General features: G+C 57.5%; 104 protein-coding genes and 8 pseudogenes (2 of these 112 cut by a window edge). 49 read left to right on the top strand and 63 right to left on the bottom strand.

Going from position 1 to position 115343, the window contains the following annotated elements:
- Window positions 1–59, top strand: partial view of a threonine/homoserine exporter RhtA gene (gene rhtA / locus AC3I0A_RS07440; protein WP_489377016.1) — the 3' end only. It extends 829 nt beyond the left edge of the window; the window shows 59 of its 888 coding nt (coding positions 830–888); its start codon lies off the left edge, out of view; the stop codon is at window positions 57–59.
- Between the two features lie 167 nt (window positions 60–226).
- Window positions 227–508 (top strand): hypothetical protein, encoded by a 282-nt coding sequence (locus tag AC3I0A_RS07435; RefSeq protein WP_489377014.1) that lies wholly within the window; start codon window positions 227–229, stop codon window positions 506–508.
- Window positions 509–520: 12 nt separating this feature from the next.
- Here the strand turns inward: AC3I0A_RS07435 and AC3I0A_RS07430 are convergent, their stop codons facing one another.
- Window positions 521–1090, bottom strand: a complete 570-nt coding sequence (locus AC3I0A_RS07430; RefSeq protein ID WP_489377012.1) for a TetR/AcrR family transcriptional regulator — start codon at window positions 1088–1090, stop codon at window positions 521–523.
- A 94-nt stretch (window positions 1091–1184) separates the two neighbouring features.
- Between AC3I0A_RS07430 and AC3I0A_RS07425 the strand changes: the two genes are divergently transcribed.
- Both AC3I0A_RS07425 and AC3I0A_RS07420 read left to right on the top strand, forming a co-directional pair.
- A complete protein-coding gene (locus AC3I0A_RS07425; RefSeq protein ID WP_489377010.1) occupies window positions 1185–1925 on the top strand; it encodes an SDR family oxidoreductase in 741 nt (246 codons plus the stop codon).
- Window positions 1926–1964: 39 nt separating this feature from the next.
- Window positions 1965–2555 carry a 2-hydroxychromene-2-carboxylate isomerase gene (locus tag AC3I0A_RS07420; protein WP_489377008.1) on the top strand — a complete coding sequence of 197 codons (591 nt, stop codon included), beginning with the start codon at window positions 1965–1967 and terminating at the stop codon, window positions 2553–2555.
- Between the two features lie 101 nt (window positions 2556–2656).
- Here the strand turns inward: AC3I0A_RS07420 and AC3I0A_RS07415 are convergent, their stop codons facing one another.
- The 3 genes and pseudogenes from AC3I0A_RS07415 to AC3I0A_RS07405 all read right to left on the bottom strand — a co-directional run bounded on the left by AC3I0A_RS07415 (window position 2657) and on the right by AC3I0A_RS07405 (window position 6522).
- The gene (locus AC3I0A_RS07415; RefSeq protein WP_489377006.1) at window positions 2657–4465 is read right to left on the bottom strand and encodes an aminopeptidase P family protein; all 1809 of its coding nucleotides are present in this window, start codon (window positions 4463–4465) and stop codon (window positions 2657–2659) included.
- 55 nt (window positions 4466–4520) lie between these two features.
- Window positions 4521–5690, bottom strand: a complete 1170-nt coding sequence (locus AC3I0A_RS07410; protein ID WP_489377005.1) for an aminotransferase class V-fold PLP-dependent enzyme — start codon at window positions 5688–5690, stop codon at window positions 4521–4523.
- 207 nt (window positions 5691–5897) lie between these two features.
- Window positions 5898–6522: pseudogene (locus AC3I0A_RS07405) on the bottom strand (LysE family translocator).
- A gap of 205 nt (window positions 6523–6727) precedes the next feature.
- Between AC3I0A_RS07405 and AC3I0A_RS07400 the strand changes: the two are divergent.
- Complete coding sequence (locus tag AC3I0A_RS07400; protein ID WP_489377003.1) at window positions 6728–7192, top strand: VOC family protein; 465 nt, start codon at window positions 6728–6730, stop codon at window positions 7190–7192.
- 72 nt (window positions 7193–7264) lie between these two features.
- Here the strand turns inward: AC3I0A_RS07400 and AC3I0A_RS07395 are convergent, their stop codons facing one another.
- On the bottom strand, window positions 7265–7699 hold the full coding sequence (locus AC3I0A_RS07395) for a DoxX family protein (protein ID WP_489377001.1): 435 nt from the start codon (window positions 7697–7699) through the stop codon (window positions 7265–7267).
- Window positions 7700–7802: 103 nt separating this feature from the next.
- Window positions 7803–9224 (bottom strand): MltF family protein, encoded by a 1422-nt coding sequence (locus tag AC3I0A_RS07390; protein ID WP_489377000.1) that lies wholly within the window; start codon window positions 9222–9224, stop codon window positions 7803–7805.
- A gap of 224 nt (window positions 9225–9448) precedes the next feature.
- Here AC3I0A_RS07390 and AC3I0A_RS07385 point away from each other — a divergent pair, with 224 nt between their 5' ends.
- Together AC3I0A_RS07385 and AC3I0A_RS07380 are read left to right on the top strand one after the other, a co-directional pair.
- Complete coding sequence (locus tag AC3I0A_RS07385) at window positions 9449–10255, top strand: TatD family hydrolase (RefSeq protein ID WP_489376998.1); 807 nt, start codon at window positions 9449–9451, stop codon at window positions 10253–10255.
- 246 nt (window positions 10256–10501) lie between these two features.
- Entirely contained in the window at window positions 10502–11983 is a 1482-nt protein-coding gene (locus AC3I0A_RS07380) for a methyl-accepting chemotaxis protein (RefSeq protein WP_489376996.1), read from the top strand.
- Between the two features lie 186 nt (window positions 11984–12169).
- On the opposite strand, the gene AC3I0A_RS07375 is transcribed toward AC3I0A_RS07380, so the two are convergent.
- From AC3I0A_RS07375 to AC3I0A_RS07365, 3 genes are all read right to left on the bottom strand, one after another.
- Window positions 12170–12967, bottom strand: coding sequence for an acyl-CoA thioesterase (locus tag AC3I0A_RS07375; protein WP_489376994.1), 798 nt, complete (start codon window positions 12965–12967; stop codon window positions 12170–12172).
- 157 nt (window positions 12968–13124) lie between these two features.
- Window positions 13125–13892 (bottom strand): CHAD domain-containing protein, encoded by a 768-nt coding sequence (locus AC3I0A_RS07370; protein ID WP_489376992.1) that lies wholly within the window; start codon window positions 13890–13892, stop codon window positions 13125–13127.
- A 112-nt stretch (window positions 13893–14004) separates the two neighbouring features.
- On the bottom strand, window positions 14005–14283 hold the full coding sequence (locus AC3I0A_RS07365; RefSeq protein WP_489376991.1) for a hypothetical protein: 279 nt from the start codon (window positions 14281–14283) through the stop codon (window positions 14005–14007).
- A 221-nt stretch (window positions 14284–14504) separates the two neighbouring features.
- On the opposite strand from AC3I0A_RS07365, the gene AC3I0A_RS07360 reads away from it, so the two are divergent.
- Complete coding sequence (locus AC3I0A_RS07360) at window positions 14505–15536, top strand: patatin-like phospholipase family protein (protein WP_489376989.1); 1032 nt, start codon at window positions 14505–14507, stop codon at window positions 15534–15536.
- Window positions 15537–15704: 168 nt separating this feature from the next.
- Here AC3I0A_RS07360 and AC3I0A_RS07355 read toward each other — a convergent pair whose 3' ends face one another.
- The 7 genes from AC3I0A_RS07355 to AC3I0A_RS07325 all read right to left on the bottom strand — a co-directional run bounded on the left by AC3I0A_RS07355 (window position 15705) and on the right by AC3I0A_RS07325 (window position 24518).
- Window positions 15705–16403 (bottom strand): response regulator, encoded by a 699-nt coding sequence (locus tag AC3I0A_RS07355; RefSeq protein ID WP_489376987.1) that lies wholly within the window; start codon window positions 16401–16403, stop codon window positions 15705–15707.
- Window positions 16404–16451: 48 nt separating this feature from the next.
- On the bottom strand, window positions 16452–19112 hold the full coding sequence (locus AC3I0A_RS07350) for a DUF4118 domain-containing protein (RefSeq protein ID WP_489376985.1): 2661 nt from the start codon (window positions 19110–19112) through the stop codon (window positions 16452–16454).
- Between the two features lie 125 nt (window positions 19113–19237).
- The gene (gene kdpC / locus AC3I0A_RS07345; RefSeq protein WP_489376983.1) at window positions 19238–19783 is read right to left on the bottom strand and encodes a potassium-transporting ATPase subunit KdpC; all 546 of its coding nucleotides are present in this window, start codon (window positions 19781–19783) and stop codon (window positions 19238–19240) included.
- Between the two features lie 191 nt (window positions 19784–19974).
- On the bottom strand, window positions 19975–22032 hold the full coding sequence (gene kdpB, locus AC3I0A_RS07340; protein ID WP_489376982.1) for a potassium-transporting ATPase subunit KdpB: 2058 nt from the start codon (window positions 22030–22032) through the stop codon (window positions 19975–19977).
- An 11-nt stretch (window positions 22033–22043) separates the two neighbouring features.
- Window positions 22044–23738: a potassium-transporting ATPase subunit KdpA gene (gene kdpA / locus AC3I0A_RS07335; RefSeq protein WP_489376981.1), complete on the bottom strand. Its 1695-nt coding sequence runs from the start codon at window positions 23736–23738 to the stop codon at window positions 22044–22046.
- 8 nt (window positions 23739–23746) lie between these two features.
- Window positions 23747–23836, bottom strand: coding sequence for a K(+)-transporting ATPase subunit F (kdpF, locus tag AC3I0A_RS07330; protein WP_007899818.1), 90 nt, complete (start codon window positions 23834–23836; stop codon window positions 23747–23749).
- A gap of 226 nt (window positions 23837–24062) precedes the next feature.
- Window positions 24063–24518, bottom strand: a complete 456-nt coding sequence (locus AC3I0A_RS07325; RefSeq protein WP_489376979.1) for an REP-associated tyrosine transposase — start codon at window positions 24516–24518, stop codon at window positions 24063–24065.
- A gap of 398 nt (window positions 24519–24916) precedes the next feature.
- Between AC3I0A_RS07325 and eat the strand changes: the two genes are divergently transcribed.
- Together eat and AC3I0A_RS07315 are read left to right on the top strand one after the other, a co-directional pair.
- A complete protein-coding gene (eat, locus tag AC3I0A_RS07320) occupies window positions 24917–26281 on the top strand; it encodes an ethanolamine permease (RefSeq protein ID WP_489376978.1) in 1365 nt (454 codons plus the stop codon).
- 118 nt (window positions 26282–26399) lie between these two features.
- On the top strand, window positions 26400–26567 hold the full coding sequence (locus AC3I0A_RS07315; protein ID WP_008006000.1) for a DUF2897 family protein: 168 nt from the start codon (window positions 26400–26402) through the stop codon (window positions 26565–26567).
- A gap of 81 nt (window positions 26568–26648) precedes the next feature.
- On the opposite strand, the gene AC3I0A_RS07310 is transcribed toward AC3I0A_RS07315, so the two are convergent.
- From AC3I0A_RS07310 to AC3I0A_RS07270, 9 genes and pseudogenes are all read right to left on the bottom strand, one after another.
- Window positions 26649–27500 (bottom strand): urea carboxylase-associated family protein, encoded by an 852-nt coding sequence (locus tag AC3I0A_RS07310; RefSeq protein WP_489376976.1) that lies wholly within the window; start codon window positions 27498–27500, stop codon window positions 26649–26651.
- Window positions 27501–27648: 148 nt separating this feature from the next.
- On the bottom strand, window positions 27649–27876 hold the full coding sequence (relB, locus tag AC3I0A_RS07305; protein ID WP_489376974.1) for a type II toxin-antitoxin system RelB family antitoxin: 228 nt from the start codon (window positions 27874–27876) through the stop codon (window positions 27649–27651).
- A 36-nt stretch (window positions 27877–27912) separates the two neighbouring features.
- Window positions 27913–29190 carry a beta-ketoacyl-ACP synthase II gene (gene fabF / locus AC3I0A_RS07300; RefSeq protein WP_489376972.1) on the bottom strand — a complete coding sequence of 426 codons (1278 nt, stop codon included), beginning with the start codon at window positions 29188–29190 and terminating at the stop codon, window positions 27913–27915.
- Between the two features lie 37 nt (window positions 29191–29227).
- Window positions 29228–30022 (bottom strand): SDR family NAD(P)-dependent oxidoreductase, encoded by a 795-nt coding sequence (locus AC3I0A_RS07295; protein WP_489376970.1) that lies wholly within the window; start codon window positions 30020–30022, stop codon window positions 29228–29230.
- Window positions 30023–30216: 194 nt separating this feature from the next.
- Window positions 30217–30546, bottom strand: a complete 330-nt coding sequence (locus AC3I0A_RS07290) for a ComEA family DNA-binding protein (protein ID WP_489376968.1) — start codon at window positions 30544–30546, stop codon at window positions 30217–30219.
- A 114-nt stretch (window positions 30547–30660) separates the two neighbouring features.
- Entirely contained in the window at window positions 30661–32652 is a 1992-nt protein-coding gene (locus tag AC3I0A_RS07285; protein ID WP_489376967.1) for a polysaccharide biosynthesis protein, read from the bottom strand.
- Window positions 32653–32758: 106 nt separating this feature from the next.
- Entirely contained in the window at window positions 32759–33787 is a 1029-nt protein-coding gene (locus tag AC3I0A_RS07280; RefSeq protein ID WP_489376965.1) for an MraY family glycosyltransferase, read from the bottom strand.
- Entirely contained in the window at window positions 33784–34755 is a 972-nt protein-coding gene (locus tag AC3I0A_RS07275) for a UDP-glucose 4-epimerase family protein (RefSeq protein WP_489376964.1), read from the bottom strand. Before AC3I0A_RS07275 ends, AC3I0A_RS07280 begins: the two co-directional genes overlap by 4 nt.
- Before the next feature lie 41 nt (window positions 34756–34796).
- Window positions 34797–35066, bottom strand: a pseudogene (locus tag AC3I0A_RS07270) (integrase core domain-containing protein); the annotation flags it as partial.
- Between the two features lie 66 nt (window positions 35067–35132).
- On the opposite strand from AC3I0A_RS07270, the pseudogene AC3I0A_RS07265 reads away from it, so the two are divergent.
- The 4 genes and pseudogenes from AC3I0A_RS07265 (at window position 35133) to AC3I0A_RS07250 (ending at window position 39863) form a co-directional block, all read left to right on the top strand.
- Window positions 35133–36672: pseudogene (locus AC3I0A_RS07265) on the top strand (IS3 family transposase).
- 131 nt (window positions 36673–36803) lie between these two features.
- Window positions 36804–37925 carry a glycosyltransferase family 4 protein gene (locus tag AC3I0A_RS07260; protein ID WP_489376962.1) on the top strand — a complete coding sequence of 374 codons (1122 nt, stop codon included), beginning with the start codon at window positions 36804–36806 and terminating at the stop codon, window positions 37923–37925.
- A gap of 6 nt (window positions 37926–37931) precedes the next feature.
- On the top strand, window positions 37932–38813 hold the full coding sequence (locus tag AC3I0A_RS07255; RefSeq protein WP_489376961.1) for a glycosyltransferase family 2 protein: 882 nt from the start codon (window positions 37932–37934) through the stop codon (window positions 38811–38813).
- 9 nt (window positions 38814–38822) lie between these two features.
- On the top strand, window positions 38823–39863 hold the full coding sequence (locus AC3I0A_RS07250) for a glycosyltransferase (RefSeq protein WP_489376960.1): 1041 nt from the start codon (window positions 38823–38825) through the stop codon (window positions 39861–39863).
- A gap of 36 nt (window positions 39864–39899) precedes the next feature.
- On the opposite strand, the gene AC3I0A_RS07245 is transcribed toward AC3I0A_RS07250, so the two are convergent.
- The 6 genes and pseudogenes from AC3I0A_RS07245 to AC3I0A_RS07220 form a co-directional block, all read right to left on the bottom strand.
- Complete coding sequence (locus AC3I0A_RS07245; protein WP_489376958.1) at window positions 39900–42122, bottom strand: glycosyltransferase; 2223 nt, start codon at window positions 42120–42122, stop codon at window positions 39900–39902.
- A gap of 4 nt (window positions 42123–42126) precedes the next feature.
- Complete coding sequence (locus AC3I0A_RS07240) at window positions 42127–43287, bottom strand: class I SAM-dependent methyltransferase (protein ID WP_489376957.1); 1161 nt, start codon at window positions 43285–43287, stop codon at window positions 42127–42129.
- Window positions 43277–44575 carry an ABC transporter ATP-binding protein gene (locus tag AC3I0A_RS07235; protein ID WP_489376956.1) on the bottom strand — a complete coding sequence of 433 codons (1299 nt, stop codon included), beginning with the start codon at window positions 44573–44575 and terminating at the stop codon, window positions 43277–43279. The genes AC3I0A_RS07240 and AC3I0A_RS07235 overlap by 11 nt, the downstream gene beginning before the upstream one ends.
- Entirely contained in the window at window positions 44572–45381 is an 810-nt protein-coding gene (locus AC3I0A_RS07230) for an ABC transporter permease (protein ID WP_489376955.1), read from the bottom strand. Before AC3I0A_RS07230 ends, AC3I0A_RS07235 begins: the two co-directional genes overlap by 4 nt.
- A gap of 36 nt (window positions 45382–45417) precedes the next feature.
- Window positions 45418–46428, bottom strand: a complete 1011-nt coding sequence (gene galE / locus AC3I0A_RS07225; RefSeq protein ID WP_489376954.1) for a UDP-glucose 4-epimerase GalE — start codon at window positions 46426–46428, stop codon at window positions 45418–45420.
- Between the two features lie 156 nt (window positions 46429–46584).
- Window positions 46585–47064 (bottom strand): annotated as a pseudogene (locus AC3I0A_RS07220) (transposase); the annotation flags it as partial.
- Window positions 47065–47145: 81 nt separating this feature from the next.
- Here AC3I0A_RS07220 and AC3I0A_RS07215 point away from each other — a divergent pair.
- The gene (locus AC3I0A_RS07215) at window positions 47146–48162 is read left to right on the top strand and encodes an IS110 family RNA-guided transposase (RefSeq protein ID WP_489376952.1); all 1017 of its coding nucleotides are present in this window, start codon (window positions 47146–47148) and stop codon (window positions 48160–48162) included.
- A gap of 251 nt (window positions 48163–48413) precedes the next feature.
- On the opposite strand, the pseudogene AC3I0A_RS07210 reads toward AC3I0A_RS07215, so the two are convergent.
- From AC3I0A_RS07210 to mtnA, 17 genes and pseudogenes are all read right to left on the bottom strand, one after another.
- Window positions 48414–48911: pseudogene (locus AC3I0A_RS07210) on the bottom strand (IS5 family transposase); the annotation flags it as partial.
- Between the two features lie 78 nt (window positions 48912–48989).
- Window positions 48990–49923 (bottom strand): annotated as a pseudogene (tnpC, locus tag AC3I0A_RS07205) (IS66 family transposase); the annotation flags it as partial.
- A 146-nt stretch (window positions 49924–50069) separates the two neighbouring features.
- A pseudogene (locus AC3I0A_RS07200) lies at window positions 50070–50171 on the bottom strand (glycosyltransferase family 2 protein); the annotation flags it as partial.
- Between the two features lie 56 nt (window positions 50172–50227).
- A complete protein-coding gene (rfbA, locus tag AC3I0A_RS07195) occupies window positions 50228–51118 on the bottom strand; it encodes a glucose-1-phosphate thymidylyltransferase RfbA (RefSeq protein ID WP_489378449.1) in 891 nt (296 codons plus the stop codon).
- A complete protein-coding gene (gene rfbD / locus AC3I0A_RS07190; RefSeq protein ID WP_489376950.1) occupies window positions 51118–52011 on the bottom strand; it encodes a dTDP-4-dehydrorhamnose reductase in 894 nt (297 codons plus the stop codon). The genes rfbA and rfbD overlap by 1 nt, the downstream gene beginning before the upstream one ends.
- Entirely contained in the window at window positions 52008–53084 is a 1077-nt protein-coding gene (gene rfbB / locus AC3I0A_RS07185; protein WP_489376949.1) for a dTDP-glucose 4,6-dehydratase, read from the bottom strand. The genes rfbD and rfbB overlap by 4 nt, the downstream gene beginning before the upstream one ends.
- Before the next feature lie 245 nt (window positions 53085–53329).
- The gene (locus AC3I0A_RS07180) at window positions 53330–53569 is read right to left on the bottom strand and encodes a LapA family protein (RefSeq protein ID WP_489376948.1); all 240 of its coding nucleotides are present in this window, start codon (window positions 53567–53569) and stop codon (window positions 53330–53332) included.
- Between the two features lie 24 nt (window positions 53570–53593).
- A complete protein-coding gene (ihfB, locus tag AC3I0A_RS07175; protein WP_065886416.1) occupies window positions 53594–53890 on the bottom strand; it encodes an integration host factor subunit beta in 297 nt (98 codons plus the stop codon).
- Window positions 53891–54081: 191 nt separating this feature from the next.
- Window positions 54082–54363: a hypothetical protein gene (locus tag AC3I0A_RS07170; protein ID WP_489376947.1), complete on the bottom strand. Its 282-nt coding sequence runs from the start codon at window positions 54361–54363 to the stop codon at window positions 54082–54084.
- Window positions 54364–55415: 1052 nt separating this feature from the next.
- Window positions 55416–57110: a 30S ribosomal protein S1 gene (gene rpsA / locus AC3I0A_RS07165; RefSeq protein WP_489376946.1), complete on the bottom strand. Its 1695-nt coding sequence runs from the start codon at window positions 57108–57110 to the stop codon at window positions 55416–55418.
- A gap of 123 nt (window positions 57111–57233) precedes the next feature.
- Entirely contained in the window at window positions 57234–57923 is a 690-nt protein-coding gene (cmk, locus tag AC3I0A_RS07160) for a (d)CMP kinase (RefSeq protein WP_489376944.1), read from the bottom strand.
- The gene (locus AC3I0A_RS07155; protein ID WP_489378447.1) at window positions 57920–60127 is read right to left on the bottom strand and encodes a bifunctional prephenate dehydrogenase/3-phosphoshikimate 1-carboxyvinyltransferase; all 2208 of its coding nucleotides are present in this window, start codon (window positions 60125–60127) and stop codon (window positions 57920–57922) included. Before AC3I0A_RS07155 ends, cmk begins: the two co-directional genes overlap by 4 nt.
- A gap of 28 nt (window positions 60128–60155) precedes the next feature.
- Complete coding sequence (gene hisC / locus AC3I0A_RS07150; protein WP_489376943.1) at window positions 60156–61268, bottom strand: histidinol-phosphate transaminase; 1113 nt, start codon at window positions 61266–61268, stop codon at window positions 60156–60158.
- 10 nt (window positions 61269–61278) lie between these two features.
- A complete protein-coding gene (gene pheA / locus AC3I0A_RS07145; RefSeq protein ID WP_489376941.1) occupies window positions 61279–62373 on the bottom strand; it encodes a prephenate dehydratase in 1095 nt (364 codons plus the stop codon).
- Entirely contained in the window at window positions 62373–63458 is a 1086-nt protein-coding gene (serC, locus tag AC3I0A_RS07140) for a 3-phosphoserine/phosphohydroxythreonine transaminase (RefSeq protein WP_489376940.1), read from the bottom strand. Before serC ends, pheA begins: the two co-directional genes overlap by 1 nt.
- Before the next feature lie 252 nt (window positions 63459–63710).
- The gene (gene gyrA / locus AC3I0A_RS07135; protein WP_489376938.1) at window positions 63711–66377 is read right to left on the bottom strand and encodes a DNA gyrase subunit A; all 2667 of its coding nucleotides are present in this window, start codon (window positions 66375–66377) and stop codon (window positions 63711–63713) included.
- A 435-nt stretch (window positions 66378–66812) separates the two neighbouring features.
- The gene (gene mtnA, locus AC3I0A_RS07130; protein ID WP_489376937.1) at window positions 66813–67889 is read right to left on the bottom strand and encodes an S-methyl-5-thioribose-1-phosphate isomerase; all 1077 of its coding nucleotides are present in this window, start codon (window positions 67887–67889) and stop codon (window positions 66813–66815) included.
- A 106-nt stretch (window positions 67890–67995) separates the two neighbouring features.
- Here mtnA and AC3I0A_RS07125 point away from each other — a divergent pair, with 106 nt between their 5' ends.
- From AC3I0A_RS07125 to AC3I0A_RS07105, 5 genes are all read left to right on the top strand, one after another.
- Complete coding sequence (locus AC3I0A_RS07125; protein ID WP_489376936.1) at window positions 67996–69327, top strand: TRZ/ATZ family hydrolase; 1332 nt, start codon at window positions 67996–67998, stop codon at window positions 69325–69327.
- 79 nt (window positions 69328–69406) lie between these two features.
- Window positions 69407–70105: a bifunctional 2-polyprenyl-6-hydroxyphenol methylase/3-demethylubiquinol 3-O-methyltransferase UbiG gene (ubiG, locus tag AC3I0A_RS07120; protein WP_489376935.1), complete on the top strand. Its 699-nt coding sequence runs from the start codon at window positions 69407–69409 to the stop codon at window positions 70103–70105.
- A gap of 4 nt (window positions 70106–70109) precedes the next feature.
- A complete protein-coding gene (mupP, locus tag AC3I0A_RS07115; RefSeq protein ID WP_489376934.1) occupies window positions 70110–70781 on the top strand; it encodes an N-acetylmuramic acid 6-phosphate phosphatase MupP in 672 nt (223 codons plus the stop codon).
- A 194-nt stretch (window positions 70782–70975) separates the two neighbouring features.
- The gene (locus AC3I0A_RS07110) at window positions 70976–71716 is read left to right on the top strand and encodes a YciK family oxidoreductase (RefSeq protein WP_489376933.1); all 741 of its coding nucleotides are present in this window, start codon (window positions 70976–70978) and stop codon (window positions 71714–71716) included.
- 356 nt (window positions 71717–72072) lie between these two features.
- Window positions 72073–72999, top strand: a complete 927-nt coding sequence (locus AC3I0A_RS07105; protein WP_489376932.1) for a GGDEF domain-containing protein — start codon at window positions 72073–72075, stop codon at window positions 72997–72999.
- 140 nt (window positions 73000–73139) lie between these two features.
- Here AC3I0A_RS07105 and AC3I0A_RS07100 read toward each other — a convergent pair whose 3' ends face one another.
- The 7 genes from AC3I0A_RS07100 to AC3I0A_RS07070 all read right to left on the bottom strand — a co-directional run bounded on the left by AC3I0A_RS07100 (window position 73140) and on the right by AC3I0A_RS07070 (window position 81110).
- Window positions 73140–73934: an iron-containing redox enzyme family protein gene (locus AC3I0A_RS07100; RefSeq protein ID WP_489376931.1), complete on the bottom strand. Its 795-nt coding sequence runs from the start codon at window positions 73932–73934 to the stop codon at window positions 73140–73142.
- Between the two features lie 45 nt (window positions 73935–73979).
- Complete coding sequence (locus tag AC3I0A_RS07095; protein ID WP_489376930.1) at window positions 73980–76439, bottom strand: EAL domain-containing protein; 2460 nt, start codon at window positions 76437–76439, stop codon at window positions 73980–73982.
- A gap of 172 nt (window positions 76440–76611) precedes the next feature.
- The gene (locus AC3I0A_RS07090; RefSeq protein WP_489376929.1) at window positions 76612–78420 is read right to left on the bottom strand and encodes an ABC transporter ATP-binding protein; all 1809 of its coding nucleotides are present in this window, start codon (window positions 78418–78420) and stop codon (window positions 76612–76614) included.
- Window positions 78413–79015 carry a DsbA family protein gene (locus AC3I0A_RS07085; RefSeq protein ID WP_489378446.1) on the bottom strand — a complete coding sequence of 201 codons (603 nt, stop codon included), beginning with the start codon at window positions 79013–79015 and terminating at the stop codon, window positions 78413–78415. The genes AC3I0A_RS07090 and AC3I0A_RS07085 overlap by 8 nt, the downstream gene beginning before the upstream one ends.
- A 36-nt stretch (window positions 79016–79051) precedes the next feature.
- Window positions 79052–79993: an oxygen-dependent tRNA uridine(34) hydroxylase TrhO gene (gene trhO, locus AC3I0A_RS07080; protein ID WP_489376928.1), complete on the bottom strand. Its 942-nt coding sequence runs from the start codon at window positions 79991–79993 to the stop codon at window positions 79052–79054.
- A 281-nt stretch (window positions 79994–80274) separates the two neighbouring features.
- On the bottom strand, window positions 80275–80574 hold the full coding sequence (locus AC3I0A_RS07075) for a BolA family protein (RefSeq protein WP_489378444.1): 300 nt from the start codon (window positions 80572–80574) through the stop codon (window positions 80275–80277).
- A 14-nt stretch (window positions 80575–80588) separates the two neighbouring features.
- Entirely contained in the window at window positions 80589–81110 is a 522-nt protein-coding gene (locus tag AC3I0A_RS07070) for a DUF2059 domain-containing protein (RefSeq protein ID WP_489376927.1), read from the bottom strand.
- Window positions 81111–81302: 192 nt separating this feature from the next.
- Between AC3I0A_RS07070 and AC3I0A_RS07065 the strand changes: the two genes are divergently transcribed.
- Window positions 81303–82697, top strand: a complete 1395-nt coding sequence (locus tag AC3I0A_RS07065) for a class II fumarate hydratase (protein ID WP_489376926.1) — start codon at window positions 81303–81305, stop codon at window positions 82695–82697.
- A gap of 213 nt (window positions 82698–82910) precedes the next feature.
- Here the strand turns inward: AC3I0A_RS07065 and prmB are convergent, their stop codons facing one another.
- Entirely contained in the window at window positions 82911–83819 is a 909-nt protein-coding gene (prmB, locus tag AC3I0A_RS07060; protein ID WP_489376925.1) for a 50S ribosomal protein L3 N(5)-glutamine methyltransferase, read from the bottom strand.
- Window positions 83820–84057: 238 nt separating this feature from the next.
- Between prmB and AC3I0A_RS07055 the strand changes: the two genes are divergently transcribed.
- From AC3I0A_RS07055 to AC3I0A_RS07035, 5 genes are all read left to right on the top strand, one after another.
- A complete protein-coding gene (locus AC3I0A_RS07055; protein ID WP_489376923.1) occupies window positions 84058–84648 on the top strand; it encodes a cysteine hydrolase family protein in 591 nt (196 codons plus the stop codon).
- A gap of 131 nt (window positions 84649–84779) precedes the next feature.
- Window positions 84780–85100, top strand: coding sequence for a hypothetical protein (locus tag AC3I0A_RS07050; RefSeq protein WP_489376921.1), 321 nt, complete (start codon window positions 84780–84782; stop codon window positions 85098–85100).
- Between the two features lie 76 nt (window positions 85101–85176).
- Window positions 85177–85734 carry a Smr/MutS family protein gene (locus AC3I0A_RS07045; RefSeq protein WP_489376920.1) on the top strand — a complete coding sequence of 186 codons (558 nt, stop codon included), beginning with the start codon at window positions 85177–85179 and terminating at the stop codon, window positions 85732–85734.
- 76 nt (window positions 85735–85810) lie between these two features.
- Window positions 85811–86356 (top strand): GTP cyclohydrolase I FolE, encoded by a 546-nt coding sequence (folE, locus tag AC3I0A_RS07040; RefSeq protein WP_489376918.1) that lies wholly within the window; start codon window positions 85811–85813, stop codon window positions 86354–86356.
- A gap of 102 nt (window positions 86357–86458) precedes the next feature.
- Window positions 86459–86830, top strand: a complete 372-nt coding sequence (locus tag AC3I0A_RS07035) for a glutathione S-transferase N-terminal domain-containing protein (RefSeq protein ID WP_419118918.1) — start codon at window positions 86459–86461, stop codon at window positions 86828–86830.
- A gap of 169 nt (window positions 86831–86999) precedes the next feature.
- On the opposite strand, the gene AC3I0A_RS07030 is transcribed toward AC3I0A_RS07035, so the two are convergent.
- A complete protein-coding gene (locus AC3I0A_RS07030; RefSeq protein ID WP_489376917.1) occupies window positions 87000–87602 on the bottom strand; it encodes a glutathione S-transferase family protein in 603 nt (200 codons plus the stop codon).
- A gap of 11 nt (window positions 87603–87613) precedes the next feature.
- On the bottom strand, window positions 87614–88780 hold the full coding sequence (locus tag AC3I0A_RS07025) for an aminotransferase-like domain-containing protein (RefSeq protein ID WP_489376916.1): 1167 nt from the start codon (window positions 88778–88780) through the stop codon (window positions 87614–87616).
- Between the two features lie 82 nt (window positions 88781–88862).
- On the opposite strand from AC3I0A_RS07025, the gene AC3I0A_RS07020 reads away from it, so the two are divergent.
- The 3 genes from AC3I0A_RS07020 to AC3I0A_RS07010 all read left to right on the top strand — a co-directional run bounded on the left by AC3I0A_RS07020 (window position 88863) and on the right by AC3I0A_RS07010 (window position 91714).
- On the top strand, window positions 88863–89318 hold the full coding sequence (locus tag AC3I0A_RS07020) for a MarR family transcriptional regulator (RefSeq protein WP_489376915.1): 456 nt from the start codon (window positions 88863–88865) through the stop codon (window positions 89316–89318).
- Between the two features lie 355 nt (window positions 89319–89673).
- On the top strand, window positions 89674–91023 hold the full coding sequence (locus AC3I0A_RS07015; protein ID WP_489376914.1) for an NCS2 family permease: 1350 nt from the start codon (window positions 89674–89676) through the stop codon (window positions 91021–91023).
- Between the two features lie 64 nt (window positions 91024–91087).
- On the top strand, window positions 91088–91714 hold the full coding sequence (locus tag AC3I0A_RS07010) for a LysE family translocator (protein WP_489376912.1): 627 nt from the start codon (window positions 91088–91090) through the stop codon (window positions 91712–91714).
- A 207-nt stretch (window positions 91715–91921) separates the two neighbouring features.
- Here the strand turns inward: AC3I0A_RS07010 and uraH are convergent, their stop codons facing one another.
- Window positions 91922–92275: a hydroxyisourate hydrolase gene (gene uraH, locus AC3I0A_RS07005; protein ID WP_489376911.1), complete on the bottom strand. Its 354-nt coding sequence runs from the start codon at window positions 92273–92275 to the stop codon at window positions 91922–91924.
- A gap of 434 nt (window positions 92276–92709) precedes the next feature.
- Here uraH and puuE point away from each other — a divergent pair, with 434 nt between their 5' ends.
- From puuE to AC3I0A_RS06975, 6 genes are all read left to right on the top strand, one after another.
- Window positions 92710–93636 (top strand): allantoinase PuuE, encoded by a 927-nt coding sequence (puuE, locus tag AC3I0A_RS07000; protein WP_489376910.1) that lies wholly within the window; start codon window positions 92710–92712, stop codon window positions 93634–93636.
- Complete coding sequence (uraD, locus tag AC3I0A_RS06995; protein ID WP_489376909.1) at window positions 93633–94148, top strand: 2-oxo-4-hydroxy-4-carboxy-5-ureidoimidazoline decarboxylase; 516 nt, start codon at window positions 93633–93635, stop codon at window positions 94146–94148. The genes puuE and uraD overlap by 4 nt, the downstream gene beginning before the upstream one ends.
- Before the next feature lie 53 nt (window positions 94149–94201).
- Window positions 94202–95197: an allantoicase gene (gene alc / locus AC3I0A_RS06990; protein WP_489376908.1), complete on the top strand. Its 996-nt coding sequence runs from the start codon at window positions 94202–94204 to the stop codon at window positions 95195–95197.
- Between the two features lie 120 nt (window positions 95198–95317).
- The gene (locus AC3I0A_RS06985) at window positions 95318–95821 is read left to right on the top strand and encodes an ureidoglycolate lyase (RefSeq protein ID WP_489376907.1); all 504 of its coding nucleotides are present in this window, start codon (window positions 95318–95320) and stop codon (window positions 95819–95821) included.
- A 50-nt stretch (window positions 95822–95871) separates the two neighbouring features.
- Entirely contained in the window at window positions 95872–97185 is a 1314-nt protein-coding gene (locus AC3I0A_RS06980; protein WP_489376906.1) for a urate hydroxylase PuuD, read from the top strand.
- Window positions 97186–97526: 341 nt separating this feature from the next.
- Entirely contained in the window at window positions 97527–98312 is a 786-nt protein-coding gene (locus AC3I0A_RS06975) for an outer membrane protein OmpK (RefSeq protein ID WP_489376905.1), read from the top strand.
- Between the two features lie 150 nt (window positions 98313–98462).
- Here the strand turns inward: AC3I0A_RS06975 and AC3I0A_RS06970 are convergent, their stop codons facing one another.
- Window positions 98463–99635 (bottom strand): patatin-like phospholipase family protein, encoded by a 1173-nt coding sequence (locus AC3I0A_RS06970; RefSeq protein ID WP_489376904.1) that lies wholly within the window; start codon window positions 99633–99635, stop codon window positions 98463–98465.
- Between the two features lie 41 nt (window positions 99636–99676).
- Entirely contained in the window at window positions 99677–100609 is a 933-nt protein-coding gene (locus tag AC3I0A_RS06965) for a lipid A biosynthesis lauroyl acyltransferase (RefSeq protein WP_489376903.1), read from the bottom strand.
- Between the two features lie 120 nt (window positions 100610–100729).
- On the opposite strand from AC3I0A_RS06965, the gene minC reads away from it, so the two are divergent.
- From minC to AC3I0A_RS06930, 7 genes and pseudogenes are all read left to right on the top strand, one after another.
- The gene (gene minC / locus AC3I0A_RS06960; RefSeq protein WP_489378443.1) at window positions 100730–101464 is read left to right on the top strand and encodes a septum site-determining protein MinC; all 735 of its coding nucleotides are present in this window, start codon (window positions 100730–100732) and stop codon (window positions 101462–101464) included.
- A 201-nt stretch (window positions 101465–101665) separates the two neighbouring features.
- Complete coding sequence (gene minD / locus AC3I0A_RS06955; RefSeq protein WP_489376902.1) at window positions 101666–102478, top strand: septum site-determining protein MinD; 813 nt, start codon at window positions 101666–101668, stop codon at window positions 102476–102478.
- Window positions 102478–102732, top strand: a complete 255-nt coding sequence (minE, locus tag AC3I0A_RS06950) for a cell division topological specificity factor MinE (protein WP_007928666.1) — start codon at window positions 102478–102480, stop codon at window positions 102730–102732. The genes minD and minE overlap by 1 nt, the downstream gene beginning before the upstream one ends.
- Window positions 102733–102918: 186 nt before the next feature.
- Window positions 102919–103554, top strand: a complete 636-nt coding sequence (locus AC3I0A_RS06945) for an RluA family pseudouridine synthase (RefSeq protein ID WP_489376901.1) — start codon at window positions 102919–102921, stop codon at window positions 103552–103554.
- Window positions 103555–103699: 145 nt separating this feature from the next.
- Window positions 103700–104540: pseudogene (locus tag AC3I0A_RS06940) on the top strand (hypothetical protein).
- A 68-nt stretch (window positions 104541–104608) separates the two neighbouring features.
- Window positions 104609–105898 carry a M18 family aminopeptidase gene (locus AC3I0A_RS06935; RefSeq protein WP_489376900.1) on the top strand — a complete coding sequence of 430 codons (1290 nt, stop codon included), beginning with the start codon at window positions 104609–104611 and terminating at the stop codon, window positions 105896–105898.
- Window positions 105899–106091: 193 nt separating this feature from the next.
- Window positions 106092–106268, top strand: coding sequence for a hypothetical protein (locus AC3I0A_RS06930; protein WP_489072077.1), 177 nt, complete (start codon window positions 106092–106094; stop codon window positions 106266–106268).
- 590 nt (window positions 106269–106858) lie between these two features.
- Here the strand turns inward: AC3I0A_RS06930 and phnR are convergent.
- Complete coding sequence (gene phnR, locus AC3I0A_RS06925; protein ID WP_489376899.1) at window positions 106859–107572, bottom strand: phosphonate utilization transcriptional regulator PhnR; 714 nt, start codon at window positions 107570–107572, stop codon at window positions 106859–106861.
- A gap of 362 nt (window positions 107573–107934) precedes the next feature.
- Here phnR and AC3I0A_RS06920 point away from each other — a divergent pair, with 362 nt between their 5' ends.
- The 6 genes from AC3I0A_RS06920 to AC3I0A_RS06895 all read left to right on the top strand — a co-directional run bounded on the left by AC3I0A_RS06920 (window position 107935) and on the right by AC3I0A_RS06895 (window position 113333).
- Window positions 107935–109002, top strand: a complete 1068-nt coding sequence (locus AC3I0A_RS06920; RefSeq protein WP_489376898.1) for an ABC transporter substrate-binding protein — start codon at window positions 107935–107937, stop codon at window positions 109000–109002.
- 188 nt (window positions 109003–109190) lie between these two features.
- A complete protein-coding gene (locus AC3I0A_RS06915; RefSeq protein WP_489376896.1) occupies window positions 109191–109997 on the top strand; it encodes an alkaline phosphatase family protein in 807 nt (268 codons plus the stop codon).
- Window positions 109994–110839: an ABC transporter permease gene (locus AC3I0A_RS06910; protein WP_489376895.1), complete on the top strand. Its 846-nt coding sequence runs from the start codon at window positions 109994–109996 to the stop codon at window positions 110837–110839. The genes AC3I0A_RS06915 and AC3I0A_RS06910 overlap by 4 nt, the downstream gene beginning before the upstream one ends.
- Entirely contained in the window at window positions 110826–111626 is an 801-nt protein-coding gene (locus tag AC3I0A_RS06905) for an ABC transporter permease (protein ID WP_489376894.1), read from the top strand. The genes AC3I0A_RS06910 and AC3I0A_RS06905 overlap by 14 nt, the downstream gene beginning before the upstream one ends.
- On the top strand, window positions 111623–112627 hold the full coding sequence (locus AC3I0A_RS06900) for an ABC transporter ATP-binding protein (RefSeq protein ID WP_489376893.1): 1005 nt from the start codon (window positions 111623–111625) through the stop codon (window positions 112625–112627). The genes AC3I0A_RS06905 and AC3I0A_RS06900 overlap by 4 nt, the downstream gene beginning before the upstream one ends.
- 52 nt (window positions 112628–112679) lie before the next feature.
- On the top strand, window positions 112680–113333 hold the full coding sequence (locus AC3I0A_RS06895) for an HAD family hydrolase (protein WP_489376892.1): 654 nt from the start codon (window positions 112680–112682) through the stop codon (window positions 113331–113333).
- A 93-nt stretch (window positions 113334–113426) separates the two neighbouring features.
- Here AC3I0A_RS06895 and AC3I0A_RS06890 read toward each other — a convergent pair whose 3' ends face one another.
- The gene (locus AC3I0A_RS06890) at window positions 113427–114389 is read right to left on the bottom strand and encodes an NAD(P)H-quinone oxidoreductase (RefSeq protein ID WP_489376890.1); all 963 of its coding nucleotides are present in this window, start codon (window positions 114387–114389) and stop codon (window positions 113427–113429) included.
- 139 nt (window positions 114390–114528) lie between these two features.
- On the opposite strand from AC3I0A_RS06890, the gene AC3I0A_RS06885 reads away from it, so the two are divergent.
- Window positions 114529–115343, top strand: the 5' end (the start) of a protein-coding gene (locus AC3I0A_RS06885; protein WP_489376889.1) for a carboxy terminal-processing peptidase. It continues 1267 nt past the right edge of the window; the window shows 815 of its 2082 coding nt (coding positions 1–815); its start codon is at window positions 114529–114531; its stop codon lies beyond the right edge, outside the window.

Below are 115343 nucleotides of genomic sequence, written 5' to 3'. Positions count from 1 at the left end.
CCGTTGGCGCCACCATGACCATGCGCCGCGAATCCAGCCCCGTGCTCGCTGCCGACTGAAAGTGGATTTGACGAAGCTCTGGTATTTGCCGCTCAATTAGGCCATGTTTAGGTTCTAACTCTGTGTAAGCCATGGACTTTTCGATAGGGACATCGTCAACGCGACGCGCAAGAGCGGATAAAGCCCGACTTTGGGGCCAGACCCGAAGTCAGCTATAAGGAAAGGAATGAAACGAGTTTTGATATTGCTAGTCGTACTTGCCATTGCAGGCTGTGCTGCGACCTCAAAAACCGAGGTAAAGCGCGGGAAGAAGGGATTGCATATCAACTGCTCCGGCCTGTCCTCTTCCTGGGACAAGTGCTACACCAGTGCTACCAATTCATGCGCCCCCAAAGGCTACAAAGTGATCGCCAAATCAGGTGATGCTGTCGAGGAGCCCGGTGATTACCCCTTCGGCCTCAATCCCGCCGGTTATACGAGTCGCAGCATGATCGTCATCTGCAAGTAAACGGGCAGAGTGTCATTCAACGCTCTGCCCCTCGATCTGACGACCCATCTCGAAGTAACTCGACTCCAGGACTTTGCGTTGAATCTGCGGACTTGCCAGCATCCGCGCCACGACCAGAGCGCCAACGCATTGCGACAGAATCGCCCACGCCAGGCTTTCGCTGCCTAAAGTGCGAGCCCAGCTTTCCTGCAATCGACAAATCCATTGTTCCGCCTGCTGTCGAACAGCGATGTCGGAGCGAGCGATTTCAGCGCCCAACGCTGGCAGGGCACAACCTGTCTCGGGCTGCTCAACATGCGCCATACTCAAATAGTGCTTGAGACAGCGCTCAAGCCTTTTCCGGCTCTGCTCACCATCCCCGCTTAACCGCTCAAGGCTCTGACTCAGCTCACGCTCGACGATCGAACTGAACAGCTCGTCTTTTGAAGAAAAGTGGCTATAGAAAGCCCCGCCACTGAGCCCTATCGCCTTCATAAACCCGTCGACGCCAACCGTGGAAAAACCTTCTTTCTTGGCCGACACAGCACTGCTTTCCAGCAATCGCTCTCTGGTTTCCTGCTTGTGGCTGGCTGAATAACGCATCGCTCCCCCCTATGGATATATCGCCTTGACGCATTCAGGATCATAGCATAACGTTCGTTTAGTTAACGATCATTTACCAAAACAGGCGATACCCATGACTACAGCCATTAATAACAAAAAAGTCGTATTGGTCGTCGGTGCAGGCGATGCCACCGGCGGAGCAATAGCCAAACGCTTCGCCAAGGAAGGTTTTGTCGCCTGCGTTACTCGGCGCAGCGCTGACAAGTTACAGCCCCTGGTCGATGCAATCCAGGCTGCGGGAGGTGACGCCCATGGCTTCGCCTGCGATGCACGCAAAGAAGATGAGGTGATTGCGCTGGTCGAACAGATCGAGAGCCAGATCGGCCCGATCGAAGCCTTCGTCTTCAACATCGGCGCCAATGTGCCGTGCAGCATTCTTGAAGAAACTGCACGCAAGTATTTCAAGATCTGGGAAATGGCCTGTTTCTCGGGATTCCTCAACGCTCGTGAAGTCGCCAAACGTATGGCCACCCGCCAACGGGGCACTATCCTGTTCACCGGTGCAACAGCAGGAATACGTGGAGCTGCCGGGTTCGCCGCCTTTGCCGGCGCCAAGCACGGGATTCGGGCATTGGCCCAAAGCATGGCCCGCGAACTGGGCCCAATGAACATCCATGTCGCCCATATCGTCGTCGACGGCGCTATCGATACGGACTTTATCCGCGACAGCTTTCCGGAGAAATACGCACTCAAGGATCAAGACGGCATCCTCAACCCGGAACACATCGCCGAAAACTACTGGTACCTGCACAGTCAGCCGCGAGATGCCTGGACCTTCGAGCTGGATCTACGGCCATGGAGCGAACGCTGGTAAGCCCTCCCCCCTAACAATAATCAGAGAGCACAACCCACCATGAGCAAAATCGTAGAGTTTTTCTTCGACCTTGGCAGCCCCAGCACTTACCTGGCCTATACCCAATTACCAAAGATCTGTGCCCAAACCGACAGCCAGCTTATCTATCAACCCATGCTACTGGGTGGTGTATTCAAAGCCACCGGCAATGCCTCGCCCATCAGCATCCCGGCGAAGGGGCGCTACATGCTTCACGATCTTGAGCGCTATGCCAAACGCTACGACGTCCCACTCAATTTCAATCCGCATTTTCCGGTCAACACCCTTTTACTGATGCGCGCTGTCACCGGCATGCAGCTGCGTCACCCGGAATGTTTCCTCGATTTTATCGACTGTCTTTTCCGCGCCTTGTGGGTTGATAAGCGCAACCTCAATGACCCTGCGATAGTCGCTGCGGTATTGACGGATAACGGCTTTGACCCGACCGAAATCCTGGCTCTGAGCAATGATGAAGAGGTCAAGGCAGCCCTTAAGGACAAAACCGAACAGGCCTTGCAACGCGGGGTGTTCGGCGCGCCGAGCATGTTTGTCGATAACCGGTTGTTCTTCGGCCAGGACCGTCTGGACTTTGTCCTCGAAGCCTTGAGCTAAATCTCGATAACCAGCCGCCCCTCCCCTTGCCGGGTCATAGGTGTCTTTGGCGGTTTGCAAAGCTTGCGCCGCCAGCCTTGAGCTGACGGTGCAGAAGCGATTTAAATAGCCGCCGTTCGGCTGTTCAACCACTCCAGAGCGGCACCGTCAAGCAGCGGACTCAAACGCTCACGGACTTGCGCGTGATAGCCGTTGAACCACTCTTTTTCGTCTTGAGTCAGCAATGCCGGCTCCAGGCAGCGGGTGTCGATCGGGCACAGGGTCAGGGTTTCGAACTTGAGGAACTCGCCGAACTCGGTGCTGCCCGCTTCGCGATTCAACACCAGGTTCTCGATCCGCACACCCCAGCGGCCGGGACGATAAGTACCCGGTTCGATGGAGGTGATCATCCCCGGCTGCATCGCCGTTTGTGGCGCCGGCGCGGCCTGATAGGCAATCACCTGCGGACCTTCATGAACATTGAGGAAGTAACCGACGCCATGACCGGTGCCGTGACCGTAATCGACACCTTCGGCCCAGATCGGCGCACGGGCAATCGAATCCAGCAACGGCGACAGAATGCCCCGTGGGAACTGCGCCCGGGACAGCGCGATCACGCCTTTGAGTACCCGTGTGCAATCACGCTTCTGCTCCTGAGTCGGCGTGCCGACTGGCACCATGCGGGTAATGTCGGTGGTGCCGCCCAGGTACTGACCGCCGGAGTCGATCAGCAACAGGCCATCGCCTTCGATCAGCGCATGCTCATCGAAGGTAGCGTGATAGTGCGGCATCGCGCCGTTGGCATTGAACGCCGCAATGGTGTTGAAGCTCAGCGAAACATAGCCGGGCCGACGGATACGCGCCGCCGTCAGGTGCTCATCGATGGTCAGTTCGGTAATCCGCTCGCGACCCAACGCGGTTTCCAGCCAGGCGAAAAACTCGCACAGCGCCGCGCCGTCCTGCTCCATGGCCTGACGAATATGCTCGGCATCGGCGAGGCTTTTTTGCGATTTGGCCAAGGTGGTCGGGTTCAGCCCTTCGATCAGTTTTACGCCACTGCCCAGGTTATCCAGCAGACCCGCCGTCACCCGCGCCGGATCGACCTGCAGGCTCGCGCCGCTCGGTACTGCGTTCAATGCCGCGGCCACTTCGCTGTAATCGCGCAGGGTCACCCCATCCTGTTCGAGGATCGCGCGCAGTTGCCCATCGACTTTGCTCAGCGCCACAAACAGCGTCGCCTGCTGCTGCCCGATCAAGGCGAAAGACACGAACACCGGGTTGAACGACACGTCAGCGCCACGCAGGTTGAACAACCAGGCGATGTCATCGAGGGTCGCGATAAAGTGCCAATCGGCGCCGCGGTCTTTCAGGCTCTGGCGCAGTTTGGCGAGTTTCTCGCCACGGCTGACAGTGGCCTGAGGCGGCAGATGTTGGTAGATCGGCTGATTCGGCAGTGCTGGACGGTCTTGCCAGACTTCATTCAACACATCGATATCAGTACGCAGCCGGGCGCCACGCTCCTGCAGTTTGGCACCCAGAGTTCGCGCCGAAGCCACTGCCATGACCGCGCCATCGACGGCAACCACGCCGCCTTCGGGCGTTTGCTCAGCCAGCCAATCCAGCGGGCCTGGCTGCCCAGGCTGGAGTTTCACCAACTCGATGCCGCTGCCCTTGAGTTCCTTGGTCGCCTGCTCCCAATAACGGCTGTCAGCCCAGACGCCGGCGAAGTCCCCAGTCACGATCAGCGTGCCGACCGAGCCATGAAAGCCCGACAGCCATTGCCGTCCCTGCCAGTAACCGGGAAGGTATTCCGACAGATGCGGATCGGCCGACGGCACCAGCAGGGCGTGAATGCCCTCCCGGCTCATCAGCTCGCGGGTTTGCGCCAGGCGCCGGGAAACCACTCCGTTGGTCAAAGGCTGCGTGCTCATTGTGTCTCCTGCTAATCACTGATCATTTTTATTGGGTGCTGATGCGGATCAGCCCTTATGGCTGGGCAACGGCCCAGAACGCCGGTGCACTGGCGGATGAAGCTTTAATCAATTGTGCCGCTTGATCGACATCCTGCTCGGTGGTGAAGCGCCCCAGGCTCAGACGGATCGTACGACTCGCTGCCCGCGCGTCATGTCCCAACGCAAGCAATACATGGGACGGCGCGTTGCTCGCCGAGTTGCAGGCCGAGGTCGCCGAAAAAGCGATCGAAGCACTCAACGCCGCCGGGTTGAACTCGCCCTCGTTGAACGTCAGGCTCAAGGTATGGGGAATGCGTTGGGTTGCGCTGCCGTTCAATCGGACACCAGGAAGACTGCCGAGTTGCTCCAGCAACCGCTCACGCAAACGCACGATGGTTGCAGCCTCTTCGTCAAAGAACTCCGCCGCCAGGGCAAATGCCGCGCCCATGGCCGCGATCTGATGAGTCGCGAGGGTCCCGGAACGCAAACCGCCTTCGTGCCCGCCACCATGGATCTGCGCCTGCAAACGCTGCTGCGCCCGCGGGCCGACATACAACGCACCGATGCCCTTGGGTCCATAGATTTTGTGTGCGGAAAACGACATCAGATCCACCGGCCACTCGGCCAGATCGATCGCCACTTTGCCAGCGCCCTGGGCGGCATCGACGTGAAACAACGCGCCTCGTTCACGCACGACCTGGCCGATGGCCTGGATGTCGTTGAGGGTGCCGAGTTCGTTATTGACCAGCATCAGCGACACCAGAAAGGTGTCCTCGCGCAGCGCTTCACTGACCGCCTGCGCGCTGATCAGACCTTCGGCATCCGGCACCAGATAAGTCACGGCGACGCCGGCATCCTGCAACTGCCTGGCCGTATCGAGAATCGCCTTGTGTTCGATTTGACTGGTGATGATGTGCCCACCCGCTACACCGCGGGCCTGGGCGACGCCCTTGAGCGCGAGGTTGTTGGATTCCGTGGCACCGGAGGTCCAGACGATCTGCGCAGGTTCGGCGCCGACCAGCTCGGCCACCTGCCGGCGAGCGTGCTCAACCGTTTGCCGGGCCTGCTGGCCATAGGCATGGGAGCTGGAGGCCGGGTTACCGAAGTTACCGCAGAACCCCAGACAGTCGACCATCACCTGGATCACCCGCTCATCCACCGGCGTGGTGGCGGCATAGTCGAAATACAAAGGACGTTTATTCATAACAAAGACTCGCAGAGCGTGTTCCGGGATCAGCTGTGCTCGGTGGTGGAAACGTTGACCGGCGCCACCCCGGGAGCGACGCAAAACGGCAAACGTTAGCAATACCTGATCGGATGCAGTTAAAGAAGGACAACTTCTCTTAAAAGTGCGTAGGAACGCTCCTGAAGTTGAGCTTAACAGGCATCGCACGCCCCGTTGAAGCCCAAGTCAGCTAAAGCTTTCGTGCAGCATCGGGTACAGGGAGGCCACCAACAGCAGAGCCATGCCCCAATTGAACACGCGCAACCAGCGCCGATCACGCAGGACATTGCGCAACAGGCTGCCGCAGGCCGCCGCAGGCCGCCCAGAGGCTGACGCTTGGCAGGTTGATCACGGCGAAGACCGCGGCAATGACAATCACATTGGTGAAATAACCCTGCAACGGCGTGTAGGTGCTGATGGCACCGATCGCCATGATCCAGGCCTTGGGATTGACCCATTGAAATGCCGCCGCCCCCCAGTAACTTATGGGTTTGGCGTGACCTTGTCCGGTCTCGGAGACTGGACCGCTATGCGCGATTTTCCACGCCAGGTACAGCAGATAGGCCGCGCCGACATAACGCAGCACCGTATAAAGCAGCGGCCAGGTTTGAAACACCGCACCCAGGCCAAACCCGACGGCGAGCACAAGAATGAAGAAGCCGCAGCTGATGCCGAGCATATGGGGAATGGAACGGTTGAACCCGAAATTGACACCCGATGCCAACAGCATGGTGTTGTTCGGTCCGGGAGTTATGGAAGTAACCAGCGCAAACAGGGCAAAGGCCAGCAGCAAATCCAGCGAAAGAGTCATGGGGCAATCCATCAAGGTCAGTCAGGCATTGACCCTATCCCACGGACTCAGCGAAACCCATGGACAGTTGCGTAAAACTTCGAGCAGTACAGTCCGCTCAGTGCTGCCCGTCGGCCCCTCGGTTGTCCGCCCTATCGTGGCCTATAGTGAATCGACCGGAAACGGTGATGGATCACATTCATTCCCCAAGAAAAGGAGAATCGACATGAGCGTTAAACCGATACCCGAGGGTTACCACAGCATCACGCCCTACCTTGGCATCAAAAAAGCAGCCGAGGCGATCGAGTTCTACAAGAAAGCCTTCGGTGCCACTGAAGTCATGCGCCTGGATATGCCCAACGGCGACATTGGCCACGCTGAACTGCGCATCGGTGATTCGGCCATCATGCTTGCCACCCCTTGCGACGCCGCGTCCCTGAGCAGCCCGGAACAGGCCGGCATCTCGGTGGGGCTGCATTTATATGTGAACGATGTCGACAAGCAATACGCCCAGGCGGTTGCCGCTGGAGGCGTAGTTGTCTCGGAAGTGAAAGACCAGTTTTACGGCGACCGTTCAGGGACGCTGAAAGACCCGTACGGTCATTTGTGGTTTATCTCCTCCCGCAAAGAGGACCTGTCGCAAGCAGAAATCGCCAAACGTGCCGCAGAGATGTTCAAGCAGCAGGGTTAAGCAATAGGCACAAAAAATCCGGCATCTTTTCAGATGCCGGATTTTTTACGGGTAGAAAATCAGTGAGTCCTGTTACCTGGCGATGATGCGATCCACCGACAGCTTGCCAGCGCCTTCGAGCAGAACAGCAACTGTGCCGCCCAGCAAGGCCAACGCGAACTCGTAACCGTTGTTGGCCATGAACAGACCGTTGCTGATATGCACCGAGAAGATCGCCACCAGCAGCGTGAACGTCAGACCCAGTGCCGCAGGGCGAGTCAGCAGACCGATGATCAGTGCCAGGCCGCCAAAGAACTCGGTTCCGCCCGCGAGCAAGGCCATCAACTGCCCCGGCGCCAGACCGATGCTTTCCATCCACTGCGCTGTACCGGCCAGACCGTAACCGCCAAACAGACCAAAAAGCTTTTGCGCACCGTGGGCGGCGAAGATGATGCCGACGAAGATCCGCAGAACAGCCATGCCGTAGCCAGCGCGGGTAGACAATGCGGTTTTGATCAGTGTGCTCATGGTGTGTCGTCCTTTCGATACAGGGGTTGGTTGACCGCTATATTAATCAGTAAATATCATGTTAAAAGCGCAAAAAACCCGTCATAACAATCAAATTTATCGATTACTTCCTTGAGACGACCTCATGCGTCTGGGGCTCCAGCGAATCCCGTTCCCGATCGAATGCCAGGTAGTACTTGTTGACACTGTTCACATAGCTGACGGCGTTCATTCCCACCTGTTCCATGGCAATGCGCTCCACCTGGAAAAACCACTGGTCAGGATTCAAACCACGGCGCTTCGCTTCCGTGCGCATGCCTTGTACCCGCTCCGGGCCCATGTTGTAGGCGGCCAGAACAAAGGCCATGCGCTCGCGCTCGTTGAGCTTGGGACTTGCGAAGAACTTGCGGCGGATCAGCGCCAGGTACTTGGCCCCGGCCTGCACATTGCTGTCGAGGGACTGAATATCATTGACCCCCACCCGCTGGGCCGCAGACGGGGTAATTTGCATCAAGCCCGTGGGGCCGCTGCCGCTCTTCGCGTTCGGTTGCAGCGCTGATTCCTTGAACGCCAGGGCAGCCAGGTTCAGCCAGTCCATGCCCTGTTCGCGCGCATGCTTGTGCAAGACCGGGCGCAGCTTTTCCAGACGCTGGCGGTCAGCACGGGCCAAGGGATAGTGGACCTGGTACAAGCGCCGGTAGATGCGCAGAAACGCGACGTCCTGATCCGCCGGTGTTTTATAGGTTTTCAGGAAGCGATCAATGCTCGCCCGCAGCATCGACGCGTCGCGCCGCACAAACCAATACTCTTCGCCCGGCTCGCTGATGATCACCTGTCGATCGAAGCGCAGCCTGGGCAGAATCTTGCCCCAACGCTCGGCAATCGGTTGCTCGACGATGGTCAGATGAAATATCCCGGCCTGAACCATCTCCAGCACATCTTCGACGGCAAGGCTCGGATCGACCCACTCGACCTTGACCGGCGGCAACTTGTGTAACGCCAGTTTCTGATTGATCTGATTGATCGCCTCGCCCGCCGCGCTTCCCGTGGTCAGCGCCACCGTGCGCCCGGACAGTTGCTCCAGGCGGGTAAACCGCTTCTCGCCTTTGATCCCCACCAACAGCAACGGCACGTTACTGGCAATCGGCTCGCTGGTGCTGATGGCATGACCTGACTGCGGGTCGAGTAACTCACCAGGCGCCACCAGGTCACCGTCTCCGCGCTGAAGGGCGCCGAGCAGTTGGTCCTTGGCTTTGGGGATGATCTTGAGGCTGATTTCCTGACCGTCACGGGCGTTGCCGTTGAGGTATTGTTCGAAGGCTCGCAGGCGATGGTATTCGACGCCAATGGTCTGGCCCTGGACTTCGCCGGAACTGTTACGACTCTGGTTGACCAGTACCCGCAGGACGCGGCTGCTGCGGATTTCCGCCAGGTCGCGAACCTGGCCCGCCTGAGGAGCGACCAGAGGGCCGGCCAGACGCGCAACCGCCGGCATGGGCAGCAGCAACGACAAGCACAGCAGAAGCAAAACCTGGGGGCGCGTCATCCGCTCTCCGGAAAAGAATACTGTCCAGCCTCACGAAGGAGTTCGGGAAGTTGGCCAACAGAAACAGAGCGCCTGGAGCGCTGGCAACGTGCGAAAGACTGCTGGATTACCAACCCAAGCGTTCTTCCGGCCTCAAGAGACAGCCTCAACTCGTTGTAGTTCTTGGTTTTTCTTATAAATCTAGAGCTCTGATATGCTTTCCGGCCTTGGCCTGAGGTAGCACCATGCAACTCATCGATATCGGCGTCAACCTGACCAACCCCAGTTTCGCCGACAAACACCAGGCAGTACTCGACCGCGCCTATGCTGCCGGAGTCTGCCAACTGGTCCTCACCGGTACCAGTGTCGAGGGCAGTGAACAGGCGCTCGAACTGTGCCAACAACTGGACGAAACCGGGCAACGTTTGTTCTCCACTGCGGGGATTCACCCCCACTCGGCCAGTGACTGGAACGCCGACAGCGCGCAACGCTTGCGCGGACTGCTGAAAGAATCGCGCGTGCGCGCCGTGGGTGAATGCGGACTGGATTTCAATCGCGACTTCTCGCCACGCCCGCAACAGGAAAAGGTCCTCGAAGAACAGTTGGCGATGGCCGTCGAGCTGCAAATGCCGGTGTTCCTCCACGAGCGCGACGCCAGCCAGCGACTGCTGGAAATCCTGCGCGACTTCCGTGACCGCTTGCCCGCCGCCGTGGTGCATTGTTTTACCGGTGAGAAGCGCGCGTTGTTCAGCTACCTCGACCTTGATTTGCATATCGGCATCACCGGCTGGATCTGCGACGAGCGCCGCGGCACTCACCTGCACCCGCTGGTCCGCGAGATTCCCGGTGCTCGCTTGATGCTGGAAAGCGATGCGCCGTACCTGTTACCGCGCAGTCTGCGACCGAAACCGAAAAACGGCCGCAACGAACCGGCGTACCTGACGGAAGTGTTGCGCGAAGTGGCCTTGCATCGTGGTGAGAGCCTGGAAGATGTGGCGGCTCATAGTACGGCGTGCGCGAGGGCGTTTTATGGGCTGCCGTCGATAGAGTGAATCAGCCAGATTATTTGGTGACTGCACCATTGCTTTCGCGGGCAAGCGAACGTCGCCCGGCCCTTCCCACAAGGGTCAGGTGATCTCCTGTGGGAGCGGGCTTGCCCGCGAAGAGGCCCTGACAATCAACACAAATCTGCAGCCCCATCCCCCGGCCATTGACCCACATCAACAACCCTCCTCCTGAGTAGCGGCACAATAATGGCACCTTGCCAAAACTGTTTCCGCTATCAGAGAAGACCTTCCATGGGTGCCTGGCTTAGCAACATCTCGCTGAAATACAAATTCTGGGCCGTCAACGCGGTTGCCTTCATCACGACCCTGCTGTTGGTGCTGTATGCCGTACAGCTCGAGCAGCAGGCCCGCAGCCAGGCCGCACAAGTCTCGGCCCAGACCCAGGCGCGGTTGCTCAATGCCTGGCCGGCAGGGCTTGCCTTGCCCAAGGCGGACCACGTGCTGAGCTTCAACCGTGGCCAGGTTCCATCCCTGCACGAACAACCGTTGCCCGAACTGACCAGCGCCAGCGGTTGGGTCGAGCTCAATCCTATGCCGTTGTTCGGCGACAACCCGCTGATGGGTGCCGAGGTGGTGTCCCGTGCGGACGGCCAACAGCTCGCCGTGCTCGCCTATGGCCCGAGCCTGAGCCAGGTGTTCGGTGAGCGCCTGGCCAACTACGCGGCGGCGGTATTCATCCTGATGCTGGCAATGCTTGGCGCCTCACAGTTGCTGATCCGCTTTTTGCTCAGCCAGCTCAACACCTTGAAAGACGTGATGTTGCACGTGGAAAAGACCGGCGACTTGTCAGCCCGCGTGCCATTGGCGTGCAAGGATGAAGTCGGGCAGATGGCCAGCGCCTTCAACGCCATGCAGGCCGGTTATCAGCGGGTGGTCAACACCGTGGCGCACACCGCCAGACAACTGGATGTCGGTGCTGCGCGGCTGGCATCAAGCATGAGCGACGTGCGCCACGGCATGCTGGGTCAGCAAAGCGAAACCGATCAGGCCGCGACTGCGATCAACGAGATGTCCGCCACGGTTTACCACATCGCCCAGCATGCTGGAGCGACCCGCGACTTGTCGCAGACCGCCGACGCCCTGGCCGGCAGCGGGCAGGAGGTGGTCAGTCGTGTGCAGAAATCAATTGCCGGGCTTTCCAGCGGCGTACAACAGACCGCCGAGATGATTCAGCGATTGGCCGAAGACAGCCAGAAGATCAACAGTGTGGTCAGCGTGATTCACAGCATTGCCGAGCAAACCAATCTGCTGGCACTTAACGCCGCAATCGAAGCCGCTCGAGCCGGTGAAATGGGCCGTGGTTTTGCGGTAGTCGCCGATGAAGTCCGCAACCTGGCCAAACGGGTGCAAACCTCCACCGACGAGATCACCCTTATGGTCTGCGCTCTGCAAGCCGGGACCCGGGATGCCGTGGACTTTATGCAGGAAAGTTCGTTCAAGGCTGACGATTGCGTGCAGCAGGCTCAGGAAGCCAGCGCAGCACTGGCAGAGATCACCGGCGCGGTGGCGCAGATGCGCGAAAGCAATACCCAAATCGCCGTGGCGGCCGAGCAGCAGAGTCAGGTGGCCGAAGAGATGAATCGCGCGGTGGTGAGCATTCGCGACGTGACCGAGAATACCGTGCAACAGACCATCGACTCGGCCACCACCAGTCACGAACTGGCAATGTTGGCGGGCGAATTGAGCAGGGCGATCGGGCAGCTCAAGTTGTAAGGCCCCTCGGGGGCAAGGGCTAGGCGTCCCCCCTTCTCCTACAGGGATGCGCGATCAACTGTGGGAGCGAGCTTGCTCGCGAAGGACGTTAACGATTACGCGTGTTTTCTGAATGAACGCGTCGCCCTTGAGTCCATCGCGAGCAAGCTCGCTCCCACACAGAGCCCCTCGCCACATTAATCGGGATTAACCAAAGATGGTAACGGTCTGCCGACTCATGGCGATCAACTGCCCTTCAGGGCTCCACAACGCCGCGGCCGCGTGACCGTATCCGTCGCGGGCATGCTCGATCACTACGTGGTATTTGCACCAGTCCAGCGTGTTCAGCGCCAGCAATGGCTGGACGAATTCGATGGTCCAGGTCAGGGTGCTGCCCGCCGCCGGTTTGCTCAGGTGCGGCAACAGGGCCGGAGGCCAGGCATCCACCAGCGCCAGAATATGCGCCTCGGTCAGTGGCTCTTCCTTCACATCTCCACGCAAACGTACCCAACCGCCCATCTCCCGCGACTTGTTACCAGTGAACGGCAAACCGCCGACACTCCAGCGCATCGCCAGGTGGCGCATGAATTCCGGGGTCACGCCTTTGATGTAAGGCAGTTCCTGGCACTCATCCCAGTGTTTCATTTCCGGTGCCGGTTCAGCCGCGACGTCGACTTGCGAGGGACGAGAGGCACCAAAGCTGCCCTGGACCAAAGTCACCACTTGCCCCTTCTGCATGGCCCGGCCCAGTACCTGGCTGACGGCCTTGCCTTCGCGCAGTACATCCACTTCAAAGCTGATAGGCACATCAGGTTCGGCCGGCCCGACAAAGGTGATCGCCAGCGAACGCACCGGGCGATCCGCCGGGACTTTTGCGCGCATGGCTTCGTACTGCAAAGCCGCCACCAGTCCACCAAAACTGGCACGCCCCTGAGCCCACTCCGCCGGGATAGACAGTTCCAACGGATAGCTGCGAACGGCATCGACCAAATCAGAAAAGCGCATGAGAACCTCAAGCCAGGAAAAAGACCCAAGGATCTTAACCAGCAGACGATGACTACACAGCACCTATTCCAGCCAAAAACCCGGACAGATAAGCCGAACGCTACCGACTACCCGCACTCTCGTAGCCGGACGATGCAACGGGCGACCTGCTGTGTGTTCAGGATTTGAAGCAAGCCTTGCTCAACTTATCCAGCACGCGATCTGCGCTGCCTTCAGCCTCAGCCATGGTCACTCGCCAAACTGCCACACAGGGCAGCAAATCAGGCTCTTGTTCGGCCTTGGCCAGCCATTGCCAGCAATCATGCCAGGCACCGAGTGCCTCTTGAGCGGCTTTCAGCCGAGGCAAGGCCTGTTCGGGCAAGCGATCCAGTTCGGGATAGGCTTCGATTGCGTAACGCACGCGCTTGATCAGCAGACGCAAGCGATGCCGGTCATGTGCGGGATCGTGCAGCGCTTTATCCAGCGCGTTCCACTGTTTGGCCAGACGCTTTTCGATACGCCGACGTAAACCTTTGAGAAATCCCTGACGCTGGGAAGCTCGCAGAAAGCGCGGAAAGGCGTCGAGTATGAGAAACAGTCGTGCCAGCTCCGGGCCGGCTGCCACAGCAGGATACGCCTTGGCCATTTGCACCGTGCGCCGCTGCGCCGCTTCATGCTGACCGTGACTGTGCAACCAGGCGGCCAGGACTTCCCGGTCGCGCAAGGGTGTGGTCAGGTTCCCGACCCCGGCCGCCGCGGCTTCCAATTGCTCGACACCGGGCAAACCGCGTAAAGGTCGCAGCAGACTGCGCAAACGGCGAACCGTGGTGCGCAAATCGTGCAGCGCCTCATCATCGGTCGTCGCCCTCAACCGCGCCTGGCAGGCCAGCAAGCGAACGTCCAGGTTCAACACCTGAACCACCAACCGATCAACCAGGGCAGACATAGGTTTACTCCCGAACGAACAATCGAGGTGGAGACACAATGACCTTAAACCGCAGCAATGCTTGCGGGCAAACACGCCCGTAAGCATTGCGCTACATCATCAAGCTTTTCGGTCAACGACCGGCGCGGGACTCGCGGATATAGAAACGGGCCTTCTCGGCTTTTTTCGTACAGCCTTCATAGGCTTCGAACTGCTGCTGAGTCTTGGCCCCGGTCAACAAGGACAGCGCCTTGGAGTAACTGACGGTGCCCGCGAAACCTTCAACCTTGGCCAGGTCCAGCTCATGCCAGGCCGCGTCAAGCTGGCTACCGCAACTCTCACGGTACGCCGATTTCCCGGCACAACCGGCCAGAACCAACGCAATCAAAGGCAGACAGATCCAGGCTTTCATCGATGACACCTCAATAAAGAAAAACAATCGTGCACGGTATGACGACCAGCACCGCAAAAAGTGCCTTAGCCCCCCCTGAAGAATAGCTGGGGCGAGAATACTCGCCTGCCGTCGTTGATTGTCGGAAAAACGACCTTGCCCCTACACCATCCAACCACAGCGATTGAAGCGAGCCCCTCGATGGGTGCATTGTTGACGCATGCTGTGAGAAGGGGCGAGTCATGAAAAAGCGTGTCGCATTGGTGCTGGGCTCAGGTGGGGCCAGGGGCTATGCCCATATCGGCGTGATCGAAGAGATCGAAAGACGCGGTTATGACATCGCCTGCATCGCCGGTTGCTCCATGGGTGCCGTGGTCGGCGGGATCTACGCCGCTGGCAAACTCAACGATTACCGGGACTGGATTGAAAGCCTGGACTACCTCGACGTATTGCGCCTGGTGGACGTCAGTTTCCGTCTCGGGGCGATTCGCGGGGAAAAGGTCTTCGGGCAGATCCGCAAGATCGTCGGCGAAATCAATATCGAAGACCTGCGTATCCCCTATACGGCAGTCGCCACGGACCTGACCAACCAGCAGGAAATCTGGTTCCAGGAAGGTTGCCTGCACCAGGCAATGCGCGCCTCGGCGGCGATTCCCAGCCTGTTCACCCCGGTGATGCAGGGCAACCGAATGCTGGTGGACGGCGGTCTGCTGAACCCGCTGCCGATCGTGCCGGTGGTGTCGAGCCACTGTGATCTGATCATCGCGGTCAACCTCAACTCGACCAACCAAGGGCACTATCAATTGCCGGTGATCCAGCGCCCCGCCGCGTTCAAGGTCCGGTTCGACAGCCTGATCGACTCCCTCGGCTCGCGTTTGCCGTTTCGCCGCAAACAGGCTGAACAATTGTTACTGCTCGAGCAGGAGGCCTTGCGCGCGGAGGCCGGCGAGATCATCAACCCGTGGCTCGAATCGGCTGAGCCCCAAGCCCAGCAACCGGCCGCCGCTCCGGGCGCACCGAAGTCAGCCACCGGTTCGTTCATCATCGACAACGTCGGTCCGGCGTCTTTACTGGATTTAATCAACCAGAGTTTCGAGGTCATGCAGACTTCGCTGGCGCAATACAAAATCGCCGGCTACCCGCCGGATATCCTGATCAACGTGCCGAAGCGGGTGTGCCGGTTCTTCGAGTTTTACAAAGCGCCGGAGCTGATCGCCTTGGGCCGGGAGATCGCCAGGGATACGCTGGATCGGTATGAGAATGAGCAGAATTGAGTCATGCCTTTAGTGCAGTGGTGATTGCGCTATCGTCATCGCGAGCAAGCTCGCTCCCACATTTGACCTACATGAACACAGATTTTGTGTACACAAAAAATCCACTGTGGGAGCGACGGTGCGGCGATCCGACTTGCTCGCGATAGCGATTTACCAGACAACACAACCTTAAAAACTGTCGCTACTCAACAACCGATACCCCACCCCCGCCTCGGTCACGATAAACCTCGGCCGAGTCGGATCGTCCGCCAGTTTCTGCCGCAGATGGCCGACCACAATCCGCAGGTAATGGCTGTCTTCGGTATGGGTCGGGCCCCAGATATCCTTGAGTAATTGCTGCTGAGTGATGACCCGCCCGGGGTGCCGCGCCAGTTGCGCCAGCACCGCGTATTCCTTGCGGGTCAACCCCACTTCGATATCGTCCAGCAGCACCCGGCGATAAGCCAGGTCCACCGTCAGCGGACCGAACTTGAGCGCCGCTTCCTGCGCTTCGCCCGTCGGCGCCTGACGCAGCAAGGCGCGCACCCGGGCGAGGAACTCCTGAATGCCGAAAGGCTTGGTCACGTAGTCATTGGCGCCACCGTCGAGGGCCTGGACTTTCTGCCCTTCGCTGGCGCGCACCGACAACACCAGCACCGGCACCGTCGACCATTCGCGAAATTCGCGCAACACCTGTTGGCCGTCCATGTCCGGCAAACCGAGGTCGAGTACCAGCAGGTCGGGCTTGTTCAATGCAGCCTGAGACAGCCCCTCACTGCCGGTACCGGCTTCCAGCACCTTATAGCCCTGAGTTGCCAGGCTGATGCGCAGAAATTTGCGGATCTGCGGTTCGTCATCGATGACCAAAATGGTCGCAGTCTGGCTCATGGTTTCCGATCAATACAAAGAAGTGGCGCAAGAGTAGCGCATGGAACGTCAGGCTTCACTTTCAAGTCCGGGCTGCTCCTGCAACGGCAGATGGATCGTGATGCAGGTGCCGCGACCGTCGAGACCGTCGAGACCGTCAGCCACGCTGATACGCCCGCCATGGGCGCCGACCATACCCTGACAGATTGCCAGACCGAGCCCGGTGCCTTGCCCTCCCCGGTCACCCCGCGCGGCGGTGTAGAACATGTCGAAAATCTTTGCGCGCTCCGCTTCCGGAATCCCCGGCCCTTCATCAGTTACGGAAAAAAACAGCTCGCTGTCGGTCGAGCCGGCGCACAGTTGCAGACGCCCCTGAGGCGGCGAAAAACGCGCGGCGTTTTCCAGCACATTGACCAGCGCCTGTTCGATCAACGCGGCATGCACGTAGAGCAACGGTAATTCGCCCGGCACCTCGGTGCTGACCTGCAAGGGTGCCAGCACCGCACGCAGCCGATTCAGCGCACTGCCGACGATATCGGCCGGCGACACCCAGTCCCGCGCCAGCTTCAGCGCGCCGTGACCGAGGCGGGTCATGTCCAGCAGGTTCTGAATGTAGCGATCCAGCCGTTCGGCTTCATCGCGGGTGCCTTCGAGCAATTCCCGACGGTCCTCCAGCGGGATCGCTTCGCCCAGGGCCAGCAAGCTGTCGATGCTGCCGCGCATAGAGGTCAGCGGGGTGCGCAAATCGTGGGACACCGACGCCAGCAAAGCACTGCGCAATTGCTCGGTTTCGCCATGCAGGCGGGCTGCCTCCAGATCCTCGGCCAATTGCGCCCGGGCCAGCGCCTGAGCCAACGGCTGGCTCAACGCGGTCAACAAACGGCGGCGCTGACCGCTGAGTGGCTGACCGTCTTTGGTGCTCACGCCGAGTAGCCCCAGCGGCCCCTCTTCCACCGACAATGGCCACCACCACCAACGCCCGAATGGCAAGGTCCCGGTGCCCATGCCCGCCGGTTGATCGTGTTGCCAGGCCCAGTCGGCGGCAGCGCGCTCCGCTTCGGAAAACTGCAGTGGGCCACCGGTTTCAACCTTCCAGCCAGCCTGACCATCGCGGTTGAGCAAGCACAATTGCAGATCGTTCCAGCCGTTCAAATGCTGCGCAGCAGCACTGATCACCGCCTGACGATCAGTGGCCGCGGTGAGTTTGCGCGACAGGTCGAGCAGTTCGCTGGTCTCTTCCTGGGTGTCGCGCAATGCCTGCAACTGCCGCCGTTGCCGCGCCGCAAGGTTACCGGTCAACGCCGCCATCAACAGGAAAAACAACAGCGTCAGCACGTCTTCTTCGCGCTGGATGCGGAAGGAGAAAGTCGGCGGAATGAACAGAAAGTCATAGGTCAGGAACGACAGTGCCGCACAGGCCAATGCCGGGCCAAGGCTGCTGCGCACCGCCACCAGCAGCACGGCGGCGAGGAACACCAGCGAGATATTCGGCAGCGCCAACACGCTGGCCACTCCCCAGGCCAGGGCGCTGGCCAATACCGTCGCCAGCAGCGCCAACGCATAATCGAACCAGACCAGCGAATGCGCCGCACGCATGCGCGGTGCCGGCTGATCTGCGTCACTGTCGAGGACGTTGATTTCCAGCCCGCGGGCATCACGCAACAACCGCGAGGCCAGGCCGCCGCCGAACAGCCGACGACGCCAACGCGGCCTCGACTGACCGACCAGCACCAGGCTGGCGCGGCGTTCGGCGGCGTGCTGAATCAAGGTTTTCGCGACCTCGCCGGCACGTAGCAATACCACCTCACCGCCCAGACGTTCGGCCAGTTGCTGGGCACTTTGCAGGCGCAAACGCGACTGCTCGTCGCGCACACTGCCGTTATCCACATGCACCAGGCTCCAGGGCAGATGCCGACGCTGGGCGACCCGGCTGGCGTGGCGCACCAGACGCTCGGCCTGCGCGTCGCCATCGACCCCCACCAAGAGTCGCCCGCGTACCGTCGGAGCGGCCTGGCCCAGCTGCCGGTAGCCTTGCGCCAAGTCATTATCGACCTGAGCCGCAGCGGTCTGCATCGCCAGTTCGCGCAAGGCCGTGAGGTTGGTTTGGGTGAAGAACGCATCGATGGCCGCCCGCGCCTGCTCGGGCACGTAGACCTTGCCATCGCGCAGACGCTCCAGCAGTTCCCGGGGCGGCAGGTCGATCAGCAGCAGTTCGTAGGCTTCCTGCAACACCCAGTCGGGCAAGGTTTCGCGAACCTGCACACCGGTGATGCCGCGCACCTGATCGTTGAGGCTTTCCAGATGCTGAACGTTGACCGTGGTGAACACATCGATGCCGGCTGCCAGCAGTTCCTGAATGTCCTGCCAGCGCTTGGCATGCCGACTGCCCGGTGCATTGGTGTGGGCCAGTTCATCGACCAGTACCAGCTTGGGTCTGGCCTTGAGCAGGCCGTCGAGGTCCATTTCTTCGAGCATCACGCCGCGGTATTCGGAACGGACCAACGGCTGCTGCGGCAAAACACCGAGCAACGCTTCGGTTTCCGCGCGGCCATGGGTTTGCACCACGCCGGCGAGGACTTTCACACCCTGACGCAGCTGGGTGTGGGCCGCTTGAAGCATGGCGTAGGTCTTGCCGACACCGGGAGCGGCGCCGAGGAAGACCTTGAGCCGACCACGACCGTCGCGGGGTAAATCTGCTAACAGCGCGTCGGCGCGGCCGGAGTCACTCATGCTGGGGCATCTCTTTTTCAGGTGTTGATGTGGTGATTATTTGGCCGTCTTCGCGGGCAAGCCCGCTCCCACATGGCGCAGATCCTGTGGGAGCGGGCTTGCCCGCGAATGGCTACGACGCAGATCTACAACTTTTCCAGTGCTGTATTCAAGGCCAGCACATTCACCACCGGCGGGCCAACCAACGGCTGCTCGATATGCGCATCGACCAATTGCTGCACGGTCGACACCGGCAGGTTGCGGGCCGCCGCGACTCGCGCCAGTTGATAGGCAATCGCCGCGGGTGGCAAGTGTGGATCAAGGCCACTGCCAGAGGTAGTGAGCAACGCCAAAGGAACAGCCCCCTGCCCCGGCACCAACAGCGTGTTGGCATCGCCGATCACCCGAGTGGCCAGCGCCGGGTTGCTCGGCGCCAGGTTGCTGGCACTGCTCGATACCGTGGCGAAGGCGCCGGCCGATGGGCGCGGATGGAACCAGCCGTCACCGGTGAAATCCTGGGCGATCAGCGCCGAGCCGCGAACCTTGCCGTCGGCATCGCGCACCAGGCTGCCATTGGCCTGATCCGGGAACGCCACCTGGGCCACACCGGTCACCACCAGCGGATAGGCCACGCCGGTAATCAGGGTCATCAGAACAATCAGGCTCAAGGCCGGACGAAACATAGTGAACATCATCGAATCCTCAAATTGGAAATACATAACCCTGTGGCGAGGGAGCTCGCTCCCGCTGGGCTGCGAAGCAGCCCCAAAACCTGCAAGCTCATTCCTTCAGGCATACCGCATGCACCGGGTTTACGGCTGCTGCGCAACCGAGCGGGAGCAAGCTCCCTCGCCACAAAAAGCCCTTCCCGCCCGTTCAGCGGTCAAACCAGATGCAACGCCGTCAACACCATGTCGATCGCCTTGATCCCCACAAACGGCACCAGAATCCCGCCGACGCCGTAGATCAGCAGATTGCGTCGCAACAACGCCGCTGCGCTCGCCGCCTGCACTCGTACACCGCGCAGAGCCAGCGGGATCAGCACCACGATGATCAAGGCGTTGAACACGATTGCCGAGAGGATCGCGCTCTGCGGGCTGCTCAGGTGCATCACGTTGAGCACGCCGAGCTGTGGATAAATCGAAGCGAACAGCGCCGGCAGGATCGCGAAGTACTTGGCCACGTCGTTGGCGATGGAAAAGGTGGTCAACGCGCCACGGGTCACCAGCAGCTCTTTGCCGATCTGCACCACGTCCAGCAGCTTGGTCGGGTCGCTGTCGAGGTCGACCATATTCGCCGCTTCGCGCGCAGCCTGGGTGCCATCGTTCATCGCCATGCCGACGTCAGCCTGGGCCAGCGCCGGAGCGTCGTTGGCACCGTCGCCGCACATCGCTACCAGGCGACCGTCATTCTGTTCATGACGGATTCGCGCCAGCTTCTTCTCGGGAGTCGCTTCGGCCAGCACGTCATCGACGCCCGCTTCAGCGGCAATGGCGGCGGCGGTCAGCGGGTTGTCACCGGTCACCATCACGGTGCGAATACCCAGCTTGCGCAGTTCGGCGAAACGCTCGCGAATGCCGGGTTTAACCACGTCCTTGAGATGGATCGCCCCAAGCAATTTGCCCTCGACGCAGACCAGCAATGGCGTACCGCCGCTCTGGGCGATCTTGTCGATTTCCCGGGACAGTGCCGACGGCAAATCGCGGCGTTGCAGACCGACGAAGGTCAGCAGCGAGTCCACTGCACCCTTACGGTAAACCCGCCCTTGATAGTCGACACCGGACAACCGGGTCTCGGCGCTGAATGGCACTGCAGTCAGCACCTCGGCGGCCGGTTCAGGCTGTGGATAAAGTCCGCGCAGGTATTCGACAATGGACTTGCCTTCCGCGGTATCGTCGGCCAGCGACGCAAACAATGCGCCTTCAGCCAGCTCCTTGGCACTGACACCAGGCGCTGCATAAATCGCGGTGCAACGACGGTTACCGAAAGTGATGGTGCCGGTCTTGTCCAGCAGCAACACATGCACATCACCCGCCGCTTCCACGGCGCGACCGGACTTGGCGATCACGTTGAGGCGCACCAGACGGTCCATCCCGGCGATCCCGATGGCCGACAGCAGGCCGCCGATAGTGGTCGGAATCAGGGTCACCAATAACGCCACCAGAAACACCAGCGGCAGGCTGCCATTGGCGAAGTGGGCGAACGGCTGCAGAGTCACCACCACCAACAGGAAGATCAGGGTCAGGCCGATCAGCAGAATATCCAGCGCCACTTCATTCGGGGTTTTCTGCCGTTTGGCGCCTTCCACCAAAGCGATCATGCGATCGAGTGTCGACTCACCGGGGTTGGCGGTAATGCGCACCAACAGCCAGTCGGAGACCAGCCGGGTGTTGCCGGTAACAGCCGAGCGGTCGCCACCGGACTCGCGGATCACCGGTGCGGATTCACCGGTAATCGCCGCCTCGTTGACCGCCGCGATGCCTTCGATCACTTCGCCGTCACCCGGGATCATCTCCCCGGCTTCGACGCGGACGATATCGCCTTTGCGCAGGCTGGTGGCGGGCACCACTTGAAAGGCCCCATCAGTCTTTTTACGTCGGGCGCTCAGACCTTCGCTGCCAGCCTTGAGGCTATCGGCGCGAGCCTTGCCACGACCCTCGGCCAGGGCTTCAGCGAAGTTGGCGAACAACACGGTAAACCACAGCCACAGGGCGATTTGCGCGGCGACGAAAGTCGGCACCGCTGGGTCCGGCACAAAGCACAGGACGGTGGTGAGGATCGCCGTCAGTTCGACGACCAGCATCACTGGCGCGCGTTGCAGTTGCCGCGGATCGAGCTTGACGAAGGCTTGCACCAGCGCCGGACGCCACAGGGCCGAGATCGCGGTTTTCGGTTGTTCCGGCGCCTTGACGACGGCGGCTTTAGTTGCTGGCATATTCATCATCAGATCCCTCAGAAGCCTAAGCTCAGGTGTTCAGCAATAGGACCCAGCGCCAGGCTCGGCAGGAAGGTCAGGCCGCCCACCAGCAGAATGGTCACGGTCAACAAGGTCACGAACAGCGGGCCATGGGTCGGAAAGCTGTTCTGGCCGATTGGCGCGGTTTTCTTCATCGCCAGGCTGCCGGCCAATGCCAGCACCGGGAGGATGTAACCGAAGCGGCCGATCAACATGCCAAGCCCGAGCATCAGGTTATGGAATGCAGTGTTCGCCCCCAGACCGGCAAACGCCGAACCGTTGTTGGCGCTGGCGGAGGTGTAGGCATAGAGCAGCTGACTGAAACCGTGGGGGCCAGGGTTACTGATGGCCGACGCCGGGCCAGGCAGACTTGCCGCGATCGCACCGAGCACCAGTACGCCCACCGGCATCACCAACAGGGTCACCACCAGCAGCTGGACTTCCCTGGCCTGGAGTTTCTTGCCGAGGTATTCCGGGGTGCGGCCGATCATCAAGCCGGCGAGGAACACCGCGATCAGCACGTTGAGCAACATGCCATAGAGACCGGCACCGACGCCGCCGAAGATCACTTCGCCGACCATCATGTTGACCAGCGCGACCATGCCGCTCAGCGGATTGAGGCTGTCATGCATGCCGTTGACCGAACCGTTGGACGCGGCGGTAGTAGTCACCGACCAGAGCACCGTGGCGGTGGTGCCGAAGCGTGCTTCCTTGCCTTCCAGTGGCGCGGTTTGTTCGACGGCTACGTTGTTCAGGGTCGGGTTCGGCTGGTACTCGGCCCACAGCGAAGTGGCGCCGCCTATCAGGAACAGCGCCAGCATGCAAGCGATGATCGCCCGGCTCTGGCGCAGGTCTTTCACGTAATGGCCAAAGGTGAACACCAGCGCGACCGGGATCAGAATGATCGACGCGACTTCGAACAGGTTGCTCCAGGCCGTCGGGTTCTCGAACGGATGGGCCGAGTTGACGCCGAAGAAGCCACCGCCGTTGGTACCCAGCTGCTTGATCGCAATCTGGCTGGCCGCAGGACCCAGTGGAATTACCTGATCCACGCCTTGCATGGTCAGCGCATTCACATAGTGGGCGAAGGTTTGTGGCACACCCTGCCAGACCAGGAACAGCGCCAGCAGCAAGCACAACGGCAACAGGCCGTAGAGGGTGGCGCGGGTCATGTCGACCCAGAAGTTGCCCAGGGTTTGCGCCGAACGACGACCGATACCGCGACACAAAGCGACCAGCACAGCGAGGCCGGTGGCGGCGCTGACGAAGTTCTGCACGGTCAGGCCAATCATCTGACTGAGGTAGCTCAGGGTGGCTTCACCGCTGTAGGACTGCCAATTGGTGTTGGTCATGAAACTGACGGCGGTGTTGAACGCCTGTGTCCACTCCTGCCCCGGCAGGTTCTGCGGGTTGAGTGGCAAGTAGTCCTGAAACAACAGGATGGCGAACAACAGCAAAAAGCCCGCGAGGTTGAAGGCGAGCAAGGCCAGGGTGTATTTCTGCCAGCTCTGTTCGGTTTGCGAATCGACTCCGGCCACGCGATAGCAGCCGCGCTCCAGCGGTCCGAGGATCGGCGTCAGCCAGGTGCGCTGGCCTTCCATCACCTTGTAATAGAACCGTCCCAGAAATGGCGCCGGTATCAGCACCAAGGCGAAGAAGGCGAGGATCAGCCAATAGTCATAACTGTGCATAGCCGCTCCTAATTCCGATCCGCGCGCAACAGCGCAACCAGTAGATAAATGAACAGCCCCACTGCCAGCAGCAGTGAAACTCCGTCCAGAACGCTCATGGAATTTCTCCGTCGTACGGCGATTGCCGCGTGTGGAGCCATTGTCTGCAGGGAGGCTGTAAAGGAACGAGATCGAGGGGTGAGGCGCGGCATAAAGAAAGCGTAAAAGGTGGGGGTTTGTGATGCTTGGTCAGGCCCTTTCGCGGGCAAGCCCGCTCCCACAAGAGCACAGCAATACCCTGTGGGAGCGGGCTTGCCCGCGAAGAGGCCTTAAAGGGCAACCTCATTACAACCAGACAGCATCCCAAAGCGGATAGTCTCCTACTCGCTTTACCAGTCCCGCCCGCAACGGGTTTGCGACGATGTAACGGGCCACCTCGGGCAAATCCTCTTCACTACGAATAGCCCGATCATGGTAACCAGTCTGCCAAATCGGGCCATTGCGCTGCCGGCTGCGGTTAACTGCTCTCGCAGCGTTCGATTTTGTCCGGCGCATCAGTTCGCCCAAGCTGGCGTTCTGCAACTCGATCAACCAGTGGAAATGATCGGGCATCACCACCCAGGCCAGCGATTGAGCGGACCGTTCCCGCTCAGCCTGTTTGAATTCATTGACCAGCAAACGGCCGACGTAGAAATCGCTAAATATTGGTTCACGCCCCCGTACCACGGCAGTAAGAAGATAGATTTGGCCAGACTCTGAATAACGTCCTTTTCGCAGACAATGTGAACTGTACACAGGCATTCCTTTGCCTCCTGAGCGGTTGATCTCTCAAAAATATAGTGAGGGATCAGTAGCTGGCTCGTTCGGCAATGACACCAGATGTGTCTGGCCAATCGCTTTCGCGGGCAAGCCCGCTCCCACAGGGTATTGCTGTGCTCCTGTGGGAGCGGGCTTGCCCGCGAAGGCGCCTTAAAGGCAACCTCCCACAGGGTATTGCTGTGCTCTTGTGGGAGCGGGCTTGCCCGCGAAGGCGCCAGTCCATGCACCCACGCCCTCATCTGGCGCACAAACTGGAGGCATTCAGCAGCGAACATCCTCGATACGACAGCTTTCCAGCCTTTACGACGTGCTTTCGCGAAATGGCATGCCCGCTGCACATCGCCTCCCCGAGCAATTCCAAACCGTTCAGGGAGCAACGCATGAACACACAACTCAAGCCCACTTTGGGCACGCTGCATTTATGGGGTATCGCGGTCGGACTGGTGATTTCCGGTGAGTACTTCGGCTGGAGTTATGGCTGGGGCGTGGCCGGGACGCTGGGCTTTCTGGTGACCTCGCTGTTGGTTGCGACTATGTACACCTGCTTCATCTTCAGCTTCACCGAACTGACGACCGCCATCCCTCACGCGGGCGGTCCGTTCGCCTACAGCCGTCGGGCGTTCGGCGAAAAAGGCGGGCTGATCGCCGGGCTGGCGACGCTGATCGAATTCGTCTTCGCCCCGCCAGCGATTGCCCTGGCCATCGGTGCCTATCTGAATGTGCAATTCCCCGCCCTCGACCCGAAACACGCAGCGGTCGGCGCCTACATCCTGTTCATGGGCCTGAACATTCTCGGGGTCAAACTGGCCGCGACTTTCGAACTGGTGGTCTGCGTGCTGGCCGTCGCCGAACTGTTGGTGTTCATGGGCGTGGTGGCACCGGCCTTCAGCTTCAGCAATTTTGCCCTCAACGGCTGGGCCGGTTCCGATACCTTCGGCGCACCGGCGATTGCCGGGATGTTTGCGGCTATTCCGTTTGCCATCTGGTTCTTCCTCGCCATCGAAGGCGCGGCCATGGCGGCCGAAGAAGCCAAAGACCCGAAACGTACGATTCCCAAGGCCTACATCAGCGGCATCCTGACCCTGGTGTTGCTGGCCATGGGCGTGATGTTCTTCGCCGGCGGCGTGGGCGACTGGCGCACGCTGTCGAACATCAACGACCCGCTGCCGCAAGCGATGAAAGCCGTGGTCGGCGAAAGTTCTGGCTGGCTGCACATGTTGGTATGGATTGGCCTGTTCGGCCTGGTGGCGAGTTTCCACGGGATCATCCTCGGCTATTCGCGGCAGTTCTTCGCCCTCGCCCGCGCCGGTTATCTGCCTGCGTCGCTGGCCAAACTGTCGCGCTTCCAGACTCCGCACCGGGCGATTATCGTCGGTGGCTTGATCGGCATCGCGGCCATTTACAGCGATGGCCTGATCAACCTCGGCGGCATGACCCTCACCGCGGCGATGATCACCATGGCGGTGTTTGGCGCCATTGTGATGTACATCATGAGCATGCTCAGCCTGTTCAAACTGCGCAAAACCGAGCCGCTGCTGGAGCGCACTTTCCGCGCGCCGGGCTATCCGCTGGTGCCGGCCATTGCGCTGTTTCTGGCGGTGGTGTGTCTGCTGGCGATGGCCTGGTTCAATACGTTGATCGGGATGATCTTTCTCGGCTTCATGGCGGTCGGTTTCGGGTATTTCCAGATGACCGCACAACTGCGCGCCGATGCACCGGCCGATGCGATGCTGACCGGGCTGTAAACACTGATAAAGCGCTATCCAGACGGATCAGGCCTACAATGGAACCAATCAAAGATGGACGGTGCATGACCATTGCGCGAAACCCGTCGCCCAATGGCCTGCCCTGAAGGAGAGCCCTATGCCCTGGTATGCCTGGTTGATTCTGATAGTTGCAATCGGCTCGATCGTCGGCGGTTTGATGATGCTGCGCGACACCGCCAACAAGGTCGAGCTGACCGAAGAACAACGTAAACGAGTGGCTGAACGCAACGCGGAAGCGGACGCCAAGGATGCGCAGGATCGCTGACATCAATACCCCGTCATTGAGAACCAATGACGGGGTTTTTCTTATCTATCGCCATGCACAATACCTGTGGCGAGGGCGCTTCTACTTCTCCCATTCCGCCTTGGCAATCTGCAACCCGTGCAGCCCCTTGTAGGCCGCACGCTCAGGCTGGCTCCAGCCTTCGAGCAATGAATCCTCAAGCCGATAGATCTCCACGCCCAACGGACGGCAAACGCTCAGCGGATCCTGCGCATCCGGCCCCCACATCGCCAGCGACAAATCGCCTCCGGGGCATGTGGACAAGGCACAGAGCAGATCGATTTCGGCAAAAAACTCCAGATAGTCGCCCTTCTGCGCCGGGCAGGCTTTCATGAAGTACATGTCATCGTGGTTGAGACCGGTGCACTGGAAGATATTCAGCACATCGTGCACGTCGAACTCGGTCAGGCCATGGGGCAATACGGCGCGGGTCAGGTTCGAATGGCAATGATGATGAAAGTCTTCACCGGTGAGCATTTTGTTCACATAGGGATCGCAGCGGGTACCCAGCAGGTCGTGCAATCGACCGCCATGTTCATCGATCCCGTAACTCGCCAGGCTGTCATCGGTGATGGTCACCAAGGGCCGCAAAAACGGCAGGTTCGACCAGAGCCGGTCATGGGTAGTGACATGGGCGCCCTGCAATTGACGAGTACGCGCGGCCCACAAACGTTCGCGCGGATCATTGGCATTCCAGACATTGAAATCCCCCACTTGCGGCCCGACCGGGGTGGTCACGCGAAACACATGCCCGGCCGGGACGTGCCATGCACGGCCAGTGCGGATCGGCACTTCGAACTGCTCGATCAGCGTGCGACCGTCCTTTGTATCGCGGATCCGCTCATAAAAAACCTTGTCCACTTGCAGGGCCGAACCTTTGCTGACCTGGTAAGCCGCGGGATAGTCTTTGTACATGGAGAAAATCCTCGATCCGTGGGGTATGTCCTGGCTCTCGTAGCAGCTCTACGCCGTATTCAGGATGTCGAGTAACAGCTGTTCGGAGTCGTCAAGGTAAAGACTCATCGGGAAAGTCCGTTGCTTCGTTTTGGCCGTGTCGGTGTAATCAATCGTCCAGACCAAGATCTTTCCTTACGTCGGCGGCCGAATGCACGGATTCCTGACCGTTACGAACCCGCTCCAAGACTTCAGCCGCGAGGTAGTAGTCCTCCATCTCGGTCAGTCCGCGGTCAATGATTTCGCGCAGGTAGTACGCCTTGGTCCGTCCGGTGCTGGTCGCCAGGAAGTCGAGCCGCTGCTCGATCTCCGGGGCCAATCGAATTGAAGTAGCCATCCCGGCGTCTCCCATGTGATAAGTGTACGAAGTGCATCACACACCTTGCCAACGCTTGAACAACACGCTGGCATTGACCCCGCCAAAGCCGAAGCCATTGGACAACGCATACTCGATCGCCATCGACCGCGCCTGGCCATGCACGATGTCCAGCCCCTGCGCCGCAGCATCCGGGTTATCAAGGTTGAGAGTGGCCGGAGCGATTTGATCGCGGATCGCCAGAATCGTGAAGATCGCCTCAATTCCGCCCGCAGCCCCCAACAAATGCCCGGTAGCAGACTTGGTCGAAGTGACCGCGACCGCCGGGTGCTCACCGAACAACGACTTGATAGCGGCGATCTCGCCCAAATCGCCCACCGGCGTAGAAGTCGCGTGAGCATTAAGGTGCTGCACCTGCGCCGCGCTGATTCCGGCCTGGGCCAAGGCCAGCGCCATGGCACGCCGCGCGCCGCTGCCATCTTCCGGGCCGGCGGTCAGATGATAAGCGTCGGCACTGGTGCCATAGCCGACCAGCTCAACCAACGGCTGAGCGCCGCGGGCCAATGCGTGTTGCAGTTCCTCAATCACCAGAATCCCCGCGCCCTCACCCATGACAAAGCCATCACGGCCACTGTCGAACGGTCGCGAAGCGCGCTCGGGGGTATCGTTATAACCACTGGACAAGGCCCTGGCTGCCGCGAACCCGGCAAGACTGACGCGATCAATCGCCGCCTCCGCACCGCCACACAGCGCAATATCGGCTTCGCCGCTACGAATCAATCGCGCGGCATCGCCAATGGCTTGTACCCCAGCGGCACAGGCAGTTACCGGCGCACCCAGCGGGCCTTTGAAACCGTGCTCGATCGACACATGACCCGCCGCCAGGTTGACCAGGAACGACGGAATGGTAAACGGCGACAAACGCCGCGGACCACGGCTGTCAGTTGTCCTCACCGCATCGGCGATCGCGCCAAAACCACCGACACCCGAGCCGATAATCGTCGCCGTGCGCTCCTGGGCCCAAGAATCAGTGGCGGACCAGTTCGCCTGCTCCAGGGCCTCTTTCGCTGCCGCCATGGCGAACATAATGAAACGATCCATTTTCTTCTGCTCTTTGGGCGACGTCGCCCAATCGGGATCAAAACCGCCCTGCGCATCTTCGGCCAGATTCGGCACAACCCCGCCGACCTTGGCCGCCAGATCGGCAACCACCGTTTCCGGCAGACGTCGCAACCCCGAGCGGCCGGCCAGCAACCGCTCCCAGACTCGCTCGACACCGCAACCCAATGGGGAAACCAGGCCCATGCCCGTCACCACAACCCGACGACCGTTCATACGCTAAACACCTCAAATCGCTTCATGGACCCGCCCATCATTTATAGCGGGCGGCCGCACTGCTCTTCGACAAATTCGGCGCCAACGCATGGCGCGCTGCAACAACGGCGTGCCAGTCCGCGGCATCAGGCAACGAAGGAATCGTAATCAACTCCCCTTGATCGAAACCGGCCAATGCCGCGTCGACCATCTCCCCTGCGTCCATCACCATCTCTGCCGGGATAGCATTGGCATCGATCCCCGAGCGCTGAAAGATTTCCGTACGGGTCGCACCCGGCAACACCGCCTGAACCTGCACACCCGACTCACTCAACTCGGCGTTCAGGGACTGGGTCAAACTCAAGACGTAAGCCTTGGTCGCGCTGTAAGTCGCATTGAAACCCTCCGAAAACAACGCCACCACCGACGCCAGATTGATAATCGAACCGCGCCCGGCAGCCGAAAAATTCTGCGCGGCAGCCGAAGCCAACCGCGTGACCGCCACCACATTGAGCTGGATCATCTGCTCCATATGATCCAGATCCGCACTGGCCAAGGGTCCGTCGGCGGCGATACCGGCATTGTTCAACAACAGACTGATGCTTGAATCGCTGCGCAGGCGCTGCTCGACGTTCAGCAGATCCGCCTTGAGCGTCAGATCCGCTTTCAACACTTCAACCTGCACACCGTGCTCGACACGCAACCTGGTCGCGGCCGCTTCCAGCCGCTGCTCATCGCGAGCGACCAGCAACAAATCATAACCACGCGCCGCCAACCGCTCAGCGTAGATCGCACCGATACCGGACGATGCGCCGGTGATGAGGGCTGTACCTTTGGATTGGACCGGATTCATAGCTGCACTCCTGGGAGAAGCGTTGAGGGGTTATTGAGCGCCTGGATTCAGGACTCTTCAATAGGGGAGGTTTTTATTATAGACATAATTTAAACAAAATATGATAGTCGTAATTTTTTACTTCTGACAAAAGGCGACGCGCACTACAAAAAAGGCCGGTCAATGACCAGCCTCAGGCGCTAACGTATGGGTTTTCAGTTGAGCTCAAGCTGCTCGCGGTTCTTGTCCAGAATCGCCTTGCCAATCCCCTTGACCTCCAGCAACTCGTCCACCGAAGTGTAGGGTCCATTGCTTTCACGGTAAGCCACAATCGCTTTCGCCTTGGCCTCGCCGATCCCGGAGAGATCGCGCTGCAAGGTCGCGGCATCGGCCGTATTGAGATTCACCCTGGAAGATTGCGCAGCAGGCGCTATCTGGGCAACGACAGGCGCCGGGGCCTCCGGTTTGGCAGGTGCGGCGTTGACCGCAATAGAAGCGCTGGCCAGCAGAGCAAAGACCAGGGACGAGAAGTAGGCTGTACGCATAATTGACGCTCCATGACATCGATAAGGGAGAAGCAGCTTTTCCGAAGCTGCTACCCAAACCTAGGCGATGTCATGTACTTGTCAAAAATAGCTGAGTTACAGCATATGTGGGGATCAGGGTTCGAGGCGGCGTTGCTGGTGAATCCAGTCGACGATATCGCCATCCGGCGTGTAGCCACTGACGGTATCGCGTAGCAACTGACGAACCCGGGAATAGTCATCCAGCTCAACGGCTGCAAGCAGTTCTGTCAGCCTGGCCTTGAGCACATCCCATGCCAGATGATCTTCATTGGCACTCATGATCATCGGATGCCGGGTTGCAGCGACGTTGTCACCAATCAGCAACTCTTCGTAAAGCTTTTCGCCCGGGCGAAGACCGGTGAACTCGATAGAAATGTCACCGTGCAAGTTCTTGTCCGAACGAATACTCAAGCCGGACAGGTGAATCATCTTCTCCGCCAGTTCAACGATTTTCACCGGCTCGCCCATGTCCAGTACGAACACTTCACCACCCTGCCCCATGGAGCCGGCCTGAATCACTAGCTGCGCCGCCTCGGGGATGGTCATGAAATAACGGGTGATCTTCGGATGGGTGACGGTTAATGGTCCGCCCGACTTGATCTGACTGTGGAACAGTGGAATCACAGAGCCAGAAGAACCCAGCACATTGCCAAACCGGACCATCGTGAAACGGGTTTTGTTGACTCGAGAGACCTTGGCCTTATCGCCGAACAACACCGGCGCAATCTCCCGGCTCAGCGCCTGAAGGGTCAATTCGGCAAGACGTTTGGTGCTGCCCATCACATTAGTCGGGCGTACAGCCTTGTCCGTGGAGATCAAAACAAAGTTCGCAACACCTGCCTGCAACGCCGCCTGAGCGGTATTGAGCGTGCCGATCACGTTGTTCAAAACACCTTCGGCGATGTTGTGCTCGACCATGGGAACGTGTTTGTACGCAGCGGCGTGATAGACGGTGTCTACGTTCCAGGTCTTCATCACATCAAGGAGCTTATGGGGATGACGAATGGACCCCAGGATGGGCAGTAGCCGGACAGACAAAGACTCACGGGTAGTACGCTGTTCGAGCTCGGACAAAATGCTGTAAAGATTGAACTCACTGTGATCAAACAGCAAAAGCGTGGTCGGTCCCAAGGAAAAAATCTGCCGGCACAACTCCGAACCAATCGAACCACCGGCCCCCGTCACCATCACCGTTTTGCCCTTGATACAACGCGCCAACAGGTCGGGCTGCGCCGGAACTGAGTCTCGCCCCAGCAAATCAGCGATATCGACCTCCTGGATATCATCGACCTTCACCCGGCCACTGGCCAGATCAGTGAAATTCGGCACGCTGCGAATGTGAAGCGGGAAAGGCTCCAAAAAATTAAGAATTTCCCGACGTCGCGCTCGGGTAGAGGACGGAAGCGCCAAGAGAATCTCCTGAGCCCCCGTCACATCAATCATCTGCTGAATATGCTTGGGCTTATAAACCTGCAACCCGGCAATCGAACGATCTGCGATGCTTTCGTCATCATCGATAAAGGCTACAGGTCGCATCACTCGGCCCATACGTAGAGCGGCAACCAACTGATTGCCCGCCACACCGGCACCGTAGATAGCCACCTTGGTCAGACCGTCATCACGGTTGGTGAACGGTACATGCTGGGCGGCGGTGAACCAGTCGCCCATGAAGTACTGGCGCATACACAACCGTAGCCCGCCGATGATGACGAGGCTCAACCACCAATAGTTGAAGATGATGGAACGTGGCACTATGGCTTCGTGGTTGCTGTACCAAGAGACAACGACCGCCAGAATCAGCGATGACAGGCTGACAGCCTTGACGATGGCTATGAGGGCGTCGTTGCCGAAGTAGCGCATCACCGCACGGTACATACCGAAGCGGATGAAGAGCGGGATAGCGACCACTGGCGCGCAGGCAAAAAGCCAGAAATGGACCTTGAGAGGGTTGTACATGTCGATGCCAAGGCGGACGACGAACGCTAGCCACAGAGCAACCCAGACCAGAAAAATGTCTGTGGCGACCTGTATCAGTCGTTTTCGCCGCCTAGGAAGTCCTAGCAAATACGCTCTAACTTTATCCATAAACCCTTCGAACACCTCCGTCTCCTCCCATCAACTACCGCATCACCGTAGTGAAACCTTAAAGGCGCAACGCACTTACTTTAAACCTAAATGACAGAACTGTTGCTCAGTTCTTCGCCGACGGGCCTTCGAGGTCTCCAGCGCGAAACTTAACCGCCAGCACGAGCAGCGGCGCATAGGCCAGAAACACGCCCAAGCCACCGTCCAGACCAAAGCGTGTCACGCATACAGCAATTGGCAACAGCCAGAATAGATTGATCGCACCAACAGCCGCCGTGACCGGCAGATGTTTGCCGAACCGGCGAGAGGCGAATTGATAAGCATGGCTACGATGCGCCTCATAGACCTTATCTCCTCTGAACAATCGGCGAAGCAAGGTAAAGGTCGCATCGACAACAAACACGCCGAGCAAAATCAACCAAGCCCAAAACAAGTGCGCAGATACCCAAGCCGCCTGAAGAGACAGCCCTCCTAGCACGATGCCGAGAAATCCGCTCCCGGCATCACCCATAAAAATCCTGGCAGGTGGAAAATTCCAATAAAGAAAGCCCACAACCGAAGCAGCGAGCAATAACGGGCCCCATATAAAATTTTCCACGCCGGCAATCCAATACAAAATGCAGGCGCCAAGGCAAACGCAGATCGCTTCTACACTGGCAATGCCGTCAATCCCGTCCATGAAGTTATAAAGATTAAGCAACCACACCAGGTAAAACATCGCCAGAACATGACCTAACCATCCCAGGTCAACAGAGACACCCCACAACTGGACGGCAGGCAGGCCGCCTAGCCAGAACAACAGCCACCCTGATGCGGCGAAATGCCCCAACAGGCGCCACCGGGCGGCAATATGCCCGTGGTCATCCATAAACCCGATAACCGCAACTACGGCTCCAGCCCCGGCAATGGCCAGGAACGCCGACGAAGATATCAGCCCCACAGAAAACAAAAGTCCCAGCGCCAAGACAAATGCCAGGACAATCGCGACCCCTCCACCGCGAGGGGTGGAAACCGAGTGAGAGCTCCGCTCATTGGGAATGTCGATCAGGCTTCGAGACAGAGCATATTTGCGCAATGCAGCAGTAAGTAAGAAAGAAACACCGGCAATCACCGGAATGAACCACCCGTAACTCATGATTTGCGAGAATCCAGAAAGTGCTGCGCCGTCAGGCTCAAGGCCTTATCGAGGGTGACTGGAGGAGTCCAGCCCAGTAGTTGTCGGTTTTTGCTGATATCGACCTGCAAGGAGCCGAAAAGACGCTGAGAAAGCGGGCGCCTACCGAGTAACGCAGCGACATTGCTCATTAGTCCGACGGGGACTGGCAGTAGCCGAGCGGATTTGCCCAAGGCCTTTGCAAGCTTGTGCAAAAGATCTGTCGTGGAGACATCCTCGCCGTCACTTGCCAGAAAGGTTTGATTGGCCGCAGCCGGATGATCAAGACACGTCACGATCAAATCGACAAGATTATCTACGGCAATCAAGCTACGACGATTGCGTATCGCGCCAAAAGGTAACGGCACTCCGCGATAAAGCCATCGCATCATACTGTGGAAATTGGCTTTCACACCGGGCCCATAAACCAGCACAGGGCGGATAACAACCAACTCCATGCCGGTAGCTTTCGCCAGCGCCTGCAACCCTTGCTCCGCCTCAAATTTGGAGAGGCCGTATGGATCGGCTGGAGCAGGAACATCATCCGCAGTGTACGGAACACCTGGCCGGGAGCTCTCTCCGTTGACCTTGATCGAACTGATGAAGATGAAACGCCTGACCCCAGCGTCGGCGGACTGACGAGCAAGATTCAACGTAGCGTCAACATTGACTTCCCGAAACGCCGCCAGCGGGTCAGCCGTCGTATCATTCATGACGTGAACACGAGCGGCGCAATGAACAACGATATCGACACCTTTAATGACGTCCTGCCAATCGTTGCCAGCATTAAGACTATCAAATGCAGCCGAGCGAACACGGGGAGGGAAAGTCGTTCCTGTATCCCTGACCGGTGCGACAACAGAATACTCTGGTATCCGTATCAGCCGGTTGATTAACGCGCGCCCCAGAAAACCGCTACCGCCGGTAATCAGGAATGTTTCAGATACCATAGACGGTAATCCCCATTTTCAGTACCCACCAGAAGTAGAGATCAAGCCGCGAGGGCTAACTTCTGTTTTGGGGTGATGCCACCGAGTGCCATATTCGGGCATTCGTGATTGTACGTCCAAATCCAGTCCGTGCCGTAGTCCTGAACCTCAGCTATCGATTCAAACAAGTAATGCCCCAGCCAGTCATACCGCACTGTCCAGTTGTAGCGCTCGACGTAAGCATTCTGCTGCGGGTCGCCAGGCTGAATGTACTTCAAGCTAATCCCCTGCTTTTCAGCCCACAGCCTCAGCTTGGTGCTGATGCCGCCCGGTGTCAGGATAGTTGTCGCCTCTCCGAGTTTTCTTGAAAAAGCATATCGGGGGGGAAGAGACTACTCATGTTGTACTATTTACCTGAGCGTAAAACCGCATTACTCAAGATGCTGCTTCCCCCGCTGAACCTATCAATGACCGAAGTTTCACGGCGCGAAGGGGTCAGCGAAATGTCTTTGTCCAACTGGCGCAAGAAGGTCAGTTCTGAAGGAAGCGCCGTGCCCGAAGACAAACCACTCCCGGATAGCTGGTCTGCTGAAGCCCGGTTCGCGGTCGCCCTCAAAACGGCCGGCTTATCGCAGCTTGAGCTGGACGAATATTGCAGGCGAAAAGGTCTGTACCCCGAACACGTCGGCGCTTGGCGCCAAGCCTGTATCACGGGGCAACAGAAGGTCAACTGCGAACAATCTCGCAAAGACAAGAAACGAATCCAGCAGCTTGAACGCGAACTGCTGCGCAAAGACAAGGCGCTGGCCGAAACAGCGGCGCTGCTGGTGCTGCGAAAAAAGCTCAACGATTACTGGGGGATCGACAAAGAGGACATCTGACCTCTTTGCCTGAACGGCAGTTGCTGGTGGCCTGGCTGATCGAAGCTATCGTGTTCGGGACCCGAAAAATCGGGGCGTGCCAGGAAGTGGGTATGTCGCTCAGAACCTTGCAACGCTGGACCGAGGCCCAGATCGTTCAGGCCGATGCTCGAACGACCACAGTGCGACCAACGCCGCGTAATATGTTGAACGAGGTCGAGCGACAGGCGATTGTGACGCTGTGCAACAGCCCTGCGTATACCCATCTGCCGCCGAGCCAGATCGTGCCGCGCCTAGCCGATCAAGGGCGTTATCTGGCGTCGGAGGCGACGTTCTATCGCGTCTTGCGTGCGGCGGGTCAAGCAATATCGAGGTCGTAGTCAGCGCCCCAGGCGGCACGCAGCACCGACGCCTCATGCGGCCAAAGCGCCCATCAGGTGTGGTCGTGGGACATCATGTATCTACCGGCGCCGATACACGGCAAGTATTACTACCTCTATCTGATCGAGGATTTTTACAGCCGCAAGGCCGTGGGCTGGGAGGTCTACGACGCGGAAAGCGGCGAGAAAGCCGCCGCGCTGCTGCAACGCAGCGTGATCGGCAAGCAGTATTTACACAAACCGCTGGTGCTGCACTCGGACAACGGAGCGCCGATGAAATCGGTGACGCTGTTGAGCAAGATGTGCGAACTGGGCATCACTCCCTCGCGGGGCCGACCGCGGGTCAGCAACGACAATCCCTACTCGGAGTCGCTGTTTAGAACACTGAAATACTGCCCACAACGGCCGCAGGGTCGCAGGATGGTTTTGCCAGTTTGGACGCCGCACGAGCTTGGGTGAGGGATTTCATGCATTGGTACAATAACGAGCACAGGCATAGCCGTATCCGGTTCGTCACACCGGCTGAGCGGCATCGAGGATTGGACCATCAGCTCTTGGCCCGGCGACATGAGGTGTACGAACAAGCCAAGGAGAAAGAACCGGAACGCTGGTCAGGTCAGATGCGCAACTGGGAGCCGGTGGGAACGGCGATGCTGAACCCGGACCGGGAGCAGCAGGCCGAGAAAAGAGCGGCATAGTGAAGCGGTTGACACGACAACTACCTGAATACCTTGAAAAACGCCGTAGGCCCCAAGATAAAGTCGTGACAAGGCATAGGCCCCAAGATAAAATAGCTTTTATATGAATTTTCTATATAGAGGCCTATAGTTTGGCTCAACCTAAGCTTCTTTATCTGATCACTGAGGACTGGTTTTTCTGCTCCCACTTCTTGGCAAGAGCAAAAGCTGCCAAAGACGCAGGGTATAAAGTTTTTGTTGCTGCCAGAGAGGGCGAGCACGGGAACAAGATCAGAGAGGCAGGACTCACGCTAATACCGGTTGAACTCCAGCGTTCGACAATTAACCCCCTATCCATAATAAAAGAGCTGAAATCCATTCTGCGAGTCTATAAAGACTACCGCCCAGACATAGTTCATCACATTGCTTTACGCCCAATAGTAATTGGAAGCATATGTGCCTATATAAGCAAGATAAAAAACATTATTAACGCACCGGTAGGGATGGGTTACGTATTCACGTCAAAGTCAATAAAAGCCAGATACCTCAGACCTATAATTTCCCTCTCGCTAAAATATGCTCTAAAGAATAACCATTGCATCTTAGAAAACAACGACGATCGAAATGAGCTTATAAAGCTCGGACTGCTTTCTCCCAATAAAGCCATCCTGATAGAGGGCGCCGGGGTATCACTGACTGACTATAAGTTTATCCCGAGAAACAACCCAAGACCGAAAGTCATGCTTGCAGCGCGAATGCTAAAGGAAAAAGGCATTCAGGAATTTACGGAAGCAGCAAGTCTTGTCAATAGAGAGGGGAAGCGCTGCGATTTTGTCCTGGTAGGAGGTACCGACTTCGGCAATCCAGGTTCAATTCCTCCAGATGAAATCGAAGATTGGTGTAAAAAGAGTGGAGTCACTTGGATGGGGCACTCCGCGGAAATGCAAAAAACCATATTGGAAGCAGACATATTCTGCCTTCCCTCATACAGAGAGGGGCTACCCAAGAGCCTGCTAGAAGCCGGTGCATCTGGCTGCTCAATTATTACCACAGATGTTCCGGGTTGCCGCCAGGTTGTAAAACATATGCGTACAGGCTTGCTTGTCCCTCCTCGGGACCCCCTCGCTCTGGCAAGAGCCGTTGAAGCCCTGCTGGAAGCACCGGATTTAAGGGAGAGACTAGCGAGCGCCATGAGACGTGAAATTGAAGAAAAGTATAGCGAAGAAACCATAAACGAGCGCACACTCGCCGTATATGAAATCACGCGAACCTGAGAAATCATGGACAGCATCTGCAAACATTCCGTATCGCGCCCTTCGATCAGCGTCGTTATACCCTACTACAATCAACCAGAACAAATATCGAAATGCCTAGACTCTCTAGAAAACGCGATCTCAGAGGGCGATGAGATAATAATAGTAGATGATGCAAGCTCATGCGCACTAGAAATCAATTCCAACCAAAGACCCTACATAAAATATATAAGACTTAGAGAAAACCAAGGGCCTTCCGCAGCAAGAAATAGAGGCGTAGCAGAGTCAAGCAACGAGCTTGTTGCTTTTATGGATGCAGATGACATTGTTCTGCCGGAGCGCTTCTCTAGCCAGGCGGCAGCTCTGAAGAACAATCAAGAATGGATAGCTTGCGTAGGTGGGTATATATACCTAAGAAAAGACCAACCACACCGGATAGCGACAGACAAGCCCTCCCCCCCATTTAACATTCGAAGCGAATTGATTAGCGGAAGAATATACGCTGCCGGCAGCACCTTGATGTTCAGGAAGAGCGACTTCTTAAAGCTCGGAGGTTACAATACACTCCTCCGGGTTTATGAAGACTGGGACTTGCTACTGCGCGCAATAGAAACAGGATCCGTAGGCCACTGCGGATCGCAAGTATCCATAATATCCAGCTCCACAAGAAGAGCTGACAAAATAGCCAGAACAAGAGCGCTAATCATGCTGGAAGACTCATATAAACCCATGATGAGCCCAGCTGAAGAAAAGCTTTTCCTACATGCACTTTTATATGAAAAAGCCAGTACTCTACTTAGAAGCGGGGATTACCTTAAATCACTGCCATCCTTAGCTTCATCCTTCTACAACTCACCCAAGAAGTTCATTTCGCGACTTTCCGGAAGGTTACTACTGGGAATCCCCTGACTCAAAATCATGAACAACAGCCAAGTATCCATATTATTACCTGTATACAATGCAGAAAATTTTTTAGCTCCTGCCATAGAGAGCATTCTTAAACAGACTTGGTCAAACATTGAATTTGTTATTCTGGATGATGGATCAACCGACTCCAGCTGGAACATAATTCTAAAATACGCCCTAGAAGACCCTCGAATCCGTCCATACAAGAAAAGCCCTACGGGACTGGTTGACACACTGAATTATGGACTTTCTCTTTGCCGAAATGAGCTGATTGCTCGTATGGATGCTGACGACATATCCTTGCCGGACAGGATAGAAAAGCAGCGTGATGCCATAGTGAAGCGCCCCCGTTTAGTGCTGCTCGGCAGCTCTACCATCATTATTGATGAGACGGGACGCCCCTTGAGAACAAGCAAGGCGAAAGTAGGTAGTGAAAATGTCTCGAAGAGCCTCCTTACCTCTTCATGCATATATCATCCAACAGCCATGTTCAGAAAGTCGGCCGTCCTGAAGGCCGGCGGCTACAGGGATGCTTTCAAATCTGCAGAAGACTATGACTTATGGCTACGACTGCAGGAAATGGGAGAGGTCGACAACCTAAGGACCCCACTCCTTCTATATAGAGTCCATAACAATAGCGTTACTTCAAAGCACCTTGAGGCCCAGGCGTTGTCAACGGCATTCGCCTTGGCATGCTCAATTCTGAGAAAATTGAAAGGGACGGACTCAGAAATAGTGAGTCTCGGAAATACTCAAGCGCTCAACCTCTCTAAGCTATTAGAGTGCGTGAAAAAAATAGACAAGGACCTGATACCCCGATGCGAAAGATCATACTATAGAAGTATCTTGTACTCCGGCAGGCGCCCAGACAGAGAGGAAACTTCGAAGGAGCTGGATATATTCCTTAAGACACATACACCGGAAAGCCGACAGGGCACTCAGGAATACAAGGAAATACTTATACGGGCTGTCTACTTCTCGGCACTTCGCAAAGAAACGGTTACATTCAAATACCTGATAAGATATCTGTCATTTCTGCTCTATAAAAGGTAGAAGATAGCGAGGACGCTCGAGCCCTCGCCCTCACTGTTAACGGAGGCTAGAAACGCCTTTCAGCACCATCCTCCCGAGCTTACGAACTATAGGTCTCTTACCCGCAGCTCTCTCTATTGAGACTGCAATTTTATTTGCCATCTCATCGCCAAGTACTCCCGATAGTTCTCTGACAACGAACTGCCAACTAATCATGTTCTGACTCGTTGACGTGGCAGTTACAGTACTTACTTGCTCGGACTGCGAGCACATCAAAATGTCATTTTCACGACGGAGCCTATAAGTTGTCCTTAGCGCGGTACTCAACGCTCCCGCCACATCATATCCTTTATAGAAAGCGCCTACTGCCAGGTCACCGATCAATTCGCCAGTCAGAGCAGCCTGCCCCTCCGACCAAGGAATAGACATAGATCCCTGCTCTGTCCTGTAATGGAAAAGCGCCTCTGGAACGAAGTTCGCTTGGTGACCATGAATAGTAAAGTTCAGCCACCACCACCAGTCATCAGCTTCTCCACTTCTCATTTCCGGCTTGAACTTTATACTCCTCAGCACGCTCGTCTTGATAAGGGCGGTCATACGAAAGTCGTTCAGCACCCAATGGGTGTTACTACCCAGAAGGAAGCCACTCTGCTCATGATCATTAAGACCGAAGTTTTTTCTCCTGGTCAAAACAGCATCCCATTTATGAGGATCGCTATTCAGTGCATTGAGCGTTTTCTCTACATAGGTTTCCAGAATAAGATCGTCAGAATCCATAAAGATTGCCAGATCGGTATGGCAATTCTCGATAAGATAGTTCCGTCCAGCTACCAACCCCATATTCGGAACACGCAGCAAGCGAACGCGATCCATCAAGGATATCTTATCTAGAATCTCTAGTTTAGAAGGATCAGATGTCCCATCATCTAGAACAAGAATCTCTCTGATAGCCTGAGTCTGCGCATAGATACACTCTAGCGCACTCTTCAATAGATCGGAGTCATTGTAAGTCGATATCAAGAAGGTAATATCGGTGCTAGAGTACCTGGGAGCAGTTTTTTCCGAACCGCTCCTCCCCTTCAAGAGATCTTCATAAGCTTTAGCATATTGCTCAAGCGAAGTCATATTCTCAGCATATGACTGAATCGCAGGCATTAGATCATCATAGTCGCTACTCCATCGCTCAAGAATTTCGGCAACAACTTCACGACGATGAGGAACATCTTTGAAGGTAAGAGTATCTCTTAAATTCTCGGGAATAAACTCCGCCATAGGGGAGTCTTTTCTAACCAGAGGCACTAAACCTTTAGACAGTGCCTCCAATGTAGTATAGGAAAAAGTTTCAGAGCGAGAGAAATTACCAAAGAATCCGTACGATGAAATTGCCTTACCCACTTCATCTTTTCGCATTTGGTCCTGTAGCCTGAGTTTTTCTCTTAGCTTTGGAGACAATCGCGACTTGATCAAGCGTTCTGCACTTCCCTGGCGAAAGGAGGTGTCTACTTGTCTACCAATGAAACACACCTCATCGACTAGCCAGTCTTGGGAGACAGCACTCAACATGGCTGAAAAGACATCTATACCCTTTGCAAAGGATACTCGTCCAAGATAGACAAACTTGCTCTTATTAAATTTCTTCTGGACAGTTTTCTCCACCCAGAGGAAGGGCTCTCGTATTACCACTACCGTATCAAGCCCATACTTATTCTTTATATTGCTTGCCGCCCACTCTGACGGACAAATCACATGGTCTGCCCACTTGAGGACCTGCTCCTCAAGAACAAGTTCGCGCATAGTGTAGTCTGACATCATGAGCGCACTGGCAGGCCATATATCCGTTAGCATTCCATGATTGAATATTGCCACAGGAACTGAGGACGAGTAGAGTGCGGAGCGACGATGTTCAAGATAACTATGCAGGGCTACTGCATAGTCACTGGACTCTATAAGGGTTGGAGAGAATTTCTTCTCAGCGGAAACAATGTGTGAATAAAGAATATCAGAAATATTCTTCGCACGAAGACCAATAGGGTTATGCTGCCAGATCTGCTCCTCTGAAATCCTTACAATTATCACATCTTCCTTCGAGAGAGGAAGATAGTCATTTTCGGAAAAGGTGTCAGCATACCAGCCATCTGTACCGGTAACCCAAGTCAACAGCTTCACAGCACGCCCAGCATCTATATGCGCCTGAACAGCGTACTTCAAGTAAGTACTAATCCCACCACCATTACAGAAGTATGGCTCAGGGTAGACGAATAGAATCGTTTCCTTTTTCATAAAATCACTCTACCCCTTTACTTTCCGCGGGGGTCTGAAAGGACACAACCTCCGGTTCATCTCGCCTCAGATCGAGAACAAATTCTTTCTCGCCTACAGTAACTTGTAGCTTTGAACTCCAAGGATGCCCCATAACGCTCAGAAATGGCAGATCTCCTACCGGCAGTTCTATATGGGAACCCGACCGCCCATACAACGCATTATCATACATGCAGCCTACAGCAGGAACTAAAGACCAGTTTTCCGGAAGAACGCCTAATCTATCCCAAGGCATCATCGGCCCTGACTCGGACGGTTTTATATACCGGATCCAGACCTCGTTCCGCTCTTCATCAGGCAGAACCTCCAGCTTAGCAATAGACGGATAGTTACCATTCAGCGCTCCCTGCAGCAGCCACTCGTTGAATTCAATAGCTGACGTCAGATAACTTTCCTTTCTCAAAGCCTCCTGCAGCCTATCCTTGCAAGTATTGTCAATCCCCTTCAGCAATAGCGGTTCAAACTCCTGCTCCATCTTTCTGAATAGCAAGGCCGTTGTTGCGGAAAAAGGCTCAACGATGCCTCTTTCCTTATTGACCTCCACAAAGAGGATGTCTTGTTGTTTGAAAAGTTTGGGGAGTTTCCTACACGACCCCCCCATATCTTCATACATCCGCTGTATGTCATGCCCCCAACAACCACCATGCGCCTCACGATCCAATTCGACTTCAGGACCTGGTTCAAAGTGAAAAACCACTCCCCGAGAAACTCGAAGTAGTTCCTTTAATATATGCGGAACATCTTCAGGACAAACATGAACCAAAACTTCTGAGGTATATACGATATCAAAGAATCCATCTTCATATGGAAGCTTCGATACCGCCCCCCCGATACGCACGCGCTCGTCAACCCACTCCTGGGTTGTCCAATTGAGCATCTCAGAAACCATGGTAGGGCTTTGATCATATCCATGGACGGATGCCCCTTGAATATCTACCAGGTTTTTCAAATGCCTTCCAACGCCACAGCCATACTCCAGGACTCTAGCAGGCGCATTTCTCGATACTATTTCAGAGATAAATACCTCTTGAAAATGAAAATATGGAATATATTTTTTCCTGTTAACATACTCCTCATACCAGCCAGCCCCCTCCGTCTGCCAGTATTCATAATTCTCATGAACCATACATCACCTCATCATCTGTCGAATTATTATGATCCAAGATCGAGAATTCTATATCATGCCAAACTTTATAATGAACTGGATTATCCGGATCTTCCACTATCGAGAATGCAATCGCACCATCCAACTGATCAAGAAGGATATTGTCCGTATAGTCTCTCCTTGACACCCTATTAAGGGCAACACTTATTCCATAGTTCCCTGGTCTAAATATATTCTTGAAAGAGAAACAAACTGTCACTCTTTCACCTTCCCCCATTGACGGCAGTGCATACTTTTGGTCAAAGGTGGTCGCTCCTGTGATATCGATACCGGTGCTATCCCTTACAAGAAATGACACTGAAAGATCCTGGATCTCGATACTTGACTCCAGCGTCAACTCCAGAGAGATATCATCGGCAAACTTGAAAGAGCGGCGTGGTTGCCCATCCCCTCCCTTCAACTCAACTCTGACAAACTGAACATGACCTGTACCATAGCGGAGATTCGCCTTTAGCTCATGTTTACGAACGCTTGCATCGGCCCATCCCTGCTCTAGAAGAAGTTGTTCTTTATTGGTCTCCTCCCTTACAAATGAGAGATACCGGTCTACCGTTTCATCTGCTGTACCAGCATACACAACACGACCATTATTTATGAATATGGCCCTTTCACAGACACTTTTGATTGCATCTGGCCCGTGACTTACAAAGATTAGAGTCACACCACGTTCTCGCAACTCACGCAAACGAGATATGCACCTCTGCTGAAACCCCATATCGCCAACTGACAGAATTTCATCTACAAGCAATATCTCAGGTTCTACATGCACAGCAACAGAGAACGCCAGCCTAGCGAACATACCAGAAGAATATGTTCTAACGGGGCGATCAATGAACTCACCAATGTCTGCAAATTTTTCGATTGCAGCGAACGCTGCTTTTTGCTTCTCTGTCGAGATACCGACCAGTGAGGCAGCAACTCGAACGTTCTCTCGGCCAGTGAAGTCAGGATTAAAGCCCGCCCCTAACTCAAGCAATGGAGCAACACGCCCTTTTACCGCGATTTCGCCACATGACGGCTGCGCAGTACCGGCAATTAGCTGAAGCAAGGTACTTTTTCCCGCACCATTTCGGCCAACCAACCCAACAGAGGCCCCTTTGGGGATCTCGATATCTATATCACGTAATGCCCAATGAAGCTCTCCCTGGCTCTTTCTTCCCAAAAGAAGATCCCAGAACTTTTTACTAGCCTCATTCTGAATAGCGTAAGACTTGCTGACGCCCTTCAGAGAAATAATGCTTTCAGTCATAGCACATCCGCAAAACCGGGCCGTAGGCGTTGAAAGAAAAGTATGCCAACAAGACAGACTAGTATCGAAATTGCTAAGCTTTGCAAGATACCCATCCAGTCTGGAAGAACACCGTACATTATTGCTGCCCTGGCTTGCTCAATGGGCATGGCGAGGGGGTTCATCTGCATCAGATTGCGGACCAGTCCATCAGGAACTCTAGACATTGGGTAGAGAACTGGCGATACAAACACTAGAGCTTGAAGAACCAAAGGAACCGCATGGGTTATATCTCTATAAAAGACGCTGGCACCTGCAATTATCCATGAGACTCCGACAGAGAGTATGTAGACGGGCAAGACGGAGAGAAAAACGGTAATCACTGCAAGATGCGGAGCACTATGATGAACAAGAATATACATCAGAATAAGAACGGCAAAAGTGCAGAAAAAAGAAACCAGGGACCCTATAGAACTGATGAAGGGTATGAGATGTATGGGGAAAACCAGCTTCTTAACATAGTTTATATTCCCAACTACCATTGAGGGGGCGCGACTAACCGTATCGAAGAACAGATTGTAAACCAGAAAGCCAGAGAACAGAGCTATAATGAAGTCACCTTTCGACTCATCAGCAGCTCCCCAGCGACTCTGAAAGACCACAGAAAAAACGAAGTAAAATATCGTCACGACAGCTAATGGCTGAATTACTGTCCAGAGCAACCCAAGACTTGAGCTTCTGAACCGCTGGGTAATCTCCCTGACACCCAATGTAAATATCAATCTACGCCTATACCACAGCGTCCCGAACTTAGAAACAACGCCCATAGAAACTCCACTATCAAACCTTACCAAAAGACAAGACTACAAATATCCGTTCGGGTTCTTACTTTGCCAAGACCAAGAGTCTTTACACATGTCATCCAAGCCCAAAACAGCTTTCCAGCCCAACTCAAGCTCTGCTACAGACGGATCCGCATAACACTCTGGAACATCTCCGGGGCGCCGAGAACATATTTCGTATGGGATATCTCTTCCACAGGCCCGCTGGAAAGAACTCACCACATCAAGCACACTATAACCTCGCCCCGTACCAAGATTGATAATCTTGCACTGTGCCTGATTTAATCTCTGTAGGGCTTTCAGATGGCCGATAGCCAAGTCGACAACATGGATATAATCACGAACCCCGGTTCCATCCGTCGTGCCATAATCCCCCCCCCAGACATTCAGCTTATCACGACACCCTACAGCAACCTGGGCCACGAAAGGCATGAGATTATTGGGGACCCCCTGAGGATCCTCTCCAATAAGCCCACTCTTATGAGCCCCTACTGGATTGAAATACCGAAGAATGGTTATATGCCAATCAGGATCCGAGGAAAATAGATCCTGCAGAATATCTTCAACAATCAGCTTACTTCTTCCATATGGATTGGTAGCCCCCAAGGGATGCCCTTCATCCAAAGGCAGGTACTTTGGCTCGCCATAGACAGTCGCTGAAGAACTGAATACTATACGTTTTACCCCGGCATCCTGCATTGCCTCCAGAAGACGAATCGTACCTAATACATTATTATCATAGTAAACTAGAGGAACCTGAGTAGATTCTCCAACTGCCTTCAGGCCTGCGAAGTGCATCACTACTGAACAACCGTATTTCCTTATAACAGAGCGGAGCCGTTCACCATCTCGAACATCTCCCTCCTCAAAAATAACTTCCTTACCCACTATATCTTCTATACGCCTAACAACATTACGACTACTATTTGAAAGATTATCATAAATTACAACCTCATAACCTGCTTCCAGCAACTCCACACAGGTATGTGATCCAATATATCCAGCCCCACCCGTGAGCAATATTTTTCCCATAATTCACTTACCCATCCAACTGAGAGCCCGCCAGCGAGGGCGTAAATCAGTCACTCTACCATCTCAGGAAACTCCGAACAACTTACAGTGAATACGCCGCCAGTCGAAATGACAGCCAGCACCGCGCCATCGGGCTTTTCAGCCCGGCTTCCCTAGCTACGGGCGCACCTCACCCATACCCATCAGCTGTTTTCGCACCATCCACAAATTCGACAGGGCGAACAAGGCGGTCAATTGAATAGTGTTTTTCATCAACCTGCGGAACCGGGTTTTCACGCAACCAAACTCCCGCTTGATCACCCGGAACGGGTGCCCGACCTTGGTCCGCGCTTGCGCTTTAGCGCGCTCGATACGGCGTTTGGCTTTGCCGATCGAGCCGCGCTTGCTCTGCGTCCCGTAAGTGCTGCGCCGTGCGGCGATCTGCCAGATAACCTGCCGCTCAGCATGCTCTTCGCGCTTTTCCACGCCCGTATCGCCAGCATCGGCATAGACCGCGTTTTCCTCGCCGCGCAGCAACTCGGCCACTTGCGTGACGTCCGCAACGTTGGCCGCCGCGCCGTGCACGTGATGCACCAGACCCGATTCCACGTCCGCGCCGATGTGCACCTTCATCCCGAAGAAGTATTGGTTTCCCTTAATGAGATGGTCAGCCCGGCTCGAGAAGCCCGGCGAGTCTAGACTTATCGGGTTTCTCTCTTTACCGAAGGAGGATCTCTCATGAACACCGTGACGCTTTTGGGTATCGATATCGGCAAGAACACCTTCCACTTGCATGGCCAGGACGCCAGAGGAAATCAGCTCTTGCGCAAGAAGCTCAATCGTAGCCAATTACTGCCGTATCTGGCGCAGTTGCCAAACTGCAAAATTGCCATGGAGTCCTGCGGTGGTTCGCAATGGCTGGCTAGGCAGATTGAGGGCTTAGGCCACCGAGTGCAATTAATCGCGGCGCAACATGTGAAGGCCTATGTCACCGACAACAAGAATGACTTTATCGATGCAGAGGCCATCTGCGAAGCAGCGTCGCGACCCAGAACCCGCTCGGTTCCGGTAAAGACACTTGAGCAGCAAATCCTGTCGACCGAGCACAAGCTGCGGAAGTCTTGGGTGGATAATCGCACTGGAATCATCAACCAGGTGCACGGCTTTCTGCTGCAGTTCGGCATCATTTTTCCCGTTGGATATGCTGCTCTGGAGCAGACACCCGCGTTAATGGAAAACCACGAACTGCCGATTCGACTGCGTAATGCAGTTGAGCGAATGCTGCTCGATATTCAACGCCTGACTCGAGATATCAAAGCGATTGATGTCGAGATCAAACAGCAATTGTCTGAGGACGCAGCCGGCATGCGCTTGTTGAGCATCCCTGGCATCGGCCCTCTCATCGCTAGCGCGATAGTGGCCGACGTCGGCAACGCTTCTACTTACAAAAGCTCACGCGACTTTGCCGCCTCACTCGGGTTGGTGCCTCGACAGTATTCAACTGGGGGTAAGACGAGCTTGCTCGGCATCAGCAAGCGCGGCGACAAGTATCTGCGCTGCCTACTGGTGCAAGGCGCTCACGCACTGATGATACGAATCGACAAGCGAAACGATGCCCTCGGAGCCTGGGTAAAAAGCTTTTGGCTAGCCCCCCCCCCGAACAAGGTCGCCTGTGCGCTAGCCAACAAATTGGCAAGAATCGTCTGGGCTGTATTAGCCCGAGGCGGTAGCTACAAGGTGCAACAAATGGTTTGACCTAATTGAGTTACTACCGGCTTTTGCGACGACAGTGATGATGACGATAAACGGCAGACATCCCGACTGAAAACCTGAAGACGAAGACAGTCTTTTTAACGGCTGATCCCTTTATCAAGGACAGTTGGGAGCGACTTCTCATCAGGGGCCGAGCGCTAATAACCGTGCTCACCATGAGCCCGAATACATTAGCGCAAGCATGTTTTACCGTTCATCACGCCGGGTTGCAGGAGGTGGACTGACCATACATTCGTCTGGTGCATCTCAGGATCGCGCTTGCCGTCCTCGTTCTTTGTCGAACTGGGCGCATGGATGATCGTGGCATCGGCGATGGTACCTTGGCGCAACGACAGGCCCTTGTCACACAGGTAGCCATTGATGACATCCAGAATTCCCGCTGCCAGTTGATGCTTCCCCAGCAAGCGGCAGAAATTCATGATCGTGGTGCCTTCAGGGACCGAAGCACTTAGCGTCAGCCGGACGAACTGGCGCATCAAGGTGATTTCGTCCAGTACCTCTTCCATCGCCGGGTCGCTCAGCGAAAACCAGTTCTGCAACAGGTGAATGCGCAGTATCGTTTACAGCGGGTAGGGCTTACGTCCACCTCCTAGCTTAGGGTAATGCGGTTCGATCAGGGCCAGCAACCCACTCTAGGGTACCACTCGATCCATCTCAACCAAGAAGCGCTCACCGCGGGCTTGCTTGTGTTTTCCGGCGTATTCGAAATCGGAAAAGCTCATTTGGCTCATGGGACTTGCAACTTGAGGCTTGTGACTGGACGGAATGCTATTTCAGCACAGATGCCGACGCGGCGCTGACTTGTTTGGAGAATCCTTAGTGGCGTGTAGATCGTAGAACTTGCGGCGGGCATGGGCCATGCAGCCGAGTTCGGTTACGCCGCCTTCAAAACTGGCCTTGTAGCCGCCGAAGTCATCGCACACCAGTTTACCTTTCCAGTCCTGTAAAAAGGCCTAGGCTTGCTCGCCGGCACGGCCGGGACTGAAGTCGTAAACTACGGTACTGATGTCGACGAACGAAGTGGTCGCGTAGACCCAGATGTAAGCTCGATGGGTTTTCTTTGAGCCTGGCGCGAGCATCTGCACTGACGTTTCGTCGACATGAACCACATTGTGTCCGAGCACCACCTCGCGCAAGGCACCAATCCAGTGCGCCAAGGTTGAGCGCAGGATCGCAAGGCCGGCACGGGCGAAGATTTTTTCCTGACGATACAGCGGAAAATGGTCGGCGCACTTGGCGATCACCACCTGAGCCAGCAGCCCGGCAGTTAGGATGTCCTTGTCGATGACGTGGGCAGAAACCGGTGCCTGGATCAGGGTTTCGCAGTGATTGCACACCCACTTGCCACGGATATGGCGCTCGACGATGAACACGCCGGGCGTGTAGTCGAGCTTTTCGCTGACGTCTTCGCCGATACGCTTGAGGGCGCAATCGCAGGCGCACTGGATATTTTCAAGTTCGTGATGGATCAGCGTGCGGGGAAACTCGGCGGGCAGCGTGGCTCGCTTGGGTTGCTGGCGCGTTGGAGACGGCGCAGATTGGGGCCAAGGTTTCAAGCTCAGCCTCGATGGCGGCGAGATCAGTCTCAAGCAGGTCGTCCAGCAAACTAGCTTGGCCGAGACAAAACGACTCCGCGCGCTTGGCGAAGTGGTGGCGTTCGAGCAGGGCGATTTCGTGGGCGAGCTGATGGTTGCGGGTTTTGTGGTGCAGCACCTCTTTATCGAGACGCTCAAAGCTGCGCAGTTGTGCGGTGTCGGGCGGATCGAGAGAAGAGGCGCGGTGGCATCTCCACAAAACAGAAGTTAGCCCTCGCGGCTTGATCTCTACTTCTGGTGGGCACTGAAAACGGGGAAATTACCCGCTGGCTGCGCCGCTTGAGGGTTTGCCGCCATAGCCAACTGGCAGAGAATCGAGGTCAACCGCTCCTCGATCCACTGCATGCCATTATAGGCAGCCAGCAAAACCGCAATCTTGGGATGTTTTACTGGCATGCCATTCCTGCTTGCACCAACTGAACACTACTGTTCGAAAGGATAAAACGCTCAATTCAGCGGGAGCTCGAGTCCAGCAGCTTCTGCAGGTACTGACCGTAACCGGTCTTCTTCAGAGCATCAGCTTGGGCACCCAATTGCTCGGCGGTAATCCTGCCACTGTTGTAAGCAATCTCTTCAAGGCACGCCACCTTCAAACCTTGGCGCTGCTCGATGGTATGCACGAAATGGCTGGCCTCCAGCAACGATTCGTGGGTACCTGTGTCCAGCCAGGCGAAACCACGACCAAGTATCTCGACGTTGAGAGTATTTTGCTCAAGGTAAGCGCGATTGATGTCGGTGATTTCAAGCTCGCCACGCTCAGAAGGCTTGATGCTCTTGGCGATTTCGACAACCTGGTTGTCGTAAAAATACAGACCGGTGATCGCGTAGTTTGATTTTGGCTTGAGAGGTTTTTCCTCAATGCTCAGCGCTCGACCCGATGCGTCAAACTCAACCACACCAAAACGTTCGGGGTCGGACACGTGATAGCCGAATACCGTCGCGCCGTGCTCTTGAGTGCTGGCGGAACTAAGCTTATCCGAGAAATGCTGACCGTAGAAAATGTTGTCGCCGAGGATCAAGCAGCAAGGGTCCTTGCCTATAAACTCTTCGCCAATGATGAACGCCTGTGCCAGGCCATCAGGGCTAGGTTGCTCGGCGTAGGTCAGCTGGATGCCATAGAGGCTCCCATCCCCCAGCAGCTTGCGAAAGCTCGGCAGGTCTTCTGGGGTAGAAATGATCAAAATCTCACGTATGCCCGCAAGCATCAGCACCGACAGCGGATAAAAGATCATCGGTTTGTCGTAGATCGGCAGCATCTGCTTCGAAACACCAAGGGTCAACGGGTGCAAGCGCGTACCCGAACCGCCCGCGAGGATGATGCCTTTGCGATTTGTCGTGTTGATCATTTATTTAGAACTTCCATAAGCATTCGGGTTACGCCACTTTTCCAATCTGGCAAGTGCAGAGCAAAATTGTCACGCAGCTTCTGAGTATCCAATCTTGAATTCAGAGGTCGGCGGGCGGGTGTCGGATAAGCCACCGTTTCTATGGGAGTAATCTCAACCACGGCTAACTTCTCACCCTTGGCCCGCGCAAAATCTATTACATGACTAGCATAGCCGTGCCATGAGACTTCGCCGCCGGCCGCCAAGTGATACACGCCCCCCAGCTCAGGGCGTTTAACGACCTGCTGAATAGCCAAGGCTGTTACGTCTGCGATCAGGTCTGCACCAGTGGGTGCACCCATCTGATCGGCAATGATGCTCAAAGTTTCCCGGTCCCTGGCAAGACGCAGCATGGTCTTGGCAAAATTATTGCCCCGAGCGCCGTAGACCCAACTGGTGCGAAAGATCAGGTGTTTACAGCCGGAGCGGACAATGGCCTGCTCACCCGCGAGCTTGCTCGCACCGTAATGATTCACTGGTGCGACTGCGTCATCTTCTTTCCATGGCGCTTGCCCACTGCCGTCGAACACGTAGTCCGTCGAGTAGTGAATCAGCCAGGCATCAACGGACAATGCTTCCTCGGCCATAACCTGGCTCGCCAGTGCATTTACGCGGGTTGCAAGTTCAGGCTCTGATTCAGCTTTATCCACTGCGGTGTAAGCTGCAGCGTTGACGATGACGTCTGGATTGACCTTGCGAATCGTTGCTCGCAGTGAGTCAAGGTCAGACAAGTCGCCACACAGCCCATCGACCGTTTGACGGTCAAGAGCAATGACCTCTCCGAGTGGAGCAAGGGAACGCTGTAGCTCCCAACCGACCTGGCCGTTCTTTCCAAGCAGAAGGATCTTCATACTTTGCTTGAGCGGTTGGCGTAGTTTTTATCAATCCACTGTTGATAGCTGCCGCTTTTCACGTGAGCAACCCATTCAGTGTTCTCGAGGTACCACTCGACGGTTTTGCGTATCCCGGTCTCGAATGTCTCTTCAGGCACCCAACCCAACTCGCGCTGGATTTTGCTGGCATCAATTGCGTAACGCTGGTCGTGGCCTGGGCGATCTTGAACATAGGTGATCAAACTTGCATGCGGGCAATGCATGGAGTCCGGACGCAGCTCATCAAGCAGGACGCAAAGGGCGTTCACCACTTCAATATTCTGCTTTTCGTTGTGACCGCCAATATTGTAGGTCTCGCCGATCACGCCTTTGGTCACGACCTGATAGAGCGCACGGGCATGGTCTTCGACATAGAGCCAATCACGCACCTGATTACCCTTGCCGTAAACCGGCAGCGGCTTGCCTTCCAGCGCATTGAGAATGATCAGCGGGATCAGCTTCTCAGGGAAATGGCATGGGCCGTAGTTGTTCGAGCAATTGGTGACCAGGGTTGGCAAGCCATACGTACGGCTCCAGGCGCGAACCAGGTGATCAGAACTGGCTTTACTGGCCGAATACGGCGAGCTTGGCTGGTAAGGCGTGGTTTCGGTGAAGAGGTCTTCCGGCCCCTCCAGGTCGCCGTAGACTTCGTCGGTCGAAATATGGTGGAAGCGGAAATTGGCTTTTCGCTCATCATCCAGGGCGCTCCAGTAGTGGCGAGCAGCCTCCAGCAGCGTGTAAGTCCCGATGATGTTGGTCTGGATGAATTCGGAAGGGCCGGAGATCGAGCGATCTACGTGAGACTCGGCCGCCAGATGCATGATGGCGTCCGGCTGATGCTCACGGAGCACACGGTCAACCTGGTCCCGGTCGCAGATATCCACGCGCTCGAAAATATAACGATCGCTCTGATCCACGTCAGCCAATGACTCAAGGTTACCGGCGTAAGTAAGCTTATCCAGGTTGATTACGGAATCTGCAGTATTGGAGATGATGTGGCGAATGACTGCAGAACCAATAAATCCAGCGCCGCCGGTTACTAGAATTTTCACGCGATGACCATACCCTTGAGTTGCTGGCAAGGCTGCATACCGAGCTCTGTCTATCCATGAATGCAAAAGCTATCGTATTAGCCGTAGCCTCTGACGAGTGTCCCGTCCGTGTCAGTATCGAGACACCTTATGGCATCTCCGACTTTCAGACAGGCGCAGCATTTTACAGTTTAAAGAAGGATTTACTAACGGATATGGACAAACAACGCGTGAAAAGTTCGATGTGGGCCCTGCCCTTATCGTAATCAGACCAAGCGCTTGCGTCGCACTCGTGCAGTGCGACTGATAAACCAGCCGATCAAGGGGCCAATCAGCATCCCTATCAACAACGCAGCTACGGCGACAACTGATACAGGCAACTGCGGCCCGGCCCAACCAAGGAACAGCAAGGAAACCGATTGCTGATTCTCAAGCACAAAAGCCAGAATCGCCAACACTAGCAAGAGAACAGCTACCACGAGGAGTACGCGCTTCAGATTACGCATTAATTGCTCCTTGAGCCGACGCTATCAAATCCCCTCCTCCTCGTCCTCATTCACCCGATCCCGGAGCTCTTTGCCCGGCTTGAAGTGGGGAACGAATTTGCCGTCCAGGCTAACGGACTGACCGGTTTTTGGGTTGCGACCTACACGCGGTGCGCGGTAGTGCAAGGAGAAGCTACCAAAGCCACGGATTTCGATACGATCACCGGTAGCCAGGCACTGGGACATTTGTTCAAGCATGGTCTTGATGGCCAGCTCGACATCCTTGGATGAGAGTAGCCCTTGATGGGTGACAATTCGTTCGATCAACTCCGACTTCGTCATATTTTTCCCTTCTTTTTCAAGCAGCTAGATCAGCGCTTCAAAGGTTTTAGCATGCTCGGAGGATTTTGAACAGCCCATGTATTGACTTATCTGCACGGCGTTTGAGGTAGCCCGCACAGGCCGAGAGTCGCGACATTTGCCGAGACCAAAAGTTTTGGTTTTGCATTCAGGTAGCGCGATGCCTGCGCTGCTCATCGACAGATAACCAGCATGGAGCGCGAAAGGTAGCCGGCTGGATTCCAGCCGAAGGGATAGTCCTCGGCGCTCTCCTTGACGTCGCTGGACCTGGTGACAACTTTGTAACCTTGCGCCTTACACTCGCGGTCGGCGCGCTTGTAGCATTTCTCCCAGCCTGAGCCAAGCCCGGAACAGTCGATCTCTATACCACTGACACCATGCACTACATGGGTTTTGGTGGTGGTTGTACATCCTGTTAGAACCAGCACTGCCATTACGAAAATGAGTTTGTTCATTCTTTTCCTTATGCGGGGTACCCCACCCTACAGTCGGTTGCTTCAAGTCAAAGCCTAGCCTAACTCTGAATAGATGATTGATCTGCTTGAGGAAAGATATCGTTTGGATGATTTTTTGGGGGGCGAGACGCTTTGGAAATGCTGCCACCGAGTTCGTCCAGATAGAACGTATGTACCGGTTTACGACTGCTGCGCAATCGATCGCGAGCAAGCTCGCTCCCACATTAGATCGGCGCCAAATCACTGAGGCGTGATCGACACATGATCCGTAGGAGCGGTCAAACCACCGGGGTGTGATCAACACATAACCCGTGGGAGCAGGGCTTGCCCGCGAAGGCGATTTCTCAGGCAACGCAAGCGTAAGACCCTCACCGAGTTCGTCCAGATAGAACGCATGTACCGGTTTACGACTGCTGCGCAGCCGATCGCGGGCAAGCCACGCTCCCACATTAGATCGGCGCCAAATCACTGAGGCGTGATCGACACATGATCCGTAGGAGCGGTCAAACCACCGGGGTGTGATCAAACAATAACCTGTGGGAGCGGGCTTGCCCGCGAAGGCGATTTCTCAGACAACGCAAGCGTAAGGCCCTCACCGAGTTCTTCCAGATAGAACGTATGTACCGGTTTACGACTGCTGCGCAGCCGATCGCGGGCAAGCCACGCTCCCACATTAGATCGGCGCCAAATCACTGAGGGGTGATCGACACATGATCCGCAGGAGCGGTCAAACCACCGGGGTGTGATCAACACATGACCTGTGAGAGCGGGCTTGCCCGCGAAGGCGATTTCTCAGGCAACGCAAGCGTAAGACCCTCACCGAGTTCGTCCAGATAGAACGTATGTACCGGTTTACGACTGCTGCGCAAGCGAGCGCGCCACCGGCCGATCGCGAGCAGGCTCGCTCCCACATTAGATCGGCGTCAGACCACCAGGGGTGTGATTGGCACATAACCCGCCGGCTCGGGATGCATCTGATGGTTCATGGGGGTCAAATCGCAGCCACAAAAAAGGGCGACCGAAGTCGCCCTTTTTTTATGGTCTGACAGAACTTAGTTCTGTTTTTCCATTTGTGCACGCAACAGGTCGCCCAGAGTGGTAGGACCAGTAGCGATATCGGAAGTAGCCGGCTTGTCTTTCAAGCTCTGGATAGCTTCTTTCTCGTCTTCAACGTCTTTCGACTTGATGGACAACTGGATTACACGGCTCTTGCGGTCAACGCTGATGATCTTGGCTTCGACTTCTTCGCCTTCTTTCAGAACGTTACGTGCATCTTCGATGCGGTCACGGCTGATTTCGGAGGCTTTCAGAGTAGCTTCGATATCGGTAGCGAGGGTGATGATGGCGCCTTTGGCGTCAACTTCTTTCACGATACCCTTAACGATTGCGCCTTTGTCGTTCTCTTGAACGTACTCGGAGAACGGATCGCTTTCCAGCTGCTTGATACCCAGGGAGATACGCTCACGCTCTGGATCAACAGACAGGATGACGGTGTCGAGCTCGTCGCCCTTCTTGAAGCGACGTACGGCTTCTTCGCCCACTTCGTTCCAGGAGATGTCGGACAGGTGAACCAGGCCGTCGATGCCGCCGTCCAGACCAATGAAGATACCGAAATCGGTGATCGACTTGATGGTGCCGGAGATTTTATCGCCCTTGTTGAACTGGCCAGAGAAATCTTCCCATGGGTTAGATTTGCACTGCTTGATGCCGAGGGAGATACGACGACGCTCTTCGTCGATGTCCAGAACCATAACTTCCACTTCGTCGCCGACTTGTACGACTTTCGAAGGGTGGATGTTCTTGTTGGTCCAGTCCATTTCGGAAACGTGTACCAGGCCTTCCACGCCTTCTTCCAGCTCAGCGAAGCAGCCGTAGTCGGTCAGGTTGGTTACACGCGCGGTAACGCGAGTGCTTTCCGGGTAACGAGCTTTGATAGCGACCCATGGATCTTCGCCCAGCTGCTTCAAGCCCAGGGAAACACGATTGCGCTCGCGATCGTACTTCAGAACCTTGACATCGATCTCGTCGCCAACGTTGACGATTTCAGAAGGATGCTTGATACGCTTCCAGGCCATGTCGGTAATGTGCAGCAGGCCATCGACGCCACCCAGATCGACGAATGCGCCGTAATCGGTGAGGTTTTTGACGATACCTTTGACTTGTTGGCCTTCTTGCAAGGATTCCAGCAGAGCTTCGCGCTCGGCGGAGTTCTCGGCTTCGAGGACGCTACGACGGGAAACGACAACGTTGTTGCGTTTCTGGTCGAGTTTGATGACCTTGAATTCGAGCTCTTTGCCTTCCAGGTGCGTGGTGTCGCGCACTGGACGGACGTCAACCAGAGAACCTGGCAGGAACGCACGGATGCCGTTAACGTCGACAGTGAAGCCGCCTTTAACCTTACCGTTGATAACGCCCTTGACCACTTCTTCGGCTGCGAAGGCTGCTTCCAGAACGATCCAGCATTCAGCGCGCTTGGCTTTTTCACGGGACAGTTTGGTTTCGCCAAAGCCGTCTTCTACCGCGTCCAGCGCAACGTGAACTTCATCACCGATGTTGATGTTCAGTTCGCCAGCGTCGTTGTGGAACTGTTCCAGCGGAATGAGGCCTTCAGACTTCAAACCAGCGTGAACGGTTACCCAACCAGCCTGGTAATCGATATCAACGATGACTGCGGTGATGATGGAGCCTGCCTGAAGATTCAGGGTTTTTAGGCTTTCTTCAAAGAGTTCTGCAAAGCTTTCGCTCATTTTAATTCCTGTTGATAAGGGCGAAGAATACGCCCATCTGCCACATCCCAGACGATGTGGGTTACGTTCATATAAAAGAAAAACCGCAGGACTATGCCTGGTGTTCCCTGCGGAGTTTCCTGGTCACCCGGCGATATCGCGAATGGCGATCTCGCTCATGATGCGTTCCAACACCTGCTCGATGGACAATTCCGTGGAATCCAGCTGTATGGCGTCAGCCGCCGGTTTGAGCGGGGCTACCGCTCGCTGGGTGTCACGCTCATCGCGCGCACGTATCTCATCTAGCAGACTCGACAGACTAACATCATCGCCTTTGGCCTTCAACTGCAAGTAACGGCGACGTGCACGTTCCTCGGCGCTGGCGGTCAGAAATATCTTCAACGGCGCATCGGGGAATACCACCGTACCCATGTCCCGACCATCGGCCACCAGACCCGGCGGCTCCTGAAAAGCCCGCTGGCGCTGCAGCAATGCGTCACGAACTGCCGGCAGCGCAGCGACCTGCGAGGCACCCGAGCCGATACTTTCGGTGCGGATGACATCGCTGACTTCATCACCTTCCAGAATAATGCGCTGCAGCTGACCGTCGGTCGCCGCGATGAATTGCACATCCAGGTGAGCGGCGAGCTTCTTGAGCAATTCCTCATTCGTCAGGTCGACGCCATGGTTATGCGCCGCAAAAGCCAGCAATCGATAAAGCGCACCGGAATCCAGCAGGTTCCAGCCCAGGCGCTTGGCCAGCATCCCGGCGACAGTGCCTTTGCCAGAGCCGCTTGGCCCATCAATAGTGATGACCGGTGCGATGCTGATCACGACTGAGCCTCTTGCGCAACGCGGATACCGACTTGCGCGCACAACGCGAGGAAGTTGGGGAAGGAAGTCGCGACGTTGGCGCAGTCATGGATACGGATTGGAGCATTTGCCCGCAACGACGCAACACTGAAGGCCATGGCAATCCGGTGATCGCCGTGACCATGCACTTCACCGCCACCAATCTGGCCACCATCGATGATGATGCCGTCCGGGGTTGGCTCGCATTTGACGCCCAGCGCCAGCAAACCATCGGCCATCACTTGAATGCGATCCGACTCTTTGACTCGCAGCTCTTCTGCGCCACGCAGCACCGTGCGTCCGTGGGCACAGGCGGCAGCCACGAACAGCACCGGGAATTCATCGATGGCCAACGGCACCAGCTCTTCCGGGATCTCGATACCCTTCAGCTTAGCCGCACGCACCCGCAGATCAGCCACTGGCTCGCCGCCGACTTCACGCTGGTTTTCCAGAGTGATGTCAGCGCCCATCAGCCGCAGGATGTCGATAACGCCGGTACGAGTCGGGTTGATACCGACGTGCTCAAGCACCAGCTCGGAGCCTTCGGCAATCGACGCCGCGACCAGGAAGAATGCCGACGAGGAAATATCCCCCGGGACTTCAATATGGGTCGCTGTGAGTTTGTGCCCGGACTCGACCGAAGCCGTAGCGCCATTCACGGTTACCGGATAGCCGAAACCACGCAACATACGCTCGGTATGGTCGCGAGTCGGCGCCGGCTCGGTGACGGTGGTTTTGCCATCGGCATACAGACCGGCCAACAGCAGGCAGGATTTAACCTGGGCACTGGCCATCGGCATGCTGTAGGTCAGGCCTTTGAGCTTGTTGCCACCACGAATGGTCATCGGTGGACGACCGTCTTCAGCCGTCTCGATGACCGCGCCCATTTCGCGCAGCGGATTGGCCACACGATTCATCGGCCGCTTGGACAGCGAAGCGTCACCGGTCAAGGTGCTGTCGAAGCTCTGCGCCGCCAGCAAACCCGACAACAGGCGCATCGATGTACCGGAGTTACCCAGATAGATCGGCCCCGGAGCGGGCTTCAAGCCGTGCAGGCCGACGCCGTGAATGGTTACGCGGCCATGGTGCGGACCTTCGATCACAACACCCATGTCACGGAAAGCCTGCAGCGTCGCCAAGGCGTCTTCGCCCTCGAGGAAACCTTCGACTTCGGTGGTGCCTTCGGCTAAGGAGCCGAGCATGATCGAACGGTGGGAAATCGATTTGTCGCCTGGTACACGAATCCGCCCAGTCAGGCGGCCACCAGGATTAGCCAGGAAAATCAGGTCGTTGGAGTTCATAGCGTCCACATAGGCCCGGCGGGCCAGGATTTTACTGAAATGCTCGCGGGCAACCCGGGCGCGTGTAAAAACGCCCAACAGTTGGTGCCCGTCCCCTGCATCGACCGCGTCGCGCAAGGCGTCGAGGTCGCTGCGAAATGTATCGAGTGTGCGCAGGACAGCTTCGCGATTGGCGAGGAAGATGTCGTGCCACATGACCGGGTCGCTACCGGCGATTCTCGTGAAATCGCGGAAACCGCCCGCAGCGTAACGGAAGATTTCAAGATTTTCACTGCGCTTGGCCAACGAATCGACCAAACCGAATGCCAGCAAGTGCGGCAAGTGGCTCGTGGCCGCCAGCACTTCATCATGACGCTCGACCTGCATGTGCTCGACATCCGCACCCAACTCGCGCCACAGCCGGTCGACGATCGCCAGTGCGGCCGGATCGGTCTGGTCCAGTGGAGTCAGAATCACTTTGTGTCGACGGAACAACTGCGCATTGGAGGCTTCCACCCCGCTCTGCTCGGAACCGGCAATCGGATGCCCCGGCACAAAACGCGCCGGCATGCCGCCGAACGCTTCGCTCGCAGCACGCACCACATTGCCTTTGGCGCTGCCGACATCCGTCAGAATCGCCTGCCCCAGGTCCATGCCCGCCAAAACGACAAGCAATTTCTCCATCGCCAGAATCGGTACCGCCAACTGAATGACATCGGCACCGCTACAGGCGAGAGCGAGGTTTTCTTCGCAGCGATCCACCACACCCAGCTCAACCGCCAGCTTGCGCGATTGCGGATCAAGATCGACACCCACCACTTCACGGCACAGCCCGCTTTCGCGCAGGCCCTTGGCGAAGGAGCCACCGATCAGACCCAGACCGATCACCACCAGGCGACCGATCATAGGTACGGCAGGTTGCGTTGCAATGACATCAACCACGGGCCAGAACCCTGGCCAACGCCTCGAGGAAACGGCTGTTTTCAGCCGGCAAGCCAATAGTGATGCGCAGGTGATTCGGCATGCCGTAGTTGGCCACCGGACGGACGATCACACCTTCATGCAGCAAGCCCTGGAACACCGGTGCCGCGACGCGCCCCAGATCGACTGCAATGAAGTTGCCTTTGGATGGAATCCAGCTCAGGCCCAATTCGCGAAAGCCCGCTTCCAGCTGCTGCATGCCGGACTCGTTCAACCGGCGGCTTTCGGCCAGATATTCGGCGTCCTGCAGGGCAGCACAGGCCGCGGCCAGGGCCAGGCTGTTGACGTTGAACGGCTGACGCACGCGGTTCAGCACATCGGCGACGACCGCCGTGGACAGGCCATAACCGACACGCAACGCCGCCAGGCCATAAGCCTTGGAGAACGTCCGCGAGACCAGCAGATTCGGGTAAGCCGCGAGGAAGTCCAGACCATCCGGCAGATCGCTGCCTTCGGCATATTCGATATAGGCTTCGTCGAGCACCACCAGCACATGCTCAGGCACGTCCTGAAGGAACTCGTCCAGCGCCTCGGCACCGAACCAGGTACCGGTCGGATTGTTCGGATTGGCGATGAAGACCACGCGGGTATTGCTGTCGATGGCTTCGAGCATCGCCGGCAAATCGTGACCCCAGTCTTTGGCCGGAATCACCCGCGCCCCAGCACCCACCGCCTGAGTGACGATCGGATAGACCGCGAACGCATGTTCGCTGAACACCGCATTCAGACCCGGCGCCAGATAAGCACGGGCCACCAGCTCCAGAATGTCGTTGGAACCGTTACCCAGGGTCACCTGGTCGAGCTGCACCCGGCACTGTTCGGCCAGCAGACTTTTCAAGGCAAAGCCGTTGCCATCCGGATAACGGGTCAGCTCGGCCAGCTCTTCGCGAATCGCTGCCAAGGCTTTAGGGCTGGCACCCAACGGGTTTTCATTGCTCGCCAGCTTGACGATTTTTGCCGGATCGATACCCAGCTCACGCGCCAGTTCGTCCACGGGTTTGCCCGGGACGTAAGGCGAAAGTTGTTGCACGCCCGGCTGTGCCAGAGCGAGGAAGTCGCCACTCATTATTAAAGCCTCAGAGAACCGCTTTCGGGTAGGAACCCAGCACCTTGAGTGCTACTGCTTCCTGACTGATCTTCTCCAGCACAGCCTTGATCAGCGGATCACGGTGATGGCCGACGAAGTCGATGAAGAACACATAGGTCCATTTGCCGCTGCGCGAAGGCCGGGTTTCGATCCGCGTCAGGTCGATGCCATTGTCGTGGAACGGCACCAGCAACTCGTGGAGCGCGCCGGGCTTGTTGCTCATGGAGACGATGATCGAAGTCTTGTCGTCGCCGGTCGGCGGCACTTCCTGGCTGCCAATCATCAAGAAACGCGTGGAGTTGTCCGGGCGGTCCTCGATTTTCTCGGCCAGACGAGTCAAGCCGTAGAGTTCGGCCGCCATGTCGCCGGCAATCGCCGCCGAGTTCCACTCACCCTTGACCCGCTTGGCCGCTTCGGCGTTGCTGGAAACCGCCACGCGCTCGACATTCGGGTAATGGGCGTCCAGCCACTTGCGGCACTGGGCCAGGGACTGGGCGTGGGAATAGATGCGGCTGATGCTGTCGGTCTTGGTGTTTTCCCCGACCAACAGGTGATGGTGGATCCGCAGCTCGACTTCGCCACAGATCACCATGTCATGCTCGAGGAAGCTGTCGAGGGTGTGGTTGACCGCGCCCTCGGTGGAGTTTTCCACCGGGACCACGCCAAAATTCACCGCACCGGCCGCCACTTCACGGAACACTTCATCGATCGCCGCCATAGGCTTGCTGATCACTGCATGACCGAAGTGTTTCAGGGCCGCGGCTTGGGTGAAGGTGCCCTCAGGGCCCAGATAAGCCACTTTCAGCGGCTGCTCCAGCGCCAGGCACGAAGACATGATTTCGCGAAACAGACGCGCCATTTCTTCGTTGCCCAACGGACCTTTATTGCGCTCCATGACTTTCTTGAGCACCTGAGCTTCGCGCTCGGGACGATAGAACACCGGCACTTCGCCTTCGGCCAGTGAAGCCATCTTGACTCGTGCGACTTCCTGGGCGCAGCGCGCACGCTCACTGATCAGCTCGAGGATTTTATCGTCCAGACTGTCAATGCGCAGGCGCAGTGCCTTGAGTTCTTGCTCGGACATTAGCCGTGTTCCTTCTCGAACTCCGCCATGTACGCCACCAGCGCGTTGACCGCGTTGATGTCGACGGCGTTGTAGATAGAGGCGCGCATGCCACCCACCGAACGGTGACCCTTGAGATTCAACAGGCCGCGTTCCTCGGCACCCGCCAGGAACGGCTTGTCGAGGCGATCGTCAGCCAGACGGAATGGCACGTTCATCCACGAGCGGTCGGACTTGTTGATCGGGTTGCTGTAGAGGCCGCTGGCGTCGATGAAGCCATACAGCGTGCGCTGTTTGATGTCATTGAGCTTGCCGATGGCTGCTACGCCGCCCTGCTCTTTCAGCCATTCGAAGACCAGGCCGGACAGGTACCAGGCCAGGGTTGGCGGGGTGTTGTACATGGAGCCGTTGTCGGCCGCGACCTTGTAGTCGAGCATGGTCGGGCAGATTGAACGGGCGCGACCCAGCAGGTCTTCGCGAACAATGTTGACGACGATGCCGCTTGGGCCGATGTTTTTCTGGGCGCCGGCGTAGATCATGCCGAAACGCGAGACATCCACCGGGCGCGAGAGGATGTCCGAAGACATGTCTGCGACCAGCGGCACATCACCGGTTTCCGGGATCCACTGGAATTCCAGGCCGCCGATGGTTTCGTTCGGCGCGTAGTGCACGTAGGCCGCGTCTGGCGACAGCTTCCATTCGTTCTGACCGGGAATTGCGAAATAATCGTAAGGCTTGGCCGTCGCTGCCACATTGACGGTGCCGAAGCGCGAAGCTTCCTCGATGGCTTTCTGCGACCAGATACCGGTGTCGATATAGTCGGCCTTGCCGGTTTCCGGCAACAGGTTCAGAGGAATCTGAGCAAATTGCTGGCTGGCGCCGCCTTGCAGAAACAGCACTTTATAGTTCGAGGGGATATCCAGCAGATCACGCAGATCCTGCTCGGCCTTGGTCGCGATGGACACGAACTCATCACTGCGATGGCTCATTTCCATGACCGACAGGCCCTTGCCGTGCCAGTCAAGGAGTTCACCCTGCGCACGCTGCAGGACAGCTTCGGGAAGCGCCGCGGGACCGGCACAGAAGTTATAGGCTCTCTTGCTCACATCCAATCTCGCTCTGATTAAATCATCGATCGACACAGGGGCCAATCATCAACATGGGACCCAATCACTGTGGGAGCGAGCTTGCTCGCGATGGTCGCTAACGATAACGCGTGCTTCCTGACGAAACGCGTCAGCTTCAAGTCCATCGCGAGCAAGCTCGCTCCCACATTTTGATCTCCATGGGTGCCTAAATAGTCACTCGGGACAAACAACAAGGGGGAGAATTTTCATCCTTCCCCCCTGTGTGTCCGTTTATTCCTGCGGTTCGGCGTCGTCAGCCGCGGCATCGAGTTGCTGATCTTCAACAACATCATCGATGACTACACCGCCCTCGAACTCAGCGCCTTCCTCGCCTTCCTCACCTTCCAGCTCTTCGCCTTCGACTTCGGATGGTTCCTGAACGCGCTCCAGGCCGACCAGTGTTTCGTCGCTGGCCAGCTTGATCAGGGTCACGCCCTGAGTGTTGCGGCCGAGGCTGGACACTTCGTCGACGCGGGTACGAACCAGTGTGCCCTGGTCGGAAATCAGCATGATCTCCTCACCGTCGAGCACCTGGACCGCACCGACCAGACGGCCGTTACGATCGTTGCTGACCATGGCGATAACGCCCTGACCGCCACGTTTGTACTCAGGGAACTCGCTGATGGCCGTACGCTTGCCGTAACCACGCGCCGAAGCGGTGAGGATCTGGCTGCCTTCTTCCGGGATCAGCATGGAAATCAGCTTCTGGCCTTCCGGCAGACGCATGCCACGCACACCGCGAGCGGTACGCCCCATGGCGCGAACGTCGGACTCTTTGAAGCGGGTAACCTTGCCGCCATCGGAGAACAGCATGACTTCGCGCTCGCCATCGGTGATCGCGGCGCTGATCAATACGTCGCCTTCGTCCAGCTCCAGCGCGATCAAGCCGACGCTGCGTTGACGGCTGAATTGCTCCAGCGGGGTCTTCTTCACGGTACCGTCAGCGGTGGCCATGAAGATGTAGTGACCTTCGGTGTATTCGTCGACCGGCAGCATGGTGGTGATGTATTCACCGTCACCCAGCGGCAGCAGGTTGACCAACGGACGACCACGGGCAGCGCGGGATGCTTCCGGAATTTCGTAGGTTTTCAGCCAGTAGACCTTGCCCTTGCTGGAGAACAGCAACAGCGTGGTGTGGCTGTTGGCGACCAGCAGGTGAGCGATGTAGTCCTCATCCTTGACGCCAGTAGCCGACTTGCCTTTACCGCCACGACGCTGGGCCTGGTACGCAGCCAATGGCTGGGTCTTGGCATAGCCACCGTGGGAGATGGTCACGACGCGCTCTTCTTCCGGGATCATGTCACCCAGAGTCAGGTCGAGACGGGCATCGAGGATCTCGGTGCGACGCACATCGCCGTACTCGGCACGAATGGTTTCCAGTTCCTCGCGGATCACTTCCATCAGGCGCACAGCGCTGTTGAGGATGCGGATCAGCTCACCGATCTGGTTGAGGATTTCCTGGTATTCGGCCAGCAGCTTCTCGTGTTCCAGGCCGGTCAGACGGTGCAGACGCAGCTCCAGAATGGCTTGCGCCTGTTCTGGCGAGAGGAAGTACTTGCCTTCGCGCAGACCGTATTGCGGATCGAGGTTGTCCGGACGGCAGGAATCAGCACCGGCACGTTCGACCATCGCGACCACTGCGCTGGATTCCCAAGGCGTGCTGATCAGCGCTTCCTTGGCTTCCGACGGCGTTGGCGAGGCCTTGATCAGGGCGATGACCGGGTCGATGTTCGACAGGGCAACCGCTTGACCTTCCAGAATGTGGCCACGTTCGCGGGCTTTACGCAGTTCGAACACGGTACGACGGGTCACGACTTCGCGACGGTGACGGACGAAGGCTTCCAGCAGATCCTTCAGGTTGAGGATCCGCGGACGACCGTCGATCAACGCAACGATGTTGATACCGAACACGCTTTGCAGCTGGGTCTGGGCGTAGAGGTTGTTGAGGATCACCTCAGGCACTTCGCCACGACGCAGCTCGATCACGACGCGCATACCGTCCTTGTCGGACTCGTCGCGCAGCTCGGTGATGCCTTCAAGCTTCTTCTCTTTGACCAGCTCGGCGATCTTCTCGATCAGACGCGCCTTGTTCAGCTGGTAAGGGAGCTCGGTGATGACGATCTGCTGACGACCACCGACCTTGTCGATGTCTTCGATGATCGAACGGGCACGCATGTAAATGCGCCCGCGACCGGTACGGTAGGCTTCGATGATACCGGCGCGACCGTTGATGATCGCGGCCGTCGGGAAGTCCGGACCGGGGATGAATTGCATCAGCTCATCGATGGTCAACTCAGGGTTGTCGATGAGTGCCAGGCAACCGTCGATGACTTCACCGAGGTTGTGCGGCGGAATGTTGGTCGCCATGCCCACGGCGATACCGCTGGAGCCGTTGACCAGCAGGTTGGGGATCTTGGTCGGCATGACCGCCGGGATCATTTCGGTGCCGTCGTAGTTCGGCACCCAGTCCACGGTTTCCTTGTGCAGGTCAGCCAGCAGCTCGTGCGCCAGCTTGGTCATGCGCACTTCGGTGTATCGCATGGCCGCGGCGTTGTCGCCATCGACCGAACCGAAGTTACCCTGACCGTCTACCAGCAGGTAGCGCAGGGAAAAAGGCTGGGCCATACGAACGATGGTGTCGTACACCGCAGTGTCACCGTGGGGGTGATACTTACCGATCACGTCACCGACAACACGGGCGGATTTCTTGTACGGCTTGTTCCAGTCGTTACTCAGCTCGCTCATCGCGAACAGTACGCGCCGGTGCACGGGCTTCAAGCCATCGCGCGCATCAGGCAGTGCCCGCCCGACAATTACGCTCATTGCGTAATCGAGGTAGGACTGCCTCATCTCGTCTTCGATATTGACCGGGATGATTTCTTTGGCCAGTTCGCCCATGAGAAGCCTGATTCCTTTTTCTGGTGAAACCTCGTCACATCCATATGGGACGAACGAAGCTCGTCGATGCAGGCTTGGTGCCATGCATCGGCTTACGACAAATCAACGAGTTATGCCATGGATCTGCGCAGTAAAGGCAGCCACATCGGACTACCTTGGAAACCGCCGGATGTTATCACAATCGCCGCCACGCACCTATCCCCCAGACGCGCATGGAGCATAGTTAGTTGACCGGTGACAGGCTGATAGGGGACGAGAGAGGCTTAGAGGCGTTTTGAATGAAGATTCGGGGGATGGATGGGGGTTATTTGTTGTCTGTGAGGGCCCATTCGCGGGCAAGCCCGCTCCCACACTCGACCGTGGCTAACTGAAGCACTTGGCCAAAAGTGGGAGCGGGCTTGCCCGCGAAAGCGATTCAACAGACGCCAAATACCTTCAATGCAGCCGCTTGCGACACATCAACTGAGCCAGTTTCGCGGTATCGGGCCGCTCGACTATGCCTTTTTCGGTGACGATGACGTCGATCAGGTCCGCCGGGGTGACGTCGAAAACCGGGTTGAAGGCGTCTACATCAGCACCGACGCGTTTGCCGCCGACGGCCAGCAGTTCGCTGCCTTCGCGCTCTTCGATAGGAATATCATCACCACTGGCCAGCGTCATGTCGATGGTCGAACTCGGCGCCACCACCATGAAGCGCACCCCATGGTGCATCGCGCAAACTGCCAATTGGTAAGTACCAATCTTGTTCGCCACATCGCCATTGGCGGTAATCCGGTCGGCACCGACGATCACCCAGGTCACACCCTTGGTTTTCATGATATGTGCCGCGGCCGAGTCGGCGTTCAACGTGACCGGAATACCTTCATTGGCCAGCTCCCAGGCCGTGAGCCGCGAGCCTTGCAGCCAGGGCCGGGTTTCATCGGCGTAAACCCGCTCCACCATGCCTTCCAGCCAGGCGCCACGAATCACCCCCAGCGCTGTACCGAAGCCGCCGGTGGCCAAGGCGCCGGTATTGCAATGAGTCAGGATCGCCTGGGCATTGCCCTGATGCTTGCGGATCAGATCGACCCCCAATTGCGCCATGGTCAGATTGGCTTCGCGATCGCTTTCATGGATGGCCAACGCCTCTGCTTCAAGGAGCGCCAGTGGATCAGCGTGCCCTTTTAGCCGCTCAAGACGCTCGCGCATGCGATTCAGCGCCCAGAACAGATTGACCGCGGTCGGCCGCGAGTCCGCGAGCAAGGCAAAATCCTCTTCCAGGGCGGCCTGCCAGTCACCGCCAGCGGCAAACCGCGTGCGCGCTGCCAGCACCACACCATAGGCCGCACTGATGCCAATGGCCGGGGCGCCACGCACCACCATCGAGCGAATGGCTTCGGCCACGCCCGCAGCGCTGGTGTAGGCGATCCAGTTTTCCTCGAACGGCAAAATACGCTGATCGAGCAGATACAGGGCGTCATCCCGCCAATCGATGGCCTTCACCTTCTCCGCAGCCAACAGTCGATCGCGCATGCCTTACCCCGTACTCAGAAACAAAGCCGTCGATTATAGCGATCCCCCGGCGAAGACGCTCGGGTATACTTCGCCATCCTTTATAAAGTACTGGAACCCACCCTCGATGCCGAATCCTGCCGCTGCGCTCGACTTATTATTGTTGCCGACCTGGTTGGTACCTGTCGAACCCGCCGGCGTGGTCCTCAAAGAGCATGGTCTGGGCATCCGTGACGGTCGCATTGTATTCATCGGCCCACGCGCCGACGCCTTGAAACTCAAGGCCACTGAAGTCCGCGAACTGCCGGGCATGCTGCTCAGCCCCGGGCTGATCAATGCTCATGGGCATGCCGCGATGACCCTGTTTCGCGGCCTGGCCGATGACCTGCCGCTGATGACCTGGCTGGAACAGCACATCTGGCCCGCCGAAGCCAAGTGGGTCGATGAGGGTTTTGTTCGCGATGGCACCGATCTGGCCATCGCCGAACAACTTAAAAGCGGCATCACCTGTTTCTCGGACATGTATTTCTTCCCGAAAGTCGCCAGCGAACGCGTGCATAACAGCGGTATTCGCGCGCAGATTGCGATCCCGATCCTCGACTTCCCGATTCCCGGCGCCAGCGATGCCGACGAGGCCATCCGTCAGGGCGTCGAGCTGTTCAACGATCTCAAGCACCATCCGCGCATCAAAATCGCCTTCGGCCCTCATGCACCCTACACCGTCGGCGACGAGAACCTCGAGAAAATCCGGGTCATCGCCGAGGAGCTGGACGCCTCGATTCATATGCACGTCCATGAAACTGCCTTTGAAGTGCAGCAATCCGTCGAGCAGCGCGGCGAGCGGCCGCTGGCCCGCCTGGGGCGCCTGGGCTTGCTCGGGCCGCGCTTCCAGGCCGTACACATGACGCAAATCAGCGACGACGACCTGACTTTACTGGTAGAAAGTAACAGCAGCGTGATTCATTGCCCGGAATCGAACCTGAAACTGGCCAGCGGCTTCTGCCCGGTCGAGCGTTTGTGGCTGGCCGGCGTCAACGTGGCGGTCGGCACCGACGGTGCGGCCAGCAACAATGACCTCGATCTGCTGGGTGAAACCCGTACCGCGGCACTGCTGGCCAAGGCCGTCGCCGGCTCGGCGACCGCTCTGGATGCCCATCGCGCCTTGCGCATGGCCACGCTCAATGGAGCCCGAGCGTTGGGACTGGAGGCCGAAGTCGGCTCACTGGAAGTCGGCAAGGCTGCCGACCTGGTGGCCTTCGACCTCTCTGGCCTGGCGCAGCAACCGATTTACGACCCCGTCTCGCAGCTTATCTATGCTACCGGCCGGGACTGCGTGAAACACCTTTGGGTCGCCGGCAAGCAATTACTCGACGACCGGCGCCTGACCCGTCTGGATGAGCAACAGCTCTGCGCCACAGCCGTAGCCTGGGGCAAACGCATCAGCGGTCATTGTGAATAGTCTTTGTGAATAGATAGAAAAACCTTGAGCTGACGTTCAAGGCCAGGCACAGAATTTATCAGATTTAGAGGATGATCCCATGAGCAACGTCGACCACGCTGAAATCGCCAAATTCGAAGCCCTGGCCCATCGCTGGTGGGACCGTGAAAGCGAATTCAAACCGCTGCACGACATCAACCCGCTGCGGGTCAACTGGATCGACGAGCGGGTAAAACTGGCCGGTAAAAAAGTCCTCGACGTCGGCTGCGGCGGCGGCATCCTCAGCGAAGCCATGGCTCAGCGCGGCGCAACGGTGATGGGCATCGACATGGGCGAAGCACCGCTGGCCGTGGCTCAGTTACATCAACTGGAGTCCGGCGTCAGCGTCGAGTACCGGCAGATCACCGCCGAAGACCTGGCCGAAGAAATGCCGGAGCAATTCGACGTGATCACCTGTCTGGAAATGCTCGAACACGTGCCAGACCCGTCTTCGGTGATCCGCGCTTGCTTCCGCATGGTCAAGCCCGGCGGCCAGGTGTTCTTCTCCACCATCAACCGCAATCCCAAGGCGTTCCTGTTCGCGATTGTCGGCGCCGAATACATCATGAAACTGCTGCCGCGCGGCACCCACGATTTCAAGAAATTCATCCGTCCTTCCGAGCTCGGCGCCTGGAGCCGGTCGGCCGGGCTGAGCGTCAAGGACATCATCGGCCTGACCTACAACCCGCTGACCAAGCACTACAAGCTGGCGACGGACGTTGACGTCAACTACATGATCCAGACCCTGCGGGAGGAATAAGCCCATGCGTATCAGAGCGGTTCTTTTCGACATGGACGGCACGCTGCTCGACACCGCACCGGACTTTATCGCCATCTGCCAGAGCATGCGCGCCGATCGCGGCCTGGCGCCGATTTCAGACAAGCACATCCGCGACGAGATCTCCGGCGGTGCGCGGGCGATGGTTGCCGTGACGTTTTCGATGGACCCGGAATCACCGGGCTTCGAGGAACTGCGCCTGGAGTTTCTGGAGCGCTACCTAAAAGACTGCGCGGTCCACAGCAAGCTTTTCGACGGGATGGCCGAACTCCTGGCAGACATCGAAAAAGCCAACCTGATCTGGGGTGTCGTCACCAACAAGCCGCTGCGCTTTGCCGAACCGATCATGCAGCAACTGGGGCTGGCCGAGCGTTCGGCGGTACTGATTTGCCCGGATCATGTGAAGAACAGCAAGCCTGATCCCGAACCGTTGATCCTCGCCTGCAAGATGCTCGACCTCGATCCGGCCAGCGTGCTGTTCGTTGGCGATGACCTGCGCGATATCGAGTCGGGTCGCGACGCAGGCACCAGAACTGCCGCGGTGACCTATGGCTATATTCATCCGGACGACAACCCCGGTCATTGGGGGGCGGATGTGGTGGTCGATCATCCGCTGGAGTTGCGTAAGGTGCTGGATAGCGCGCTGTGTGGCTGCTGAGACGCGCTCCCGGATCATTGGACGGTGCCGCCTGTTCGGACGCCTTCGCGGGCAAGTCGGATCGCCGCACCGCCGCTCCCACATGATCTCGGCCTGACGCACCTTTATCGGTGCATGCGATCCCTGTGGGAGCGAGCTTGCTCGCGAATGACCGCGAAGCGGTCGCTCTGTTTTCTGTTTTGTTGAGGTTTTTTATGTTTGATTACTCCGCCCGCCCTGAATTGCTCAAAGACCGGGTCATTCTGGTCACCGGCGCCGGTCGTGGCATTGGTGCTGCCGCTGCAAAAACCTTTGCAGCTCATGGCGCCACGGTGCTGCTGCTCGGCAAGACCGAAGCCAATCTGACCCAGGTTTATGACGAAATCGAAGCGGCCGGTTATCCACAACCGGCCGTCATTCCATTCAATCTGGAAACCGCGCTGCCGCATCAGTACGACGAACTGGCAGCCATGATCGAAACCGAGTTCGGGCACCTCGACGGTTTGCTGCACAACGCCTCGATCATTGGCCCGCGCACCCCGCTGGAGCAGTTGTCCGGCGAAAACTTCATGCGTGTGATGCACGTCAACGTCAACGCCATGTTCATGCTGACCAGCACCCTGCTGCCGCTGCTCAAACTGTCCAAGGACGCGTCGGTGGTGTTCACCTCAAGCAGCGTCGGACGCAAAGGTCGCGCCTACTGGGGCGCCTACGGTGTCTCGAAGTTTGCGACCGAAGGCCTGATGCAAACCCTGGCCGATGAACTGGACACTGTCGCACCGGTCCGCGCCAACAGCATCAACCCTGGCGCCACCCGCACCAGCATGCGAGCTCAGGCTTATCCGGGCGAAAACCCGGGCAACAACCCGACGCCTGAAGCAATCATGCCGGTCTATCTGTACTTGATGGGCCCGGACAGCAGCGGCATCAACGGCCAGGCCTTCGACGCGCAATAAACCTCCCCCCATCGCCGTGACGGAATTCTGTCACGGCGCATGTCATACGCTCAGCAGATCGGCTGCCGAAGCCAAATAAATGCCGATATCCCCATGGGCATTACGCCCAATGACCTGAATTAAAACGATTTTTATTTAACTGAACCGACTGGCACGACTTTCGCTCTAACACTACTCAGACACGCAGTGTGTTAGCGAAGCGGGCGTCGCTTGAGCCGGGGTTTATAACGACCGGTAAAGCAGACTAGACTGTAACCAATTGTCCTACGGGACTGATGGACCAGTATGACGCGCAGCCCAAAGCCGCTCTCACCCAGCCTGTAAGACAGCATTACGCGCTTAGGGGCTCACGCCATATGAAATCACCTACCCAGACCAACGCAATTGACTTTGATAGCGCCAAATTGCAACGCCTGGGCTTTGGTCAGCAGTCACCACTTCTGCATCGCCCCGTCAGCCTTGCTCAACTGCGCCAGCAACTCGCTCTGCAGTTGCAAACCAGTCTTGAGCTACAGCCCATCCTGGGAGTGTTCTTCCGCGAAATTCAGCGACTCGTTCCGCTGGATGCCTTGAACTACCAGCACCAGGCCAGCGATTTGCGCCTGGAGTTCGGTCAGCGCGGGCACCACTCCGTGAGCTATAGCCTCAGCCATGAAGGCGAGCACCTGGGCGAACTGGTGTTTCGACGCAATCAACGCTTTAGCGAACAGGAACTGGGTAATCTGGAATCCCTGCTGTCCTCCCTGCTCTTTCCAATGCGCAACGCCCTGCTGTACCGGGCGGCCACCCGTAGTGCGCTGCGTGACCCGTTGACGGACACCGGCAACCGCATCGCCATGGATCAGACGCTGCAGCGCGAAATTGAACTGTCCCGCCGGCATCTGCAGCCGTTATCGCTATTGATGCTGGATATCGACCATTTCAAGAGAATCAACGACAACCACGGTCACAGTGCCGGCGACAAGGTGCTCAAGGCTGTAGCGGCCTCGATCAAGGACCAGTTGCGCAATGTCGATATGGTGTTTCGATATGGTGGCGAGGAGTTTCTGATCCTGCTCTCCAGCACCGGCCGAGAGGCCGCCGCCATGGTTGGCGAGCGGCTACGTCAAGCGGTACTGGCTCAGGATTATTGGGCGGATGACACGCTTATCGAACTGACGGTGAGCCTGGGCTGCTCCACCCTGTTACCCGGTGAGTCAGTCGAAAGCCTGTTGCGCCGGGCAGACAGTGCCTTGTATGTGGCAAAACGCGAAGGCCGTAACCGACTGGCGATGGCGGGTTGAGAACGCAGGACTAATGTGGGAGGACTAATGTGGGAGCGAGCTTGCTCGCGAAAGCGGTATAACAGGCGACATCAGTGCTGAATGTCAGTCCGCCTTCGCGAGCAAGCTCGCTCCCACATTTGATTTGTGTTGCCTTCGGATTAGCTCTCGACCAGCACCTTGCGCTCACGAGTTACCGCTGCCCGTTGCGACTGCTCCAACTGCATGCAGCGTTCCAGGAACAGGTACATGTAGTCATAGCTCTTACAAACGGCCTGGCGCAATTCGGCTTGCAGCGATTGGGTCGGGTTCATACCCGCCAGCGTGCAGATGATTTCCAGCGCTTCCCATGGATGGGCATCATCGTACTGGGCATGCATTTTCAACCACTTCATCGCTCGCTTGCGGTCTTCCTCCGGGAACGCCGCCGCATAGATGCCATTGGAGCAAACCAGCGCCGACCACTCGCCAGTGGCTCCCTCGATGGCATAGTTGGTCGCGGCGATCGCCACGATCAGCGAATCAGCCGAACTGGTGTGCCAGCACCAGTGACTCAGGGCATGAAGCTCCGGGGCTACCTCCTGCGCCTGCAAATCTTCCAGGCTGACGCCATGCGCACGACTCCAGTGCACCCAATAATCGGCGTGATTGAGTTCTACCCGAATGTTACGCATCAGCCAGCGACGCGCCATGTCTTCGCCGGGGTGGCGTGCAAAGCGGGTTTTGGCCAGATTTTGCGACATATACAAAGCGAACTGCTCAACGACAGGCCAGCCACCGATAAGGTACTGACGCATGGTTTTTGTGCTGAGCTTGTTATCGCGCATGCGCTGATACAGTTCGTGCTCAACCACCCGGCGCTTGCTCTCGCTGCAATCGCGGATCAGCTTTTGAGCCCATAACGGGTAACTTGCGGCTTCCATAAGTGGGCCAGTTCTGTTGAATGTGTCGATCATTGTCGAGCTCCTTTTGATTGTGATGGTACTGATCAACAGGAGGTTTCAACGGAACGTGCCAGGCGCCTTGAATAACAAAGGCTGTGGTCGGGTGGGTCGACACTGCAGACTGTCACCGGTAAACAATTGCGGGCGTTGAATAATATACCCTTGAGCGTAATCCACTCCGATCTCCAGCAAGGCCTGCTCAATCTGAGGTGTTTCAACAAACTCGGCAATTGTGCGTTTACCCATGACATGACCGATATGATTGATCACTTCGACCATAGCGCGATTAATCGGGTCGTCCAGCATATCCTTTACGAAACTCCCATCGATCTTCAAGAAGTCTACAGGTAAATGTTTCAGATATGCGAATGAGGACATACCGGCACAAAAGTCATCCAGCGAGAAATAACACCCTAAGCCTTTGAGTTCATTGATAAATTTTATTGCGCTCCCCAAGTTTGAAATTGCACTGGTTTCTGTGATTTCAAAACAAATCATTTCAGGAGGGATAGCGTAGGAAATGAACTGCTCCCGCAGGAAGTCCAGAAAGTCATCATCTCCTATAGTAATACCTGACAGATTAATCGCACACATTGCCATTGGCCCTTCTCGCTCTTGCGCAATGCACTGGGCAATAACCTTGAATACGTTCTGCACTACCCAACGATCCAGCGATGTCATTAATCCATAACGCTCGGCCGCAGGAATAAAGCTGTCGGGCAGAATCATCCGCCCTGCTTCATCATGTAACCGCAGCAATATTTCTATATGCCCGTTCCCACGTTCTGTATGACCCAACGCGGCGATTTCCTGGGAATATAAAACGAAGCGGTTTTCTTCCAGCGCCAAATGCAGTCGCTGCACCCACGCCATCTCACCAAAGCGCAAGGACAACTCCGAATCGTCGGCATGGTAGACCTGTACCCGATTTCGCCCTTTCTCCTTGGCCATATAACAGGCCATGTCGGCGGCACGTAATGATGTTTCAAGGGTGGCAGGCGCCTGGGAGACATGCACCAGGCCGATACTGACCGTGGTCACAAAGGGCCGGCCTTTCCACACGAAATGGAGGTTCTGCACGGTCTGACGCAGCCCCTCGGCGATCTTCTCCGCAGCGTCCGGCGGGCAGTATTCAAGCAGGATGCCGAATTCGTCTCCACCCAACCGGGCCAGGGTATCGCCTTCGCGCAAGCCCGATTGCAACAAGGCACAGATATGCCGCAGCAGTTCGTCGCCCGCCGCATGACCGCACGTGTCATTGACCACCTTGAACTGATCGAGGTCGAGGAACATGACAGTGTGCCGGCCCGGCTGATGTGTCAGATTGTGCAGGGCTTGTTCGAGGCGATACTCGAATTCGCGGCGGTTAGCCAGGCCCGTCAGCGCATCATGAGTCGCCTGCCATGAAAGATTGGCGATGTACTGCCGCTCCTGAGTCATGTCGTGCAGCACCAGCACCGTGCCACTGACTTTACCGGCATTGCGGATCGGCGTACCGACCAGGTTCACCGACACCGTGCTGCCGTCCAGGCGCTGAATCAGTTTGGCGTGCTCACTGCCGCCACTGAGTTGACCGCTGAGAATGTGCTCGATCAGGGTAAAACCATCAGCCTGGGCGTCTTCATCCAGCACATTGAATAACGCCGCCAGCGGCAGACCAACGGCCTGCTCGGCTTTCCAATGAGTCAGCACTTCAGCCGCCGGGTTCATATAAGCGATCGCCCCCCCGACATCCGTGGTGATAACGCCATCACCAATGGATTGCAGGGTGATTTGCGCCCGCTCTTTTTCCAGCTGCAAGGCATTGGCAAATGCATGACGTTGTTTCAGCAGCTTGTGGGTACGCAGCAGCGCCATAGCGATCAGGCCGAGCGCGGTGACCAGATTGGTAATCAGCAACAGCCTCAGAATGAACCGCGACCCCTCGCCCAATGCATCACTGAAGGCTTTGGCAGCAGGTGTCACCCTCTCGTTAATCGCAAATATCCGGGCTTTCCAGCGTTGAACATCGCCAGCAGTCGCCAGATTACTGGCCATGCCCTGGTGCATTTCTAGAGCGACAGTGTCCAGTTGCACCAGATAGCTATCGCCCACGATCCACAGATCGATGGCTTTTTCCAGGTAACTGAAGTGACGAAAGTTCAGGTACAACCAGATCAGACTGGAGACGTCATCCGGATGGTTGCCGCCCTTGAGGATACCCAGACGGGCAGCCTCAAGGTCCGGGGGCCTGGAATCCAGGGCAAGACGCAGCTGATGCCCGCCCTGCGGCACGGCGATGGCATCCTGGTATTTGAGGAAAATGCTTTCGTCGCGACTGTCGGCATACAGGTTGAGGTAATAGATAGCGTCTTTCTGGCCCTTGGACCACAGACTCTCACCTGCAACATAACCGCGCACCGCCGACAGAACGTACAGGCTGACGCCACCCAGCAATGCCTGAAACAACACGACGGCAATGAATGGCCAGACGATACCCAACAACCGTGGCGTTCCGAGAGTCCGCTTTTGCTTCATGTCGTCCCTTGCATAAGCACGAGTGGAGTTTTGCTCCTAACAGCACAGACTAGGCTAGTTTTCGACGATTCGGACGGCTGGATGCTTCGCTGGATCCAACGAAAACGTCAATCGCCACAAAAGCGCCATTGCCCCCAGTGAATTCAAACATTCACAGAGGGCCGGACAAGACTCAAGGTCGCTGCACCTGCTGCAAATGCCCATAAAGCTTGGCATACAAACCACCATCAGCAATCAATTGCTGGTGGTCGCCATCCTCGGCGATCTGCCCGCCATCAAACACCAGCACTCGATCAGCCTGTTTTACCGCAGACAGACGGTGGGCGATGATCAAGGTTGTCCGACCGTTCAGAAAGCGCGCCAGTGCCTGGTGCAGGTTGTACTCGGTCGCAGCGTCCAGCGCCGAGGTCGCCTCGTCGAGTATCACCACCTTGGGTTCGGCCAGGACCATCCGCGCAATGGCCAGACGCTGACGCTGACCGCCAGACAGGCGCACCCCGGAACGCCCGACGACGCTTTCCAGCCCTTGGGGCAAGGCTCTGATCGTGGCATCCAGTTGAGCAATTTCCAGCGCCTGCCAGCAGGCTTCATCACTGCGTGAACGGCCCATGGTCAGGTTGGCCCGTACCGTATCGTTGAACAGCGCCGGGTGCTGCAACACCACGGCAACATGCTCGCGCACGGTTTCCAGGCCGATTTCCTGCTGGGTCGAACCGCCGAAACGGATGCTGCCCGCCTGCGGCGTGTAGAGCCCCAAAAGCAATTGCACCAAGGTACTTTTGCCACCGCCGCTGGCGCCGACGATCGCGACCTTTTCGCCGGGCGCGATGGACAGGTCCATCTGATTGAGCACCAATTCTTCGCCATAGCCGAAGCTCAAACCACGAACTTCGATCCCCACCGTCTCACGCCCCAGAAAAGGGTTAATACCGCCGGGGTACTGTGGCTCATCGGCACGGGACAGCAACTCATTGATCCGCGTCAACGCCCCTCCCGCCGCGTAGTAGGCGTACTGCAAATTGAGCAATTGCTCGACCGGCCCGATCATGAACCAGAGATAGCTGAACACCGCCAGCATCTGGCCGATGGACAGGTCGGAAAACAGCACGGTGAGCATGGCCGCCGCGCGGAAGATGTCGATACCGAACTGGAACAGCAAACCGCTGGCCCGACTGGAGGCGTCGGTCTTCCATTGCGAGTTCACCGCATAATCGCGCACTTCCTGCGCCCGCTGGCCTAAACGGCCGAGGAAAAAGCCCTGGCGGTTACCGGCGCGAACTTCCTGGATCGCCTCAAGGGTTTCGGTGAGCGCCTGGGTAAACCGTGAAGTGCTGTCGTTCTCCAGTTTTTTCAGGTGTTTGACCCGTTTGCCCAGTTGCACCGTGGCGTAAATCATCAGCGGATTGAACAGCAAAATCAACAACGCCAGCTGCCAGTGCATCCAGACCAGAATGCCCGCAGTCCCGACCAGCGTGAGCATGGCCACCAGAAAACGACTGAGGGTTTCACCGACGAATTTATCGACGGTATCCAGATCGGTGACCAAATGAGTAGCCACCGTGCCACTGCCCAGGCTTTCGTATTCGCCGAGGGAGATGCGTTTGAGTCGCTCGATCAGCCTGACGCGAATGCGGTAGACGATGTCTTTGGCCAGGCCTGCGAACAATCGCGCCTGCACCACGTTGAACAGCAATGCACCACAACGCAGTGTCAGGGTGATCAGCAGCATCAACCCGATGTAGCCAGCGGCGCTTTGCCAGCCTGTCGGTAGCGCGTGATTCATGACCTTCAGCGCGGCGTCGCCATGCCCCAGCAACACTTCGTCCACCAGCAACGGCAACAGCAAAGGGATAGGTACGCTGCAGAGCGTCGCCAACACCGCTACGCCGTTGGCGATCCACAGGGATTTCTTGTGATGTAACGCCAAACGACGGATTTCCGCCCAGCTCAGCCGATCGATACGTTTGGGTTGATCATGCACAGGCGGCACGCTCCAGCCAACGACCGAGCAATGGGGACAGAACGTCAAGCGGCTGATAGCCATTGGTCAGCAGCGCCAGTTGACCATTGCGCTCGGCGAGCAAGGTCGGGAAACCGGCAATACCCAGGTCCTGTACCCAAGTGAAGTCCGCCGCCGTCGCCGCGTGCTGATCAGCGCGATCGAAGGCTGCGGCAAACTCGATACGTGGTAAACCCGCTGTTTCAGCCAGTTCCACCAATACGCTCGCGTGGGTGACGTCGCGACCTTCGACATAAAAGGCCTGCTGAATCAGCTTGAGCAGTTTCCAGGCACAGTCCGGTGCCAGGCTGCGCGCGGTCACCACCGCCCGGCAGGCCGGCTCGGTGTCATAGACGAAACCTTCGGGCAAGGCGCCCTCGAGTTTGAACGGCTGACCAGTGGCCTCGGTGACCGCCTGCCAGTGCTCAAGAATGTAACGCCGCGTGGTCGGTTCCAGCGCCGCACCACTGCCGGTGCGCAAGCCGCCGACCACCAGATGCAACTCGACACCTGCGGCCTGCGCCTGCTCTATCAGGGCCTCGGCCACCGGAGCGAAGCCCCAGCACCAGGAACACATCGGGTCCATCACATAGAGCAGGCGCGCAGACATGGTTCAAGCCTCGGAAGGTGATTGCTTGTAGTTGTAACCGATCGGGTGCGGCATATTGCGCGCCTTGGCCAGTTCGATCTGCTTCTGCCGGTCGATGGCACTGCGCCGGGTTTTCTCGCTCAGTTTATCCCAGCAATGCGGGCAACTGATGCCGGCCACGTAGTGCTCGGAGGTGCGGTCTTCGACGCTGACCGGTGTCCGACAGGCATGACACTGATCGTAGTCTCCTTCGCTAAGGTCGTGACGCACGGTCACGCGGTTATCGAAGACGAAGCAGTCGCCCTGCCATTTGGTTTCTTCCTGCGGCACCTCTTCGAGGTACTTCAGAATACCGCCCTTGAGGTGATACACCTCGTCGAAGCCCTGGCTGAGCATGAAGCTCGAAGCCTTCTCGCAACGAATGCCGCCGGTGCAGAACATCGCGACTTTCTTGTGCACGGCAGGGTCGAAGTTGGCTTTGATGTAGTCAGGGAATTCGCGAAAACTGGTGGTTTTCGGATCGATGGCGCCTTCGAAGGTGCCGATCGAGACTTCGTAGTCGTTACGGGTATCGATCAGCAGCACTTCTGGATCGTTGATCAGGGCGTTCCAGTTCTGCGGATCGACATAAGTGCCGACCTGTTTGTTCGGATCAACGCCGTCAACGCCGAGGGTGACGATCTCTTTCTTGAGCTTGACCTTGGTCCGATAGAACGGCTGATCTTCGCAGTACGACTCTTTGTGATCGATGTCGTCCATGCGCGGATCGTTCTTCAACCAGGCCATCAGCCCGTCGATACCTTCACGGCTACCGGAAACGGTGCCGTTGATGCCTTCTTCGGCGATCAGCAAGGTGCCTTTGATGCCGTTATCGACCATCGCCTGCAGCAGTGGCTCGCGCAGGGCGACGTAATCTTCAAGGGTGACGAACTTATACAGTGCCGCCACGACAATGTTTTGTGCCATGGGTAATCTCCAGGTGGCTACCCTCGTAAAGGGTGAACCGGATGCAAAAAAAACGCGCCGACTAATGACATTAGCGGCGCGTTGCGGATTCTAGCAAAAACGAAGCGATTAATGGGCTGCCAGATATCTGTGTGGCGAGCGAGCTTGCTCGCGCTGGGGCGCGCAGCGACCCTAAAACCTGCAAACGCGTTGTATCTGGCACACCGCGCTCACCGATTTTACGACTGCTGCGCAGCCGAGCGGGAGCAAGCTCCCTCGCCACAAAAAGCGGCCATCAACCCTTAGTGCTTGCTCCCGCCGGCGCAGGTCGGCGATGCCGGAGCCGCGCCGATCTTCGCCCATTCTTCAGGCGTATAGGTATGCAGCGCCAACGCATGGAACTCGCCCATCAGTTCGCCAAGAGTGGCGTAGACCTTCTGGTGACGCTTGACGCTGTTCAGCCCGGCAAACTGTTCACTGACCAGCACCGCCTTGAAGTGGCTTTGCAGCCCACGACTGTGCATATGGCTTTCATCCAGTACTTGCAGATGCTCGGGCTGCAATGCGCTCAGCGCCGATTCGATACGTTGTTGCATGTTCATATCCCGGGCGTCGCTCAAGGCTTTTTCTTGGCCGGTGCTGCGGCTTTTGGCTCAAGCTCGGCGGTCATGTCGGCCAGCAGCTTGTTGACTACAGGTACTGCGCTTTCCAGCTTGGCCTGAGTCATCTGGGCCGATTGCTGAGTCAGCTGCGGCATTTTTTCCAGAACTTTTTTGCCCAGCGGCGACTTATAGAAGGCTACCAGGTCCTTGAGTTCGGATTCGCTGAAGTTGGTGGTGTAGAGCTTGACCATGTCCGGCTTGAGTTTATTCCAGCCAATGGCCTGGTCCAGAGCGGCGTTGGCCTTGGCCTGGTAGGTTTCCAGCAGGGCTTTTTTCGACTCGGGGGCCTTGGTTTGTTCAAAGCGCTGGGCAAACATTTGCTGCACTTGCATGTACACCGGGGTACCGAGCTTGTCGGCGTGTGCCAGGGTCAGGAAGGCTTCGGCACTGGCATTGTGGCTGGCGGTATCGGCGAGAACCTGGCCGCTGGCGCAAACCAGAACAACCGCGGTACAGATGGCACGAAGACGAGTCATCAAGTTTCCTTTTCTAGCTGGCGAGGTAAAACCCCAAGGGCGACCATTCTGCACCTAAAAAACTCTGTCACTCAACCCCAAGCCTTGCCACGCTTGATTTGCAAGGGTCGAACGGTCAAAAAAGCGACTGATGGAACCCTTGTGGCGGATCAGGGCCTAAACTGCGCAATGAAACCCACAGGAGTGTGACCGATGAGCCGTATCGAAACCGACAGCCTTGGCCAGGTTGAAGTCCCTGATGAAGCCTACTGGGGCGCTCAGACGCAACGCTCGCTGATCAACTTTGCCATCGGCAACGAGCGCATGCCGATCGCGGTGCTGCACGCACTGGCGCTGATCAAGAAAGCCGCCGCGCGGGTCAATGACCGCAACGGTGACCTGCCCGCCGACATCGCCCGTCTGATCGAACAGGCCGCCGACGAAGTGCTCGATGGCCAGCACGACAGCCAATTCCCGCTGGTGGTCTGGCAGACCGGCAGTGGCACTCAGAGCAACATGAACGTCAACGAGGTGCTCGCCGGGCGCGCCAACGAACTGGCTGGCAATCCCCGCGGCGGGAAAATCCCGGTGCATCCCAACGATCACGTCAACCGCTCGCAGAGCTCCAACGACTGCTTCCCCACAGCCATGCACATCGCCGCCGCGCAAGCGGTGCAGCACCATCTGCTGCCGGCGATCAACGAACTGTCCGACGGTTTGGAAGAGCTGTCTGCGCGGCACATGACGCTGGTCAAGACCGGCCGTACGCACATGATGGATGCGACGCCGATCACTTTTGGCCAGGAACTTTCGGCGTTCATAGCGCAACTCGGTTACGCCGAACGAGCGGTTCGAAACGCCCTGCCGGCGGTCTGCGAACTGGCCCAGGGCGGCACCGCCGTGGGGACCGGGCTCAACTCGCCGCACGGTTTTGGCGAAGCGATCGCCGCCGAACTGGCCGCCCTCTCCGGCCTGCCGTTCGTCACCGCACCGAATAAATTCGCTGCATTGGCCGGCCATGAGCCGCTGACCACCTTGTCCGGCGCGCTGAAGACCCTCGCCGTGACCTTGATGAAGATCGCCAATGACCTGCGCTTGCTGGGCTCTGGCCCACGAGGCGGTTTTGCAGAGGTGAAAATGCCGGCCAACGAACCCGGCAGTTCGATCATGCCCGGCAAGGTCAATCCGACTCAATGCGAAGCACTGTCGATGCTCGCCTGCCAAGTGCTGGGCAACGATGTGACCATTGGCTTCGCCGCCAGCCAGGGTCACCTGCAGCTGAATGTGTTCAAACCGGTGATCATCCATAACCTGCTGCAATCGATCCGCCTGCTGGGCGATGGGTGCAGCAACTTTCAGCAGCATTGCATCGCCGGGCTGGAGCCTGACCCGGTGCAGATGGCGGCGCACCTGGAGCGCGGCTTGATGCTGGTGACGGCACTGAACCCGCACATCGGCTACGACAAGTCGGCCGAAATCGCCAAGAAAGCCTATGGCGAGGGGCTGACCCTGCGCGAGGCCGCGCTGCAACTGGGGTATCTGACGGATGAAGAGTTCGATACCTGGGTCAGGCCGGAGAATATGCTGGAGGCTGGGAAGCAGGGGTGAATGATGCCCTGATGCCAGGTAGTTGAGATAAACAGTGGACCTGTGGCGAGGGAGCTTGCTCCCGCTCGGCTGCGCAGCAGTCGTAAAAACTGAGAATTCGGTTTGCCTGACACACCGGAGTTCTCAGATTTTAGGGCCGCTGCGCGCCCCAGCGGGAGCAAGCTCCCTCGCCACAGGTACTGCATTCTATCCGCGAAAAGGCTCGCTACTTTCTCAAACCCGTGAAGCAAACAACGCCTGATGCTGACGGCACTGCTCGGCGGTCAGCATGAACACACCATGGCCGCCGCGCTCGAAGTCCAGCCAGGCGAAATCGACTTCCGGGTACAACGCCTCGACGTGCACCTGGCTGTTGCCAACTTCGACGATCAGCAAGCCTTTTTCAGTCAGATGATCCGCCGCTTCGCTGAGCATGCGTCGCACCAGATTCAAACCGTCCTCACCGCAGGCCAGGCCTAACTCCGGCTCATGCTGATATTCGTCCGGCATGTCGGCGAAATCTTCAGCATCGACGTACGGCGGGTTAGAGACGATCAAGTCGAAGCGCTGGCCCGGCAGGCCATCGAAGCCATCACCCTGAACGGTGTACACGCGCTCGTCGACACCGTGACGCTCGATGTTCTGATTCGCCACTTCCAGGGCTTCGAACGACAGGTCGGCCAGCACCACTTCGGCGTTCTGGAACTCGTAAGCGCAGGCGATGCCGATGCAACCGGAGCCAGTGCACAGGTCAAGAATGCGTGCAGGTTCGGCGCCCAGCCACGGTTCGAAACGTTTTTCGATCAGCTCGCCGATCGGTGAACGCGGGATCAGCACGCGCTCGTCGACGATGAACGACATGCCGCAAAACCACGCTTCACCCAACAAGTAAGCCGTCGGGATTCGCTCCTCGATACGGCGCTTGAGCAGGCGTTGCAGGTTGACCAGTTCGTCTTCTTCCAGGCGGCAGTCGAGGTAGCTGTCGGCAATCTCCCAAGGCAGGTGCAACGCGCCGAGCACCAATTGGCGGGCTTCGTCCCAGGCATTGTCAGTCCCATGGCCGAAAAACAGATCCTCCCCATGAAAATGGCTGACGGCCCAACGGATGTGGTCGCGCAAGGTGCGCAGGCGGGAAGTGATCACGGGGCAAACTCCTGAAAAAAGCGACTGGGGATTCTAACAGCCAAAACGTCCCCCGACGACGCAGGAAAAACACCGGTCCTACGTAGGAACTATCCGATTTTTAACCTTTTGCTTGAACAGAGCCGCCCTATTGACAAGGCTGTAGGCCAGCAACCACATAGTCTACGTTGGTAGCGATTCACAGAAGCGCTCAGCCAGAGGACAATGTCGCAAAAGCCCTACTCAAAGGAGCCCCAGGATGTCCGTTCCAAAGACGATGTTTCAACTCAGCGGCCGTGGTTATGCACCGGCCAATTTGAACCATGCCAGCCTGGTCATCATCGATGCCCAGAAAGAGTATCTCAGTGGCCCCTTGGCCCTGACCGGCATGGAGGCTGCCGTCGAAAACATCAAACAGCTGGTCGCCGCAGCCCGCGCGGCCGGCCGGCCGATCGTGCATGTGCGTCACCTCGGTACTGTGGGTGGCATGTTCGATCCTCAGGGCGAGCGCGGTGAGTTCATCCCGGGGCTGGAACCACAAGGTGACGAGACCATCATCGGCAAGCTGCTACCGAGCGCATTCCATGGCACGGAACTGGAAAAGCGCCTGCAGGACCTCGGCTCACTGGACTTGATCGTCTGCGGTTTCATGAGTCATTCGAGTGTCAGCACCACGGTACGCGCGGCCAAGAACCTGGGCTTTCGCTGCACCTTGGTCGAAGATGCCTGCGCGACCCGCGATCTGCCATACAAAGGCGGCATCCTCAGTGCAGAACATGTACAGCAGACCGAAATGGCCATCATGGCCGACAATTTTGCCACCCTGGCGATGACCAACGATCTGATCTGATCGACTCTCGATGAGCGGCCAATCCAGCCGCTCATCCGTAAAAGCCTCTCATTCTTTGCAATTGTCTTAGCCTCAGGAACAACCCGGACATCTTCCGGTCGAAGGGCCGATACCCATTGAGGAAGGTCGGAATGAAAATATCCGATGGATTTGACGCACGCCGCTTGCGCCCCAAGGGCCCAAGTAACTGGCGTTTTCGCCTGGGCGCGGCTTTTTCGGCAGTGCTGGCGATGTTCGGTGTGCTGTTGGCGATGGCCGGTGCCGCCAGCCTGTTGGGCCACTCGCCCGCGCTCGGCGAGCTGAATGCCAGTCCGATCGGTTCGGCGGTGATTCTGGTGATGGGTCTGTTGCTGTTGTACGTCGGTGTCCGGTTATGGCGCCGCTGCCGACGCCGCAGACACCAGTCCGTTGGGCTGAACATCGCACCGCATCTGATGAAAAAGAATGACTGAGTGCAGGAAGGCAGTGTTTTGTCATGCCCGATCCGTCTCGACTTGGGTAAACTAGCCGCCCTTCGCGGAGGCTGACATGCAAGACGACGATTTTTCCCTGTTCAAAAGCGAGATCCGCGGCGTCAAGCCGATCAAACATGATCGCGCCGAGACGGGCAAACCCAAAGCCGACCGCGCACAGATCGCCAAGCTGCGCCAGGCCGCTACCGTGCGCACCGATGCGACTACCGTTGACGGCCTGTCCGATCAGTTTGTCATCGATGTCGGCCCGGAAGACGAGTTGATGTGGGCCCGTGACGGTGTCCAGGAAAGCCAGATGCGCAAGCTGAAGGTCGGCCAGATTCCTTTTGAAGGCAGCCTTGACCTGCACGGCATGAGCGTGGAAAAAGCCCGCGAAACCCTCTGGGCCTTTCTCGCTGAAGCGACCAAATTCGAAATCCGCTGCGTACGCATCACCCATGGCAAGGCTGTGCGGCTCGACGGCAAGCGGCCAATGATCAAGAGTCACGTCAACACCTGGTTGCGCCAGCATCCGCAGGTGCTTGGTTTCACCTCGTGCCAGGCTAAACATGGCGGTGCCGGTGCGGTGTATGTGATGCTCAAACGCACCATGATGGAAGGTCGCGACGAGTAACCCGTCTCGCCAGACTTGCAGCGCCGTGTCCGTCGCCGTACCCTTGTCCTTTGCGTTAAATCCCACAGGTAGTTTCATGTCCCTGGAACAGAATTACACCGCGATTCTTGGCCAGCTTGGCGAAGATCCCTTCCGCGAAGGCCTGCTCGACACGCCAAAACGTGCCGCCAAAGCCATGCAGTACCTTTGCCGCGGTTATGAACAAACGCTCGAAGACGTCACCAACGGTGCCTTGTTCAGCTCCGATAACAGTGAAATGGTGCTGGTCAAGGACATCGAGCTCTACTCGCTGTGCGAACACCACTTGCTGCCGTTCATCGGCAAGGCGCATGTCGCGTATATTCCTAGCGGCAAGGTGCTTGGCCTGTCGAAAGTCGCGCGGATCGTCGATATGTACGCCCGCCGCCTGCAGATCCAGGAAAACCTCAGCCGGCAGATCGCCGAGGCGGTCCAGGAAGTCACCGGTGCGCTGGGCGTTGCGGTGGTCATCGAAGCCAAACACATGTGCATGATGATGCGCGGTGTGGAGAAACAGAATTCGTCGATGATCACTTCGGTGATGCTCGGTGAGTTCCGCGAAAATGCGGCGACCCGCAGCGAGTTTCTCAGCTTGATCAAGTAAGACCGTACCTGAAGAAAACCGGCGTTTATCGCCGGTTTTTTTTCGTCCTGTAAAAATCAGGTAAGCTGCCGCCCCTTCTTCTCGCCTATGAGGCTTTCTGCCGTGTTGATCAAAGCGCTTCGAGTCGGCCTGGGCCAACTCATTATCTTCATCGACTTCATCACCCGTCCGCGCAAGCAGCAACGCCCTGGCGCCGCTCAGGCTCAGGTCGAGCAGGCCGCCAAGGGCCTGACCCTGTATCAATTCCACGCCTGCCCGTTCTGCGTGAAGACCCGCCGTACCCTGCGTCGCCTGAATGTGCCGGTGGCCCTGCGCGATGCGAAAAACAACGAGCAGGATCGCCAGACCCTGCTGGAACAAGGTGGCAAGATCAAAGTGCCGTGCCTGCGCATCGAAGAGAACGGCCAGACTACCTGGATGTATGAGTCCAAGGTGATCATCGATTATCTGGATAAGCGGTTTGCTGCGGTCTGATGTTTATTGGTAGATCCGGCTGACGCCTTCGCGGGCAAGCCCGCTCCCACAAGAGCAACATAATACCTGTGGGAGCGGGCTTGCCCGCGAAGAGGCCGGCACAGACAACACAGATCTCAAGCAAAAATAAACCGGCTCATTGGCCGGTTTAGTTGTTTTTGCAGTCAGCTCAATCAAGCATCCCGACATGCCGCGGATGGCCCGCCACCCGCTGCAACCAGGCCTGAATCCCCGGATAACGACTCAGATCAAAACCACCTTCATGGGCGACATGGGTGTAGGCATACAACGCGATATCGGCGATCGAATACTGCTCGCCCACCAGATATGGCGTACGGGTGAGCTGATGTTCCATCACGTCCAGCGCCTTGTAACCGCGCTTTTGCAGCTTCTCATACTCATGGCGACGGTCTTCCGGCAGGCCCAGATAGAGCTGGATAAACCGCGCCACCGCGATGTACGGTTCGTGGCTGTACTGCTCGAAGAACTGCCATTGCAGGACTTGCGTGCGCAACCGTGGTTCGCTCGGCAGGAACTCGCTGCCGTCGGCGAGGAAGTTGAGGATCGCGTTCGACTCCCACAAACAGGTGCCGTCCTCCAACTCCAGTACCGGAATCTTGCCGTTGGGATTTTTCTCCAGAAACCCGGCGGTCTGGGTATCGCCCTTCAAAATATCCACCGCCTGCCACTGGTACTCGATGCCCAGCAGATTGAGCATCAGCTTGATCTTGTAGCAGTTGCCCGAACGGTAATCGCCATAAACGGTGTACATAGCCCCTCCCCTTAAGCTGCCTGTGCAGCTTGTGCCTGACGTACGACGGCGGCCAGCCGCTTGAGACCTTCGTCCAGACGCGCTGAATCGATGTGGCTGAAGTTCAGCCGCAAGTGACCTGGATTGCCATCCGGATCGGCAAAGAACGGTTCACCCGGCATGAACGCCACATCCTGTGCAAGCGCCGGCTTGAGCAAGGTGCGGGTGTCCAGCGGGTGTTTCAAGGGCAGCCAGAAAAACAGCCCGCCCTGGGGCACCTGCCAATCGGCCAGATCGGCGAAATGTTCTTCAAGCGCCGCTTGAAAGGCATCACGGCGAATCCGGTAGAAGTCCCGCAGCTCGGCCAGGTGGTTGTGAAATTTCTCGGTGCCAATCCACTGCATCGCTTGCCACTGACCGACACGATTGGTGTGCAGGTCGGCCGACTGTTTCAAGCGAAGCAGATGCGCGAACAGGTCGGGACTGGCGATCAGGTAACCGACCCGCAGACCGGGCAGCAAGGTCTTGGACACAGTACCGGTATAGATCCAGCTGGCCTTTTTCAAGCGACTGACGATTGGCGTAGCGCTGCCGCCATCGAACGTCAGTTCGCGATACGGCTCGTCTTCGATCAAGGTCACGCCGAACTCGTCCAGCAACGCCGCCACCGCATCACGCTTGGCTTCGCTGTAGCGCACCGCCGACGGGTTCTGGAAGGTCGGAATCAGGTAGATGAACGCCGGGTGGTGTTTTTCCAGACGGGCGCGCAATTGCGCCAGATCCGGGCCGTCGACTTCCAGCGGGACCGTAATGCAGTCAGCACCAAACAGCTGGAAGATTTGCAGTGCCGCCAGATAGGTCGGCGCTTCGAGCATGATCTCGGTGCCTTTGTCGATGTACAGCTTGGCGGCCAGATCGAGGGTCTGCTGGGATCCGCTGACCACCAATACCTGGCTGGCCTCGCACGGCACACCCAGGGCCCGGGCCTCGGCGGCGAGTGCTTCGCGCAGCGCCGGCTCGCCTTCGCTCATGCCATATTGGCCCATGGACGCGGGCATGCCGGCCCATTCGATTCTGGGTAGCATGGCTTCGGCCGGCAGGCCACCGGCAAACGACATCACTTCCGGACGCTGGGCTGCGGCGAGGATTTCACGAATCAAAGAACTTTTAAGGCGCGAGACACGTTCGGAAAAAGCCATGGTGGTCACCGGTAGCAAAGGCCAAGGAAAACAAGTCAAACTGGTTGACCGAAATTACGACGACAGATGCAGATACGTCAATATGCTTGACCTTAAAAATCAAATAACGCAACAAGCCGCAATGGAAGCCTTTTTCTTCGGTTACCAGGCGTTCACTGCCAAAGCCGACGAAATGCTCGCGCGTCGGGGCTTGAGCCGGGTGCATCAGCGCATCGTGTTTTTCATCGCCCGCTATCCTGGCCTCAGCGTGAAAGAACTGCTGACGGTGCTCGGGGTCAGCAAGCAGGCGCTGAACATTCCACTGCGTCAGTTGGTGGAAATGCACCTGGTGAACAGCGTTGCGCCGGATACGGACAAGCGTAAGCGTCTGCTGGAGCTGACCGCTGAAGGCGCGCGTTTCGAACAGTCGCTGCGGCGTGAGCAGGTGAAGTTGCTGCAACGGGTGTTTGCCGAGGCTGGCGAGACAGCGGTGAATGGCTGGCTGGCGGTGAATCAGGCGTTGGGGGAAGTCAGCAAATCTGACAAGCCTGAGCGCTGACTGTGGCGAGGGAGCTTGCTCCCGCTGGGTGGCGAAGCCGCCCCAAAACCGGCACCTCCCTTCCAACTGAAAAATGCGCCAGCCGATTTACGACTGCTTCGCACCCGAGCGGGAGCAAGCTCCCTCGCCACAAAAAGCAATTTCTACCCACCCTTCCCTCCCCATATATCCTTCCTTTCGTCCTTTTCGCACACAACATCAAAAACATTATTTGCTTTTTTTGTATACAAAAGCATAATTCGCTTCGTGCGAGTTCCTGACCTTATGGTCAACAAAAGCCCGCAAGCCTTACATGCCTCAAAGAGCCGCTGCCCGGTTCTGGAAAAAACAATAAAACTCTTGAGGAGTACTCGCTGTGGAAAGCCGCAAATCCGAAGCCCCTACGCTGGACCTTTCACCGTCGTTGAACAACGGCTGGCTGGAACGTCTGTTCAAACTCAGCTTGCATGGCACCACGGTGAAGACCGAGCTGATTGCCGGCCTGACAACCTTCATCACCATGGCCTACATCATCTTCGTCAACCCGAACATCATGGCTGACGCCGGGATCGACCACGGCGCCGCCTTCGTCGCCACCTGCATCGCCGCCGCGCTCGGCTGCCTGCTGATGGGCCTGTATGCCAACTGGCCGGTTGGCCTGGCACCGGGCATGGGCTTGAACGCCTTCTTCACCTACACCGTGGTCGGCACCATGGGTTACAACTGGGAAACCGCGCTGGGTGCGGTGTTCATTTCCGGCGTGCTGTTCATGTTCCTGACTTTCTCACGGATTCGCGAGTGGCTGCTCAACAGCATTCCGGTGAGCTTGCGTTACGCCATGGGCGCTGGGGTCGGCTTGTTCCTCGGACTCATCGGCCTGAAAACCGCCGGAATCGTTGTCGACAGCCCGGCCACCCTGATCAAACTCGGCTCCCTGCGCGAGCCTGGCCCGCTGCTGGCGGCCATCTGCTTCCTGATGATTGCCGTGCTCAGCTATCACCGGGTGTTCGGTGCGATCCTGATCAGCATCATCGCCGTGACACTGGCAGGCTGGGGCCTGGGCCTGGTGCACTACAGCGGCCTTATGTCGGCACCGCCTAGCCTGGCACCGACCTGGATGGCCATGGACGTCGCCGGGGTGTTCAACGTCAGCATGATCAGCGTGGTGCTGGCGTTCCTCTTTGTCCACATGTTTGATACCGCCGGCACCCTGATGGGCGTCGCGCAACGGGCTGGCCTGGTAAACGCAGACGGCAAGATCGAAAACCTGTCCCGCGCATTGAAAGCCGACAGCGCTTCCAGCGTCTTCGGCGCCGTGGTTGGTGTACCGCCAGTCACCAGCTATGTAGAAAGTGCCGCCGGTGTCGCCGCCGGTGGCCGAACCGGTCTGACGGCGGTCACTGTCGGCGTACTGTTCATTGCCGCGATGTTTTTCGCGCCACTGGCTGGCATGATTCCCGCTTATGCAACGGCCGGCGCGCTGATTTATGTGGCGATGCTGATGATGGGCGGCATGAAGCATATTGAATGGGATGACGCCACTGACAGCATTCCGGCAATTGTCACGGCGATCATGATGCCGCTGACCTTCTCGGTTGCCGACGGCATCGCGCTGGGCTTTATCACTTATGTGGCACTGAAGGCCGGTACCGGCAAACACAAGGAAATTTCCATCAGCCTGTGGGTGCTGTGCGCAATCTTTATCGCCAAGTTCGTGTTCTTGTAAAGGGCACAAGCTTCACCCAGCCTCACCCCGTCGGGTGGGGCTTTTGCACATTAGGAGGAAAGTGATGAGTCTGGAAACCTGGCTGCTGTTCAGCGGCGCGGCGCTGGTGGTGATCCTGATCCCGGGGCCATTGTCTTTGTTGATGATCAGCAACAGCTTGAACTACGGCCTGCGCCGTTCTTACCCGGCATTTCTTGGCGGGGTGATTGCCTCGATCTGCCTGCTGAGCGCTTCGGCATTGGGCCTGGGCGCCTTGCTGCTGGCCTCGGAACAGCTGTTCAGCGCGCTGAAAATTGTCGGGGCGTTGTACCTGTTCTATCTCGCCTGGCAGAGCTGGCAGCAATCGCGGCAACCGGCTCACGCCCCTGAAGTTCCGCAGGCCGCAGCGGTTCCGCGCTTTCGCGCACTGTTTGGGCGCGCTTTTGTACTGGGCGCGAGCAATCCGAAAGACATTCTGTTTTTTGCCGCATTTCTACCGCAGTTCCTCAGTGCCGAGCAGCCGTTTCTGTCACAGTTGCTGATCATGATCGCCACCTGGACTGTGCTTGATCTGCTCTGCAAGCTGGCCTACGGCCTCGGTGCCCACGGCACGGCGCGGTATCTGCGCAGTGGCAAGGGCCAGAGCTGGTTCAACCGGATCAGCGCCGGGTTGTTCAGTGGCGCGGGTGCTGTGTCGCTGCTGAGCCGTTAAGATCAAAAGCTTCGCGGGCAAGCCCGCTCCCACAGGGGATCTTCAGTGCAACAAAGATCCAATGTGGGAGCGGGCTTGCCCGCGAAGGCGTCGGCACAAACAACATCAACTTCTCTGAAATATTACCTTTCTACAGACGAAAAAAAGCCCGCAGTGTGAGCGGGCAAAAGACCAAAGAAGCTATTTGCGCAGATTCGTGGGGGAGTCCTAGCTTCCTCTGTAGGTCGAATAGCTGTAAGGCGAAATCAGCAGGGGCACGTGATAGTGATCCTGCTCCGCCGAAATCCCGAAGCGCAGTACCACCACGTCCAGAAACGCCGGCTCAGGCAGTTGAACGCCCTTGGCGCGGTAGTAATCACCGGCATGGAACTGCAGCTGATAGACCCCGGAACGGTAGTCATCACCTTGCAGCAGCGGTGCGTCGCAACGGCCATCGCTGTTGGTCAGCGCGCTGGCGACCAATTCCAGCTGCGTGCCTTCAACCCTATACAACTCAACTTTGATCGAGCTGCCAGGGCAACCGTGTGCGGCATCCAAAACGTGTGTAGTCAAACGTCCCATTGATTCTGCGCGCCTGCCTGCAATCGAGCAGTAAGGCCTCGCGCCTCCCGGAGTCAGTTAAAAGGAGACCGCACTGTTTCGGAGCACGAAAAAGCGCGGCGAGCGACTGATTAAGACATTTTTACGGAAAATTGTACACAATAAAAAACACATATTTACCTTCACCCCGGTCGACCCTGGGTTGCCAGTGAATTGACAGCCACGCCTTGAGATCAGGCGGCCTTCTATCAATTACCTGACCAATCAGGCAGGTTTCTTGCAATACTCTCCAAAGATGACAAACAATGAAAATTGCAAAAATTCAGGCTTACAAAGTGATGATAAAGTTGTATACAATCACCCCATCGCCGTGACGCAAGCCTGCATCATCACCTTCAGGCCGTCACGCAAGCCTTGTCACGAACAAGACACCATGAACAAGAAGGAAGACTGCAGTGAGCGCTGACTACCCACGCGACCTGATCGGTTACGGCAGTAACCCTCCTCACCCACACTGGCCGGGCAATGCCCGCATTGCCTTGTCCTTCGTGCTCAATTACGAAGAAGGCGGCGAACGCAACATCCTGCACGGCGATAAAGAGTCGGAAGCCTTCCTCTCGGAAATGGTCTCGGCGCAGCCGCTGCAGGGCGAACGCAACATGAGCATGGAATCCCTTTACGAGTATGGCAGCCGTGCCGGCGTATGGCGGATCCTCAAGCTGTTCCAGGAATTCGACATCCCGCTGACCATCTTCGCTGTGGCCATGGCTGCCCAACGTCATCCGGACGTGATCCGCGCCATGGTTGAAGCCGGTCACGAGATCTGCAGCCACGGTTACCGCTGGATCGACCACCAGCACATGGACGAGACGCAGGAACGCGAGCACATGCTCGAAGCCATCCGCATCCTCACCGAAATCAGCGGCCAGCGCCCGCTGGGCTGGTACACCGGCCGTACCGGGCCGAACACCCGGCGGCTGGTGATGGAAGAAGGCGGTTTCCTTTATGACTGCGACACCTACGACGACGACCTGCCGTACTGGGAACCGAACAACCCGACCGGCAAGCCGCACCTGGTGATTCCGTACACCCTCGACACCAACGACATGCGTTTCACCCAGGTGCAGGGTTTCAACAAGGGCGACGATTTTTACCAGTACCTCAAGGACGCATTCGACGTGCTTTACGCCGAAGGTGCCGAGGCGCCGAAAATGCTCTCCATCGGTCTGCACTGCCGATTGATCGGTCGTCCGGCGCGCCTGGCCGCTCTGAAGCGCTTTATCGAATACGCCAAAAGCCACGACCAGGTCTGGTTCAGCCGTCGGGTCGACATCGCCCGTCACTGGCACGAAACCCATCCGTACCAAGGGGCTTCAAAATGAGTACCTTCCAGACCCTGAAGCCATCGACCCTTAGCCGTGAGGCCTTCGTCGAAGCCTTTGCCGACATCTACGAACATTCGCCATGGGTGGCCGAAAAGGCTTTCGACCTGGGCCAGGACGCATCGATCGACCAGATCGAAACCCTGCACCAGCGCATGAGCGACATCCTGTTGAGTGCCGATCACGCCAGTCAGCTGGCACTGATCAACGCTCACCCGGACCTGGCCGGCAAAGCTGCCGTCCAGGGCCAGCTTACCGCAGCCAGCACTCAAGAACAGTCTGGCGCGGGTATTCACCAATGCACGGTCGAAGAGTTTTCTCGCTTCACCGAGCTGAACGACGCCTATCAAGCCAAGTTCAAGTTTCCCTTCATCATGGCGGTAAAGGGCAGCGATCGGCATCAGATCCTCGCAGCGTTCGAAACGCGCATCCACAACCCGGTCGACACCGAGTTCAAGTGCGCGCTGGTGGAGATCAACAAGATCGCCCTGTTCCGATTACTGACCCTATAGCCCGACAGTCCTGTGAGCACCCCTAGCCACTTATTTCAAGGCAGACTAGAAGAATGAAAGCTTACGCCGTACCTTTCGAGAAGTTCGTCAACCTGGCCGACGCCCGCCTGGGCACCAAAATCATCTCGGTCACCGATGACTGGTTCGCAGACGCCAACCGCCTGTTCCAGCCAACCCCGGCTGTGTGGAAGGAGGGCGTGTTCGATGACAATGGCAAGTGGATGGATGGCTGGGAGTCGCGCCGCAAGCGCTTCGAAGGCTACGACAGCGCGGTGATCCGCCTGGGCGTGCCTGGCTCGATCAAAGGCGTGGACATCGACACTTCATTCTTCACCGGCAACTTCCCGCCGTCTGCCTCCCTGGAAGCCTGCTTCCTGGCACAAGGCGAACCGACTGAAAACACCCAGTGGGTCGAAGTGCTGTCGGCTGTCGAGCTGCAAGGCAACAGCCATCACTACCACGCGATCAACAACGATCAGGCCTTCAGCCATCTGCGTTTCAACATCTACCCGGATGGCGGCGTAGCGCGTCTGCGGGTGTACGGCATTCCATTCCGCGACTGGTCGGCCGTCGCTGACAATGAACAGGTCGACCTGGCCGCAGCCCTGAACGGCGGTCGTGCCCTCGCCTGCTCCGATGAACACTTCGGTCGCATGAGCAACATCCTCAACCCGGGTCGTGGTATCAACATGGGCGACGGCTGGGAAACTGCCCGTCGTCGTACGCCAGGCAATGACTGGGTGATCGTCGCGCTGGGTCACGCGGGCGAGATCGAGAAAGTCATAGTCGACACCCTGCACTTCAAGGGCAACTACCCGGACACCTGCTCGATCCAGGGCGCGTTCGTCAAGGGCGGGACCGACAGCCAGATCGAAACCCAAAGCCTGTTCTGGCGTGAACTGTTGCCAGCCCAGAAACTGGAAATGCACGCCGAACACACCTTCGCCGAGCAGATCAAAGCCCTCGGCCCGATCACCCACATCCGCCTGAACGTGTTCCCGGATGGTGGTGTGAGTCGCCTGCGCGTATTGGGCAAGGTCGCTAAATAGCGTCGACCCATTCGCGGGCAAGCCCGCTCCCACAAGGGCACCACCGTATCCTGTGGGAGCGGGCTTGCCCGCGAAGGCGATAGAACAGACAACACAGAACTCAACGAAAAGAAGACCAGCATGCGCACATTGATGATTGAACCTTTGACCAAAGAAGCCTTCGCCCCTTTCGGTGACGTGATCGAAACCGATGGCAGCGATCACTTCATGATCAACAACGGTTCGACCATGCGCTTCCACAAACTGGCGACGGTAGAAACCGCCACGCCAGAGGACAAGGCGATCATCAGCATCTTCCGCGCCGACGCGCAGGACATGCCGCTGACCGTCTGCATGCTGGAGCGCCATCCGCTGGGCAGTCAGGCGTTCATACCGCTGCTCGGCAACCCCTTTCTGATCGTGGTCGCGCCACTTGGCGATGTACCTGTATCAGGTTTGGTCCGCGCCTTCGTCACCAACGGCAGGCAGGGCATTAATTACCATCGCGGCGTTTGGCACCATCCGGTGCTGACGATCGAAAAGCGGGATGACTTCCTGGTGGTTGATCGCAGTGGCACAGGCAATAACTGCGATGAGCATTTTTTCAAAGAGGATGAGCGGTTGATCCTCGCCCCCCACCAATAAGAGAAGGTCTGATCACTCGACTACAGAGTGACAGGCGAGAGGTAAAGACTGTGGAAGCACATCTGTTGGAATGGCTGAACCTGGGCGTGCGCTGGGTTCATATGATCACTGGCGTCGCCTGGATCGGCGCTTCGTTCTATTTTGTCTGGCTGGAAAACAACCTCAATCGGGTCAACCCGAAAGCAGGTCTGGCCGGCGACTTGTGGGCGATCCACGGTGGCGGTATCTACCACCTGGAAAAATACAAACTGGCCCCACCGACCATGCCGGACAACCTGCACTGGTTCAAATGGGAAGCCTACTTCACCTGGCTGTCGGGGATCGCCCTGCTGTGCCTGGTGTTCTACTACAACCCGACCCTGTACCTGCTGGCGCCTGGCGGCAGCTTGAGCGGACCTGAAGGTGTCGCCCTCGGCATCGGCTCGTTGTTCGTCGGCTGGTTCGTCTACTCCTTCCTGTGCGACTCGGCGCTGGGCAAACGCCCTGGCCTGCTCGGCCTGATCCTGTTCGTGCTGTTGGTCGCCGCTGCGTACGGCTTCAGCACAGTGTTCAGCGGCCGCGGTGCGTACCTGCATGTCGGCGCCATCATCGGCACCATCATGGTCGGTAACGTGTTCCGCATCATCATGCCGGCACAGCGTGCACTGGTCGCCGCTATCGCCGAAAACCGCACGCCCGATCCGGCATTGCCGGCCAAAGGCCTGTTGCGTTCGCGGCATAACAACTACTTCACCTTGCCGGTGCTGTTCATCATGATCAGCAACCACTTCCCGAGCACCTACGGCAGCCAATACAACTGGCTGATCCTGGCCGGGATCGCGGTGCTGGCGGTGTTGGTGCGTCACTACTTCAACACCCGTCACGACAGCCACAAGTTCGCCTGGACCTTGCCGGTTGCGGCACTGGGCATGATCTGCCTGGCCTACGTGACCGGCCCGGCACAGATGCCCAGCGCACCAGTTGCCGAGGCACCGGCGAAGATCGAGTACCAGCCGATTCCTGAAACAGCCATCAGTGGCGCCAAGCCTGAAGCAGTGCAAGCTGCGGCACCGCCAGCACCTGCTGCCGCACCGGCGCAAGCGACCACCGCCAAGGCTGACGGTCCGACCTTCGACAAGGTTCATAGCGTGATTCAGGAACGCTGCTCGGTGTGCCATTCGGCCAAGCCGACCAGCCCGCTGTTCAGCGCAGCACCTGGCGGGGTGATGTTCGATACGCCGCAGCAGATCCAGCAGCAGGCCGCGCGGATTCAGGCCCAGGCCGTCGCCACGCAGATCATGCCGCTGGGCAACATCACACAGATGACCCAGCAGGAACGCGACCTGATCGGTGCCTGGATTGCCCAGGGAGCGCGGACTAACTGAGCGGATGCCAAGCCCTGTGATATCGGGCCTTTGTGGCGAGGGAGCTTGCTCCCGCTGGGCCGCGAAGCGGACCCAAGATCGGCTGCCATGGTTTGTCAGGTAGACCCAGCCAGCCGGTTTTACGACTGCTGCGCAGTCGAGCGGGAGCAAGCTCCCTCGCCACATGGTCAGTGCTTGGTCTGACCCACTGAACCTGACGGGGCGGCACGCATGCCGCCCCTGTATTAACCGTTCCACTCAACACCAGAAACACACCCATGACCACAGACCCGGCCTCAAGCCAGGTCTGCGGTCGGCGGCTGCCTGCGCCTTAACAATAACAATACTTTGGGAGCAACCGAATGAAACGTACGTGCACACGCCTGATGCTTGCCGGATCCTTGCTGGCGGGGGGCCAGGCCATGGCCGGCGATCTGCTGTTCTGGCAGAACAACAGCCTGAGCTACTTGTATGGCAAAGACTTCACGGTCAATCCGCAAATTCAACAGACCGTGACCTTCGAACACGCCGATGCCTGGAAATATGGGGATAACTTCCTGTTCGTCGACAAGATTTTCTACAACGGCGAGAAGGACTTCAACGCAGGCCCGAACACCTATTACGGTGAGTTCAGCCCACGTCTGTCATTCGGCAAGATTTTCGACCAGAAACTGGAGTTCGGCCCGATCAAGGACGTGCTGCTGGCCATGACCTACGAGTTTGGCGAAGGCGATACCGAGTCCTACCTGATCGGCCCGGGTTTCGACCTGGCCATTCCGGGTTTCGACTACTTCCAGTTGAACTTCTACAACCGTCAGACCGAAGGCCCGCGCGCTGGCGACAATGTCTGGCAGATCACCCCGGCCTGGGCCTACACCCTCCCGGTGGGCAAATCGAACATCCTGATCGACGGTTTCATCGACTGGGTGGTCGACAACGACAAGAACTCCAAAGGCACCTCCCACGCCAACCTGCACATCAACCCGCAGATCAAATACGACCTGGGTAAAGCGCTCAACTTTGGTGAGAAGCAGTTGTATGTCGGTATCGAATACGACTACTGGAAAAACAAGTACGGGATCAAGGACACCCAGTACTTCGACACCGATCAGAACACGGCGAGCTTGTTGGTGAAGCTCCATTTCTGATTGATAGCTACCTGGGTTGATTGATCGCCAGTCATGGCCTCATCGCGAGCAAGCTCGCTCCCACAGTAGATCTGCTTTGGGCACAGATTGCGTGCACACCGAAGATTTAATGTGGGAGCGAGCTTGCTCGCGATGGCAGCACTACAAATCTCACGACAAAGCGGCAACCACCGGCAACCCCAAAAACCGGCACAACTCCTCGCGCTTGGCCAAGGCATCGTGGCGGCCAAGTTCGATCAGTTCGCTGCAATACCCCGCCTCGAACAGCAAATAGCTGAGAACGCCGGCACCGCTGGTCTTGGTCGCACCCGGCCCGCGCAGGAACAAGCGCAAGGCCGCTGGCAACTCTTGCCGATGGCGAGCAGCTATTTCGTCGATCGGCTGGCTCGGGGCAATCACCAATACATCAACCGGTGCCGCGCCAAGGCTGCGGGGTGGCACTCCCTCCGGTAACAGATGGCTGAACTGATTCAGACGTTTGAGCAACTCGATGTCACCTTCCAGGCTGTCAATGAAAGTACTGTTGAGCATGTGCCCGCCAATCTGCGCCAGCGTCGGTTGTTGACCCGTATAGGCACGCTGCAACGGATTCTGCGGGTCGACCCCTCGAGGGTTACCACTGACCCCGACCACCAGCACGCGGCTTGCCCCCAGGTGCAACGCCGGGCTGATCGGCGCGGACTGACGCACCGCACCGTCGCCGAAATATTCCTGAGCGAGTTTGACCGGGGCAAACAACAACGGGATCGCCGAACTGGCCAGCAAGTGTTCGACCGTCAGTTGAATCGGCACGCCAATGCGTCGATGGCGTAACCAGGCATCAATGGTACCGCTGCCCTGATAGAAGGTTACCGCCTGGCCGGATTCATAGCCGAAGGCCGTGACGGCGACTGCCAGCAACTGCTTTTGCCGGATGGCTTCGTCGATGCCCGACAGCTGAAGCTGATCGTTCAGCAAATCCCTCAAGGGTGAACTGTCGATCATCGCCACCGGCACTGAAGCGCCCAGCCCCAGCAGGCTATGCCCGACAAATCGAGTGGCCTGGCTGATCACCCCCGGCCAATCGCTGCGCATCACCTGATGGCTGCGAATGCACTGCCAGAACGCCGTCAGCCGCCGGATTGCGCCACTGAAGTCCATCGCCCCGGCAGCCAGACTGACTGCGTTGATCGCTCCAGCGGACGTGCCGACAATCACCGGAAAAGGGTTCGATGCACCCACTGGCAACAACTCGGCAATCGCCGCCAGCACCCCGACCTGATACGCCGCCCGAGCCCCGCCGCCGGAAAGAATCAAACCTGTGACCGGTTCAGCCGAACTCATCGCAACACTCCATGGTGCTTGATCAATCTAAGGGTATTGCGTCAGCCACGCTTCGCATACAGCTTCGGCTCACCCGGTGGCCGGCTCTTGAAGCGCCGATGGGCCCAGAGATATTGCTCCGGACATTCGCGCAGCGCACCTTCGACCCACTGATTGATCCGCAAGCAATCCGCCTCTTCGCTCTCACCGGGGAACTGCGTCATAGGAGGATGAATGACCAGGCGGTAACCGCTGCCATCGGCCAGGCGTTGCTGGGTAAAGGGCACCACCACGGCCTTACCCAGCCGGGCGAACTTGCTGGTGGCCGTGACCGTCGCCGCTTGAATACCGAACAGCGGCACGAACAGGCTCTGTTTCGCGCCATAGTCCTGATCCGGCGCATACCAGATCGCGCGGCCGGCACGCAGCAGTTTGAGCATGCCGCGCACGTCTTCGCGCTCCACCGCCAGAGAATCGAGGTTATGCCGCTCGCGACCGCGACGCTGGATAAAGTCGAACAGCGGGTTCTTATGCTCGCGATACATACCGTCGATGGTGTGCTGCTGACCGAGCAACGCCGCGCCGATTTCCAGGGTGGTGAAGTGCAGGGCCATCAGGATCACGCCCTTGCCCTCGCGCTGGGCCTGCTGGAGATGCTCCAGCCCTTCGACATGGGCCAGACGCGCCAGACGCGGTTTGGACCACCACCAACTCATGGCCATTTCGAAAAAGGCGATGCCGGTGGAGGCGAAATTATCCTTGAGCAGGCGTTTACGCGCAGCGTCGGACTTTTCCGGGAAACACAGCTCCAGATTGCGCTTGGCAATGCGCCGTCTGTCGCCGGCCACCCGATACATCAATGCCCCCAGAGCACGGCCGATTTGCAGCAGCGCGGGGTACGGCAATTGAACGATCAGCCATAGCAGGCCGAGGCCAAACCACAGCGGCCAAAAATGCGGAAGAAAAAATGCAGCTCGAAAATGCGGGCGATCCATTACAGATTCCGGACAGACAACAAGGCCGCGCATTCTACAACGGTTCAACCGGGTTGCGGCTCGCGGGCGTTCTCGTTATAAGTCTCGGCACTTTTAGTGACAAGCCGTTTTATGCCGACCATGAGCCAAACCGACCCGCTAGACCAAGATCCTGTGTTCCAGTTGAAGGGCAGCATGCTCGCCATTACGGTGCTGGAACTGGCCCGCAATGATCTCGAAGGCCTCGACCGCCAGTTGGCCGCGAAGGTCGCCCAGGCGCCGAACTTCTTCAGCAATGCCCCGCTGGTGCTGGCCCTGGACAAACTGCCGGCCGGCGAAGGCGCCGTCGACCTGCCAGGCCTGATGCGCATTTGCCGTCAGCATGGCCTGCGCACGCTGGCGATCCGCGCCAGCCGAATCGAAGACATCGCTGCCGCCATCGCGGTGGATCTTCCTGTATTGCCGCCCTCCGGCGCACGGGAGCGTGCGCTCGATCCGCAAGAAGGCGAAAAGAAAAAACCGGAGAAACCGCCGGAACCGACCATCAAGCCGACCAGAATCATCACTTCGCCCGTACGCGGTGGGCAGCAGATTTACGCCCAGGGTGGCGATCTGGTCGTGGTCTCCTCGGTCAGCCCCGGCGCGGAACTTCTCGCCGATGGCAACATCCATGTATACGGCGCCATGCGCGGTCGAGCCCTGGCTGGAGTCAAGGGCGACACCCGGGCGAGGATTTTTTGTCAGCAATTGAGCGCCGAACTGGTGTCGATCGCCGGCCAATACAAGGTTTCCGAAGACTTGCGCCGCGATCCACTGTGGGGCGCCGGCGTTCAGATCAGCCTGTCGGGTGACGTGTTGAACATCACTCGTCTTTAACGGATACTGCCGCATTTTCCAAGCATCTCTAAAACGTAGCGAAAACAGCTCAAACGAAGTAGGAATTGGCGAAAAGCAGTGTTTACCGCAAGTAGACCCCGCTTGATAACCGAATCCCAGCCAAGGCTGTCCGACTGCAGTAGTTTTTCAAGAGATGTTTTTCAGGGGCTAAATGTCCTTTTTCCTTAGGGGTGAAACACCTTGGCCAAGATTCTCGTGGTTACATCCGGCAAGGGTGGTGTGGGTAAGACCACCACCAGCGCCGCTATCGGTACCGGCCTCGCTCTGCGCGGTCACAAAACAGTCATCGTCGACTTCGACGTTGGTTTGCGTAACCTCGACCTGATCATGGGCTGCGAACGCCGTGTGGTGTACGACTTCGTCAACGTGGTCAACGGCGAAGCGAACCTGCAGCAAGCCTTGATCAAAGACAAACGTCTGGAAAACCTCTACGTGCTGGCCGCCAGTCAGACGCGCGATAAAGACGCGCTGACCCAGGAAGGCGTGGAAAAAGTGCTTATGGCACTCAAGGAAGACTTCGAATTCGTGGTCTGCGACTCCCCGGCGGGCATCGAGAAAGGCGCCCACCTGGCCATGTACTTCGCTGATGAAGCGATCATCGTGACCAACCCGGAAGTGTCCTCGGTACGTGACTCCGACCGCATGCTGGGCCTGCTGGCCAGCAAATCGCGCCGCGCCGAAAAAGGCGAGGAGCCGATCAAGGAGCACCTGCTGCTGACCCGCTACAACCCCGAGCGCGTCAGCAACGGCGAAATGCTCGGCGTTGAAGACGTCAAGGATATTCTCGCGGTGGCCTTGCTGGGCGTCATCCCGGAATCCCAAGCGGTACTCAAGGCTTCGAACCAGGGCGTGCCAGTCATTCTCGACGACCAGAGCGACGCCGGCCAGGCGTACAGCGATGCTGTCGATCGTCTGCTGGGCAAGACCGTGGAGCATCGTTTTCTCGATGTGACGAAGAAGGGATTCTTCGAGCGCCTGTTTGGAGGTAGATAATGAATCTTTTTGACTTCTTTCGTGCCAGCAAAAAGGTAAGCACCGCGTCGGTAGCGAAAGAGCGTCTACAGATCATCGTGGCGCACGAACGCGGCCAACGCACTACCCCGGATTACCTGCCAGCCTTGCAGAAGGAATTGGTCGAGGTGATTCGCAAGTACGTCAATATCGGGTCCGATGACGTGCATGTCGCACTGGAAAACCAGGGCAGCTGCTCGATTCTGGAACTCAATATCACCCTACCTGATCGCTGATCGATCCGGCTGGAGCCACGGCGGCTCGGTCCCCAGGAGGCTTTCTGTGGGAGCGAGCTTGCTCGCGATAGCGGTATAACAGTCAACAGAAATGTTGAATGTCAGTCCGTCATCGCGAGCAAGCTCGCTCCTACAGGGGGCAGGGGTGACTGAGTCGCCGTTGGCGTTTGTTACGAGGCTGTTTTAATGCCGCTGTCGAATATCCGCATCATCCATCAGGACGCCGCCGTTCTGGTGGTGGACAAGCCTACCCTGCTGCTTTCAGTGCCCGGCCGGGCTGAAGACAACAAGGACTGCCTGATCACCCGCCTGCAAGAAAACGGCTACCCGGAAGCGCGAATTGTCCATCGACTGGACTGGGAAACCTCCGGCATCATCCTGTTGGCCCGTGACCCGGACACTCATCGCGAGTTGTCCCGGCAGTTTCACGACCGCGAAACCGAAAAAGCCTACACCGCACTCTGCTGGGGCCAGCCGGAACTGGACAGCAGCAGCATCGACTTGCCGCTGCGCTACGATCCGCCGACCAAACCCCGGCATGTGGTGGACCATGAGTTCGGCAAAAACGCCCTGACCTTCTGGCGTGTGCTGGAACGCTGCGGTGACTGGTGTCGGGTAGAACTGACGCCGATCACCGGCCGTTCGCACCAGTTGCGCGTGCATATGCTCTCCATCGGCCACCCGCTGCTGGGCGACGGGCTCTATGCCCATCCGCAAGCCCTGGCCGCCTGGCCACGCCTGTGCCTGCACGCGAGCATGCTCAGCTTCACTCACCCACAAAGTGGTGAGCGTTTGCGTTTCGAATGTCCGGCACCGTTTTGATTTGCATCCAGGCATCGATCAAAGCGCTCCTCAAGTGAGGGGCGTTTTTGTGACGGCCTCGCATTTAGATGATGTGAAAATATTGTCATAAATTTGTAAACAAATTTAAACTGCCGTCACTTTTATAGGTTGGCAGGAAGCCCTCGTGCTCAGCAACAAGACTCTCCACCCCGATTACCCTTTCAATTTCTGCTTCCTGAACACCACCCTGCATCTTCGTGAAGATGCCTTCGACCGAGACCACGCAAGCCCTCGAACGACTCATCGAAAAACGCCGAGAACGCAAGCTCTCCAGAGCCAGTGCACCTTTGGCAGGTAATTCCCTGCTCTTTGCCAAAGCCCAGCCGCTGGACACCTTCAAAGCCAAGGTCCGTGTGACACTCGGCAAATCACAGCGCAACGGCCGATTCGACTGGCCGCTCGAAGAGCTGATCAACACGATCGAAGCCCAGCGGCGTGGCGTCCGAATGTCCGAACTCAAGGGATTTGGCTACACCAAAAACCGGGCTGGGCTTATCCAGGAGTTTTTCATCATCACGCACCTGCTCGATGATCACATCGACGGGGCACAATGGCTCAGGCACAACCCGAACAAGGTCGAACCCTTCATTCGTGATGCCTTCGAGCTGTTGAGTTCGCTGGCGCAAAAGAACATCAACCATATGGATTTCTGGGCGGGCAACATCATGATCCCGCAAAAGTCCGAAACACCGCTCATCGCCATCGATTTCGAGAACTGCTTCGCCAAACCCACGGTTCATCACAGCGAAACGCTGGGTTTTCAGCTCGGTTTTTTCTATCGGCGCGACATCTACAAACTCGTCACCGAAGCTCAGTACGACGCGCTGGTAGACGAATACCTCAAGCAACAACCGAACATTTCCCTGGAAAAATTCAACGCCGTCTACCACGCCAGCAAGCATGAATATGTAGGTCGCAAACAGCGCCGCGAAGTGTTCTTGAGTGGCAACCTGATTACCGGCTGAGCGGATATCCAGCCCCAACGCCATGAGCCAATACGTTAAACTCGCGCCACTGCTGTCTGGAGTTATTTATGCGCGAAGAGTTGAACCAAGGCCTGATCGACTTTCTCAAGGCCTCCCCTACCCCCTTTCATGCCACCGCCAGCCTTGTTCAGCGCCTGGAAGCGGCGGGTTATCAGCGCCTTGATGAGCGCGAGCCCTGGACCACTGAAGCCAATGGTCGCTATTACGTCACCCGTAATGATTCCTCTATCATCGCCTTCAAGCTCGGCCGACACTCGCCGTTGCACGGCGGTATCCGTCTGGTCGGCGCGCACACCGACAGCCCATGCCTGCGAGTCAAACCGCAACCTGAGCTGCAGCGCCAGGGCTTCTGGCAGCTAGGCGTCGAAGTCTACGGTGGCGCGCTGCTCGCGCCCTGGTTCGACCGTGATCTGTCCCTTGCCGGCCGCGTAACCTTCCGCCGTGATGGCAAGGTCGAGAGTCAGTTGATCGACTTCAAACTGCCGATTGCCACCATTCCCAACCTGGCCATTCACCTCAATCGCGAAGCCAATATGGGCTGGGCAATCAACGCCCAAACCGAACTGCCGCCGATCCTCGCGCAATTTGCCGGAGACGAGCGCGTGGACTTCCGCGCCGTATTGACCGACCAGCTTGCTCGAGAGCATGGCCTGAACGCCGATGTGGTGCTCGATTACGAGCTGAGTTTCTACGATACCCAAAGCGCTGCGATCATCGGCCTGCATGGCGACTTCATCGCCGGCGCGCGCCTGGACAATCTGCTGTCCTGCTACGCCGGCCTGCAAGCCTTGCTCAGCGCCGAGACCGATGAAACCTGCGTACTGGTGTGCAACGATCACGAAGAAGTCGGCTCCTGTTCCGCCTGCGGTGCCGATGGCCCGATGCTCGAGCAAACCCTGCGCCGCCTGCTGCCCGAAGGTGACGAATTCGTACGGACCATTCAGAAGTCGCTGCTGGTCTCGGCCGACAACGCCCACGGCGTGCACCCCAACTACGCCGACAAACACGACGCCAACCATGGCCCGAAACTCAATGCCGGCCCGGTGATCAAGGTCAACAGCAACCAGCGCTACGCCACCAACAGCGAAACCGCGGGCTTCTTCCGCCATCTGTGCATGGCCGAAGAAGTGCCGGTACAAAGCTTCGTGGTGCGCAGCGACATGGGCTGTGGCTCGACCATCGGCCCGATCACCGCCAGCCACCTCGGGGTGCGCACCGTAGACATCGGTCTGCCGACCTTCGCCATGCACTCGATCCGTGAACTGTGCGGCAGCCATGACCTGGCGCACCTGGTGAAAGTGCTCAGCGCGTTTTACGCCAGCCGCGATTTGCCATAAGCCTCAATACCCTTCGCGGGCCTGTGGGAGCTGGCTTGCCCGCGAAGCGAACACTGCGTTTTTTCAGGCATTACGCGTTATCGTTCTTCGCGGGCAAGCCACGCTCCCACAGGTGGTCTGGCAGGCAACAAAAAGGCTCACGCCCGTAAAGCCACCTAGACTCAGCTCTATCCTCTTCGACAAGGCTGTCGTCATGATTTCGATGTCCGCGTTCCACAGCATGCTCATTCCGATCCTGGCAGGCATGATCCTGCTGGCCATCGGTTTCAACTTCCGCGATAAAAACGCCGGCATCTTCAGTATGTGGATCGGCATGCTCCTGATCCTCGCCACCGTGATTTACAAAATCCTCGCCAAACTCGCCGAATAAAAGCGCTCGTTGCTCTCGCATGGGTTTTAGTTCACTCGTACGCTCGTCTTTTCGCCCTGCCCTCTTGTCACTTCATCTGTCTGTTTATGCTGCGTCCCATCGTTCCCGTTCAGTTTGCTTTGGCTTTGGCTTTGGCTTTGGCTTTGGCTTTTGATCTTGATCTACCCGCCCCTTCGGAAGGCCGAGCGGAGGTGTTCATCAGGGGACTGGCGCGCAGCGCCCCTCGGCGAAGCCGAGGACATCGCATGGAGGTCGTCGCGAAGCAGACCGGAGGGCGATGCCCCCTGATGGACACCGCAGCGAGGGAACGCCGAGCCCTAGCGAGGTGCCGTACGCTCGGGGCAAAGCCTTTTGCTTACTTTTCGGCGTCTGGAAAAGTGAGTCGCTGTAAAAGCGAAACCCTAAGCGGCCGTTACCGCAGAAATGGATATGTACATCCGCAAGAGATTGGTCGGCTGTCAGGCCGCCATCGCGAGCAAGCTCGGCTCCCACTTTGATCTATGTACATCCGACGGAGCCAGCCCGACTGCCTGGCCCCATCGCGAGCAAGCTCGGCTCCTACAGGGGGATCCGTGCCCCGGCAGACCGATTCACACCACATCCACCCCGACATGAATCGCATCATGTCGCCAAAACTCCAGATCGCAATCGATCAGCCTTCCGTGCTGATCATAATTGACCCGGGCAATCCGCAACCCGGGGCTCCCTACAGACACCTTCAAAGCCGCCGCAGCCTCTACCTGCAACGAAGTCGGAACGATCTCAAAACGCACCCGCCCGTAATGCAAGTCATAGTGCCGCGCATAAAGCTCGGTAATCGACTGGTTCAGATCGAACTCGAGAATCCCCGGAAAATACTGCGGATTGAGGTAGTGCTCGACGTACAGCACCAGTCGCCCATCAATGCGTCGTGTGCGGCAGATCTGGATCACGCTCGACAGGGCCGGCAATTGCAACCAGGCACAGACCGCCGCCGATGCCGGTTGTAGCCGCGCCGAAATCACCTCGGTGGATGGCACCCTGCCCTGGGCGCTGACCATCGCATGAAAGTGGCTGCGCTGCATCAGGTTGTAGGCCAGACGTGGCGGCGAGACAAACCAGCCGCGGCGTTCTTCCCGGTAAATCTGCCCTTGAGCTTCCAGCTGCAATAACGCCTCACGCACAGTGATTCGCGTAGTGCCGAATAACTCACTGAGCTTGCGCTCGGCCGGCAGCTTGCTAGCGGGGGGTAACAGGCCGTGGTCGATCTGCTCCTGCAACACCTGCCCAATGGCTGTCACCGCCTTGATTGCCTCTTCACGCATCAATGTTACCTATCTGGACTAGGCCAGCACTGTTTCTGGGCAGAACCGCGCTGCAAATCGGCTCGTTCAACGCTCTGCAAGCCTAGGCAATGCAGATGACTGTCAGATGACAAAGCCGCCAGACGGTCATCCCAGACACCCTGCAATTTAATAGCCAAGTCCTTTCATATCAGCCTTTTAGTCATGGTCTACGCTTATCTCGCAGCGTCCGTACCCGAGCTCGATAAATACTGGCTGGCGTGACAGCGACATCAAAATGTCATCCGGCCCGCCTAAATTGGCTCAGGTATTGCTGACCTAGACCAACCAACCCCAAGACTGTAGCTAAAACGCAGCGTTGAAAACGCCCAAAGGAGCTTCGGATGAAACAGCTTTTCCTGGCATCACTGTTAGGCTCGACCATTGCCATGTGCACCGCGGCCATGGCAGCTGATACCGATTTAAAAGCCCTGGAAGCCGCCGCGAAAGCGGAAGGCGCGGTCAATAGCGTCGGCATGCCCGATGACTGGGCCAACTGGAAAGGCACCTGGGAAGACCTGGCCAAGAAGTACGGCCTCAAGCACATCGACACCGATATGAGTTCGGCTCAGGAAATCGCCAAGTTCGCCGCGGAAAAAGACAACGCCAGCGCCGATATCGGCGATGTGGGGGCAGCCTTCGGCCCGATCGCGGTCAAACAGGGCGTGGTTCAGCCTTACAAACCGAGCACCTGGGCGCAGATTCCGGATTGGGCAAAAGACAAGGACGGTAACTGGGCACTGGCCTATACCGGCACCATCGCGTTCATCGTCAACAAGAAGCTGCTGCACGGTTCCGAAGCGCCGACCAAATGGGCCGACCTCAAGACCGGCAAATACAAGGTCTCCATCGGTGACGTGAGCACCGCCGCACAAGCCTCCAACGGTGTATTGGCGGCGGCCATTGCCAACGGTGGCGACGAGAAAAACATTCAACCAGCCCTGTTGATGTTCGCCGAGATCGCCAAGCAAGGTCGCTTGTCGCTGGCCAACCCGACGATTGCCACCATGGAAAAGGGTGAAGTCGAAGTGGGTGTGGTCTGGGACTTCAACGGCCTGAGCTACCGCAACAAGATGGTCAACAAGGACGACTACATCGTGCTGATCCCGTCTGACGGCTCGGTGATTTCCGGTTACACCACCATCATCAACAAATACGCCAAACACCCGAACGCCGCCAAGCTGACTCGCGAGTACATCTTCAGCGATGCCGGTCAGACCAATCTGGCCCGTGGCAACGCCCGGCCGATCCGTGCCGAGCACCTGACCCTGCCGGCTGACGTTCAGGCCCAACTGTTGCCGAACGAGCAGTACAAAAAGGTCACGCCAATCAAGGACGCCGACGCCTGGGAAAAGACCTCCAAAGCGCTTCCACAGATGTGGCAGGAAGAAGTCATTATCAATATGCAATAACCCGGTAGCCCGCCATTTTTTGGCGGGTTGATGGAGATCCCTGTGGGAGCGAGCTTGCTCGCGATAGCGGTCTGATATTCAACATTGATGTTGACTGACAGTCCCTCATCGCGAGCAAGCTCGCTCCCACAGTGGACCAAGTTGAATCCAGGTTTTCTGTATTCCTGTTTTGCGGAGTCCCAGTCCCTATGCCACACAACGTCATCCTTGTCGTGCTCGACGGTCTGAATTACGAGGTCGCCCGGCATGCCATGGGGCACCTTCAGGCCTACGCTGGCGCAGGACGCGCGGCACTCTACAAACTCGAATGCGAGCTGCCGGCACTGTCCCGGCCGCTCTATGAATGCATTCTTACCGGTGTGACACCGATCGAAAGCGGCATCGTGCACAACAACGTTTCGCGTCTATCCAACCAGCGCAGCGTGTTCCACTACGCCACCGACGCCGGGCTCGGCACCGCGGCGGCGGCCTATCACTGGGTCAGCGAGCTGTATAACCGTTCGCCCTTCAACGCGGCGCGCGATCGCCACACCGAGAACGCCGGACTACCGATCCAGCACGGGCACTTCTACTGGTCCGATCACTACCCGGATTCACATCTGTTCGCCGACGCGGAAAACCTGCGCCTGCGACACTCGCCGAATTTTCTTCTGGTACACCCCATGAACATCGACGACGCCGGGCACAAGCACGGCCTCGATACCCCGCAATACCGCAACAGCGCACGCTCGGCCGACATCATTCTCGCCGACTACCTGCAAGGCTGGCTCGACGCCGGTTATCAGGTACTGGTCACCGCCGACCACGGCATGAACAACGACCGCTCGCACAACGGCCTGCTCGCCGAAGAACGGGAAGTGCCGCTGTTTGTCCTCGGCGAGGCGTTCAGCCTTGATCCCGATGCCGCGCCGAAACAGACCGAACTCTGCGGCACGATCTGCGAATTGCTGGGCGTTGCCCATGACAAAGCTGTCTGCCGGGAGCTGTTGAAGTGAACTCGATCACCCGCGGCAAATGGCTGGCGGTACTCTGCCTGGTGCCCTTCGCGCTGTTCTTCATCGTGTTCCAGATTGCTCCGCTGTTCTGGGTGATGATCCACAGCGTGCAATCGGAAGAGTTCGGCTGGGGTCTGGCCAACTTCACTAAAATCTTCAGCTCGAAGTTCTATTTGCAGGCGATTCAATACAGCCTGGAGATCAGTTTCTGGTCCAGCGTGTTCGGGATCATCATCGCCGTGCTGGGCAGTTATTCGCTGCGCCGGGTCGACTCGCGACTGCGCAACTTCGTCAACGCCTTCGCCAACATGACCAGCAACTTTGCCGGTGTCCCGCTGGCCTTCGCCTTCATCATCCTGCTGGGCTTCAACGGCACGTTCACCATCATGCTCAAGCAGGCCGGGATCATTCAGGACTTCAACCTGTACTCCAAGACCGGGCTGATCATTCTTTACACCTACTTCCAGATCCCCCTCGGCGTGTTGCTGCTTTACCCGGCTTTCGACGCCCTGCGCGAAGACTGGCGTGAATCCGCTGCCCTGCTCGGGGCCAGTGGCTGGCAGTTCTGGCGGCACATCGGTTTACCGGTGCTGACCCCGGCATTGCTCGGAACCTTCGTGATCCTGCTGGCCAACGCCCTTGGCGCCTACGCTACGGTATACGCGTTGACCACCGGCAACTTCAACGTGCTGACCATCCGGATTGCCGCGATGGTTTCCGGCGACATCTCCCTGGACCCGAACATGGCCAGCGCCCTGGCTGTGGTGCTGGTGACCCTGATGACGCTGGTCACCATCGTGCACCAGTTGCTGTTGAAGAGGAGCTACCATGTCTCGCGCTGAAACCGGCTCCGTGGTCATTTACCACCGGGTAGTGGTTTATCTGCTGTTCGCCATTCTGTTGCTGCCGCTGGCCGGAACACTGATCTACTCGATCGCCAGCAGTTGGTCGGCGACCATTCTGCCCAGTGGCTTTACCGTCAAATGGTATGTCCAGCTGTGGAGCGACCCGCGTTTTCTCGGAGCCTTCGGCCAGTCGTTGCTGGTCTGCGTCGGCGCCCTGATATTGTCGGTGGTGCTGATTCTGCCGTTGCTGTTCGTGGTGCATTACCACTTCCCCAAGCTCGACGCGCTGATGAACATCCTGATCCTGCTGCCCTTCGCCGTACCGCCAGTAGTGTCCTCGGTGGGGTTGTTGCAGCTCTATGGTTCCGGGCCGTTCGCAATGGTCGGTACGCCATGGATTCTGGTCGGTTGCTACTTCACCGTGGCGCTGCCGTTCATGTACCGGGCGATCACCAACAACCTGCAAGCGATCAACCTGCGCGACCTGATGGACGCCGCTCAACTGCTCGGCGCCAGTACCTGGCAGGCTGCATTTCTGGTGGTGTTGCCGAACCTGCGCAAGGGCTTGATGGTGGCGTTGCTGCTGTCCTTCTCGTTCCTGTTCGGTGAGTTCGTGTTCGCCAACATCCTCGTCGGCACCCGCTACGAAACCCTGCAGGTCTACCTGAACAACATGCGTAACAGCAGCGGCCATTTCACCAGTGCGCTGGTGATTTCCTACTTTTTCTTTGTGCTGGTTCTGACCTGGGCTGCCAATATCTTGAACAAGGACAAAAGCCAATGAGCTTCGTCAGCGTCCAACACCTGCAAAAAAGCTATTCACAAATGGGCTCTGCCGGCACCCCGGTATTCAGCGACATCAACTGCGAAATCCAGAAGGGCGAGTTCGTCACCCTGCTCGGCCCGTCCGGCTGCGGCAAGTCCACCCTGCTGCGCTGCATCGCCGGGCTGACCGCGGTGGATGGCGGAAAAATTCTCCTCGAAGGCCAGGACCTCGTCCCGCTGAGCCCGCAAAAACGCGGCATCGGCATGGTGTTCCAGAGCTATGCGCTGTTCCCCAACATGACTGTGGAACAGAACGTCGCCTTCGGCCTGCGCATGCAAAAGGTCAACGCCGATGACAGCCGCAAGCGTGTGCACGAGGTGCTGCAACTGGTGGAGTTGACCGACTTCGCCGCACGCTATCCGCATCAGCTTTCCGGCGGCCAATGCCAACGGGTGGCTCTGGCCCGCTCACTGGTCACCCGGCCGCGTCTATTGCTACTGGATGAACCGTTGTCGGCGCTGGATGCGCGGATTCGCAAACACCTGCGCGAACAGATCCGGCAGATCCAGCGTGAGCTCGGTCTGACCACGATTTTCGTCACTCACGATCAGGAAGAAGCCCTGATCATGTCCGACCGGATCTTCCTGATGAACCAGGGCAAGATCGTTCAGAGCGGTGACGCTGAAACCCTCTACACCGCACCGGTGGACGTGTTCGCCGCTGGGTTTATCGGCAACTACAACCTGCTCGACGCCGCCAGCGCCAGCAAGTTGCTGCAACGCCCGATCAGCAGTCGCATCGCCATTCGTCCGGAAGCCATCGAGTTGAGCCTGAACGGTGAGCTCGATGCACAGATCCGCAGCCATAGCTTGTTGGGCAACGTGATTCGTTACCGCGTCGAAGCGCGTGGCGTGGAATTGGTGGTCGATGTGCTGAACCGTTCAGCGGCTGATTTGCATGCCGATGGTCAACGCCTGGCGCTTTCCATCGATCCGACGGCCCTGTGTGAGGTAGCCTGATGCTTTTGTTGCGCCCGATTAATTTGAAGAGTTTGAAGAGAGAGCGGCCCTGATGGCTTTGGCAATTTTTGATCTGGACGAAACCCTGATCCATGGCGACTGCGCCACTTTGTGGAGCGAACAGATGGGCCGCCTCGGCTGGGTCGACGGCGAGTCCTTCATGCGTCGCAACAACGAGCTGATGGACGCCTACAGCCACGGCAAGTTGCGGATGGAGGAATACATGACCTTCAGCCTGGAACCGATGATCGGCCGAACACCGGAAGAACTCGAGCATTTGGTGGGGCCTTGGGTGGAAGATTTTATCGAGCCGATCATCTTCAGTGACGCCACCAAAGCCATCGCAGCTCACCGCAAGGCCGGCGACCGGATCCTGGTGATCTCGGCCTCTGGCACGCACCTGGTCAAACCGATTGCCGAGCGTCTGGGCATTGACGAGATCCTGGCGATCGAACTGGAAGTAACCCATGGGGTTTACAGCGGCAAGACCCTCGGCACCCTGACCTACCGCGAAGGCAAAATCAGCCGTTTGCTGGAGTGGCTGGACACCGAAGAGGAAAACCTCGAAGGCGCGAGTTTCTATTCCGACTCACGTAATGACCTGCCGTTGTTACTGAAAGTCGACTTCCCGCATGTGGTCAACCCGGATCCGGTGTTGCAGGAACATGCCGAAAAAGCCGGGTGGCCGATTCATCAGTGGAAGTAGCAGCACCGAGTCGACTTCATTCGCGGGCAAGCCCGCTCCCACAGGTATTGTGTTGTCCTTGTGGGAGCGGGCTTGCCCGCGAAGCTTTTGGGATCAGACCAGGCTTTCGTCAATCACCAACACCAACTTGCCCGACACCTTGTTGCTCGCCAATTCCGCAAACGCCGCTTCAGCGTCCTTGATTGGGAAAGTTTTGGCCAGTTGCGGGCTCAACCGCCCTTCGGCGAACAGTGGCCAAACGTGCTGATTGAGGTCGCTGAACAGGTCCGCCTTGAATTGCCCGTCGCGGTTGCGCAGGGTCGACCCCAGTAGCTGCACCCGTTTGGCCAATATCTGCGCCAGATCCAACTGCGCTTCACGGCCACCCATCAGACCGATAAGCACCCAACGACCATCGCGCGCCAGCAGTTTCAGGTTCTGCGCGGCATAGTTGGCACCTACCGGATCGAGGATGACGTCAAACGGCCCCACGTCATTCAAACTTTCCAGACCATCGGTACGGACCACCCCGCCCTGTGCGCCCAACGCCTGGCAATAGGCCAGACGCTGCGCCGAACCCACACTGACCCAGCACGGGTTACCAAAGGCTTTGCACAGCTGGATAGCAGCCGACCCAACACCGCTGGCGCCTGCATGCAACAGCACTTTTTCACCGGGCTTGAGCGCCGCCAGCTGGAACAGATTCAACCACGCGGTGCTGTAAACCTCGGGCAGTGCCGCCGCTTCAGTCAGTGACAAGCCCTCCGGCACCGGCAACACATGCCGCCCGTCGACCACCACTTCTTCGGCCATCCCGCCACCGGCCAATAGCGCGCAGACGCGGTCACCCACTTGCCAGGACGAACCCGCTCCCACTTCGCTGATCACCCCCGAACATTCCAGCCCCAGTACCTGGCTGGCGCCAGGCGGCGCTGGATAGAGCCCCGCTCGCTGTAACAGATCGGCCCGGTTCAAGCCCGCCGCCGCGACTCGAATGCGAACTTGCCCTACATCGCATGCAGGACTCGGCTCTTCAACCCACTCCACTTGACCGTCAACGCCTTGCAATGCCTTCACAGTGCCTCCATAGTGAGTCTGGACTGAGCCCGCTGCTGTAGCGTCGGGCTTTATTGCATTATGCGACCGGCCCCTATGGAACCGGCGACTTCAAAGACGGCCTAATATGCGTTATCAATTGCCCCCGCGTCGAATCAGCATGAAGCATTTGTTCCCCAGCACCGCCCTTGCTCTTGTCATCGGTCTCGGTCTTTTGCCGCTGTCGACCCATTCGTTCGCAGCCAATAGCTGGGACAAGCTTCAGCCTGAGCGTGATGAGGTGATTGCCAGCCTTAACGTCGTCGAGTTGCTCAAACGTCATCATTACAGCAAGCCGCCGCTCGATGACGCGCGCTCCGTGATCATCTATGACAGCTACCTGAAGCTGCTGGATCCGTCGCGCAGCTACTTTCTCGCCAGCGATATTGCCGAATTCGACAAATGGAAAAGCCAATTTGACGACTTCCTCAAGAGCGGCGACCTGAATGCCGGGTTCACCATCTACAAGCGTTACCTGGACCGCGTCAAAGCGCGTCTGGACTTCGCCTTGGTCGAACTGAACAAAGGCGTCGACAAAATCGACTTCACCGCCAGGGAGTCCTTGCTGATCGATCGCAAGGATGCGCCTTGGCTCAAGTCCACCGCGGAACTCGACGACCTGTGGCGCAAGCGCGTCAAGGACGAAGTGCTGCGCATGAAGATCGGCGGCAAAGAACCCAAGGCCATTCAAGAGCTGCTGACCAAGCGCTACAAGAATCAGCTGGCGCGTCTGAATCAAACCCGTGGCGAAGACATCTTCCAGGCTTACATCAACACCTTCGCCATGTCCTACGATCCGCACACCAACTATCTGTCACCGGATAACGCGGAAAACTTCGACATCAACATGAGCCTGTCGCTGGAAGGCATCGGCGCCGTGTTGCAGAGCGACAACGACCAGGTGAAAGTCGTGCGTCTGGTGCCGGCAGGCCCGGC

The sequence above is a fragment of the Pseudomonas sp. KH_024_B2 genome, assembly GCF_057839965.1.
The sequence above is the reverse complement of the archived record's forward strand: the minus strand, read 5'-3'. Positions and strand labels throughout refer to the sequence as shown.

Coding starts and splice junctions, on each gene's coding strand:
- AC3I0A_RS07435 (WP_489377014.1), top strand. CDS start 227: ATGAAACGAGTTTTGATATTGCTAGTCGTACTTGCCATTGCAGGCTGT.
- AC3I0A_RS07430 (WP_489377012.1), bottom strand. CDS start 1,090: ATGCGTTATTCAGCCAGCCACAAGCAGGAAACCAGAGAGCGATTGCTG.
- AC3I0A_RS07425 (WP_489377010.1), top strand. CDS start 1,185: ATGACTACAGCCATTAATAACAAAAAAGTCGTATTGGTCGTCGGTGCA.
- AC3I0A_RS07420 (WP_489377008.1), top strand. CDS start 1,965: ATGAGCAAAATCGTAGAGTTTTTCTTCGACCTTGGCAGCCCCAGCACT.
- AC3I0A_RS07415 (WP_489377006.1), bottom strand. CDS start 4,465: ATGAGCACGCAGCCTTTGACCAACGGAGTGGTTTCCCGGCGCCTGGCG.
- AC3I0A_RS07410 (WP_489377005.1), bottom strand. CDS start 5,690: ATGAATAAACGTCCTTTGTATTTCGACTATGCCGCCACCACGCCGGTG.
- AC3I0A_RS07400 (WP_489377003.1), top strand. CDS start 6,728: ATGAGCGTTAAACCGATACCCGAGGGTTACCACAGCATCACGCCCTAC.
- AC3I0A_RS07395 (WP_489377001.1), bottom strand. CDS start 7,699: ATGAGCACACTGATCAAAACCGCATTGTCTACCCGCGCTGGCTACGGC.
- AC3I0A_RS07390 (WP_489377000.1), bottom strand. CDS start 9,224: ATGACGCGCCCCCAGGTTTTGCTTCTGCTGTGCTTGTCGTTGCTGCTG.
- AC3I0A_RS07385 (WP_489376998.1), top strand. CDS start 9,449: ATGCAACTCATCGATATCGGCGTCAACCTGACCAACCCCAGTTTCGCC.
- AC3I0A_RS07380 (WP_489376996.1), top strand. CDS start 10,502: ATGGGTGCCTGGCTTAGCAACATCTCGCTGAAATACAAATTCTGGGCC.
- AC3I0A_RS07375 (WP_489376994.1), bottom strand. CDS start 12,967: ATGCGCTTTTCTGATTTGGTCGATGCCGTTCGCAGCTATCCGTTGGAA.
- AC3I0A_RS07370 (WP_489376992.1), bottom strand. CDS start 13,892: ATGTCTGCCCTGGTTGATCGGTTGGTGGTTCAGGTGTTGAACCTGGAC.
- AC3I0A_RS07365 (WP_489376991.1), bottom strand. CDS start 14,283: ATGAAAGCCTGGATCTGTCTGCCTTTGATTGCGTTGGTTCTGGCCGGT.
- AC3I0A_RS07360 (WP_489376989.1), top strand. CDS start 14,505: ATGAAAAAGCGTGTCGCATTGGTGCTGGGCTCAGGTGGGGCCAGGGGC.
- AC3I0A_RS07355 (WP_489376987.1), bottom strand. CDS start 16,403: ATGAGCCAGACTGCGACCATTTTGGTCATCGATGACGAACCGCAGATC.
- AC3I0A_RS07350 (WP_489376985.1), bottom strand. CDS start 19,112: ATGAGTGACTCCGGCCGCGCCGACGCGCTGTTAGCAGATTTACCCCGC.
- kdpC (WP_489376983.1), bottom strand. CDS start 19,783: ATGTTCACTATGTTTCGTCCGGCCTTGAGCCTGATTGTTCTGATGACC.
- kdpB (WP_489376982.1), bottom strand. CDS start 22,032: ATGAATATGCCAGCAACTAAAGCCGCCGTCGTCAAGGCGCCGGAACAA.
- kdpA (WP_489376981.1), bottom strand. CDS start 23,738: ATGCACAGTTATGACTATTGGCTGATCCTCGCCTTCTTCGCCTTGGTG.
- kdpF (WP_007899818.1), bottom strand. CDS start 23,836: ATGAGCGTTCTGGACGGAGTTTCACTGCTGCTGGCAGTGGGGCTGTTC.
- AC3I0A_RS07325 (WP_489376979.1), bottom strand. CDS start 24,518: ATGCCTGTGTACAGTTCACATTGTCTGCGAAAAGGACGTTATTCAGAG.
- eat (WP_489376978.1), top strand. CDS start 24,917: ATGAACACACAACTCAAGCCCACTTTGGGCACGCTGCATTTATGGGGT.
- AC3I0A_RS07315 (WP_008006000.1), top strand. CDS start 26,400: ATGCCCTGGTATGCCTGGTTGATTCTGATAGTTGCAATCGGCTCGATC.
- AC3I0A_RS07310 (WP_489376976.1), bottom strand. CDS start 27,500: ATGTACAAAGACTATCCCGCGGCTTACCAGGTCAGCAAAGGTTCGGCC.
- relB (WP_489376974.1), bottom strand. CDS start 27,876: ATGGCTACTTCAATTCGATTGGCCCCGGAGATCGAGCAGCGGCTCGAC.
- fabF (WP_489376972.1), bottom strand. CDS start 29,190: ATGAACGGTCGTCGGGTTGTGGTGACGGGCATGGGCCTGGTTTCCCCA.
- AC3I0A_RS07295 (WP_489376970.1), bottom strand. CDS start 30,022: ATGAATCCGGTCCAATCCAAAGGTACAGCCCTCATCACCGGCGCATCG.
- AC3I0A_RS07290 (WP_489376968.1), bottom strand. CDS start 30,546: ATGCGTACAGCCTACTTCTCGTCCCTGGTCTTTGCTCTGCTGGCCAGC.
- AC3I0A_RS07285 (WP_489376967.1), bottom strand. CDS start 32,652: ATGGATAAAGTTAGAGCGTATTTGCTAGGACTTCCTAGGCGGCGAAAA.
- AC3I0A_RS07280 (WP_489376965.1), bottom strand. CDS start 33,787: ATGAGTTACGGGTGGTTCATTCCGGTGATTGCCGGTGTTTCTTTCTTA.
- AC3I0A_RS07275 (WP_489376964.1), bottom strand. CDS start 34,755: ATGGTATCTGAAACATTCCTGATTACCGGCGGTAGCGGTTTTCTGGGG.
- AC3I0A_RS07255 (WP_489376961.1), top strand. CDS start 37,932: ATGGACAGCATCTGCAAACATTCCGTATCGCGCCCTTCGATCAGCGTC.
- AC3I0A_RS07250 (WP_489376960.1), top strand. CDS start 38,823: ATGAACAACAGCCAAGTATCCATATTATTACCTGTATACAATGCAGAA.
- AC3I0A_RS07245 (WP_489376958.1), bottom strand. CDS start 42,122: ATGAAAAAGGAAACGATTCTATTCGTCTACCCTGAGCCATACTTCTGT.
- AC3I0A_RS07240 (WP_489376957.1), bottom strand. CDS start 43,287: ATGGTTCATGAGAATTATGAATACTGGCAGACGGAGGGGGCTGGCTGG.
- AC3I0A_RS07235 (WP_489376956.1), bottom strand. CDS start 44,575: ATGACTGAAAGCATTATTTCTCTGAAGGGCGTCAGCAAGTCTTACGCT.
- AC3I0A_RS07230 (WP_489376955.1), bottom strand. CDS start 45,381: ATGGGCGTTGTTTCTAAGTTCGGGACGCTGTGGTATAGGCGTAGATTG.
- galE (WP_489376954.1), bottom strand. CDS start 46,428: ATGGGAAAAATATTGCTCACGGGTGGGGCTGGATATATTGGATCACAT.
- AC3I0A_RS07215 (WP_489376952.1), top strand. CDS start 47,146: ATGAACACCGTGACGCTTTTGGGTATCGATATCGGCAAGAACACCTTC.
- rfbD (WP_489376950.1), bottom strand. CDS start 52,011: ATGAAGATCCTTCTGCTTGGAAAGAACGGCCAGGTCGGTTGGGAGCTA.
- AC3I0A_RS07180 (WP_489376948.1), bottom strand. CDS start 53,569: ATGCGTAATCTGAAGCGCGTACTCCTCGTGGTAGCTGTTCTCTTGCTA.
- ihfB (WP_065886416.1), bottom strand. CDS start 53,890: ATGACGAAGTCGGAGTTGATCGAACGAATTGTCACCCATCAAGGGCTA.
- AC3I0A_RS07170 (WP_489376947.1), bottom strand. CDS start 54,363: ATGAACAAACTCATTTTCGTAATGGCAGTGCTGGTTCTAACAGGATGT.
- rpsA (WP_489376946.1), bottom strand. CDS start 57,110: ATGAGCGAAAGCTTTGCAGAACTCTTTGAAGAAAGCCTAAAAACCCTG.
- AC3I0A_RS07155 (WP_489378447.1), bottom strand. CDS start 60,127: ATGATCGGTCGCCTGGTGGTGATCGGTCTGGGTCTGATCGGTGGCTCC.
- hisC (WP_489376943.1), bottom strand. CDS start 61,268: ATGAGTGGCGACTTCCTCGCTCTGGCACAGCCGGGCGTGCAACAACTT.
- pheA (WP_489376941.1), bottom strand. CDS start 62,373: ATGTCCGAGCAAGAACTCAAGGCACTGCGCCTGCGCATTGACAGTCTG.
- gyrA (WP_489376938.1), bottom strand. CDS start 66,377: ATGGGCGAACTGGCCAAAGAAATCATCCCGGTCAATATCGAAGACGAG.
- mtnA (WP_489376937.1), bottom strand. CDS start 67,889: ATGCGCGATCGACTGTTGGCTGCGGAGAAGGTGAAGGCCATCGATTGG.
- AC3I0A_RS07125 (WP_489376936.1), top strand. CDS start 67,996: ATGCCGAATCCTGCCGCTGCGCTCGACTTATTATTGTTGCCGACCTGG.
- ubiG (WP_489376935.1), top strand. CDS start 69,407: ATGAGCAACGTCGACCACGCTGAAATCGCCAAATTCGAAGCCCTGGCC.
- mupP (WP_489376934.1), top strand. CDS start 70,110: ATGCGTATCAGAGCGGTTCTTTTCGACATGGACGGCACGCTGCTCGAC.
- AC3I0A_RS07110 (WP_489376933.1), top strand. CDS start 70,976: ATGTTTGATTACTCCGCCCGCCCTGAATTGCTCAAAGACCGGGTCATT.
- AC3I0A_RS07105 (WP_489376932.1), top strand. CDS start 72,073: ATGAAATCACCTACCCAGACCAACGCAATTGACTTTGATAGCGCCAAA.
- AC3I0A_RS07100 (WP_489376931.1), bottom strand. CDS start 73,934: ATGATCGACACATTCAACAGAACTGGCCCACTTATGGAAGCCGCAAGT.
- AC3I0A_RS07095 (WP_489376930.1), bottom strand. CDS start 76,439: ATGAAGCAAAAGCGGACTCTCGGAACGCCACGGTTGTTGGGTATCGTC.
- AC3I0A_RS07085 (WP_489378446.1), bottom strand. CDS start 79,015: ATGTGTTCCTGGTGCTGGGGCTTCGCTCCGGTGGCCGAGGCCCTGATA.
- trhO (WP_489376928.1), bottom strand. CDS start 79,993: ATGGCACAAAACATTGTCGTGGCGGCACTGTATAAGTTCGTCACCCTT.
- AC3I0A_RS07075 (WP_489378444.1), bottom strand. CDS start 80,574: ATGAACATGCAACAACGTATCGAATCGGCGCTGAGCGCATTGCAGCCC.
- AC3I0A_RS07070 (WP_489376927.1), bottom strand. CDS start 81,110: ATGACTCGTCTTCGTGCCATCTGTACCGCGGTTGTTCTGGTTTGCGCC.
- AC3I0A_RS07065 (WP_489376926.1), top strand. CDS start 81,303: ATGAGCCGTATCGAAACCGACAGCCTTGGCCAGGTTGAAGTCCCTGAT.
- AC3I0A_RS07055 (WP_489376923.1), top strand. CDS start 84,058: ATGTCCGTTCCAAAGACGATGTTTCAACTCAGCGGCCGTGGTTATGCA.
- AC3I0A_RS07050 (WP_489376921.1), top strand. CDS start 84,780: ATGAAAATATCCGATGGATTTGACGCACGCCGCTTGCGCCCCAAGGGC.
- AC3I0A_RS07045 (WP_489376920.1), top strand. CDS start 85,177: ATGCAAGACGACGATTTTTCCCTGTTCAAAAGCGAGATCCGCGGCGTC.
- folE (WP_489376918.1), top strand. CDS start 85,811: ATGTCCCTGGAACAGAATTACACCGCGATTCTTGGCCAGCTTGGCGAA.
- AC3I0A_RS07030 (WP_489376917.1), bottom strand. CDS start 87,602: ATGTACACCGTTTATGGCGATTACCGTTCGGGCAACTGCTACAAGATC.
- AC3I0A_RS07025 (WP_489376916.1), bottom strand. CDS start 88,780: ATGGCTTTTTCCGAACGTGTCTCGCGCCTTAAAAGTTCTTTGATTCGT.
- AC3I0A_RS07020 (WP_489376915.1), top strand. CDS start 88,863: ATGCTTGACCTTAAAAATCAAATAACGCAACAAGCCGCAATGGAAGCC.
- AC3I0A_RS07010 (WP_489376912.1), top strand. CDS start 91,088: ATGAGTCTGGAAACCTGGCTGCTGTTCAGCGGCGCGGCGCTGGTGGTG.
- uraH (WP_489376911.1), bottom strand. CDS start 92,275: ATGGGACGTTTGACTACACACGTTTTGGATGCCGCACACGGTTGCCCT.
- uraD (WP_489376909.1), top strand. CDS start 93,633: ATGAGTACCTTCCAGACCCTGAAGCCATCGACCCTTAGCCGTGAGGCC.
- alc (WP_489376908.1), top strand. CDS start 94,202: ATGAAAGCTTACGCCGTACCTTTCGAGAAGTTCGTCAACCTGGCCGAC.
- AC3I0A_RS06985 (WP_489376907.1), top strand. CDS start 95,318: ATGCGCACATTGATGATTGAACCTTTGACCAAAGAAGCCTTCGCCCCT.
- AC3I0A_RS06975 (WP_489376905.1), top strand. CDS start 97,527: ATGAAACGTACGTGCACACGCCTGATGCTTGCCGGATCCTTGCTGGCG.
- AC3I0A_RS06970 (WP_489376904.1), bottom strand. CDS start 99,635: ATGAGTTCGGCTGAACCGGTCACAGGTTTGATTCTTTCCGGCGGCGGG.
- AC3I0A_RS06965 (WP_489376903.1), bottom strand. CDS start 100,609: ATGGATCGCCCGCATTTTCGAGCTGCATTTTTTCTTCCGCATTTTTGG.
- minC (WP_489378443.1), top strand. CDS start 100,730: ATGAGCCAAACCGACCCGCTAGACCAAGATCCTGTGTTCCAGTTGAAG.
- minE (WP_007928666.1), top strand. CDS start 102,478: ATGAATCTTTTTGACTTCTTTCGTGCCAGCAAAAAGGTAAGCACCGCG.
- AC3I0A_RS06945 (WP_489376901.1), top strand. CDS start 102,919: ATGCCGCTGTCGAATATCCGCATCATCCATCAGGACGCCGCCGTTCTG.
- AC3I0A_RS06935 (WP_489376900.1), top strand. CDS start 104,609: ATGCGCGAAGAGTTGAACCAAGGCCTGATCGACTTTCTCAAGGCCTCC.
- AC3I0A_RS06930 (WP_489072077.1), top strand. CDS start 106,092: ATGATTTCGATGTCCGCGTTCCACAGCATGCTCATTCCGATCCTGGCA.
- phnR (WP_489376899.1), bottom strand. CDS start 107,572: ATGCGTGAAGAGGCAATCAAGGCGGTGACAGCCATTGGGCAGGTGTTG.
- AC3I0A_RS06920 (WP_489376898.1), top strand. CDS start 107,935: ATGAAACAGCTTTTCCTGGCATCACTGTTAGGCTCGACCATTGCCATG.
- AC3I0A_RS06915 (WP_489376896.1), top strand. CDS start 109,191: ATGCCACACAACGTCATCCTTGTCGTGCTCGACGGTCTGAATTACGAG.
- AC3I0A_RS06905 (WP_489376894.1), top strand. CDS start 110,826: ATGTCTCGCGCTGAAACCGGCTCCGTGGTCATTTACCACCGGGTAGTG.
- AC3I0A_RS06900 (WP_489376893.1), top strand. CDS start 111,623: ATGAGCTTCGTCAGCGTCCAACACCTGCAAAAAAGCTATTCACAAATG.
- AC3I0A_RS06895 (WP_489376892.1), top strand. CDS start 112,680: ATGGCTTTGGCAATTTTTGATCTGGACGAAACCCTGATCCATGGCGAC.